At 74.9% G+C, this 111953-nt stretch carries 100 protein-coding genes and 1 pseudogene (1 of these 101 running past the window's edge); 57 read left to right on the forward strand and 44 right to left on the reverse strand.

What is annotated here, in order from left to right:
- The first annotated feature begins 404 nt into the window (after window positions 1–404).
- Window positions 405–1154 (forward strand): M23 family metallopeptidase, encoded by a 750-nt coding sequence (locus KBZ10_RS14010; RefSeq protein ID WP_210987941.1) that lies wholly within the window; start codon window positions 405–407, stop codon window positions 1152–1154.
- A gap of 193 nt (window positions 1155–1347) precedes the next feature.
- Here KBZ10_RS14010 and KBZ10_RS14015 read toward each other — a convergent pair whose 3' ends face one another.
- Entirely contained in the window at window positions 1348–2808 is a 1461-nt protein-coding gene (locus KBZ10_RS14015) for a hypothetical protein (RefSeq protein WP_210987942.1), read from the reverse strand.
- A gap of 637 nt (window positions 2809–3445) precedes the next feature.
- Here KBZ10_RS14015 and KBZ10_RS14020 point away from each other — a divergent pair.
- Genes KBZ10_RS14020 through KBZ10_RS14040 form a run of 5 tightly spaced genes read left to right on the forward strand, consistent with a single transcriptional unit; the run spans window position 3446 to window position 7921 of the window.
- Window positions 3446–4939: a sensor histidine kinase KdpD gene (locus KBZ10_RS14020; protein WP_210987943.1), complete on the forward strand. Its 1494-nt coding sequence runs from the start codon at window positions 3446–3448 to the stop codon at window positions 4937–4939.
- Window positions 4940–4964: 25 nt separating this feature from the next.
- On the forward strand, window positions 4965–5351 hold the full coding sequence (locus tag KBZ10_RS14025) for a roadblock/LC7 domain-containing protein (protein ID WP_210988074.1): 387 nt from the start codon (window positions 4965–4967) through the stop codon (window positions 5349–5351).
- Complete coding sequence (locus KBZ10_RS14030) at window positions 5348–5710, forward strand: DUF742 domain-containing protein (protein WP_210987944.1); 363 nt, start codon at window positions 5348–5350, stop codon at window positions 5708–5710. The genes KBZ10_RS14025 and KBZ10_RS14030 overlap by 4 nt, the downstream gene beginning before the upstream one ends.
- On the forward strand, window positions 5691–6314 hold the full coding sequence (locus tag KBZ10_RS14035) for an ATP/GTP-binding protein (RefSeq protein ID WP_210987945.1): 624 nt from the start codon (window positions 5691–5693) through the stop codon (window positions 6312–6314). Before KBZ10_RS14030 ends, KBZ10_RS14035 begins: the two co-directional genes overlap by 20 nt.
- Window positions 6311–7921: a cytochrome P450 gene (locus KBZ10_RS14040; RefSeq protein WP_307847408.1), complete on the forward strand. Its 1611-nt coding sequence runs from the start codon at window positions 6311–6313 to the stop codon at window positions 7919–7921. The genes KBZ10_RS14035 and KBZ10_RS14040 overlap by 4 nt, the downstream gene beginning before the upstream one ends.
- Before the next feature lie 47 nt (window positions 7922–7968).
- Here KBZ10_RS14040 and KBZ10_RS14045 read toward each other — a convergent pair whose 3' ends face one another.
- From KBZ10_RS14045 to KBZ10_RS14060, 4 genes are all read right to left on the reverse strand, one after another.
- Window positions 7969–9102 carry a hypothetical protein gene (locus KBZ10_RS14045; RefSeq protein WP_307847410.1) on the reverse strand — a complete coding sequence of 378 codons (1134 nt, stop codon included), beginning with the start codon at window positions 9100–9102 and terminating at the stop codon, window positions 7969–7971.
- Window positions 9103–9106: 4 nt separating this feature from the next.
- Window positions 9107–10075, reverse strand: coding sequence for a cyclopropane-fatty-acyl-phospholipid synthase family protein (locus tag KBZ10_RS14050; RefSeq protein ID WP_210987946.1), 969 nt, complete (start codon window positions 10073–10075; stop codon window positions 9107–9109).
- 592 nt (window positions 10076–10667) lie between these two features.
- Window positions 10668–11483, reverse strand: a complete 816-nt coding sequence (locus tag KBZ10_RS14055; RefSeq protein ID WP_210987947.1) for an SAM-dependent methyltransferase — start codon at window positions 11481–11483, stop codon at window positions 10668–10670.
- A gap of 134 nt (window positions 11484–11617) precedes the next feature.
- A complete protein-coding gene (locus tag KBZ10_RS14060; protein ID WP_210987948.1) occupies window positions 11618–13096 on the reverse strand; it encodes an aldehyde dehydrogenase family protein in 1479 nt (492 codons plus the stop codon).
- A 379-nt stretch (window positions 13097–13475) separates the two neighbouring features.
- On the opposite strand from KBZ10_RS14060, the gene KBZ10_RS14065 reads away from it, so the two are divergent.
- The 5 genes from KBZ10_RS14065 (at window position 13476) to KBZ10_RS14085 (ending at window position 19698) form a co-directional block, all read left to right on the forward strand.
- Window positions 13476–14951 (forward strand): SDR family NAD(P)-dependent oxidoreductase, encoded by a 1476-nt coding sequence (locus KBZ10_RS14065; protein ID WP_210987949.1) that lies wholly within the window; start codon window positions 13476–13478, stop codon window positions 14949–14951.
- Window positions 14952–15402: 451 nt separating this feature from the next.
- Window positions 15403–15573 carry a hypothetical protein gene (locus tag KBZ10_RS14070; protein ID WP_210988096.1) on the forward strand — a complete coding sequence of 57 codons (171 nt, stop codon included), beginning with the start codon at window positions 15403–15405 and terminating at the stop codon, window positions 15571–15573.
- Between the two features lie 497 nt (window positions 15574–16070).
- A complete protein-coding gene (locus tag KBZ10_RS14075; RefSeq protein ID WP_210987950.1) occupies window positions 16071–17039 on the forward strand; it encodes a 4Fe-4S dicluster domain-containing protein in 969 nt (322 codons plus the stop codon).
- Window positions 17036–18232 (forward strand): NrfD/PsrC family molybdoenzyme membrane anchor subunit, encoded by a 1197-nt coding sequence (gene nrfD / locus KBZ10_RS14080; RefSeq protein WP_210987951.1) that lies wholly within the window; start codon window positions 17036–17038, stop codon window positions 18230–18232. Before KBZ10_RS14075 ends, nrfD begins: the two co-directional genes overlap by 4 nt.
- Before the next feature lie 272 nt (window positions 18233–18504).
- Entirely contained in the window at window positions 18505–19698 is a 1194-nt protein-coding gene (locus tag KBZ10_RS14085) for an alcohol dehydrogenase catalytic domain-containing protein (RefSeq protein ID WP_210987952.1), read from the forward strand.
- Window positions 19699–19828: 130 nt separating this feature from the next.
- Here the strand turns inward: KBZ10_RS14085 and KBZ10_RS14090 are convergent, their stop codons facing one another.
- The 3 genes from KBZ10_RS14090 to KBZ10_RS14100 all read right to left on the reverse strand — a co-directional run bounded on the left by KBZ10_RS14090 (window position 19829) and on the right by KBZ10_RS14100 (window position 23280).
- Window positions 19829–20365 (reverse strand): DUF6328 family protein, encoded by a 537-nt coding sequence (locus tag KBZ10_RS14090; RefSeq protein ID WP_210987953.1) that lies wholly within the window; start codon window positions 20363–20365, stop codon window positions 19829–19831.
- A 26-nt stretch (window positions 20366–20391) separates the two neighbouring features.
- A complete protein-coding gene (locus KBZ10_RS14095) occupies window positions 20392–21816 on the reverse strand; it encodes a hypothetical protein (protein WP_210988077.1) in 1425 nt (474 codons plus the stop codon).
- Window positions 21817–22071: 255 nt separating this feature from the next.
- Window positions 22072–23280, reverse strand: coding sequence for an aromatic acid exporter family protein (locus tag KBZ10_RS14100; protein WP_210987954.1), 1209 nt, complete (start codon window positions 23278–23280; stop codon window positions 22072–22074).
- Between the two features lie 164 nt (window positions 23281–23444).
- Between KBZ10_RS14100 and KBZ10_RS14105 the strand changes: the two genes are divergently transcribed.
- Together KBZ10_RS14105 and KBZ10_RS14110 are read left to right on the forward strand one after the other, a co-directional pair.
- Complete coding sequence (locus KBZ10_RS14105) at window positions 23445–25280, forward strand: transketolase (RefSeq protein WP_210987955.1); 1836 nt, start codon at window positions 23445–23447, stop codon at window positions 25278–25280.
- A 78-nt stretch (window positions 25281–25358) separates the two neighbouring features.
- Complete coding sequence (locus tag KBZ10_RS14110) at window positions 25359–26498, forward strand: NAD-dependent epimerase/dehydratase family protein (RefSeq protein ID WP_210987956.1); 1140 nt, start codon at window positions 25359–25361, stop codon at window positions 26496–26498.
- A 49-nt stretch (window positions 26499–26547) separates the two neighbouring features.
- Here KBZ10_RS14110 and KBZ10_RS14115 read toward each other — a convergent pair whose 3' ends face one another.
- Window positions 26548–26790 carry a DUF6480 family protein gene (locus KBZ10_RS14115; RefSeq protein ID WP_210987957.1) on the reverse strand — a complete coding sequence of 81 codons (243 nt, stop codon included), beginning with the start codon at window positions 26788–26790 and terminating at the stop codon, window positions 26548–26550.
- Window positions 26791–26955: 165 nt separating this feature from the next.
- Between KBZ10_RS14115 and KBZ10_RS14120 the strand changes: the two genes are divergently transcribed.
- The 7 genes from KBZ10_RS14120 to KBZ10_RS14150 all read left to right on the forward strand — a co-directional run bounded on the left by KBZ10_RS14120 (window position 26956) and on the right by KBZ10_RS14150 (window position 33219).
- Window positions 26956–27864 (forward strand): glycosyltransferase family 2 protein, encoded by a 909-nt coding sequence (locus KBZ10_RS14120; RefSeq protein ID WP_210987958.1) that lies wholly within the window; start codon window positions 26956–26958, stop codon window positions 27862–27864.
- 206 nt (window positions 27865–28070) lie between these two features.
- The gene (locus tag KBZ10_RS14125) at window positions 28071–28937 is read left to right on the forward strand and encodes a glycosyltransferase family 2 protein (RefSeq protein ID WP_374223354.1); all 867 of its coding nucleotides are present in this window, start codon (window positions 28071–28073) and stop codon (window positions 28935–28937) included.
- A 178-nt stretch (window positions 28938–29115) separates the two neighbouring features.
- On the forward strand, window positions 29116–29562 hold the full coding sequence (locus KBZ10_RS14130) for a DUF2267 domain-containing protein (protein ID WP_210987959.1): 447 nt from the start codon (window positions 29116–29118) through the stop codon (window positions 29560–29562).
- Between the two features lie 93 nt (window positions 29563–29655).
- Window positions 29656–30021 carry a DUF6343 family protein gene (locus KBZ10_RS14135; RefSeq protein ID WP_210987960.1) on the forward strand — a complete coding sequence of 122 codons (366 nt, stop codon included), beginning with the start codon at window positions 29656–29658 and terminating at the stop codon, window positions 30019–30021.
- Between the two features lie 147 nt (window positions 30022–30168).
- Entirely contained in the window at window positions 30169–31479 is a 1311-nt protein-coding gene (locus tag KBZ10_RS14140) for an NAD(P)/FAD-dependent oxidoreductase (protein ID WP_210987961.1), read from the forward strand.
- A gap of 92 nt (window positions 31480–31571) precedes the next feature.
- The gene (locus KBZ10_RS14145; protein ID WP_210987962.1) at window positions 31572–32060 is read left to right on the forward strand and encodes a GNAT family N-acetyltransferase; all 489 of its coding nucleotides are present in this window, start codon (window positions 31572–31574) and stop codon (window positions 32058–32060) included.
- Between the two features lie 379 nt (window positions 32061–32439).
- Entirely contained in the window at window positions 32440–33219 is a 780-nt protein-coding gene (locus KBZ10_RS14150) for a CAP domain-containing protein (RefSeq protein ID WP_210987963.1), read from the forward strand.
- Between the two features lie 167 nt (window positions 33220–33386).
- Here the strand turns inward: KBZ10_RS14150 and KBZ10_RS14155 are convergent, their stop codons facing one another.
- Window positions 33387–34808, reverse strand: a complete 1422-nt coding sequence (locus tag KBZ10_RS14155) for a HAMP domain-containing sensor histidine kinase (protein ID WP_210987964.1) — start codon at window positions 34806–34808, stop codon at window positions 33387–33389.
- Window positions 34805–35563 carry a response regulator transcription factor gene (locus KBZ10_RS14160; protein WP_210987965.1) on the reverse strand — a complete coding sequence of 253 codons (759 nt, stop codon included), beginning with the start codon at window positions 35561–35563 and terminating at the stop codon, window positions 34805–34807. Before KBZ10_RS14160 ends, KBZ10_RS14155 begins: the two co-directional genes overlap by 4 nt.
- Window positions 35564–35599: 36 nt before the next feature.
- Here KBZ10_RS14160 and KBZ10_RS29440 point away from each other — a divergent pair, with 36 nt between their 5' ends.
- From KBZ10_RS29440 to KBZ10_RS14175, 3 genes are all read left to right on the forward strand, one after another.
- Window positions 35600–36190 (forward strand): hypothetical protein, encoded by a 591-nt coding sequence (locus tag KBZ10_RS29440; protein WP_247702363.1) that lies wholly within the window; start codon window positions 35600–35602, stop codon window positions 36188–36190.
- 458 nt (window positions 36191–36648) lie between these two features.
- Window positions 36649–37461 carry an SAM-dependent methyltransferase gene (locus KBZ10_RS14170; protein WP_210987966.1) on the forward strand — a complete coding sequence of 271 codons (813 nt, stop codon included), beginning with the start codon at window positions 36649–36651 and terminating at the stop codon, window positions 37459–37461.
- Window positions 37458–39635: an EAL domain-containing protein gene (locus KBZ10_RS14175; RefSeq protein ID WP_307847415.1), complete on the forward strand. Its 2178-nt coding sequence runs from the start codon at window positions 37458–37460 to the stop codon at window positions 39633–39635. Before KBZ10_RS14170 ends, KBZ10_RS14175 begins: the two co-directional genes overlap by 4 nt.
- A gap of 139 nt (window positions 39636–39774) precedes the next feature.
- Here KBZ10_RS14175 and KBZ10_RS14180 read toward each other — a convergent pair whose 3' ends face one another.
- The 4 genes from KBZ10_RS14180 to KBZ10_RS14195 all read right to left on the reverse strand — a co-directional run bounded on the left by KBZ10_RS14180 (window position 39775) and on the right by KBZ10_RS14195 (window position 42736).
- Entirely contained in the window at window positions 39775–40689 is a 915-nt protein-coding gene (locus tag KBZ10_RS14180) for a hypothetical protein (RefSeq protein WP_210987967.1), read from the reverse strand.
- Window positions 40690–40853: 164 nt separating this feature from the next.
- On the reverse strand, window positions 40854–41861 hold the full coding sequence (locus KBZ10_RS14185) for a rod shape-determining protein (RefSeq protein ID WP_247702373.1): 1008 nt from the start codon (window positions 41859–41861) through the stop codon (window positions 40854–40856).
- A 187-nt stretch (window positions 41862–42048) separates the two neighbouring features.
- On the reverse strand, window positions 42049–42264 hold the full coding sequence (locus KBZ10_RS14190; RefSeq protein WP_210987969.1) for a dodecin: 216 nt from the start codon (window positions 42262–42264) through the stop codon (window positions 42049–42051).
- A 103-nt stretch (window positions 42265–42367) separates the two neighbouring features.
- Window positions 42368–42736, reverse strand: coding sequence for a DUF3140 domain-containing protein (locus tag KBZ10_RS14195; RefSeq protein WP_307847416.1), 369 nt, complete (start codon window positions 42734–42736; stop codon window positions 42368–42370).
- Between the two features lie 353 nt (window positions 42737–43089).
- On the opposite strand from KBZ10_RS14195, the gene KBZ10_RS14200 reads away from it, so the two are divergent.
- On the forward strand, window positions 43090–43335 hold the full coding sequence (locus KBZ10_RS14200) for a DUF1932 domain-containing protein (protein ID WP_374223355.1): 246 nt from the start codon (window positions 43090–43092) through the stop codon (window positions 43333–43335).
- 27 nt (window positions 43336–43362) lie between these two features.
- Here the strand turns inward: KBZ10_RS14200 and egtD are convergent, their stop codons facing one another.
- The 6 genes from egtD to KBZ10_RS14230 all read right to left on the reverse strand — a co-directional run bounded on the left by egtD (window position 43363) and on the right by KBZ10_RS14230 (window position 50958).
- The gene (gene egtD / locus KBZ10_RS14205) at window positions 43363–44331 is read right to left on the reverse strand and encodes an L-histidine N(alpha)-methyltransferase (RefSeq protein WP_210987971.1); all 969 of its coding nucleotides are present in this window, start codon (window positions 44329–44331) and stop codon (window positions 43363–43365) included.
- Window positions 44328–45083, reverse strand: a complete 756-nt coding sequence (gene egtC / locus KBZ10_RS14210; protein ID WP_210987972.1) for an ergothioneine biosynthesis protein EgtC — start codon at window positions 45081–45083, stop codon at window positions 44328–44330. The genes egtD and egtC overlap by 4 nt, the downstream gene beginning before the upstream one ends.
- Before the next feature lie 76 nt (window positions 45084–45159).
- Window positions 45160–46536, reverse strand: a complete 1377-nt coding sequence (egtB, locus tag KBZ10_RS14215) for an ergothioneine biosynthesis protein EgtB (RefSeq protein ID WP_210987973.1) — start codon at window positions 46534–46536, stop codon at window positions 45160–45162.
- A complete protein-coding gene (gene egtA, locus KBZ10_RS14220; protein WP_210987974.1) occupies window positions 46533–47843 on the reverse strand; it encodes an ergothioneine biosynthesis glutamate--cysteine ligase EgtA in 1311 nt (436 codons plus the stop codon). The genes egtB and egtA overlap by 4 nt, the downstream gene beginning before the upstream one ends.
- 581 nt (window positions 47844–48424) lie before the next feature.
- Entirely contained in the window at window positions 48425–49723 is a 1299-nt protein-coding gene (locus tag KBZ10_RS14225; protein ID WP_210987975.1) for a S1 family peptidase, read from the reverse strand.
- Window positions 49724–50058: 335 nt separating this feature from the next.
- A complete protein-coding gene (locus KBZ10_RS14230) occupies window positions 50059–50958 on the reverse strand; it encodes a glycoside hydrolase family 19 protein (protein WP_210987976.1) in 900 nt (299 codons plus the stop codon).
- Between the two features lie 462 nt (window positions 50959–51420).
- Here KBZ10_RS14230 and KBZ10_RS14235 point away from each other — a divergent pair, with 462 nt between their 5' ends.
- From KBZ10_RS14235 to KBZ10_RS14255, 5 genes are all read left to right on the forward strand, one after another.
- Window positions 51421–52404: an NADPH:quinone oxidoreductase family protein gene (locus KBZ10_RS14235; RefSeq protein WP_210987977.1), complete on the forward strand. Its 984-nt coding sequence runs from the start codon at window positions 51421–51423 to the stop codon at window positions 52402–52404.
- Window positions 52405–52421: 17 nt separating this feature from the next.
- Window positions 52422–53639, forward strand: coding sequence for an acyl-CoA dehydrogenase family protein (locus KBZ10_RS14240; RefSeq protein WP_210987978.1), 1218 nt, complete (start codon window positions 52422–52424; stop codon window positions 53637–53639).
- The gene (locus KBZ10_RS14245) at window positions 53636–54817 is read left to right on the forward strand and encodes an acyl-CoA dehydrogenase family protein (protein ID WP_210987979.1); all 1182 of its coding nucleotides are present in this window, start codon (window positions 53636–53638) and stop codon (window positions 54815–54817) included. Before KBZ10_RS14240 ends, KBZ10_RS14245 begins: the two co-directional genes overlap by 4 nt.
- Window positions 54818–55259: 442 nt before the next feature.
- Window positions 55260–56153, forward strand: a complete 894-nt coding sequence (locus tag KBZ10_RS14250; protein WP_210987980.1) for a phosphatidylinositol-specific phospholipase C/glycerophosphodiester phosphodiesterase family protein — start codon at window positions 55260–55262, stop codon at window positions 56151–56153.
- Between the two features lie 134 nt (window positions 56154–56287).
- Window positions 56288–56482 carry a hypothetical protein gene (locus tag KBZ10_RS14255; RefSeq protein ID WP_210987981.1) on the forward strand — a complete coding sequence of 65 codons (195 nt, stop codon included), beginning with the start codon at window positions 56288–56290 and terminating at the stop codon, window positions 56480–56482.
- Window positions 56483–56518: 36 nt separating this feature from the next.
- Here KBZ10_RS14255 and KBZ10_RS14260 read toward each other — a convergent pair whose 3' ends face one another.
- Window positions 56519–56890 carry a DUF779 domain-containing protein gene (locus tag KBZ10_RS14260; RefSeq protein WP_210987982.1) on the reverse strand — a complete coding sequence of 124 codons (372 nt, stop codon included), beginning with the start codon at window positions 56888–56890 and terminating at the stop codon, window positions 56519–56521.
- Between the two features lie 942 nt (window positions 56891–57832).
- Between KBZ10_RS14260 and KBZ10_RS14265 the strand changes: the two genes are divergently transcribed.
- Together KBZ10_RS14265 and KBZ10_RS14270 are read left to right on the forward strand one after the other, a co-directional pair.
- Window positions 57833–58480: a DUF4360 domain-containing protein gene (locus KBZ10_RS14265; protein ID WP_210987983.1), complete on the forward strand. Its 648-nt coding sequence runs from the start codon at window positions 57833–57835 to the stop codon at window positions 58478–58480.
- Between the two features lie 523 nt (window positions 58481–59003).
- The gene (locus tag KBZ10_RS14270) at window positions 59004–59669 is read left to right on the forward strand and encodes a DUF4360 domain-containing protein (protein ID WP_210987984.1); all 666 of its coding nucleotides are present in this window, start codon (window positions 59004–59006) and stop codon (window positions 59667–59669) included.
- A gap of 208 nt (window positions 59670–59877) precedes the next feature.
- Here KBZ10_RS14270 and KBZ10_RS30305 read toward each other — a convergent pair whose 3' ends face one another.
- Window positions 59878–60129, reverse strand: coding sequence for a hypothetical protein (locus KBZ10_RS30305; protein ID WP_307847418.1), 252 nt, complete (start codon window positions 60127–60129; stop codon window positions 59878–59880).
- A complete protein-coding gene (locus KBZ10_RS30310) occupies window positions 60126–60521 on the reverse strand; it encodes a hypothetical protein (protein ID WP_307847420.1) in 396 nt (131 codons plus the stop codon). Before KBZ10_RS30310 ends, KBZ10_RS30305 begins: the two co-directional genes overlap by 4 nt.
- A gap of 104 nt (window positions 60522–60625) precedes the next feature.
- On the opposite strand from KBZ10_RS30310, the pseudogene KBZ10_RS14280 reads away from it, so the two are divergent.
- Together KBZ10_RS14280 and KBZ10_RS14285 are read left to right on the forward strand one after the other, a co-directional pair.
- Window positions 60626–61381: pseudogene (locus KBZ10_RS14280) on the forward strand (glycosyl hydrolase family 5); the annotation flags it as partial.
- A gap of 255 nt (window positions 61382–61636) precedes the next feature.
- Window positions 61637–62074 carry a protein-tyrosine phosphatase family protein gene (locus KBZ10_RS14285; protein WP_210987986.1) on the forward strand — a complete coding sequence of 146 codons (438 nt, stop codon included), beginning with the start codon at window positions 61637–61639 and terminating at the stop codon, window positions 62072–62074.
- A gap of 439 nt (window positions 62075–62513) precedes the next feature.
- On the opposite strand, the gene KBZ10_RS14290 is transcribed toward KBZ10_RS14285, so the two are convergent.
- A complete protein-coding gene (locus tag KBZ10_RS14290; RefSeq protein WP_210987987.1) occupies window positions 62514–63947 on the reverse strand; it encodes an MFS transporter in 1434 nt (477 codons plus the stop codon).
- A gap of 29 nt (window positions 63948–63976) precedes the next feature.
- Complete coding sequence (locus KBZ10_RS14295) at window positions 63977–64402, reverse strand: MarR family winged helix-turn-helix transcriptional regulator (RefSeq protein WP_210988082.1); 426 nt, start codon at window positions 64400–64402, stop codon at window positions 63977–63979.
- 224 nt (window positions 64403–64626) lie between these two features.
- Here KBZ10_RS14295 and KBZ10_RS14300 point away from each other — a divergent pair, with 224 nt between their 5' ends.
- The 4 genes from KBZ10_RS14300 (at window position 64627) to KBZ10_RS14315 (ending at window position 68458) form a co-directional block, all read left to right on the forward strand.
- Window positions 64627–65544: an SDR family oxidoreductase gene (locus tag KBZ10_RS14300; RefSeq protein ID WP_307847422.1), complete on the forward strand. Its 918-nt coding sequence runs from the start codon at window positions 64627–64629 to the stop codon at window positions 65542–65544.
- The gene (locus KBZ10_RS14305) at window positions 65544–66419 is read left to right on the forward strand and encodes an amidohydrolase family protein (protein ID WP_210987988.1); all 876 of its coding nucleotides are present in this window, start codon (window positions 65544–65546) and stop codon (window positions 66417–66419) included. Before KBZ10_RS14300 ends, KBZ10_RS14305 begins: the two co-directional genes overlap by 1 nt.
- A gap of 63 nt (window positions 66420–66482) precedes the next feature.
- Complete coding sequence (locus KBZ10_RS14310; RefSeq protein ID WP_210987989.1) at window positions 66483–68006, forward strand: long-chain fatty acid--CoA ligase; 1524 nt, start codon at window positions 66483–66485, stop codon at window positions 68004–68006.
- Window positions 68003–68458, forward strand: coding sequence for a MaoC family dehydratase (locus tag KBZ10_RS14315; protein ID WP_210987990.1), 456 nt, complete (start codon window positions 68003–68005; stop codon window positions 68456–68458). Before KBZ10_RS14310 ends, KBZ10_RS14315 begins: the two co-directional genes overlap by 4 nt.
- Here KBZ10_RS14315 and KBZ10_RS14320 read toward each other — a convergent pair.
- Window positions 68449–69279 (reverse strand): PaaX family transcriptional regulator C-terminal domain-containing protein, encoded by an 831-nt coding sequence (locus KBZ10_RS14320; RefSeq protein WP_307847423.1) that lies wholly within the window; start codon window positions 69277–69279, stop codon window positions 68449–68451. The two genes, KBZ10_RS14315 and KBZ10_RS14320, sit on opposite strands and share 10 nt — an antisense overlap.
- Window positions 69280–69602: 323 nt before the next feature.
- Between KBZ10_RS14320 and KBZ10_RS14325 the strand changes: the two genes are divergently transcribed.
- Complete coding sequence (locus KBZ10_RS14325) at window positions 69603–70802, forward strand: oxygenase MpaB family protein (protein ID WP_210987991.1); 1200 nt, start codon at window positions 69603–69605, stop codon at window positions 70800–70802.
- 127 nt (window positions 70803–70929) lie between these two features.
- Here KBZ10_RS14325 and KBZ10_RS14330 read toward each other — a convergent pair whose 3' ends face one another.
- Window positions 70930–72108: a TetR/AcrR family transcriptional regulator gene (locus tag KBZ10_RS14330; protein ID WP_210987992.1), complete on the reverse strand. Its 1179-nt coding sequence runs from the start codon at window positions 72106–72108 to the stop codon at window positions 70930–70932.
- 210 nt (window positions 72109–72318) lie between these two features.
- Window positions 72319–72741 (reverse strand): hypothetical protein, encoded by a 423-nt coding sequence (locus KBZ10_RS14335; RefSeq protein ID WP_210987993.1) that lies wholly within the window; start codon window positions 72739–72741, stop codon window positions 72319–72321.
- Window positions 72742–72980: 239 nt separating this feature from the next.
- Between KBZ10_RS14335 and KBZ10_RS14340 the strand changes: the two genes are divergently transcribed.
- A complete protein-coding gene (locus tag KBZ10_RS14340; RefSeq protein WP_210987994.1) occupies window positions 72981–73313 on the forward strand; it encodes a PadR family transcriptional regulator in 333 nt (110 codons plus the stop codon).
- A gap of 141 nt (window positions 73314–73454) precedes the next feature.
- Here KBZ10_RS14340 and KBZ10_RS14345 read toward each other — a convergent pair whose 3' ends face one another.
- The 3 genes from KBZ10_RS14345 to KBZ10_RS14355 all read right to left on the reverse strand — a co-directional run bounded on the left by KBZ10_RS14345 (window position 73455) and on the right by KBZ10_RS14355 (window position 77341).
- Window positions 73455–74096 (reverse strand): permease prefix domain 1-containing protein, encoded by a 642-nt coding sequence (locus tag KBZ10_RS14345; RefSeq protein ID WP_210987995.1) that lies wholly within the window; start codon window positions 74094–74096, stop codon window positions 73455–73457.
- Window positions 74097–74348: 252 nt separating this feature from the next.
- Window positions 74349–75872: an aldehyde dehydrogenase family protein gene (locus KBZ10_RS14350; protein WP_210987996.1), complete on the reverse strand. Its 1524-nt coding sequence runs from the start codon at window positions 75870–75872 to the stop codon at window positions 74349–74351.
- A gap of 149 nt (window positions 75873–76021) precedes the next feature.
- The gene (locus KBZ10_RS14355; RefSeq protein WP_210987997.1) at window positions 76022–77341 is read right to left on the reverse strand and encodes a GAF domain-containing protein; all 1320 of its coding nucleotides are present in this window, start codon (window positions 77339–77341) and stop codon (window positions 76022–76024) included.
- An 86-nt stretch (window positions 77342–77427) separates the two neighbouring features.
- Here KBZ10_RS14355 and KBZ10_RS14360 point away from each other — a divergent pair, with 86 nt between their 5' ends.
- Entirely contained in the window at window positions 77428–78180 is a 753-nt protein-coding gene (locus tag KBZ10_RS14360; RefSeq protein ID WP_210987998.1) for a PIG-L deacetylase family protein, read from the forward strand.
- 213 nt (window positions 78181–78393) lie between these two features.
- On the opposite strand, the gene KBZ10_RS14365 is transcribed toward KBZ10_RS14360, so the two are convergent.
- On the reverse strand, window positions 78394–79947 hold the full coding sequence (locus KBZ10_RS14365; protein WP_210987999.1) for an IclR family transcriptional regulator C-terminal domain-containing protein: 1554 nt from the start codon (window positions 79945–79947) through the stop codon (window positions 78394–78396).
- A 142-nt stretch (window positions 79948–80089) separates the two neighbouring features.
- Between KBZ10_RS14365 and KBZ10_RS14370 the strand changes: the two genes are divergently transcribed.
- The 7 genes from KBZ10_RS14370 (at window position 80090) to KBZ10_RS14400 (ending at window position 86867) form a co-directional block, all read left to right on the forward strand.
- Entirely contained in the window at window positions 80090–80908 is an 819-nt protein-coding gene (locus tag KBZ10_RS14370) for a CoA transferase subunit A (RefSeq protein WP_210988000.1), read from the forward strand.
- Entirely contained in the window at window positions 80905–81711 is an 807-nt protein-coding gene (locus tag KBZ10_RS14375) for a CoA-transferase subunit beta (RefSeq protein ID WP_210988001.1), read from the forward strand. The genes KBZ10_RS14370 and KBZ10_RS14375 overlap by 4 nt, the downstream gene beginning before the upstream one ends.
- 142 nt (window positions 81712–81853) lie before the next feature.
- Window positions 81854–82693: a protocatechuate 3,4-dioxygenase subunit beta gene (pcaH, locus tag KBZ10_RS14380; RefSeq protein WP_210988002.1), complete on the forward strand. Its 840-nt coding sequence runs from the start codon at window positions 81854–81856 to the stop codon at window positions 82691–82693.
- Window positions 82693–83271 carry a protocatechuate 3,4-dioxygenase subunit alpha gene (pcaG, locus tag KBZ10_RS14385; protein WP_210988003.1) on the forward strand — a complete coding sequence of 193 codons (579 nt, stop codon included), beginning with the start codon at window positions 82693–82695 and terminating at the stop codon, window positions 83269–83271. The genes pcaH and pcaG overlap by 1 nt, the downstream gene beginning before the upstream one ends.
- Window positions 83258–84805 carry a 3-carboxy-cis,cis-muconate cycloisomerase gene (gene pcaB / locus KBZ10_RS14390; RefSeq protein WP_210988004.1) on the forward strand — a complete coding sequence of 516 codons (1548 nt, stop codon included), beginning with the start codon at window positions 83258–83260 and terminating at the stop codon, window positions 84803–84805. The genes pcaG and pcaB overlap by 14 nt, the downstream gene beginning before the upstream one ends.
- The gene (gene pcaD, locus KBZ10_RS14395) at window positions 84802–85689 is read left to right on the forward strand and encodes a 3-oxoadipate enol-lactonase (protein WP_210988005.1); all 888 of its coding nucleotides are present in this window, start codon (window positions 84802–84804) and stop codon (window positions 85687–85689) included. Before pcaB ends, pcaD begins: the two co-directional genes overlap by 4 nt.
- Window positions 85689–86867 (forward strand): 4-hydroxybenzoate 3-monooxygenase, encoded by a 1179-nt coding sequence (locus KBZ10_RS14400; RefSeq protein ID WP_210988006.1) that lies wholly within the window; start codon window positions 85689–85691, stop codon window positions 86865–86867. Before pcaD ends, KBZ10_RS14400 begins: the two co-directional genes overlap by 1 nt.
- A gap of 13 nt (window positions 86868–86880) precedes the next feature.
- Here the strand turns inward: KBZ10_RS14400 and KBZ10_RS14405 are convergent, their stop codons facing one another.
- Window positions 86881–88050 (reverse strand): ROK family transcriptional regulator, encoded by a 1170-nt coding sequence (locus tag KBZ10_RS14405; RefSeq protein WP_210988085.1) that lies wholly within the window; start codon window positions 88048–88050, stop codon window positions 86881–86883.
- Window positions 88051–88190: 140 nt separating this feature from the next.
- A complete protein-coding gene (xylB, locus tag KBZ10_RS14410) occupies window positions 88191–89654 on the reverse strand; it encodes a xylulokinase (RefSeq protein WP_210988007.1) in 1464 nt (487 codons plus the stop codon).
- A gap of 178 nt (window positions 89655–89832) precedes the next feature.
- Between xylB and xylA the strand changes: the two genes are divergently transcribed.
- Window positions 89833–91005, forward strand: coding sequence for a xylose isomerase (gene xylA, locus KBZ10_RS14415; RefSeq protein WP_210988008.1), 1173 nt, complete (start codon window positions 89833–89835; stop codon window positions 91003–91005).
- A 268-nt stretch (window positions 91006–91273) separates the two neighbouring features.
- On the forward strand, window positions 91274–91456 hold the full coding sequence (locus KBZ10_RS14420) for a hypothetical protein (RefSeq protein ID WP_210988009.1): 183 nt from the start codon (window positions 91274–91276) through the stop codon (window positions 91454–91456).
- Between the two features lie 132 nt (window positions 91457–91588).
- On the opposite strand, the gene KBZ10_RS14425 is transcribed toward KBZ10_RS14420, so the two are convergent.
- From KBZ10_RS14425 to KBZ10_RS14435, 3 genes are all read right to left on the reverse strand, one after another.
- Window positions 91589–92980 (reverse strand): tannase/feruloyl esterase family alpha/beta hydrolase, encoded by a 1392-nt coding sequence (locus KBZ10_RS14425; protein ID WP_210988010.1) that lies wholly within the window; start codon window positions 92978–92980, stop codon window positions 91589–91591.
- Between the two features lie 221 nt (window positions 92981–93201).
- Window positions 93202–94032, reverse strand: a complete 831-nt coding sequence (locus KBZ10_RS14430) for a hypothetical protein (protein ID WP_210988011.1) — start codon at window positions 94030–94032, stop codon at window positions 93202–93204.
- 100 nt (window positions 94033–94132) lie between these two features.
- Entirely contained in the window at window positions 94133–94417 is a 285-nt protein-coding gene (locus KBZ10_RS14435) for a hypothetical protein (RefSeq protein WP_210988012.1), read from the reverse strand.
- A gap of 349 nt (window positions 94418–94766) precedes the next feature.
- Here KBZ10_RS14435 and KBZ10_RS14440 point away from each other — a divergent pair, with 349 nt between their 5' ends.
- The 3 genes from KBZ10_RS14440 to KBZ10_RS14450 all read left to right on the forward strand — a co-directional run bounded on the left by KBZ10_RS14440 (window position 94767) and on the right by KBZ10_RS14450 (window position 97000).
- Window positions 94767–95213: a roadblock/LC7 domain-containing protein gene (locus KBZ10_RS14440; RefSeq protein ID WP_210988013.1), complete on the forward strand. Its 447-nt coding sequence runs from the start codon at window positions 94767–94769 to the stop codon at window positions 95211–95213.
- A 228-nt stretch (window positions 95214–95441) separates the two neighbouring features.
- Entirely contained in the window at window positions 95442–95846 is a 405-nt protein-coding gene (locus KBZ10_RS14445; RefSeq protein WP_210988014.1) for a roadblock/LC7 domain-containing protein, read from the forward strand.
- A 98-nt stretch (window positions 95847–95944) separates the two neighbouring features.
- Window positions 95945–97000 (forward strand): DUF6397 family protein, encoded by a 1056-nt coding sequence (locus tag KBZ10_RS14450; protein WP_210988015.1) that lies wholly within the window; start codon window positions 95945–95947, stop codon window positions 96998–97000.
- A 235-nt stretch (window positions 97001–97235) separates the two neighbouring features.
- Here the strand turns inward: KBZ10_RS14450 and KBZ10_RS14455 are convergent, their stop codons facing one another.
- Window positions 97236–99761 carry an RNA helicase gene (locus KBZ10_RS14455; protein ID WP_210988016.1) on the reverse strand — a complete coding sequence of 842 codons (2526 nt, stop codon included), beginning with the start codon at window positions 99759–99761 and terminating at the stop codon, window positions 97236–97238.
- Window positions 99762–99894: 133 nt separating this feature from the next.
- Between KBZ10_RS14455 and KBZ10_RS14460 the strand changes: the two genes are divergently transcribed.
- A complete protein-coding gene (locus KBZ10_RS14460) occupies window positions 99895–100686 on the forward strand; it encodes a metal-dependent hydrolase (RefSeq protein WP_210988017.1) in 792 nt (263 codons plus the stop codon).
- Window positions 100687–100751: 65 nt separating this feature from the next.
- Here KBZ10_RS14460 and KBZ10_RS14465 read toward each other — a convergent pair whose 3' ends face one another.
- Together KBZ10_RS14465 and KBZ10_RS14470 are read right to left on the reverse strand one after the other, a co-directional pair.
- Entirely contained in the window at window positions 100752–102530 is a 1779-nt protein-coding gene (locus KBZ10_RS14465) for an ABC transporter ATP-binding protein (protein WP_210988018.1), read from the reverse strand.
- Window positions 102527–104389 carry an ABC transporter ATP-binding protein gene (locus KBZ10_RS14470; RefSeq protein WP_210988086.1) on the reverse strand — a complete coding sequence of 621 codons (1863 nt, stop codon included), beginning with the start codon at window positions 104387–104389 and terminating at the stop codon, window positions 102527–102529. Before KBZ10_RS14470 ends, KBZ10_RS14465 begins: the two co-directional genes overlap by 4 nt.
- A 103-nt stretch (window positions 104390–104492) precedes the next feature.
- Between KBZ10_RS14470 and KBZ10_RS14475 the strand changes: the two genes are divergently transcribed.
- Entirely contained in the window at window positions 104493–105215 is a 723-nt protein-coding gene (locus tag KBZ10_RS14475) for a L,D-transpeptidase family protein (protein ID WP_210988019.1), read from the forward strand.
- Window positions 105216–105346: 131 nt separating this feature from the next.
- Window positions 105347–107347 (forward strand): ABC transporter ATP-binding protein, encoded by a 2001-nt coding sequence (locus KBZ10_RS14480; protein ID WP_247702366.1) that lies wholly within the window; start codon window positions 105347–105349, stop codon window positions 107345–107347.
- 13 nt (window positions 107348–107360) lie between these two features.
- Here KBZ10_RS14480 and KBZ10_RS14485 read toward each other — a convergent pair whose 3' ends face one another.
- Window positions 107361–108458: an FAD-dependent oxidoreductase gene (locus KBZ10_RS14485; protein WP_210988020.1), complete on the reverse strand. Its 1098-nt coding sequence runs from the start codon at window positions 108456–108458 to the stop codon at window positions 107361–107363.
- Between the two features lie 65 nt (window positions 108459–108523).
- On the opposite strand from KBZ10_RS14485, the gene KBZ10_RS14490 reads away from it, so the two are divergent.
- A complete protein-coding gene (locus KBZ10_RS14490) occupies window positions 108524–108946 on the forward strand; it encodes a secondary thiamine-phosphate synthase enzyme YjbQ (RefSeq protein ID WP_210988021.1) in 423 nt (140 codons plus the stop codon).
- 374 nt (window positions 108947–109320) lie between these two features.
- On the opposite strand, the gene KBZ10_RS14495 is transcribed toward KBZ10_RS14490, so the two are convergent.
- Window positions 109321–109830, reverse strand: a complete 510-nt coding sequence (locus KBZ10_RS14495; protein WP_210988022.1) for an Lrp/AsnC family transcriptional regulator — start codon at window positions 109828–109830, stop codon at window positions 109321–109323.
- Between the two features lie 260 nt (window positions 109831–110090).
- On the opposite strand from KBZ10_RS14495, the gene KBZ10_RS14500 reads away from it, so the two are divergent.
- Entirely contained in the window at window positions 110091–111635 is a 1545-nt protein-coding gene (locus KBZ10_RS14500) for an FUSC family protein (RefSeq protein WP_307847426.1), read from the forward strand.
- A gap of 156 nt (window positions 111636–111791) precedes the next feature.
- Here KBZ10_RS14500 and KBZ10_RS14505 read toward each other — a convergent pair whose 3' ends face one another.
- Window positions 111792–111953 carry the final stretch of a sirohydrochlorin chelatase gene (locus KBZ10_RS14505; protein WP_210988024.1) on the reverse strand. 783 nt of this gene lie beyond the right edge of the window, so only the last 162 of its 945 coding nucleotides appear in the window; the start codon falls outside the window, past its right edge; the stop codon is at window positions 111792–111794.

The following is a 111953-nucleotide window of genomic DNA, read 5'->3' on the forward strand; positions in this document are numbered from 1 at the left end:
CCGCCGAGAAGTCGTTGATCTCGGTTTTCGGTGACCTGCCGCACGTGGCCCGGTTCACGTACGAGGGGGGATAGGAGACCGCGGGCCCGTGGGGTGTCCGGGGGGTGGTGCGCCGTCGGGCCGGGTGGGTGCGGGGGGTGACCGGGGGGTGGCTCAAGGGGCGTGTTTGCGGAGCGGGGAGCGGGGGAGCGGCGCCGGTCCCGCCGTGTGGGGTGCGGTGTCCGGCGGGTGGGGGGCGGGGTCGCCGGGCGGGGGTGCGCGGGGTTGTGCGCGGGGGTGCCGGCTACGGCCTGCGGTAGGAGAGGGGGTGCTTGAACCCCTGGGCGGGGCGGGTTACCAAGGTAGGGCGCAACCGGGCAAACCCGGCCAAATGCGCGAACCCCCCACTTCGGAGGTAACTCCTGATGTTCAAGCACGCTCAGATCCTCGCCGACATGACTCCCCTGCGCCGCCGCGCCGCCTTCATGGCCGCCGGTGTCGGAGCCACCGCCGTGCTGGGGACCGGAGTCGCGCTGGGCACCCAGGGCGAGACCGAGAACACCGCCGGCGGAACCACCGCCACCCAGGTCGCCGGGTCCAAGTCCGGCATCGACGCGCTGACCGCCCAGGCCGACGCGCAGAAGAAGGCCGCCGAGGGCAAGGCCGCGGCCGAGGCCGCCGCCGAGGAGCGCGCCGCCGGCCAGAAGGCCGCCGACCGTTCGGAGCGCAAGGCTCCGGCCAAGCCCGTCCAGGCCGCCGCGAAGGCTCCCGCCTCCTGGGTGAAGCCGGTGGACAGCTATGTGAAGGGCTCCACCTTCGGTATCGGCGGTGCCCACTGGGCCAACAAGCACTCCGGCCAGGACTTCTCCGCGCCCGCCGGGACGCCGGTGAAGAGCGTGCACGCGGGCACCGTGGTCGAGGCCGGCTGGGGTGGCGCGTACGGCAACAACGTCGTGGTCAAGCACGGCAGCGGTACCTTCACCCAGTACGCCCACCTGTCGAAGATCACCGTCCCGGTCGGCACCCAGCTGAGCACCGGGCAGGAGCTCGGCAAGGTCGGTTCCACCGGTAACTCCACCGGTCCGCACCTGCACTTCGAGACCCGCACCACCCCGAACTACGGCTCCGGCGTCGACCCGGTGGCCTTCCTGAAGCAGCGCGGCGTCACCCTCTGACCGGGTCCCGCACCGGACAGCGCCGCGGGGGAACCGCGCAACGGCGGCCCTCCGGAACAGCCTCACGGCTGTCCCGGAGGGCCGCCTTCCGCTGTGCGCCCCCGGTCACGCCCCCCGGCCGCGGACCCCGGTCCCTCCTCGCGCGCCGGATGCGCCGCGCCGCCCCTCACCGTCCGTGACGCCCGGTCGCGGGTCAGTCCCCGGCGGTGACCGGCCCGGTCTCCGGGCGGGCCGCCGGGGACAGATAGGCGCGGAACCGCCACGGCCCGAAGTCCGGCAGCGGCCGGGAGCGCCAGGCCCGGGCGTACGGCGGCGGCTCGGCGCCGTTCGTCACCAGGACCGCGACGGGCCGCGTCTCCGCCACCGCGCGCAGCGCCGCGTGCGTGATGCTGCCGTCGTGCCCGCCGACCTGCCGCGAGGAGCAGCCGGCGCGGAAGGCGATCCGCACCGCGTCCGGGCCGGAGACGACACAGGGCGGCCGGACCCCCTGCCGGCCCAGCTCGGCCGCCATCCGGTCCAGCTTCTCCCCGTTGACCCGGAAGGACGAGACCGTGGAGTGGAGCACGGTGAACTGCACGCCCAGGTGCAGGCCCAGCACCGTCACGGACAGCGCGGCGGCGGCCGGGCGCAGCCCGGGCCGGGCCTCGCGCACCCGCCGCGCCAGCCGGATCAGGCCGTGGGCGACCGGCAGGGACAGCAGCGCGTAGGCGGGCAGCAGGAAGCGCGGCGCCGCGTAGCCGACCAGGAACAGATACGGCAGGGCGAGCACGAGTCCCGTCAGCGCGGGCAGCAGGATCTCGGCCCGGTGGCGGGTGCGGCGGGCCGCGAGGGCGCCCCCGGTGGCGAGCAGCGGGAGGGCGAACCACCAGAAGCCGGTGGCCGGATTCCGCCACGGTACGTCACAGGGCCGGCACAGGGTGCGGCCGCCGAGGGCGCGGATGTGGTCGTCCACGGAGAAGTACGGCGCCAGGTGCCCCTGGATCTCGCTGGCCCGCCGCAGCCGCGCCATCGGGCCGCCGTACGCGGTGTAGGCCTCGGCGATCCACTCCGCGCTGCCCAGCGCACCGCCCGCCACCAGGGCCGTGAGCAGCAGCGGGCGGCGCCAGGAGCGGACCAGCAGCAGGGCGGCGCCCAGCGGCAGGGCGAGCCACAGGGCGTCGGAGGGGCGCATCAGGGCGACGAGGGCGACCCCCGCGCACACTCCGGCCGGGGCGAGGCGGGAGGCCGGGTCCCGCACGGCCCGCAGCAGACAGCCCGTGGTGAACAGCGCGGCCAGCGCGACCCACAGGTTGGGCATGACCAGCGGACCGTAGAAGAGGGTGACCCAGAGCCCGGCGAAGAGGCCCCCGGCCAGGGTGAGCACCGCCGCCGGCAGCAGACCCCGCCACACGCGCAGGGCGAGGAAGAGCCCGGCCCCGCTGAGCAGTGCCAGCCACACGCGCAGCGGCGGAACGGCGTCGGTGAGGGCGGCCACCGGTGCGGCGAGATACGCGATGCCGCGGGCGCGGGGCGCGCTGAAGAACGCGGCCGGGGCGTGCGAGCTGACCTGGCTGACGTACACGGTCTCGTCCCAGCCGAGGCCGGTGCCGGGGACGACCAGCGCCAGTTGGAGGAGGGTGAAGAGGCCGGCGACCGCGGCCGGGCCGTACGGCACGGCACGGGCGGCCCACCGGGTTCGTGGACGCCCGGGTGCGGCGGCCCCGGACGCGGCGGCCCCGGCCGGGGCGGTGCGCCGGGCGGGCCGGAACCCGCGCCGGGAGAAACGCCCCGGTGCGCGCCGCGTCCGCCGACGGGGCCGCTCGTCCCGGGGGCCGGTGGCCGGTGGTGGCTGCATGGCCGGACCTCGCCGCACGTGTCGAAGGGGATGCCGGATGGGGCAGGCAGGCGATCACCAGCCTGCGGCGGGGGACCTCCGCTCACCACTCGGGCGGGGCAGTCGGAGGAAGCGGCCCGGCACGGTCGGGAGGCCCGGGGCATTCCCGCAGGTCAGCCGGAATTGCCGGACTGAAGGGATCGGTAAAACGATCCGGCTGCAAAAATCCGACCGCTTTTTTATGTGTTGTGAAAGGTCCAGCAGCATATTCCTGAGAAAAGGACATCGTCATCCCAGCAGGAAGAATGAACGGGCTATGCTCCATGTCTCGCAGGCGGGTTGCGGCGATTTCCGCAGGCCGTCACCGGCTGCCGCGGCACCGCGATTCCCCGGGGGGCGGATTGCGGCGGCGGCCCCCGCCGGTGCTCCGACGCACCGGACGACGCCCCTATTCCTTCCGCAAGGGTTTGAGACATTGATGGTTCGTGCCGGCTCGTCACCAGGAGGTCGGCGGCCCGCCTCCGCGTTCCTGTGGCTGTTCCCACCCGCCGTGACGGCTCTCTGCGCGGTCGTCGCCGTCCTCGGCGTTCCCGACGGGGCCCGCGCCCCCGTGGCCTGGTGCGGTGCCGTCGCCACCGCCGCCGTGGCGATCGCCGCGGCCGAGGCGGTCCGGCGCGGGCGGCTCGTCCACACCCTGCGCCGGCGCGCCGCCGAGCAGGAAGCGGCGTTCGGCCGCCGCCTCGCCGAACAGGAGGCCGAGACGGTACGGCTCGCCGGGGAACTGCTGCCCGCGGCCGTCGAACGCCTCCAGCGCGGAGCCTCCGTCGAGGAGGTCCTGGAGGGCGTCGCCTACACGCCCGGCGCCGACCCCCGGTTCCACGCCGCCCATGAAGCGGTGCTCCGCTCCGTCCTCGAAGCGGTCCGCGCCGAGGAGGACCTGCGCGAATCGGCCCACCGCGCCTTCGTCAACATCGCCCGCCGCGTCCAGGCGATCGTCCACCAGCAGGCCCAGGACCTGCGGGAGATGGAGGACAAGCACGGCAACGAACCGGAGTTCTTCGGCGACCTCCTCCACCTCGACCACGGCACCGCCCTCATCGGCCGGCTCGCCGACAGCATCGCCGTCCTCGGCGGCTCCCGTCCCGGCCGCCAGTGGCAGCAGAACGTCCCGCTCTTCAACGTCCTGCGCGGCGCCATGTCCCGCATCATCGGCTACCAGCGGGTCGACCTGCACTCCGTCGCCGAGGCCGCCATCGTCGGACCCGCCGTCGAGCCCCTGATCCACGCGCTGGCCGAACTGCTCGACAACGCCACCCGCTACTCGCCCCCGCAGACCCGGGTCCACCTCACCGCCATCGAGGTGCAGTCCGGCATCGCCGTCGAGATCGAGGACGCGGGCGTCGGCCTCACCGAGGAGGCCCGCCGGCGCGCCGAACGCGTCCTGGCCCAGGCGTCCGCGGGCATCGACCTCAACGACCTGGGCGAGACCCCCCGGCTGGGCCTCGCCGTGGTGGGCAGGCTGGCGCAGACCCACAAGTTCCAGGTGTCGCTGCGCCCCTCGGCCTATGGAGGCGTCCGCTGCGTCCTGATCGTCCCGCAGGACCTCGTCACCGCCACGCCCACCCCCGGCGGCGCCGTCGCCAGGGCAGCCACCCTTCCGCCGCCCAAGCGCAGGACACGGCCCGTGCCGACGCCGCTGCCCCCGCCGAACGGAACGGCCATGGAGGAGGACACCGCGGTGGTCGGCCGCAACGCCAACGGACTGCCGCAGCGCCGGCGACGGCAGCCCGCCGTCACACCCCGCGCCGCGGCGCCGGCCCGGTCCGCCGCGGCACCCCGGCCGCCCGCGGCCGCGGAACAGGTGAAGCCCGGTCTGTGGCTGGCCGCCTTCCAGAGCGGCATCAACGGAGAGGCGCCGGCACCGCGGGCCGCGCGTCCGGACAGTGACGACTCGGTGGACAGGGATGAGTAGAAACGTGACACAGCAGCGGCTCAACATGGACTGGATGCTCAGGGACCTCGCCACGAGCGTCCCGCAGACCCGGCACATCGTGGTGCTCTCCGCGGACGGCCTGTGCATGGCGCAGCACGGCACCGACGGCGACACCGCCGACCGGCTCGCCGCCGCCTGCGCCGGACTGCAGAGCCTCTCCGGGGCGATCGCCGCCGAGTTCCCGCACGGCACCGGACAGATGAGACTGGTCGTCATCGAGGTCAGCGGCGGCTTCTTCTACCTCATGGCGGCCGGCGCCGGCGCCTATCTGGCCGTGCTCGCCGACGACGGCGTCGACGCCGGGCTGATGGGGCAGCGCATGCGCGACCTGGTCGCCAGAATCGGTGAGCACCTCAGCAGCCCGCCGCGCGTGGACGAGCAGATCACATGAGCGGGCCCGGCGAGGACTGGGAGGAAGGCGCCCCCGAGCGGCTGTACGTGCTGACCGGCGGCCGCAGCCGGGCCCGCGACAGAACAGCCGGCCTCGACCTGGTCACCCTCATCGTGTCCCGGGACGCGCCGAAGCCGGGCCTGCAGCCCGAGCACGCGGCCATGCTGCGGATGTGCCACTACCCGCTCTCGGTGGCCGAGATCTCCGCCTATCTGGACCTGCCCGTCAGCACGGTCACCGTGCTCCTCACCGACCTGCTGGCCGACGGGCGCATGGAGGCCCGCGCCCCGATCCCCACCGCCGCGTTGCCCGACGCGGACCTCCTCAAGGCGGTGATGCATGGACTACAGAACCTCTGACACGCTCCCCGGCCCGCGCAGCGAGGACGCGCTCCCCGCCACGGCCACGTCCGCGGTCAAGGTGGTCATCGTCGGCGGCTTCGGCGTCGGCAAGACCACCCTGGTCGGCTCGGTCAGTGAGATACGCCCGCTGACCACCGAGGAGACGATGACCCAGGCCGGTGTCGGCGTGGACGACATCGCGGGCGTCGAGCGGAAGACCGAGACCACCGTCGCCATGGACTTCGGCCGGATCAGCATCAACGAGCAACTGGTGCTGTACCTCTTCGGCACCCCCGGCCAGGAGCGCTTCTGGTTCCTCTGGAACGGCCTCTTCGAAGGGGCCCTGGGCGCGCTCGTCCTCATCGACACCCGCCGCCTGGAGGTCAGTTTCGATGTCGTCGGGCGGCTGGAGGAGCGCGGTGTCCCGTTCGTGGTCGTCGTCAACGACTTCCCCGAGTCACCCCGTTACCCGATGGCGGAGCTGCGGGCGGCGATGGACCTGCCCGACTCCGTGCCCATGGTCGCCTGCGACGCCCGCGACCGCGGCTCCTGCCGCGATGCCCTGCTGACGCTCATGCGCTACCTGCACACCCTCGCCACCGCAACCCCGGAGTCCCCGTGACCGTCCCGCCGCCCGACCCCGCCGGCTCCGTGCGCGGAACCGGCACCCCCACCGCCACCGACCCGCGTTCCGCCACCGACCCGCGTTCCGCCGCCTCCGCCCCCACCTCCGCCGCCGGGCCACCGCCCTCCGGCCGAGCCGAGCCCGCGCCACCGCCCGGCTGCCCGGCCCACGCCTACGGCCCCGGCGGTCTGATCCGGCTCTACGGCCCCGAGGCCGAGACCGACCCGATGGGCCTGTACGAACGGCTGCGCGCCCAGCACGGGGCCGTCGCCCCGGTCCTGCTCCACGGCGACCTCCCGGCCTGGCTCGTGCTCGGCTATCGCGAGAACCTCGACGTGGCCCGCACCCCCTCCCGCTTCTCCCGCGACTCCCGCCACTGGCGCCTCGCCCGCGAGGGCCGTGTCGCCCCGGACCACCCCCTGGCCCCCGTCGTGGCCTGGCAGCCGATGTGCACCCAGGTGGACGGCCGGGAGCACGAACGGCTCCGCGGCGCCGTCACCGACAGCATCGACCGCTTCGACCGCCGGGGCATCCGGCGCACCGTCACCCGCTCCGCGCATCTGCTGATCGACCGGTTCTGCGTCGACGGCAGGGCGGATCTGGTCCGGCAGTTCTCCGATCACCTGCCGATGCTGGTGATGACCCGGCTGCTGGGCATGCCCGAGTCCTACGGCCCCAAGCTGGTGGACGCGGCCCGCGACCTGCTCAAGGGCACGGAGACCGCGGTCGCCAGCAACGACTACGTGCTGCGCGCCCTGCGCCGGCTGGTGGCGCGCAAACACGCCTCCCCGGGGCAGGACTTCGCCAGCTGGCTGATCGAGCACCCCGCCGGGCTGACCGACGACGAGGTGGAGCAGCATCTGCGGCTCGTCCTCATCGCCGCTTACGAGACCACGGCCAACCTGATCATCAACATGCTGCGGATGGTCCTCACGGACCGCCGCTTCCGGGCCGACCTGGCCGGCGGCCACATGACGCTGCCCGACGCCATGGAGCAGGTGCTGTGGGACGAGCCGCCGATGATGACGGCGGTGGGGCGCTGGGCCACCGGCGACACGGAACTCGCCGGGCAGTCGATCCGCGCCGGTGACCTGCTGATCCTCGGACTGGCCGCGGGCAATCTCGACCCGGCGATCCGGCCCGACCCCAGTGTCCCCGTCCACGGGAACCGTTCGCACCTGGCCTTCAGCGGCGGCCCGCACGAATGCCCCGGCCAGGACATCGGGCGGGCCATCGCGGACACCGGCGTCGAGGCGCTGCTGGCCCGTCTCCCGGATCTGCGGCTGGCCGTGGAGGAGACGGAGCTGAGCTGGGTGTCCGCCCTGATGACCCGCCATCTCACCGCGCTGCCCGTGGAGTTCACCCCGCACCGGCCCGCGCCCGAGGAGACGTCCCCGGCCGCGGCCGGGCCGGCGCCGTCCCGGCGGGCGGAGCTGCCGGGGGAGGCCGCGGGGCGGGCCGGGGCGGCGGTCCCCGCGGCGCCCCCGCGGACGGAGGCCGCGGTCGCGGGGGTCCCCGACCCGCTGGCGGCCGGTTCCGGCCGGCCGCCGCTGCCGGCCGCCCCGTGGTGGCGGCGCGCGGTCCGGTGGTTCACGGGCGGCTGAGCCCGGCTCCGGGGCCCGCGTGATCCGGCCGCCCGGGCCCCGCGGGGTCAGCGGGCGGACTGGTCCCACCACCAGTCGATGGTGGGCAGACCGGGCGGGCCCGTCCGCGGGTCGGCCGGGTCCGGCCGCCGGGTGACGCCGAGGACGGCCCCGGGCACGGGCAGCCGGTGCAGAGGGCGCGGACTGGCGTAGCGGGGGGCCGTGTCGGACCAGCGGATGTTGCCCGCGATCCAGTGGCCCAGGTCGTCGAGGAAGCGGCGGAGGTCCGCGTCGGCCCCCCGCGCGGTCTGCTCCCGCAGCCGGAGGAAGAGCGTCATCGCCCGGTCGCGCAGAGCGAGCGCGGCGGCGAGGGCCTCCCGCTCGGAGCAGCGGTGGTGATGGGCGAGGACCCGCACCAGGTCCGGGGCGGCGGCGCCCTCCCCGGCCTCCTTGGCCCGGGAGAGCAGATCGTTGTCGCAGGCCGCGATGAAGCCGGTGGCCTCGACCAGGGCGCGGACGGGCCCGGAGTACAGCCGTTCGCCGGGGATCTCGACACCGTTCGCGATCTCGACGAAGGCGGCGTCGAACCGGGTCCCGACGTCCGCGATGCGCCCCGCCGCGTACTCGGCGGGGCTCGGCACGACGCCGCGGCGGGCGTTGCCGTGCTGCCAGGCGGCGCCCAGCAGCAGATCACGTACCCCGTCGGCCAGCCGCTGGTACTGCACGGGGCCGGCCACGGCCCGGGTGCGCAGGACGAGGTCGTCGAGGGCGCGGGCCATCGGGCCGGAACCGAGCATCCGGGACCCGGGCGCTTCGAGGGAGCGCACCAGGCGCAGCCCGAGGTCGGCCAGGTCCGGGCCGCGGTCCGCGGCCGGCGCCGCGTCGAGCCGGGTGTCGTCCAGGGCGAACAGCCAGTACGTCCACTGGGCGAAGAGCAGCAGCCGCTCCTCGTCGCCGTACGGGGCGAGGCGGCAGCTGAACTCCGCGGCGTTGGTGGCCAGGTTCCAGGCGCGTTCGGTGGCGTCGGGGAAGACGCCGCTCGCGTCGAGCCAGGCGACGGCCCGCTCCTCGATCCTGCGGACGGCCGGGTGGACGGCCGACTCCACGGGGCAGTAGAAGGGCGGTAGTTCCTCCGGGGGCACCACCCCGGGGCCGGCCGCGGGGGACGCGGCCGCGGGGGTGCCGGTGGTCGTCTCCGGCACCGGCTCAGTCCTTCCGGAGACGGAAGAGGAGCAGCCGGGTCTCGACGGCGTGGTCGCGCCAGATCCGGAACAGCCTGCCGTGTCCGACGGCCGACTCCGTCAGCCGGTCGCGGGCGATGGGGGAGGGCCCGTCCGCTCCCGCCGTCCGGTCCAGTTCCGCGGCCGTCCAGGCCATGGACTGCACCCAGAACTCCGCGACGGGGTCCGTGATGTCCTCGTTCCGTTCCAGCTCGAATCCGGCTGCGCGGGCGGCGGAGACGTACTCGCCGAGCGGCCCGAGCCGGGTCCGGTAGTAGCCGTTCACGAAGCCGGCGACCTCCGGACGGCGGAGGAAGTGGTCCTGGAGGCCGAACCAGCCTCCGGGCCGCAGGGCCCGCGCGGCCACGGCGAACAGCCGCCGGCGGTCCATGTGGACGGCGCTCTCCACGGCCACCGCGGCGTCGTACGCGCTCTCCTCCCGGAAGTCGTGGATGTCGCCGAGGACGGGGGTGACGCGGTCGCGGACCCCGGCCCGGCGGACCAGGTGCTCCATGACGGGTATGTGGTCGGCGGTGACGGTGACGCCCGTGACGCTGCTGCCGTGCTCCTGGGCCCAGTAGATCGACCCGCCGCCGAGCCCGCAGCCGATGTCGAGGAGCGCGGCCGGCGGGTGGTCCGCGGCGCCCCAGGAGGCGGCCGCGTGGCGGATCACGGCCTCCTGGGAGTCGGTGATCCGGCGGCGGATGAGGTGCTGGGCGACGGTGGTGTCCGGTGTGCCGTCGAACATGCCCAGGTGGAAGTGGACGCGCGGCCCCGGACCGTACTTGTGCAGGATGTCGGCGGTCTTCCGGGAGTAGTACAGCGGTACTTCGGCCTCGTCGAACGGGGCCTCCCCGGCGGCCGGGGCCTCCCGGGGTCCCGGCGGGGCGATGACGAGGCCGCCGCTGCCGGGGGCATGACGGGTGCCCGTGATGCTGTCGGCTGCTTCTGTCATATTCGGTCTCCTGGGGCTGGGCTGCGGAGTCGTCCGGAAGTGCGAGGGGGGAGGGGGGTTCCGGCGCCACCCGGCGCACGGCGCCCCCAACCTCCCCCGGTCCCGGAGATCCTTAACCCCGCCCGGGCGGCCGGGCGATGGGATCGGGCCTGCCGTCTTCGGCGGAGAATGAAGAGAGAGTGAATGGGAGAGGATAATTCGCGCCCGCTTCTGAACGGAATGCGGTGTGTTGCGGAATGCGGCAGGGGGATGCATGAGTGAAAAGCGGAATATTTGACGGCAGTCGGCGTTCCCGGGGAACGGCTGCTGCCGACCGGCGCTCATGTCCGGTATTCGACGGTCCCGTCGGGGACGGCGCGCGGGGCCGGCGGGTTGGCGCCTTCCCCGGTTTCCGGCGGGCACGCGCGTCCGCCGGAAAACCGGCGGGAAAGGCCGCACGGCACCGGTGGGGCCCGCGGGCGGTGCCGCCGGGCGCGGCGGAGGGCCCGGCCCGGCGCGGTGGGAATCCACCGGCCCGGGACGGGCCCTCCTGGAGTCGGCCCCTCCGCGGCGGGGAGGGACGGGAGCGGGGCGGGAGCGGGGCGGGCCGGGCTCAGGGCAGCCGGCCGACGCCCCCGTACTCGATCCACTCCTGGGTGCGCTGCCGGGGGACGAGGTCGCTGTCCGGGTGCCAGGTGGAGACCTCCACCAGACCGGGCTCCAGGATCTCCAGGCCCTCGAAGAACTGCTCCAGGTCCCGCTGCCGGCGCACCCGGCCCCAGTTGCCGTGGGTGCTCTTGTCCATGAAGTCGGTGACGAAGTCGCGGGTGGCGGCGTCCTCGCTCACCAACTGGCAGATCACCAGGAAACTGCCGGGCGCCAGCCGGTCCCTGACGGTCCGTATCAGTGCGGCCGGGTCGTCCTCGTCCTTGATGCAGTGGAGCACCGAGACGAACAGGGCGGCCACCGGCTCCTCGAAGTCGATCAGCCGCTTGACCTCGGGGTGGTTGAAGATCCCCTCGGTGTCGCGCATGTCCGCCGTGATGACGGCGGTGTTCTCGTTCTCCTCCAGCAGGGCGCGGCCGTGGGCGAGGACGATCGGGTCGTTGTCGACGTAGACCACGCGCGAGGCCGGGTCCACGCTCTGGGCGACCTGGTGGACGTTGTTCTGGGTGGGGAGGCCGGAACCGTGGTCGAGGAACTGGCGGATGCCGTGGTTCTCGGCCAGCCGGCGCACCACCCGCGCCAGGAACTGCCGGTTGTTGAGGGCCAGTTCCCTGGTGCTCGGGACCACCTTCAGCAGCTCGTCGGAAGCCTCCCGGTCGACGGCGTAGTTGTCCTTGCCCCCGAGGAAGTAGTCGTACATCCGAGCCACACTGGGAACGTTGATGTTGATCCCCTTGGGCAGCGGCTCTTGTGTCTGGCCCATCCGACCCCTCACAGTCTCGTCCGCGCGATCGCGTATGCGGTGCGACGCGCTCACATCCTAGAGGGGCACATGCTTCCGGTTAAGGCCAACGGCCTTACCGCATCAACGTGTTGGGCGGTGGGCGGAACGGCCCGTCAGAACGCCAGGTCGCGCGGAGTGCGCTGGACGGTGACCCAGTGCGGGGTGGTGAACTCCTCGAAGACCCACTCGCCGCCGAACCGCCCGAGCCCCGACTGCTTCTCGCCGCCGAACGCCGCGCGCACGTCGTCGTGCACGGTGGTGTCGTTGACGTGCGTCATCCCGGCCTCCACGCGGGAGGCGAACCGCAGGCCGCGCTCGGGGTCGCCGGTGAACACCGCGCTCGACAGGCCGTACTCGGTGTCATTGGCCAGCCGCAGGGCGTCCTCCTCCCCGTCCGCGGGCAGCAGGGTGGCCACCGGTCCGAAGACCTCCTCGGCGGCGGTGGCCACGTCATTGCGGCCGATCACCACATGCGGCGGCAGCACCCGACCGGTGGGGCCCGCCGGCTCGCCGGAGAGGACCACCCTGGCGCCCTGGGTGACGGCGCGGGCCACCTTGTCGCGCACGCCCGCCAGCTGGGAGTCGTTGATGAGGGGCCCGAGCTGCGTCCGCCCGTCGCGCGGGTCCCCGGCGCGCAGGGCGCGGGCCCGCTCGGTGAAGAGGGCGGTGAAGTCGTCGAAGCGGGAGCGGTCGACGATGACGCGGTTGGTGGCCATGCAGATCTGGCCCTGGTGGAAGTAGCTGCCGTGGAGGGCGGCGTCCACCGCGCCGTCGAGACCGGCGTCGTCGAGGACGACCATCGGTCCGTTGCCGCCCAGCTCCAGGGCGAGCTTCTTCAGCCCGGCCCGGGCCGCGATGCGCCGCCCCACCGGCGTCGAACCGGTGAAGGAGACCACCCGGGGCACATGGTGCGCGACCATCAGGTCGCCGATCTCGCCGCCGCTGCCCACCAGCACGCTGAGCAGCCCCGGCGGCAGTCCGGCCTCCTCGTAGATCCTGGCGAGCAGCAGCCCGCCGGTGACCGGGGTGTCACCGGCGGGCTTGAGGACGACGGCGTTGCCCGCCGCCAGCGCCGGGGCCACGGAGCGGTTGGAGAGATAGGCGGGGAAGTTCCACGGGCTGATCACCGCGACGATCCCCACGGGCCGCCGGCGGATGAGGTTCTCCTTGCCGGGGACACTCGCCGCCACCCGCGGCGGGTCCGGCTCCCGGCGCGCGGCCGCCAGCCGTGTCACGGCTTCGAGGATGCCCAGTTCCATGTCCACCCGGGCAGCGGTGGCCCCGGCCTCCCGGGTCAGCCAGTCCCCGGTCTCCGCCCGCCGGTCCGCCATGATCCGCGCGGCGCGGTCCAGCACGGCGGCCCGCTCCTCCCGGGGCAGGGCCGCCCAGCCGGGCTGCGCCTCCCGTGCCGCCCCGTACGCCAGATCCACATCGGCGGGGGCCGCGAGCTGGATCTCGGTCAGCGTCTCATCGGTGTACGGGTCCGTGTCCGTCCCCACGCTGCCGGAACTGCCCGGCTGCCAGTGCCCGGCCAGGAACATGCGGTCGAATCCGCTGTACGGGGCGGGGGGCGTGGGCGTCGCGGATGCCATCGGATCTCTCCGCTCGTCGGGCCGGCCGGGGCCGGGGCCTCTCCGGGGGCGCGTCCGGGGGAGGGGCCGGGCACGCGGCCGGTGTCCGCCGGACCGGTCCCGAGTGCCCGGAAGCCCGGGGTGCCAACCCCGGCCCCTTCCGCGGGTGACGCCCGGCGCCGCCCCGGGCCCGGCACGCGGGAGACGCCCGGCCCCCCGGACCCGGCCCTGCCCCGGTGCCCCGGCCGGTGTCCGGGCGGCCGGCCCGTCCCCGCGCCCGGTGTGACGTTCCTCGCCCGCGCCCGGACCGGTTTGGCGGAGCCGCCCGGCGCTCCGTAAAGTTCCGCCGGAGTGTGCGCGTCCGGGGCGCACCGGAGCGGGAACGGAAGCGGCGGCGGCGATGACGGTGACAGACGACGGCCGGGCCGGGCAGGACGGGCACGGGCACCCGGGGATCGACCCGGAGCGGCTGGCCGCCTGTCTCGACGTGCTCGCGGAACTCGACGACCTGCCGCTGGACCACCCCGACGCCGTCACCGTGCGGCGCGCCACCGCCGGGATCTACCGCACCGTGAAGCAGCGCCGCCGGCAGGAGCGCCGGGCCGCCAAGACCGCCAACGACAAGGCCGTCACCGAGGCCACCGCCACCGGCTCCGCCGACCGCATCGACGACGAGACGGCCGGCATCCCGCTCGCCGCCTCCGCCACCACGGAGATCGTCGGCCTCCTCGAACGCCCCCGCTCCTGCTACATCTGCAAGACCCGGTACCGCGAGGTGGACGCCTTCTACCACCAGCTGTGCCAGCCCTGTGCCAAGGAGAACCGCGCCCGCCGCGACGCCCGCACCGACCTGACGGGACGGCGTGCCCTGCTCACCGGCGGCCGCGCCAAGATCGGCATGTACATCGCGCTGCGGCTGCTCCGCGACGGGGCGCACACCACCATCACCACCCGCTTCCCGAAGGACGCCGCCCGCCGCTTCTCGGCCATGCCCGACAGCGGGGACTGGCTCCACCGGCTGAAGATCGTCGGCATCGATCTGCGCGACCCGGCGCAGGTGGTGGCGCTGACCGACGCGGTGAGCGCCGAGGGCCCGCTGGACATCCTCATCAACAACGCCGCCCAGACCGTGCGCCGCTCCCCGGAGTCCTACGCCGAACTGGTGGCCGGCGAGGCCGCGCCGCTGCCGCCCGGCGGCCGCCTGGCCGAGCCGCTCGTCCTCGGCGGCTTCGGCAGCGGAGCCCAGCAGGCGCTGCCCGCCGCCGGCCGGGACGGGGGCATCACCCCGGACTCCCTCGCCGCCCTGGCTCTGACCGGCGGCTCCGCCTCCCCCGCGCGGATCGAGGCGGGCACCGCCATCGACGCGGGCGGGCTCATCCCGGACCTCGCCGACACCAACAGCTGGATCCAGACGGTGAGCGAGGTGGAGCCCGTCGAGCTGCTGGAAGTGCAGCTCTGCAATGTCACCGCGCCGTTCATCCTGGTCAGCCGGCTCCGCCCGGCGATGGCCGCCTCGCCCGCGCGCCGCACGTACGTGGTCAACGTCTCCGCCATGGAAGGGGTGTTCAGCCGGGGCTACAAGGGCGCCGGCCACCCGCACACCAACATGGCGAAGGCGGCGCTGAACATGCTCACCCGCACCAGCGCCCAGGAGATGCTGGAGACCGACGGCATCCTGATGACGAGCGTCGACACCGGCTGGATCACCGACGAGCGCCCGCACCCGGACAAGATGCGGCTGGCCGAGGCCGGCTTCCACGCCCCGCTGGACCTGGTCGACGGGGCCGCCCGCGTCTACGACCCCATCGTCCGGGGCGAACGCGGTGAGGACGTGTACGGCTGCTTCCTCAAGGACTACGCCCCCGCCGGCTGGTGAGCCGGGCCGCGGGCCGTGCCGGCCGCGCCCCCCGTCTCCCGCACCGCACCCGGACGGGTGAACGTCCCCGGCCGCCGCGTGCCCTTCGTCACTCCGGATGCCGCCGATCCGTGCCCGCCCGGCCTGCGGAATCGCCGCCCACCGGAGCGAACCCGGGCCCCGACGACCGTCTCCGGAATCCGGGACCGGATATCCGCGCGCGCTTCCGCGCAGGTGGGGGTAGGCTGAACACCAGACGGACAGCCTTTTGGCAAACGAAGCACCGAGACCCTCGGCCCGTCCCGGGACAGGCCAGCCACCATGGCCGCACTCCCGGTCCGCATCTCCGGCGCCACCGCGCCCGCAGTGACTTTCCACTAGCCCCATCGGGCGTCGGCGCCCGGCCATGCCTCTGGCTGCGCAGTTTTCCGGGCGTACGGCGTTCGGTGCACCCGACACTAAGGAGTGCGCGGTGACAACCGAGAAGAAGACCAACCAGCTGCTGGCGGAACCCGAGGAGTACCCGGCCGCCGCCCAGACGGAGCCCCGCAACCTGGACGTCTGGTCCAGGGTGGCCCCCATCCGGCTTGCCGGCTACGACGACGACCCGGCCGAGTCCCACATCCTCCGCGGCATCGACTGACCGCACCACCGGCCGCTCCGCGCGACCGCCTGACGACCCGCCGGGAGCACCGTGCCCGGCGGGTCCTCGCGTTTCGTCCCCGGTTCCCGGGGCACCCGCAGTCCGTCCCGGCGATCCAGCGGTGGTTCCGGGGCGGCGGAGGACGGTGGAGGAACGAGGGGAGTGCGCAGCCGGATGCGCGAACGGCCGGTGTACCGGCGACGCACTGGTACGGATCCACGGGAGCGCGGCGCCGCCGCGCCATCCCGGCACAGCGAACGGCCGACGGCCCGGACCGCCACGGCGGCCCGGGCCGTCGAGGCGGTCCGCCCGTACGGCGCGGTGGGCTGCGGGCGGAGCGTCCGCGGCACGGAGGACGGGGCCCCGGCCGCCGGCATCCGCCCGGTCCGCCGGCCCCGCGGCGCCGCCCGGCCCCGGTCCGCCGCCGGCGACCGCGCACCCCCCGGCCACCGCGCACGCGCCGGCAGCACCGCACACACCGGCAGGAAGGCCCGGTCATGACCGAGATCGACCTGAGGACCCTGCTCTCCGGACCGGAACCCGACCCGGCCGGCGACGCCGGGCACACCGGCCACCCCGAGCGGGTCGGCTTCTTCACCGACACCTCCGTCTGCATCGGCTGCAAGGCGTGCGAGGTGGCGTGCAAGGAGTGGAACGCCATCCCCGAGGACGGCCTGTCGCTGACCGGCATGTCCTACGACAACAGCCAGGGGCTCGGCGCCTCCACCTGGCGGCACGTCGCCTTCATCGAGCAGAGCGCCGTCACCCGCGCCCCCGCGCCCCCCGAACCCGCCGATCCCGTCACCCCCGGGGCCGGGGTGCCGCATCCCGGCGGCCGGACCGAGCTGCGCTGGCTGATGTCCTCCGACGTCTGCAAGCACTGCACGCACGCCGCCTGCCTCGACGTCTGCCCGACCGGCTCCCTGTTCCGCACCGAGTTCGACACCGTCGTCGTCCAGGAGGACATCTGCAACGGCTGCGGCTACTGCGTGCCCGCCTGCCCCTACGGGGTCATCGAGCAACGGCCCCAGGACGGCCGGGCGTTCAAGTGCACGATGTGCTACGACCGGCTTGGCGACGGACTCGAACCGGCCTGCGCCAAGGCCTGCCCCACCGACTCCATCCAGTTCGGCCCGCTGGACGAACTCCGCGAGCGGGCCGCGGCACGGGTGGAGCGGCTGCGCGAGTCCGGAGCCGCCGAGGCCCGCCTCTACGGCGAGGACCCGGAGGACGGGGTCGGCGGCGACGGCGCCTTCTTCCTGCTCCTCGACGAGCCCGAGGTCTACGGCCTGCCGCCGGACCCGGTCGTCACCACCCGCGATCTGCCGCGGATGTGGAAACACGCGGGTGTGGCCGCGCTCTCCCTGCTCGGCGGGATCGCCACCGCCTTCCTGTCGTCCCCGGCCGCGCGCCGGGGCACGGGCACCGCGCGCACCGGCGTCTTCGGAAGGGGACTGGGCCGATGACGGACTCCGACGTCACCAAGGACGGCATCGGGGGCGAGCGGGCGGGCCGCGCGGCCGTGCCGGACAGCCCGCGGCCCGGCGGTACCCCACCGGAGCGCTCCGGTGGGGCGGCCGGGCGGACCGGCCGCACACGCGGCCGCGGCAAGCGGCGCGGCGAGGAACCGATGGTGCCCCGCGCGGAGTTCGGGTCCTACTACGGCCGGCCCGTCATCAAGGCACCCGGCTGGGAGGCCACGGACATCGCCGGGTACTTCTTCGCCGGAGGGCTCGCCGGGGCCGGTTCCGTACTGGCGGCCGGTGCCCAGCTCAGCGGGCGGCCCGCCACCGCGAAGGCGATGAAGCTCTCCTCGCTGGCGGCCGTCACCGTCTCCACCGCCGCCCTCATCCACGACCTCGGACGGCCGGCGCGGTTCGCCAACATGCTCCGCGTCGTCAAACCGACCTCCCCGATGAGCGTCGGCTCCTGGCTGCTCGCCGCCTACGGGCCCGCCACCGGAGCCGCCGCCGTCCTGGAGACCGCCGGGCGGCTGCCGCGGATCAACGCGGCGGCCACCGGCACCGCGGCGCTGCTCGGGCCCGTCGTCGCCGCGTACACCGCCGTCCTGGCCGCCGACACCGCCGTCCCGGCCTGGCACGAGGCGCACCGCGAACTGCCGTACGTCTTCGTGTCCTCGGCGACGGCCGCCGCCTCCGGTATGGCCCTGGCCGCCGCCCCGGTGCGGGAGAACGCTCCGGCGCGGCGCGCGGCCCTCCTCGCCGCCGCGGGCGAGGCGGCGGCCCTGCGGCTGAAGCGCCGCCGGATCGGCATGGTCGCCGAAACCTACCGGCGGGGAAGGGCGGGCAGACTGATGCGCGCCGCCGAAGCCCTCACCGCGGGCGGGGCGCTGGGCGCCGCGCTGCTCGGGCGCCGGTACCGGAGCGCCGCGGCGGTGAGCGGCCTCGCGCTGCTCGCGGGCTCGGCCTGCACCCGCTTCGGGGTCTTCCACGCGGGCGTCGCCTCGGCGGAGGACCCCGCGTACACCGTCGTCCCGCAGCGGGAACGGCGCGAACGGCGGGCGGCCGAGGCCGCCGCGCGGGCGGCCGGGGGAGCGAGCGGGGACGCCACCGCCCGGGACGGGCAGGACGGACCGGGGGAACGGAACCGGCAGAACGGACAGCGCGGACAGCAGAGGCAGCAGGGGCAGCACGGATGACGGGACGGCGCTGACGGCGAGGGCGGTCCGGGGCCGGGCGGCGCGCACCGCTCGGGCCGTGCACCCACGACGGCCACGGCCCGCGGGACAGCCCGCGGCACCGGCCGACGGCGCCGCGCCGGCCGCAACGGGGGACCGGGGCCGCCGCCCGGCACCGGCCGCCCCGCCCGCCGGGGAGCCGTCCCGCGGCGCACGGCGCCGTTCCCGCACGGCCGGCCCGGCCGCCCCGCCGGGCCCCGCGCCACGACCACCTCGAGAGGGAGAGAGCGACCATGAGAGCCCTGACCTGGCACGGCAAGCGCGATGTGCGGGTGGAGACCGTCCCCGACCCGGCCATCCAGGACCCCACCGACATCGTCGTCCGCATCACGTCCACCGGCCTCTGCGGCTCGGACCTGCACCTCTACGAAGTCCTCGGGCCGTTCCTGGAACCGGGCGACATCCTCGGCCACGAACCGATGGGCGTGGTGGAGGAGACGGGCTCCGAGGTCACCGCCGTCAAGACCGGTGACCGCGTGGTGATCCCGTTCAACGTCTCCTGCGGCACCTGCTGGATGTGCGGGCAGGGGCTGCACTCGCAGTGCGAGACCACCCAGAACCGCGACCGGAACACCGGCGGGAGCCTGTTCGGCTACACCAAGCTCTACGGACAGGTGCCGGGCGGCCAGGCCGAGTATCTGCGGGTGCCGTTCGGCAACACCCTGCCGGTCAAGGTCCCGGACGGGCCGCCGGACGAGCGGTTCGTGTACCTCTCCGACGTCCTGCCCACGGCCTGGCAGGCCGTCGACTACGCGGCGGTGCCGCCCGGCGGCAGCCTCCTCGTCCTCGGCCTCGGCCCGATCGGCGACATGTCCTGCCGGATCGCCCGCCACCTGGGCGTGGAGAACGTCATCGGGGTGGACCGGGTCCCCGAGCGGCTGCGGCGCGCCGAGGACCGCGGCGTGCGGGTGCTCGGCCTGGACGAGCACGGCAAGGACCTGGGCGACGCCGTCCGCGACCTCACCGGCGGCCGGGGCGCCGACGCCGTCATCGACGCGGTCGGCATGGAGGCGCACGGGGCACCGGCGGCCAAGCTGGCCCACCAGATGGTCGGGGTGCTGCCCGGTGCCGTCGCCGAGAAGCTGATGAGCCGCGCCGGTGTCGACCGGCTCGCCGCCCTCTGCACGGCCATCGACGCGGTGCGGCGCGGCGGCACCCTCTCGCTCAGCGGCGTCTACGGCGGGATGGCCGACCCGCTGCCGATGCTCACCCTGTTCGACAAGCAGCTCCAGCTGCGGATGGGCCAGGCCAATGTGCACCGCTGGGTGGGGGACCTCCTGCCCCTGCTCACCGAGGACGACCCGCTGGGCGTGGAGGACTTCGCCACCCACACCCTGCCCCTGGAGGACGCGCCGACGGCGTACAGGACCTTCCAGGACAAGGGTGACGGGATGGTCAAGACGCTGTTCCGCCCGGGAGCCGTCTGACGGCCCCTTTGGCCCTCCGGGGCGGGCCCGCGCACGGGGATGCCCGGCGGCCGGTGATCCGGTCCGCCGGGCACCGCCGTTTTTCCGTCGTTCCGTTGTCCAGCCGCCCGGCCGGGCCGCCGTCCGCCGTTCAGCCGCCGCCGGACACCCGCTTCACCTCCGTGTCCTCCGGGCCCTCGCACAGTTCGCGCCGTTTGTGCCGCAGCCAGGCCGCGGGCAGGAACCAGCAGCTCGCGAACCACAGCAGCACGGCGGACGCCAGCCAGACCGCCACCGTGTCCTCCATGACGAACCGCAGGATCAGCGTCAGCGCGGCCCCCACGGTGACCAGCAGCAGCACCAGCCCGACCATGGTGAACCGCGAGGCCCACAGCACCGTCTGCGGCTTGAGGCGGTAGCCGGTGACCATCCGGTGCAGGGTGACGGGGGCGATCAGCGCTCCCGTGGCCCCCGCCCCGCACATGATGGTGAAGACGTAGAGGTCCTTGCCGAAGGGGTCGAGATCGGGGAAACGCGGGGAGAACGCGGAGGTCAGCAGGAAGGCGAGAAGGATCTGGATGCCGGTCTGCGCGACCCGCACCTCCTGCAGCAGCTCGCCCCACTTCCGGTCGGCCTGCTCCTCCTTCGTCTCGTCGCGTCCGGTCGGTGGCTCGTAGGCACGGGGCATCGCGGCGGCTCCTCCTGCTGCGTCCCTCAGTTCGCGCCGACGGCGCCGAGGGTCTCGATACGGCGTTCCAGCGCCTCGACGGCACCGGGACGTGGTCCGGGTACCCGGCGGCGCAGAGGCGCAAGCCGTGGGGCGAGGCTCCGGGCCGCGGTGTCGTCGCCCACCTGTTCCCAGCAGTGGTGCGCGCGGTCCACCGCGGCCACCACGTCCCGCCCGTCCTCCGGCTCTCCGGCGCCGAGCCGGGCGGAGGCCGCGGACAGCCAGAGCTCGCAGGACCGGCCGAAGTCACCGGCGAGACGGGCGAGATCGGCCCGAACCTCCAGCCAGTGCACGGCCTCCGCCGAGTCCGCGCCGTGGTGGCGCAGCGCGTACTGCTCCCAGGCGGCGGCCATGGCCGCCGCCTCGCCGTGCCTCCCCTCGTGCGCGGCGGCGAGAATGGCCGGATGCGGATCCTGCGGCCCCGCGGGCGCGGCGGGCGCCGGGGGGCGGGCCGGCCCGGACGGCACCGTGCCGGACCCGGCCGGCCGGGCCGGGGGCACGGGGGAACCGTCCCGGGCCATCGGCCCACCGGCCGGGGCGGGGGCCGCCGCCGGCCGGGTCCGCGGCGCGGTGGACCCCTGCGCGGGGTGCGCGGTGGCGCCCCGCGGCACTCCGGTGACCGGGGCGGACGGCCCGCCGTGCGCGGTGCGGACCGGCGGCGGGGCCGCCGGTCCGGGCGGAGCGGCCGGGCCGGGGCCGGGCCCGGCAGCGGCGCCCGCGCCGGTGGGGAGGGCGGGCGGCCCGGGGTACGGCGCCGCGGCTCCCGTCGTGAGCGGGGTCAGCAACCGGGCCCCGGCGGGCAGCCCGGCGCGGGATACCGCGAGCTCGTGGAGCTCCGCCGGGGAGGGGTGGGCCGTGGCGGACCGGAGCAGCGCGGCCACGGCCCGGCTGTAGAGCGGCTCCCCCGGAGCCCGGCGGCCCGGCGGCGGGGACACCGCCCCGTACAGGGCGGCCCCGGCCACCCCCAGCGCGGACGGGGGCGGCAGCCGCTCCCAGGCGGCCTGGTCCGCTGTCAGATCGGCCAGCACCGTGGTGGTGCCCGGCGGCCGGAACTGGAGTTCGGCGGACAGCCAGTGCCAGGGCAGGGCGGTGTAGCGGACGGTCGCCGCGGTGGTGCGCGCCAGCGCCAGATGCGGCAGCTGCTGCCGCCGGTCCAGGGTGAGCTGCCCGATGAGATGGACCAGCAGCGGTCCCGGAGCGGCCGCCGCGCTCCGCAGCCGGACCAGGACCACCTGCGGGTCGGCCGGCTCCACCAGCTCCACGACGCTCGCGGCCGCCGTGCCCGTGAGCACCTCCGGCCGCACGGCCGCCAGTGCGGGCAGCGCGGACGCCGCGTCCACCAGCCGGCCCCTGCCCACGGGGGCCGCCGCCAGCAGCAGCGCGGCCCCCGGTACCGTCTCGTCCCCGATCATCGCCACCGGATCACCGTATCCGCTGTTCCGCGTCCCGTCCGCGAGCCGGTCGTGAAACCGGTGCCGAACGGGCGGGCGCCTGGCCTCCGTTGCCGCCGGCCCGGCCGCCGGGGACCGCGGTCGGACGACCACGCGCCGGCCGCCGCCGCGCCGCGTTCGTGACGTCCCCGGGCCGCCGGGGACCGGGGCGGCCCGGGGACGTACCCGGCCGTGGACGCGGCACCCGGGCCCCCGGGCCCGACGCGTTTCCGGGCGTCACAGGTCCGGCATCCCGGTCCCGTCGGGGCCGGGGGAGGGGCGGCCGGACGCCAGGCGGTCCGTCAGGCCCCCGGCGTGCCGCAGCAGCGAGCCGAAGAAGGCCACGGCCTCCGGGTTTCCGGTGGCCCAGCGCGGCAGCTCCCCGCGCAGCCGGTCGTGGGTCTCGCCGACCGCGGCCGCCGCCTCGTCCAGCTCCCGCTGCCGCTGCCCGCCGTCCTCCGCCACCACCCCGCCGTAGGCCCGCAGCGCCGCCGTGACCTGGCGGAGGAAGGCGGCGTACGGGTCCGTCACCCCCGTGTCCGGCCGCGGGCTCGGCCGCCTCTCGTCGGCCGCGTCCAGCAGCATGGCGGTCAGGGCCGCGAGATGGCCGGACACATGGTCCAGGGTGTGCAGCGTCTCGTCGTACCACGGGGTCAGCCGCACCGCCTCCGCCCGCTTGCGCCGCTCGGGGTTGAACCACGCGCTCTCCCGGGTCCGCGCCACCGACGACCGCACGTCCCCGATGAGCCGCGGCAGCCGGCCGGCGCGGTCGTACCAGTCGCGCGCCCGGTCGTACTCCAGCGGCTCGCCGAGGCCGTCGGCGATGGATTCGAGGGCGCCGGCCGCCTCGTCGACCACGTTCCGTACCGCCGTGCGGGTGTCCCGCAGATACGCCGGCGGGCGCAGCAGCGCGTTGACGGCGACCGCGACCCCGGCGCCGAGCAGCGCCGCCAGCACCCGCTCCCCGGCGGCCACCGCCGTCGCCTCCCCGGAGGCGGTCACCGTGAACAGCGCCGAGGTCCCGCTGTAGACCCCCTGGTCGCCGAGGCGGGGCCAGTTGCCGATGAGGAGGGTCAGCGGCAGTACGGCGGCCATCGCCGCCAGCGGATGGCCGAGCAGCGCCAGGGCCGCGGTGCCCAGCACGGTGCCGAGCGCGATCGCCACCAGTTGCTGCGCGCCCCGCGCCATCGACCGGTAGACGGTGGCCTGCACCAGGACCACGGCCACCCACGGGGCCATCAGGGCCAGGGTGTCCGGCAGCAGCCGGGACGACAGCAGCCACGCGAGGACCGCGGCCAGCGCGGACTTCAGGGACTGGGCCAGGACATCGCGTTCGCGCCCGGGCCCCGACCACGCCCGGCGGGCGGACCGGCCCACCGCGGCGGCCTCCGCGCGCAGGAACCGGGACGGCGAACGGGCGTGCGGGGCGCGGGGTGTGTACGGCATCACCGTTCCGGCTGCCACGCGCCACCGGCCCCCACGCGCCCCGGACCGCGTGAGGAATACCGCCGCACGGCGATGGATGCCCGGCCGGATGCGGGGTACCCAGCGTGGACGTCCCACCACCCGATCCGCCACGTTCCCGACGGGAACCCGACGAGGAAGGCGACATGGACCCCGACAACCTGCGCGAACTGGGGCAGCAACTGCGCGTTGACGCCGTGCGCGCCGCCGACGCCGCCGGCTCCGGCCACCCCACCTCCTCGATGTCCGCCGCCGACCTGATGGCCGTCCTGCTGGCCCGTCACCTGCACTACGACTTCGGCCGGCCGGACCACCCCGGCAACGACCACCTCGTCTTCTCCAAGGGCCACGCCTCACCGCTGCTCTACGCCCTGTTCAAGGCCGCCGGAGCCATCGGCGACGACGAACTCCTGACCTTCCGCACCCGGGGCAGCCGGCTGGAGGGCCACCCCACGCCCCGGCTGCCCTGGGTGGACGTGGCCACCGGCTCGCTCGGCCAGGGCCTGCCGGTCGGCGTGGGCCTGGCCCTGGCCGGGAAGCGCCTGGACCGGCTGCCGTACCGCACCTGGGTGCTGTGCGGGGACAGCGAGATGGCCGAGGGCTCGATGTGGGAGGCGTTCGAATACGCCGGGCACGAGGGCCTGGACAATCTGACCGCGATCGTCGACGTCAACCGGCTCGGCCAGCGCGGCCCCACCCGCCACGAGTGGGATCTCGACGCCTACGCCCGGCGCATCCGGGCCTTCGGCTGGCACACCGTCGAGATCGACGGCCACGACCCGGAGGCCGTCGACGCCGCCTACGCCGAGGCGAAGGCCACCCCGCACCGCCCCACCGCCGTCATCGCCAGGACCCTCAAGGGACAGGGCGTCGACGCGGTGGAGGACCGCGAGGGCGCCCACGGCAAACCGCTGCCGGACGCCGCCGAGGCCATCGCCGAACTGGGCGGGCCGCGCGCCCTGCGGGTCGACGTCCAGCCGCCGCCCGGGGTCCGCGAGCCGGAACGCCCCCTCGCCGACCTGGAACTCCCGCGCTACGAACCGGGCGGGAAGGCCGCGACCCGCGACGCCTACGGCCACGCCCTGGCGGCGCTCGGCTCGGCGCGCGGCGACGTCGTCGCCCTCGACGGCGAGGTCAGCGACTCCACCCGGGCCAAGTTCTTCGCCCAGGAGCACCCGGACCGGTTCATCGAGTGCTACATCGCCGAACAGCAGCTCGTCGCCGCGGCCGTCGGCATCCAGGCCCGCGGCTGGGTCCCGTACGTCTCCACCTTCGGCGCCTTCCTCACCCGCGCCCACGACTTCCTGCGGATGGCCGCGGTCAGCGGGGCCCGGCTGTGCGTCGCCGGCTCGCACGCCGGAGTGGCCATCGGCCCGGACGGCCCCTCCCAGATGGGGCTGGAGGACCTCGCGATGTTCCGCGCGGTGCACGGCAGCACGGTGCTGTACCCCTGCGACCCGCATCAGACCGGCCGTCTGGTCTCGGCCATGTGCGACCGGCCCGGCATCAGCTATCTGCGCACGTCCCGCGACGCCTACCCGCTGCTCTACGGGCCCGAGGAGCCGTTCGCCATCGGCGGCAGCAAGGTGCTCCGCGCCTCCGGCGAGGACCGGGTGACCCTGGCCGCGGCCGGGGTCACCGTCCACGAGGCGCTGGCCGCCGCCGACCGGCTCGCCGAGGAGGGCATCGCCGCCCGCGTCCTCGACCTCTACTCGGTGAAGCCGATCGACGCCGAGACCCTGCACGAGGCGGCCCGCGACACCGGGCGGATCGTCACCGTCGAGGACCACCGGGCCGAGGGCGGGCTCGGCGACGCCGTGCTGGAGGCCTTCGCCGACGGCAGGCCCGTACCGCGGGTGGCCCGCCTCGCCGTGCGCACCATGCCCGACTCGGCCGGCGCCGAGGAGCAGCTCGCCGCCGCGGGCATCGACCGGGAGGCGATCACCGCGGCCGCGCGGCGGCTGGTGGCCTCGGCGGGCTGACCCCCGCCGGTGCGTCCGCGGTTCCCATCCCGTCCGTTCTTCCCCCGTTCCGTTTCGACCCGTTGAGGAGCAGCGCAGATGAGCAGCAGCGCCCCGCACGGCGGCAGTGACAGCGGCGGCACCGGCCCGGCGGGGGGTGACGGCGCCGGCGGCCTGCGGGTCGTCGTCGTCGGGGCCACCGGGAACGTCGGGACGAGCGTGGTGCGCGCCCTCGGCGAGGACCCGGCGGTCGGGTCCGTCCTCGGGCTCGCCCGGCGCCTGCCCCGCTGGGCGCCCCCGCGCACCACGTGGGCGGCGGTCGACATCGGCGAGGACGCCGCCCTCGGCGACCTGACCCGGTACTTCCGGGGCGCCGACGCCGTCGTCCACCTGGCCTGGCTGTTCCAGCCGACGCACACGCCCGCGCTGACCTGGCGGACCAACGTCCTGGGCAGCCTCCGGGTGTTCGAGGCGGCGGCCGCCGCGGACGTCCCCGCCCTGGTGTACGCCTCCTCCGTCGGGGCGTACTCGGCCGGGCCCAAGGACCGCCCCGTCGACGAGAGCTGGCCCACGCACGGCTGGCCCGAAGCCGCCTACTGCCGCGAGAAGTCCTACCTGGAACGGGCGCTCGACGTGCACGAGCGCCGGCATCCGCACCTGCGCGTGGTGCGGATGCGGCCCGGTTTCCTCTTCAAGCCCGAGTCGGCCTCCCAGCAGCGCCGGCTCTTCGCCGGGCCCCTGCTCTCCCGGCGGATGGCCCGCCCCGAGCTGCTGCCCGTCATCCCCGACCTGCCCGGACTGCGCTTCCAGGCCCTGCACACCGACGACGCGGCCGAGGCCTACCGCCTCGCCGTCACCTCACCGGCCGCGCACGGCGCGTACAACCTGGCCGCCGATCCGCCGGTCGACGCCCCGATGCTGGCGGAGCTCTTCGGCGCCCGGGCCGTGCGGATGCCCGCCTGGCCCGTGCGGTCGGGGCTGGCCGCGGCCTGGCGGCTGCATCTCGTGCCCGCCTCCCCGCAGCTCTTCGACGCGGTGCTGCGGCTGCCGCTCATGGACACCCGGCGCGCCGTGGAGGAACTGGGCTGGCGGCCCCGGTACACCGCCCGGGAGGCGCTCATGGCGTTCGTCGGCGGACTGCGGGCGGGGCGGGGCATGGCCACGGCACCGCTCGCGCCGAGCCTGCCCGGCGGCGGCCGGGCCGCCGAGGCCGCGACGGGCGTCGGCGAACGGCCCTGAGCCGCGCGGGGTGCCGGCGGCGCGGACCGCCGTCGGCGTCCCGGCCGGCTCAGTCCCAGAGAGCCGCCGCGCGCACCACCATGAAAACGGCGAAGAGCAGCACCACCGCCCCGATGAGAATGATCGGGACCTTGCTCCAGCCCTTCGGCGGATTGTGCGGCAGATCCGCCGGCCCGCTCTCGGAGAGGCTGCCCTCCAGGGGCGGCGTCTCACCGGGGGGCACACCGCCGCCGCGCTCCGGGCCGGCGCTGCTGCGGGGGTCGGGGTCCTGGTCCTGGTTCCTGTGGTTCATGGGCTCCGAGTGCGCAGGGATCGCCGTCTCACACCTGCCCGTCCCGTTCCGCCCGGCGCACGCCGTGTCCGGTCGCGGAACGGGGGTACCCGCCCAGCCGCCGGACACCGCCTGCCGCCGGGCGGCCGGTCCCGCGGGCGGCGCGACGGAGGGAGGACACCAGGGATGAGGCGAACCACCGCTGGAGACGGGGCGGAGGGCACCGCGGCCGGTCCCCCGGTCGGGGTGGTGGTCGCCACCCGCAACCGGGCCGACTCCCTCGCCGTGACCCTGCGGCACCTGGCCGGCCTGCCGGAGCGCCCGGAGATCGTCGTCGTGGACAACGCCTCCACCGACCACACCCGGGCCATGGTCGCCGAACGCTTCCCCGAGGTGCGGGTGGTGCCGCTGGCGGTCAACCGCGGCGCGCTCGCCCGCAACGACGGCGTGCGCGCACTGGACACCCCCTACGTGGCCTTCAGCGACGACGACTCCTGGTGGCGGCCGGGTTCGCTCGCCCGCGCCGCCCGCATCCTGGACGCGCATCCCCGGCTGGGCCTGATCGCCGCCGGCACCCTCGTCGGGCCGGACGACGAACCGGACCCGCTCAACGACGTCCTGGCCGCCTCCCCGCTGGGCCGCGTCCACGACCTCCCCGGTCCGCAGGTGCTCGGCTACCTCGGCTGCGCCGCCGTCGCCCGGCGCGAGGCGTACCTCGACGCCGGCGGCTACCACCCGGTGCTGTTCTTCGGCGGCGAGGAGACCCTCCTCGCCTACGACCTGGCCGCCCGCGGCTGGGGCGTCGCGTACTGCCCCGAGGTGGTGGCCCACCACCACCCGGCCGCCGGTCCGCGCGCGGGCCGCCGCGCGCGGGTGCTGCGCAACGAACTCCTCACCGCATGGCTGCGCCGCCCGCTGAGCACCGCCCTGGGGCGCACGGCCCGGCTCGCCGCCGCGGCCCGGTCCGACATCACCGCACGGGAGGCCCTGAGCGGCGCGCTCGCCCGGCTCCCCGCCTCCCTCCGCTTCCGCGATCCGCTGCCGCCGCACCTGGAACGCGCCGTGCGGCGGCTGGAGGGACAGCGAGGCTCGTGACCCGGGACCGGAACACCCCCGACCAGCCCGACCGGCCCGACCACCCCGGCGTCCCCGGCCGCCCCGGCCGGGCCGCGGCGGACCGACCCGGTCTGCCGCGGCAGCACGCCGACCACCGGGCCCCGGCGGACGGTGCCCCCGCCGGCCGCGCCCGGACCGGCCGCCGCCACGGCCGCGGAGCCGACGGGCGCACCACCGTCGTCGTCATCACCCGGAACCGGCGGGAGGAACTGCTGCGCACCCTCGGCCGGCTGGCCGCGCTCCCCGAGGAACCGCCGGTCGTCGTCGTGGACAACGGCTCCACCGACGGCACGGCCGAGGCCGTCGCCCGGCTGCACCCGTGGGCCCGGCTGCTGCGCCCGGGGCGCAACCTCGGCGCGGTCGGCCGCAATCTGGCGGTGCGCGAGGTCGGCACCCCCTACGTCGCCTTCTGCGACGACGACTCCTGGTGGGCCCCCGGCTCACTCGCCGCCGCGGCCGATCTGCTCGACGCCCACCCCGGAGTCGCCGGGGTCACCGGACGGATCGTCGTCGAACCCGCCGGTTCCGAGGACCCGATCGTCGCCGAACTGCGCGGCTCGCCCCTCGACGGGCCGGACTGGCTGCCCGGCCCGGCCCTCGGTTCCTTCCTGGCGGCCGCCACGACGCTTCGCACCGGCGCCTTCCGTGCGGCCGGCGGTTTCTCGCCCCGGCTGTGGCTCGGTGGCGAGGAGGAACTGCTCGCCACCGACCTGGCCGCCCGCGGCTGGTGGCTGGTCTACGCCGAGCAGGCCACCGTCCACCACGCGCCGTCCACCGCGCGGGACGCGACCGGCCGCCGGGTGGACGGCCTGCGCAACACCCTTTGGTTCTCCTGGCTCCGGCGGCCCTGGCCGGCCGCCGCCCGCCGCACCCTCCGGCTGGCCCGCACGGTCCCGCGCGACCGGCCCTCCCTGCGCGCGTTCGGGCTGGCGTTCGCCGGGCTCCCGTGGGTCCTGCGCGAACGGCGCGTCGTGCCCGGCACCGTGGAGCGCAGGCTGCGCCTGCTGGAGGAGGAGCAGCGGCGCTCCACGGCCCGCCGCTACGTGGGCTGACCCGGCCGTCTCCGCCCGCCCCGCCGGGCGGCCGCCCGGAAACGGGCCGGTGCCGCTCACCGGTTGCCCCGGAAGGGTTAAGGACGGGCCCGCCGCGGTCACCCGGACAGCAGCGGCGGCCCCGGCCCCGGCGCCGGGGCCGCGGCACCATCGGCAATCTCACGAGGCGGTGTTCACCATGCGTTATGAAGAACTCACGGGAAAGGTGCAGGCCAGGGCCCAGCTGCCGGACCGGCAGTCGGCCGAGCGGGCCCTCGGCGCCACGCTGGAGACCCTCGCCGAACGGGTGCCGGACGGACTGGCCGACCATCTCGCGGCGCAGCTCCCCGAGGGGGCCGCGGAGGCCGTCCGCCGGATCACCTCGGCACACGAGGCGGCGCCCCGGCAGCGCGAGTACAGCCGCGACCACGGCGAGCGCTTCGACATCACCGCGTTCGCGGGGCGGATCGCCTGGCGCAGCGGGCACTCCGAGGAGGAGGCGCTGCGGGAGGCGGCGGCCGTTCTGGAGGTGCTGGACGCGGCCGTCGGCCCGGAGCTGATGCACAAGCTCACGGCGGTCCTCCCGCGCGACATTGGCGAACTGCTGCCGGAGGCGCGCGCGGGGGAGAGCGGGACCGGGGGCTGACCGGCCCGGCCCCGGCAGACGCGCCGGGGGCACGGAAGGCCCGGCGCCCGGCCCGCCGCCGGACACCGGGGCACCGGACGTCAAGGAGGAACCATGCACCAGGAGGACCGCGGCCGCGGCCGCACCCGGGAGAGGCAGGAGAGCCGGGAGCCGGTGCCCCGGTCGCGCTCGGGCGTCGTCGGCCGGCGCTGGGAGCGCACCGGCGACGAACCCGTCACGGCGCGCAGTGCGCTCGGCCTGCGGCTGCTGCTGGCCGCCGTCTTCACCCCTCTCTTCATCGCCGGCGCCGTCCTGTTCTCCCTCTGGTCGGCCTCGGCCGGGCCGGACGCCGCGCCCAGCGCGGGATCGCTGGCCCTGATCGCCGGCATCTGCGCGGCCCTGGCCGTCCTGGCGGCGCTCGACCTGCTGGTCGTGGTGCGCCGGCTGCGGCGCGAGCGGAACGGCCGGCGCCGGGGCTGACCGGCGGGCCGCGTCCCGGCCCGGTCCGGAGAGGGGAGGATCCGCCGCCGCCGGACGGGGATTCGCCCCGCCCCTCCGGGGAACCCGCAGGCAGAACAGGCAGAGAACGAACCGTGACGCCGAGCAGGAAGCGAACTGGACGCCACCATGAGCCGACCGCGCATCGTGATCGTCGGAGCCGGCTTCGCCGGTTACCAGACCGCCCGTACGCTCTGCCGCCTCGCGAAGGGCGCGGCGGAGATCGTACTGGTCAACCCGCACGACTACTTCCTCTACGTACCGCTGCTCCCGGAAGTGGCGACCGGCATCCTCGAACCGCGCCGGATCTCGGTGTCCATCCCCGGCACGCTGCCGGACGTGCGGCTGATGCTCGGTGAGGCCGACCACATCGACCTCGACGGGCGCCGGGTCGGCCTGGTGGACCCGGAGGGCAACCGCCGCGAGATCTCCTACGACCGGCTGGTGCTCGCCGCGGGCAGCGTCAACAAGCTGCTGCCGATCCCCGGGGTCACCGAACACGCGCACGGCTTCCGTGGTATGCCCGAGGCGCTCTACCTGCGGGACCACATGACCCGCCAGATCGAACTGGCCGATGTCGCCGACGACCCCGCCGAGCGGGACGCCCGCTGCACCTTCGTGGTGGTGGGCGCCGGCTACACCGGTACCGAGGTCGCCGCCCACGGCAAGCTGTTCACCGACGAACTGGCCCGGCACCAGCCCTCGCTGCGCGACCGCGAACCGCCCCGCTGGATGCTGCTGGACATCGCCCCGCGCGTGCTGCCCGGACTGCCCGAGCACATGGCGGAGACGGCGGAACGGGTGCTCACCGGGCGGGGGGTCGAGGTGTCCATGGGGGTCTCGGTCGCCGAGGCCACCAAGGAGGGCGTGCGCCTCACCGACGACCGTTTCGTCCCGACCCACTCGCTGATCTGGTGTGTCGGCGTCCGGCCCGATCCGCTCGTCGGAGACCTCGGCCTGCCCACCGAGAAGGGCCGGCTCTGCGTGGACGAGTACCTCAACGTCCCGGGCCATCCCGAGGTGTTCGCCTGCGGCGACGCCGCGGCCGTGCCCGACCTCAACCAGCCCGGCGAGATCACCCCGATGACCGCCCAGCACGCCTGGCGGCAGGGGAAGACCGCCGCGCACAACATCGCCGCCTCCTACGGCAGGGGCGAACGGAGCCCGTACCGCCACCGCGACCTGGGCTTCGTGGTGGACCTGGGCGGCTTCCAGGCCGCCGCGAACCCGCTGCGGGTGCCGCTGTCCGGGCCTTTCGCCAAGGCCGTCACCCGGGGCTACCACCTCGCCGCGATGCCGGGCAACCGGGTCCGCACCGGTGCCGACTGGCTGCTCGACGCGGCCCTGTCGCGGCAGGCCGTGCAGATGGGCCTGGTCCGTTCCGACGCGGTGCCGCTGGAGAACGCCTCACCGGAACTCCCGGTCCGGGCTCACGCCTGACCGCCCGGAAGGGCCACGGGCGCCCCGAGCGAGCCGCCGCGCACGGAAAACGCGGTCGCCGCCCGGGGCGCCGCCGCGTGATGATGGAGACCATGCACATCAGAGACGCCACCCCGGACGACTGGCCCGCCATCTGGCCGTTCCTGCACGAGATCGTCGCCGCGGGGGAGACCTACACCTACCCCCGCGACCTGGACGAGGCGACGGCCCGGGAGATGTGGATGCTCCGGCCGCCGGGCCGCACGGTCGTCGCCGTGGACGAGGACGGCACCGTCCTCGGCAGCGCCAAGATGAACCCCAACCACCTGGGCGGGGCCTCGCACATCGCCGGCGCCAGCTTCATGGTCGACCCGGCGGCGGCCGGGCGCGGCACCGGCCGCGCACTCGGCGAACACGTGATCGCGCGGGCGCGGGCCGAGGGCTACCGGGCCATGCAGTTCAACGCCGTGGTGGAGAGCAACACCCGGGCCGTCGCGCTCTGGCAGTCCCTCGGTTTCGAGATCCTGGGCACGCTGCCGGAGGGCTTCCACCACCCCGTGAAGGGCTATGTGGGGCTGCACATCATGCACCGCCGCCTCTGACCGCGCGGAGCAGGCCCCGCCGGCCGCCGGGGCGGAGACCCGCGCCGTGCTCCGCCCGGCGAACGGGCCGACCCGTAACGGCCGTTGACGCTGGTGCGGGGCCGGGCCCGGCGGCTGCCGCGCCGGCCCGTCCGTCCCCGCCCGGCCGGCGTTCGTCACCCTCCGTAAGGGAATGGCTGTGCGGAGCGCACGTTCTCCAAGGGCTCCCTGAGCGTTTCCTTATGGGTCCTTTAAGAATCGCTCCTCTGAGCGATTGCGCGCGGCCGGGGCCCTAGGGTCGGGAACGCGCCGGCGAGGTCACCGCCGGCGGTCCCAGTCCGTACGGCCCGCGCCGAGCGAGCGCGGGCCGTCCGGACAACAGGTCCGGAGGTTTCCCCCCATGAGTTCCCGTCATCGCAAGCCCCGCTCGCTGCCGCTCCGCCCCATCGCCCTGGCGGCCGGGGCGCTCACGGTCGCGGCGGGCGTCGGCACGGGACTCGCCCTGGACGACGACCGCCCGGCCACCGTGGCCTCCGAGCCCCGGTCCGCGGCAGGCGACGCCCTCTCCCCGGCATCCCCCACGGCCGGGGAGACCACGGCCGCTCCCTCCCCGTCCGCCACCCGGCGCAGTCCGTCACCGAAGCCGGAGAAGAGCGGGAAGACGGCCACCGCCCCGCGCCCGGAGCGTACGACGGCGAAGGCGGACCGGCAGAGCGACCGGCAGAGCGCCCCCGCCCGGGCACCGGAGCCGGTGGAGACCGCCGGACAGCCCGCGGGGACCGCCCCGGAGGCGGCCGCGACCGGGGTCGCCGCAGAGGTCCTGCGCCTGGTCAACCAGGCTCGCGCGAACGCCGGCTGCGCGCCCGTGACCGCCGACGAACGGCTGGACAGCGCCGCCCAGAAGTACAGCCGGGCCATGGCGTCCAGCGGGAACTTCTCGCACACCGGGACCGACGGGTCGGACGTCTCCGAGCGCGTCGAGCGCGAGGGCTACACCTGGTCGACCGTCGGCGAGAACATAGCGATGGGCCAGCCGGACGCGGCCGCCGTCATGGACGGCTGGATGAACAGCGAGGGCCACCGGGCCAACATCCTCAACTGTGACTTCAAGGAGATGGGCCTCGGCCTCCACGAGAGCGGCGGCCCCTGGTGGACCCAGGTCTTCGCCACCAGCCGCTGACACGGCGCACCCCGCGCACCCCGCGCACCCCGCGCACCCCGTGCGCCGCGGGGACCGGCCCGGCCCGGCCGCGCGCCCGGCACTCCGTCCGCCCGGGCGCGCGCGGGACCACGCGCCCGGCCGCCCCCCTTCCGTGCCCGCCGCCGGCCGCCGCGGGGGAAGGGGACTCAACCGGACGGGGCGCCGCGGTCCGGTGTCGTCCGCCTCCCCCGCCGGGCCGCCGCACGGACGGCCCGTGAGGCCCGGGAGGGCGCCCCCGCCGGCGGGACGGCGGCCGCCAGGCCCAGCTCGACCCGGACCCGGGCACCGCCCAGCGGCCCCCGGCCGATGGTGACGTCGCCCCGCGTGGCGCGCGCGGCCCGGAGCGCGATGTCCAGCCCCAGCCCCGTCGAGCCGCCGACGCTGACGCCGCGGGCCAGGGCCAGATCCGGGTCCGCGATGCCGGGGCCGGCGTCGTCCACGCAGAGCACCACGGACCCCGCGGTCCGCTCCACCTCCACCGCGAAGGCCGTCCCCTCCGGCGTGTGCTGGAAGACATTGCCGATCAGCGCGTCCACGACCGCCGCCAGATCGTCGTACGGCAGCCGCACCGGCGTCGGCTCCGTGGTGACCTCCAGCCCGCAGGAACGGTCCTGCTGGCCGGCCAGCACCGCCCAGAACTCCACCCGCCGCCGCACCACACCGGACACCTCGCACCGGTTCCCCGCGGCCCCGTCCCCGGAGCCGTCCGCCCGTCCGCCGCCCGGCGGGTCCACCGCCAGCGGGCTGCGCGCCGCGGAGATGATCGAGTCGATCTCGGTCTGCAGATGCGTGATCGCGGCCGTCAGCCGCTCCGACCCCGGCGCCGAGCCCATCCGCTCCGCCTCCAGCCGGAGCGCCGTCAGCGGGGTGCGCAGCCGGTGCGACAGATCCGCCACCAGCTCCCGTTCCGTCGCCAGGAGCCCCACCACGCGGTCCGCCATCGAGTTGAACGCCCGGCCCGCCTCCTTCAGCTCCGGCGGCCCGGCCGGCTCCACCCGGATGCCGAGATCGCCCTCCCCGAGCGCGTTCGAGGCCCGGGACAGCTCCCGTGAGGAGCGGACGACGCGTGCCCCCAGGCGGTCGGCGACCAGCACCGACCCCGCCACCAGCCCCACGGCCAGCAGCGACATCACCCCCCAGGACAGCACCACGCCGCGGCTGAGCGCCGAAGCGGGCACGAACGACTCCACGACCGCGACCCGGTCCCCGGCGAGGATCACCGGCTGCAGGTACACCCACCCGTCGGCCGTGTCCATCGCGAGGGTCTCCCGCTCCCGCTCCGCCCGCGCGAGCGCGGAGGCCGGCGCGTGCCGGGTCCCGATCACCTCCCCGTCCGGCAGATGGACGGCCAGCCGCCGCTCCGAGTCCAGGCCCGAGACCGCCTGCTGCACATCGCGGGAGCGGGTGGTCAGCGCCAGCACCGGCGCCAGGGCCGAGGCCCGCTGCTCCGCCTGGGTCGTGGAGCGGGCCCGCGCCTCGGACTGCACCAGCAGCGCCAGCGGGATCAGGAAGGAGAGCGCCACCATGGACGTCACCGCCAGCGCGACACCGGCCAGGGCCCGTCTCATCGCGGGGCCACCAGCTTGATCCCGATGCCGCGCACCGTGTGCAGGTAGCGCGGCTGCGAGGCCCGCTCGCCCAGCTTGCGGCGCAGCGCGGAGAGGTGGACGTCTATCGTCTGGTCCTCCACATACGGCTGCCGCCAGACGTCCGCGAGGATGCGGCGCCGGGAGACCACCTGGTCGGCGTGGGCCGCCAGATAGGCCAGCAGATCGAACTCGCGCCGCGTCAGCCGCAGCTCCCGCCCCGCCAGCCGGGCCGACCGGGCCGGCGGATCGACCACCAGCTCCCCCACCCGGACCGTGCGCCCGGCGGCCCCGCCGCCGGCCGGGCCGCCGGGGAGCGCCCCCGCGAGCGCCCCCGCCCCCTCGGAGGCGGGGGAGGGGACCGCGGCGGCCGGGGGAGCGGTCCGGCGCAGCACCGCGCCGATCCGGGCGGCGAGCTGCTCCCCGGAGAAGGGCTTGACCACGTAGTCGTCGGCCCCCGCGTTGAGCAGCTTGACGACCTCGGCGTCGTCGTCCCGGGCGGTGGCGACCACCACCGGTACCCGGGATATCCCGCGTACCATCCGCAGCACGTCGGTGCCGTCCAGGTCCGGCAGCCCGAGGTCGAGCACGACGACGTCCGGCGGCCGGGCGGTGATCTCCCGCAGCGCCTCGAACCCCGCGGCGGCGCTGTGCACCACATGGCCGTGCGCGGAGAGCACCTCGATGAGCGCGGTGCGTATGACGGGGTCGTCCTCGACGACCAGGACGGAAGCCATGGCTCTGCACGTTATCCCGTACGTCACCATGGTGTCGTGCCCCGCTACCTCCGCTACCTCCTCCTCTGGCTCTCCTGCACCGCCGTCAGTGTGACGGCGGTGCTGCTGACCGTGCACTTCGTGGTGGGATCGACCCGGCCCAAGCCCCTGGTGGCGCGGTCCGCGCCGACGGTCTTCACCTCCTCCACGAGCCGCCCGCCCAGCCCGAGCGCCGAGCCGGAGCCCTCCCCGAGCAGGCGCACCGCCGCGCCCCCGCCCACCCGGTCCCCGTCCAGAGCCGCGGCCGGCCGGTCCTCCTCCCCGCCGGCCACCCCCAGGCCGAGCCGCAGCACCGCGCCGCCGCCCCCGGCCTCCCCGCCGCCGAGCGGTCCCGGCGGCTACACGGACTGCGAGGGCGGGGCGGGCGTGCACACCATCGAGTCGGCCGGGGGGCAGGCGACGGTCCGCTTCGGCGACCGCGGGGTGTGCCTGGTCTCGGCGGTGCCGACCCAGGGCTTCACCGTCCGGACCGAGCAGCGCGAGCGGACGACCCTGACCGTGACGTTCTCCGGGCAGCGGAGGGAGTCGGAGATCACCGCGACCACGACCCCCCAGAACAAGGCCACGATCAAGGAAACCTCCTGGTGACGCCGGCACACGCGCCGGGACCGGAGAGGTTCACCGGCTCGCGGCGTCGGGCACGGAACGCCCCCCGGCCCCCGGCCGGGGGGCGCTCGAAGGGTGCGGGCACCCGTTCCGCCCGCTCCTCCGCACGGCTGCGGCCGCAGACGCCGGCAGCGTACCGCCTCCCGGATCCGGCGGACCGGCGCGCGCCGGACAACGGGGCGGTGAGGGGCGTGGCGTGAAATCGGTCCCCGATCCGGCCTGATTGCCCTTCAGTTGCCTGGCATATCAGCCATATTGGGGAGAGACGTGGGGCGCGTGGGGCTCAACTCCGCCCTCCCGGCGCACATGCCCGTGGTTTGTGACCAGAACGGATCGCAGATTTCCGTTTGAGGTTCCCCTGGTGAGGCGCGATCAGTAGCCTCAGGCGCATACACCGGCACAAAAATGGCCGGACCCTCCTGGCCGACTTGGAGACCACCGTGGAGCGACCCTCCTGGGCCCCTCAGGGCATCGACCTTTCCGTGCCGAGCGTGTCCCGGATCTACGACTACTACCTGGGCGGCTCGCACAACTTCGAGGCCGACCGGGAGGCGGCGCGCAGGGCGATGGAGATCATGCCGGGCCTGCCGAAGATCATGCAGGCGAACCGTGCCTTCATGCGGCGGGCCGTGCGGTACGCGGTGGGGGAGGGCATCACCCAGTTCCTCGACATAGGCTCCGGCATACCGACCTTCGGCAACGTCCACGAGGTGGCCCAGGCCGCCGCCCCGGAGGCGAGGATCGTCTACGTCGACAACGACCCGGTGGCCGTGGCGCACAGCCGCGCGGTGCTGGAGGGCAACGACTCGGCGGTCATCGCCGCGGCCGATCTCCGCCGGCCGGCGGACATCCTGTCCGGCCCCGAGGCCGGCGAGATGCTCGACCTCGGCAAGCCGGTGGCCCTGCTCCTCGTCGCCGTCCTGCACTTCCTGACGGAGGACGACCGGCCCGAGCGCATCGTCGCCGAGCTGCGCGACGCGCTCCCGCCGGGCAGCCTGATGGCGCTGACCCACGCGTCCACGGAGGGCGGCCCCCTGACCCCCCAGCAGGGCGACGGCGTGGAGGGCGTCTACCGGCAGGCGGCCTCCCCGCTGGTCATGCGGTCGCGCGCGGAAGTCGCCCGGTTCTTCGACGGCTTCGAGCTGGTGGAGCCCGGTCTCGTGTCGATGCCCGACTGGCGGCCCGACACCCCCGGCGAGCAGGAGGACCCCGTGGTCTACACCGGGTTCGCCGGCGTGGGGCGCAAGGCGTGACGGCCCGGCCGCCCGGGCCCGGCACTCCCGGCCCCGACGGTTCCGAGGACGGGCCCGACGACAGACTGAGACGGTTCGCCGCGATCTGGAGCCGGGCCATCTACCCGGTCACGGCCACCTCCATGACCCGCGCCGAGTTCGAACAGCATCTGGTCCCGCAGGCCCGGCGGCTGGCGGCGGCCCTGCGGACCCGGCCGTTCGACCCCGCCGCGGGGCTGGAGGTGGGGGCCGCGCTCGTCGCGGCCCACTGCACCGACCCCGGGAGCCTCCCGCACACCCTCGGCGTGATCGACTCCTATCTGGCGCTCTACTGCCCGCCCGAGGAACCGCAGCCGGTGGAGCAGCTCCGCGCCCGCTGCACCCGCCTCCAGCACGCCGTCGCCGCCGGATTCGCCGAGGCGCTGCGCGAGCGGACCCGCAGCGAGCAGGAGGCCATGTCCCGCGCCGCGCTGCGCGCCCAGGCCGAGGCCGAACAGGCCCTGCACCGCAGCGAGGCCCGGTTCCGGGCGGTCTTCGAGGGCGCCGCCATCGGCATCGGCATCTCCGACATGGAGGGCCGGGTCCTCGACGTCAACGAGAGCCTGACCCGGATGTTCGGCGGCCTGGAGCACCATGTGCGCAGCCGCCGGGTGACCGACTGGACCCACCCCGAGGACGAGCCGGGCGTCTGGCGGATGCTGGCCGAACTCATGCGCGGCGAACGCGACCACTTCCGCGTCGACAAGCCGTACTACCGCAACGACGGCACCGTCCTGTGGACCAACCTCACGGTCTCCCTGCTCCGCGACCGGGACGGCACCCCCCGCTACATGCTCGCGCTGATGGAGGACATCACCGAGCGCCGGCTGCTCAACCTCCGCCTCCGCTACCAGGCGACCCACGACGCCCTCACCGGACTCCCCAACCGGACCTTCTTCTTCGAACGGCTGCAGTCCGCTGTCGCCGCCCGCGGCGGCACGGCCCGCTTCGGCCTGTGCTACCTGGACCTGGACGGCTTCAAGACGGTCAACGACCACCTCGGCCACGCCGTGGGCGACCAGTTGCTGGTCGCCGTCGCCGACCGGCTGCAGGCCTGCGTCACCGGTCCCGGCCAGCTGGTGGCACGCATCGGCGGAGACGAGTTCGTGGCCCTGATCAACGACCCGCCCGAGCAGAAGGACGTCACCGACTTCGCCGAGCGCATCCTCGACGCCCTGTCCGCCCCGGTCTCCATCGCCGGCAAGGAACTCACCGTGCGGGGAAGCATCGGCATCGTCGACGGCCCGGCGGGCAAGCTCGGTGCCGCCGAGGTGCTGCGCAGCGCCGACATCACCATGTACCGGGCCAAGGCCGCGGGCGGCAACCGCTACGAGCACGCCGACCCCGAGGCCGACACCCGCGTCATCACCCGCCACGGCTTGACGAACAGCCTGCCGCTGGCGCTCCAGCGCGGCGAGTTCTTCATCGAGTACCAGCCGCTGGTCCGGCTCAGCGACGGCCAGGTGCACGGCGCGGAGGCCCTGGTCCGCTGGTCCCATCCGCTGCGCGGAGTGCTCGGACCGGACCAGTTCATCCCCCTCGCGGAGAACACCGGCCTGATCGTGCCGCTCGGCCGCTGGGTGCTGGAGGAGGCCGTACGGCAGGCCCGCGACTGGCAGTTCCAGCACATCGACGGCAAGGCGCTGCGCGTCAACGTCAATCTGTCCCCCTGTCAGCTCCATCACCCGTATCTCGTGCGGGACACGGCGGAGGTCCTCAAGGAGGCCGGCCTGGAGCCGTCCTCCCTCTGCCTGGAGGTCACCGAGAGCGCCCTGATCGGCGCCGACGAGGCATTGCTGAAACCGCTGCGCGAACTGGCCGACCTCGGCGTGGACATCGCCCTCGACGACTTCGGCACCGGCTACTCCAACCTCTCCAACCTCCGCCGGATGCCGCTCAGCACCCTCAAGCTCGACCGCTCCTTCACCCGGGGCATGCAGCGGGAGCCGGCCGACCCCGTCGACATCAAGATCGTGGAGGGCATCGTCTCCCTGGCGCACACCCTCGACCTCGCGGTCACCGTGGAAGGTGTGGAGACCGGCGTCCAGGCCGAGCACCTGCGCGTCCTCGGCTGCGACACCGCCCAGGGCTGGTACTACGCCCGTCCCGGACCGCCCGAGCGGCTCCACACCCTCTCCCTGGCCGACGCCACCTGACGCGCCGCCCGCCCGGTCTCTCCGGGGGCGCGAATCAGCCATCCTGCGATCGGTTCCGGCGCCGGTGACCGGAGGGTCAATAACAAGCCTATGCAGCAGCGGCGGCAGGGCGACGGGCGGACGGCGAGCGGGGAGCCGGCTATCCGGGCCGCGCTTCGCGCTGCTGCTCGGCGGCCCGGCGCAACTGCTCCAGCTTCGCGGGCAGCAGGTGCTGGAGCCCGTAGCGGGCGCGGCCGCGCCGGTAGGAGGTGATGAGTCCGTTCTCCTCCAGCGGCATTCCGGCGGGCCGCCCCACGGCCTTGCCGTTCTCATCGGGGAGGCCGGCGTGATTGGGCCGCAGGGACACCCACAGGCGGGAGGTGCCGTGGGCGGACGCGACCAGGTCCGCGCGGACCGCGAGCCAGCGGTCCAGGGCCGCCCGGGCGAGCGGGGACAGCGGAAGCCGGACGCCCGTCACCGGGGCCGTGGTGCCGTGCTGCGGGCGCCGCTCCACGTACACCGAGCGGCGGCCGGCGGTCAGGTGGGTGGTCCGCAGGCCGGTCAGTTCGCCGGAGCGCGCGGCCGTGTCCAGCACCAGGGCGAGCACCGCGGTCAGCCGGGTCCGCCCCGGGGACAGGGTCCCGGCGAGGTCCCGGTCGAGCTGCCGGCGCAGCGCGGACAGCTGGGCGAAGGCCGGGACCGGCCGCAGGTCCGGGGTCCCGGCGGCGGCCGGGCGCAGGGCCGGGAGGCCGGCCGCCTCCCGCAGCAGGTCGAGGCAGATCAGCCGGGCCTGGTTGGTGTGCGCGGAGGTCGGGGGGCGCCGGCCGGCGACCAGGCGGTGCCGCAGCGCGCCGGACTCCGCCCGGCGCAGGTACGGGCCCAGCGTCTCCTCGCCCAGCAGGTGCCGCAGGCTGCCGCGCGCCGGGGCGGGCAGGATGCCCTGGCGGAGGGCGGCCTCCAGCTCGCGCCGGACCATGCCCAGCTGGCGCCGGCGCGCGTCTCCGGTCACGGACATCGCGCCGAGGAGCGCGTCCAGTTCGGCGATGGCGGGATACGGAGGCGGAGGCGTCGGCATCCGGTGATTGTCACGCACCTCGCGTGGTCCCCGCACGGACCCCGCCGCCCACGGTCTCCCCACGCGCCCGTTCCGGCGGTCTCCGGCGAACCCTCCGTCCCGCGGGAGGTGCGCGGGCGCACCGGGCCGCCGGAACGCGCCGGAGTGCGCCGCGGCGGCCCCGGTCAGCCGGCCAGGGGGTCGAGGCGCATCGACTCGACCCTGCCCTCGATCATCGCGCCGAGCCCCCGTACGGCGCAGGTGTCCGGAGCCTCGGCGGTGTGCACCGGCATCCCGGTCGAGCGGCTCAGCATCGCGTCCAGTCCGGGCAGCAGGGCGCTGCCGCCGGCGAGGACGACGCCGCGTTCGGAGAGGTCCGCGACGAGGTCGGGCGGGCAGCGCCGCAGGACGGTGCGGATCGCGTCGAGCACGGCGGTGAGCGGGCCGCCGACGGCCTGCCGGACGCTCTCGGTGTCCACGGTCACGGTCCGCGCCAGCCCTGTGGTCACGTCGCGGCCGTGCACCTCGGCCACCGCGGGGCTCTGCTCCGCCGAGTGCAGGATCATCCGCAGCGGGCGCACGGCCGGGTACGGCAGCAGCAGTCCGTGGCGGCTGCGGAGATGCTCGACGACGGCGTAGTCGATGGAGTCGCCGCCGGCCGGCACGGTCTCCGCGGCGACGATCGAGCCGAGCGACAGCACCGCGACCTGGGTGGTGCCGGCGCCGCAGACCACGACCATCGTCGCCTCCGGGTGCTCCACCGGGAGTCCGGAGCCGACGGCCGCGCAGATGAGGGTGTCGGCGAGTTCCACCCGGCGGGCGCCCACCGCGGTGAGCGTCTCCCGCAGGGCGCGCTGGGCGAGCGGTTCGCTGTCGTGCGGCACACAGGCGGCGAACCGCATCCCGGGCCGGCGGATCCAGGTGTGGCGCAGTTTTCCGCCGATGAGGTGGCGCAGCATGCGGCGGGCCAGGTCGACGTTGACGACCGTGCCGCCCTGCACGGGGCGGACCACCCGGATGTGCTCGGGGGTGCGCCCGGTCATGCGCTCGGCGAGCTCGCCCACGGCGAGGAGTGCGCCGGTCCGGGTGTTGACGGCGGCGACGCTCGGCTCGTCGACGACGAGGCCGGTGTCCTTGACGTACACCCGGCTCCTCGACGCGCCGAGGTCCACGGCGACCGAGCAGCGGCGCATCTCTTCCATGTTGACGGGCACGTCGGGGCCTCCCCTGCGGGACGGTGCGGAGGGCGGGCGCGGGCCCGCTCCCGTACAGCCTCCGCCAGGCCCGGAGGGGGTGCCCGCCGGGGCGGTCCGGCCGGGGGACGGCGGGTGGCCCGTTCGGGGGACGGGCCGGAGGGCTCCGGCGGGCGGGGCGGGCCGGTCAGCCGGCGTCCTCCAGCCGGAAGCCGACCTTCAGGCCGACCTGGTAGTGCTCGACCTGGCCGTCCTTGATCTGGCCGCGCACCTCCGTCACCTCGAACCAGTCGAGGTGGCGGAGGGTTTCCGAGGCGCGGCGGATGCCGTTGCGGATTGCGTCGTCCACCCCCTCGTGCGACGAGCCGACGATCTCGGTCACCCGGTAGACGTGGTTGGTCATGGCGGATCTCCCTGGCTGTGCGGGGCGGGGGCGGGCGGTCACGACCCACCGTGCCCCGGCGGGCACGGGCGCGCGAGGCGGGAGGGCCGGGCGGTGTACCGGCTCACCGGCCGCTGTCGCGCGGGGGTTTCAGCGGGTCGTGGCCCATGTTCATCAGCCGGTGCCGCCAGGTGCTCTGTCCGGCCACCGGTTCCATGTCCTCGCGCCGCTGGTCGGTCACCCGGTCGACGACCTTGTGCATTACCCGGATGTCGTCGTCGGTGAGGTCGGTGCGGCGCTTCTGCAGGATGTGCAGGACGTGCCTGCCCAGCCGCGTTCCGGAGTGGTCCGGTTCGGTCTCGCTGACCTCGCCGGCGGACTCCGTCCGCAGCCACGCGGCGAGTTCCTCCGAGTTCATGTTGACCACGCGGTGGAACTCGTCCCAGAGCGCGTCGAGCTCGATGGTGGAGATGTGAGCCGATGTGTCAGCCACGGTGTTCCTCCCGGGCCCGGTTGTCCGTCGATCTCCGGGCGTCTGCGACGCCGATCGCTTACGACACCCACGGGTGCCCGTCAGGGACGCGGGGAAACGGGCGGGACCGGAGGCCTTCCCGCCCACCGCCGTCGCGCCGGGCCCCGCCACGCCACCGTCCGGTGGGGCGGTGCCCGGCGCGGGTGGGGGCGGGGCGGGCTGCTACCGGAACGCCTCGGGAACGAGGTCCCGGAAGGAGGGGGCGGTCTTGACGAGGCCGCTGTCGACGTGGAAGTCGCGGGCGATGCCGTAGGTCTTCTCGGCGACCGCGGCCGGGGCGGGCGACTCCTTCCGCAGGACGGCTGCCGGAGAACATCGCCGCGGAACTGGCCGGAGCCGGGGCCGGGACCGTGGACCGGCTGGTCACCGGCACCCGTTGGCACGCCGGACGCCGCGCCGACGAGATGGCGGCCGCCGCCGGGACGGTGCGGGAGCTGGGGATCGAGCCGGTCGTCGCCCGGGCCGCGCGGGACCTGCTGCTCCGGATGCCGGCCGGGCCGGAAGCCGGCGAGGGGGGCGACGAGGCGGCCTGGCGGGCGGAGGGCGGGCCCGGCGGGTGACGCGCCGGGCCCGCCCGGACCGCCCGCTCAGTCCTCCGCCGGTGCCGCCAGCGACAGGGCGAAGCGGCCCGCGTCGTCCGTCCACCAGTGGCGCAACTCCATTCCGGCGGCGGCCAGTTCCTCCCGGACGCCCTCCCGCCGGAACTTCGCCGAGACCTCGGTGCGGAGCTCCTCACCGGCGTCGAAGGCGACGGCCAGGTCCAGGGCGGGGATCTTCGCGGTCAGGGCGTGCCGGGCGCGCAGCCGCATCTCGATCCACTCGCGCTCCGTGTCCCAGAGCGCCACGTGGTCGAAGTCGTCCGGGTCGAAGTCGGCGCCCAGTTCGCGGTTGAGGACGGACAGGACGTTCTTGTTGAACGCCGCGGTGACGCCCTCGGCGTCGTCGTAGGCCGCCACCAGCGTCCGTTCGTCCTTCACCAGGTCGGTGCCGAGCAGCAGCGTGTCGCCGGGGGAGAGCAGGCCGCGCACGGCGGTCAGGAACGCGGCGCGCTCGGCGGGCAGCAAGTTGCCGATGGTGCCGCCGAGGAACGCGACCAGGCGCGGGCCGGGGGTGTCCGGGAGCCGGAGCCCGTGCTGGAAGTCGGCCACCAGGGCGTGGACGTCCAGCTCCGGATGGTCCGCGAGCAGGCCCTCGCCGGCCTGCCGCAGTGCCGACTCGCTGACGTCGACGGGTACGTAGGCCCGCAGGCCGCCGAGGGCCCGCAGGAGGTGGCGGGTCTTCTCCGAGGAGCCGGAGCCGAGCTCCACCAGCGTGCGGGCACCGCTCGCCGCGGCCACGGCGTCCGCGCGGGCGGCGAGGATCTCCCGTTCGGCGCGGGTCGGGTAGTACTCGGGCAGCCGCGTGATCCGCTCGAACAGCGCGCTGCCGCGGGCGTCGTAGAACCACTTGGGCGGCAGTTCCCTGGGGCGGCCGGAGAGGCCGCGGAGGACGTCGGTGCGCAGGGCGTCGGCGGTGGCGTCGGCGGGCAGCGTGCGGGTGACGGCGAACGGACTCACGCGGGCTCCTTGAGCGGGGTCAGGAGAACATCGGTGCGGGTGGCGGTCAGCAGGGTGCGGTCGGGCGCCTCGGTCCAGCGCGGATCGTCGTCGTAGGGCTCGGAGGCCACGACGGTGCGGCCGGCTGCCGGATCGGCCAGGAACCAGAGGGTGTCGCCCCAGGCGGTGGCGGCGGCGGTGGTGCCGTCGGTGAGCAGCAGGTTGAGCCGGGAGCCGGGCGCCGCCGCGGCCAGCTGTTCGACGGCTGCGGAGAGCGCGTCGCCGAGGGCGTCGCCGCGCCGCAGGGCGTGGAGGACCAGGGCCCAGACGAAGGCGGAGTCGCAGCGCGCCTGCAGTCCCAGCAGGTCCTCGGGCGGAAGCGCGGCGGCGAGCGGGGCGGCCGAGCCGGGCCAGCCCGTGAGGGCCCCGTTGTGGCTGAACAGCCAGGGCCCGGCGGCGAAGGGCGCGGCGGCCGCCTCACCGTCGGCGCCGGCTTCGGTCGCGTCCCGTACGGCCGCGAGCAGCGCGCGGGTGCGCACCGCCCGGGCGAGGTCGGCGAAGGACTGGTCGGCCCAGATGGGACCGGCGCGGCGGTAGCGGGCGGGCACCGGGTCGCCGTCCGCGTACCAGCCGATGCCGAAGCCGTCGGCGTTGACGGTGCCGTACCGCTGGCGGCGCGGCGCCCAGGACTGGCGGTACAGCCCGTGCCCGGGGGTGACGAGGACGTCCCGCCAGGGGACGGCCGGGCCCAGGTAGGCCACGTGCCGGCACATCAGCCGCACCTCCGTCCGGTGGCCGCGGGCAGCGGGCGGGACGCGGAGCAGGCGGGCGCGGGCCCGCGCCGGGCGGTCACGCGCTCTCCGGCAGGTCGCGGGCCGTGCGGAAGCCGGCGAAGATCTGGCGGCGCACCGGCAGGTCCCAGTTGCGGAAGGTGCCCCGGCAGGCGACCGGGTCGACGGCGAAGGAGCCGCCGCGCAGCACCTTGTGCTCCGGGCCGAAGAACACTTCCGAGTACTCGCGGTAGGGGAAGGCGCGGAAGCCCGGGTAGGGCAGGAAGTCGCTCGCCGTCCACTCCCACACGTCGCCGATGAGCTGCCGTACGCCGAGCGGTGACGCGCCGCGCGGCCAGCTGCCCAGGGGCGCGGGCCGCAGGTGCCGCTGACCGAGGTTGGCGTGGTCCGGCCCCGGGTCGGCGTCGCCCCAGGGGTAGCGGCGCGAGCGGCCGGTGGCCGGGTCGTGGCGTGCCGCCTTCTCCCATTCGGCCTCGGTGGGCAGGCGCCGGCCGGCCCAGCGGGCGTAGGCGTCCGCCTCGTACCAGCTGACGTGGAGCACGGGCTCGTCCAGCGGTACGGGTTCCGTGACACCGAACCGGCGGCGGACCCAGCCGGAGCCCTCGCGGCGCCAGAACAGCGGGGCGCGCAGGCCGTGTTCGCGGAGGTACGCCCAGCCCCCGGGCGCCCACCAGCGCGGGTCGTCGTAGCCGCCGTCCTCCAGGAAGCGCAGATAGGCGCCGTTGCCGACGGGGACGGTGTCGATGAGGAAGGCCGGGAGGTCGCGCGGGTGCGCGGGCCGCTCGTTGTCGAGGGCCCAGGGCTCGGCGGAGGTTCCCATGGTGAACGGACCGCCGGGCACGAGGACTTCGGCTGGCAGCGAGGCGGCGTCGGAGGGGGCCGGCGGGGGCGGGGGAGCGGTCAGTGCGGCCGGGCCGCGGCGCAGCTGGTGGGTGATCAGCATGGTCTCGTCGTGCTGCTGCTCGTGCTGGGCGATCATGCCGAAGGCGAAGGCGGCGTCGGTCAGTTCCCGGTTCTCCAGCCGGGTGTCCGCCAGGACGTCGAGGGCCCGGGCCCGCACGTCGGCGACATAGTGGCGGGCCTCGCCGGGCGGCAGCAGCGGCAGGGAGGGACGCTTGGCGCGCGGGTGTTCGAAGGCGTCGTAGACGGCGTCGACATCGGGGCGGAGCGCTTCGCGGCCGCCGACGGCGCGGAGGAGCCACTGGTCCTCGAAGTTGCCGATGTGGGCGAGGTCCCAGACGAGCGGGGACATCAGCGGGGAGTGCTGCGCGGTGAGTTCGGGGTCGTCGACACAGGAGGTGAGCAGGGCGGTCCGGTCGCGGGCGGCGGTGAGGGCGTCGGCGGCCCGGCGGCGGAAGGCGTCCGGGGCGGTCGCGGGGAGGACGCTCTCGGCGGTGTCGCGGGCGGCGGGGCTGGTGCGTTCGGTGGCCGTCATGGGCGGCTGTCCTTCCCTGGTGCCGGCTGTCCGTACAGATCGAGCAGGTCGTCGGCGGGGCAGCGGCCCCGGGAGACGTAGCGTTCCGTGAACTCCGCCACCGCGTCCCGCACGGCGGGCGGTGCCCCGAGCCGGGGCAGCGCCTCGCGGGCGGCGGCGAAGCAGGTCTCGGCAGCGGCGCGGAGCGCGGGGTCGGCGAGGCCGTGGCGGGCCGCGATCCGCCACAGCGGGTTGCCGGGCGGGGGGTCCGTGCCGGCGGTGGCGGTGAGCGGTTCGACGGCCCGGGCGGCCGTCGCGGAGGCGGCGGCGTCGTCGAACAGGGCGGCGGTCACCGCGAGCGGCACCATCCACCCGTTCTCGCCGGGCTGCGCGTCGATCATGCGCAGTTCCAGATGGCCGCGCGGCCGGACCGGGGGGAAGAGGGTGGTCAGGTGGTAGGCGAGATCGTCGGCCGTGGGGGGCCGGGGGGCGCCGCCCGCGATCCAGTGGCGGAAGGTGAGGCCGTCCGGCGGTACGGTCCACGGTCCGCCGTTGCCGGAGCGGACGCACATGACGGGTGCGTCCAGGGCGTACGCGGCCCAGGCGGTGCGCGGCTCCGGCCCGCCGGGGGGTGCCAGGGCGCGGCCGGGGTCGAGTTCGGCCCAGAGGGCCTGCCGGGTGGACCGCCAGCCGGTGGGGGCGCCCTGCCGGAGCGGTGAGTTGGCGAAGGCCGCCACGAGCACGGCCCCGAGCAGATGGGCCAGCCGCCAGCGGTGGGCGTGGCCGAGCGGGCCGGGCTCCTCGTGTCCCGCGTCCAGGCACACCTGGACGGAGGCGGTGGCGCACATCATGGAGCGGCCGGCGGGGCCGGCGCGGTCGAAGTACGCCTCCATGGCGCGGTAGCGGGGGGCGGTGAGCAGCCGGCGCGGCGGGTTCCACGGGTCGTGGCCGTGCCCGGCGAGGGCCAGGCCGCGGGCGGCCAGGGCGGCGCGCACGCGGCGCAGATCGGCGGCCGCGTCCGCCACACAGGCGGCGAGGGAACCGGCCGGGGGAGAGCTCAGCTCGATCTGCCCGCCGGGCTCGAAGGTGAGGGCGGAGCGGAGGGGCAGGCCGCTGAGGGCGGCGTGGGCGGCGGAGAGCCGGCCCGGGTCGACGGGGGCGCGGGCATCACCGGCGTCGTGGATGAACCATTCGAGTTCCACACCGAGTCTGCGCGGCGGCCCGGTCTTGAAGCAGACGCCGCGCACCTGGGCGTCGACCTCGGCGGCGGTGACGGGCCGGGCGCGGGGCTCCGGCGGGGGAATGGGCGCGTTGAAGACATCGGTCATGGTCCGGTACCTCCCGGTGAGGCGGCGGCACCTGCTCACGGTAGGTGAACCGGTGCCGTCCCGCATCACCTAACCCGCTGCGGCGGAGGCGCTCAAGAGCGCCTCCCGGCCCTCGTTCCCGCTCATCGCGGGTGTACGCGTGCCGCCGCACACCACCTGATCGCCGTCGTGCATCCGCTGAGGACCCGCCCTCCGCCTCCGTCCCCGGGGGGGACACCGGCCGCTCCGGCCCGCGGCACGGGAGCGGTGGCGGCCCGGCCCGGGGCGGGTGCCGGTGTGGACGGCGGGCGGGGCGGAGTGCCGCGGGACGGACGGAGGCAACGGGGAGGGAGCCGCGGACGGGCGGGTGACGGGACCGGCCCGTCCGCGGCGGTGACGGGCTGCCGTGATCCCGCGGGCCCGGGAAGGGCGGGAGCGCCGCGCCCGGCCCGGGCGGCCCGGAACGCGCGCGGAGAGCGCGGACGGGCGCGGGGTCCGGGCGCCAGGGGAGAGGTGCCCGGACCCCGCGCCCGGATCACGCGGAGTGTGTGACGTGCGCGGAGTGGGAGGGGCGGGCCTTTCCCGGCCGCCTTCCGCGGGTGTTACGACCCGTGGCCCGCACCGGCGCCGGAGAAGCCGCCCCGGGAGCCCTGCCCGTCCCGGCGGTCCGCCCCGCCACCGAGGCCCTCTTCACCGGCACCGGCGCCCTCGTCGCCCGCGCCGATGCCGCCCTCGCCGCCGGCTTGCTCGCCGGCGGCGCCGTCACCGGCCTCGCCGCCCGCACCGGCGCCGCCACCGGCACCCGCGCCACCGGCGCCGATCGTCGCGCCCACGGCCTCCAGGGCGGTGGTCACCGGCTGGAAGAAGGTCTCGCCGCCCTGGGTGCAGTCACCGCTGCCGCCCGAGGTCAGGCCCACGGCCGAGGTGCCGGAGAACATGGCGCCGCCGCTGTCGCCCGGCTCGGCGCAGACGTCCGTCTGGATCAGCCCGTTGACGATGTCGCCGTTGCCGTAGTTGACGGTGGCGTTGAGGCCGGTCACCGTGCCGTCACTGAGGCCGGTGGTGCTGCCGGAGCGCTGCACCTCCATGCCGACGCTGGCCTCCGCGGCCCCGGTGATCTCCTGCGTGGTGCCGTCCTGCAGATCGACCGTGCTGGGGGCCTCCGTCGCCGGGTCGTCGTACATCACCAGGGCGAAGTCGCTGACGGGGAACACCGATTCGGCGGTGGTGCCCAGCGGTTCGGCGCCGGCCTGGTCGTTCGTCCAGGCCGCGGCGATGTTGCCGCAGTGACCGGCGGTCAGGAAGCCCGGGGCGCCGTTCACGTCCACGTTGAAGCCGAGGGAGCAGCGCGAGCCGCCGCCGAAGATGGCGTCGCCGCCGTCCGCGAACGGCTTGAACTCGCCCTGGCTGCGCTTGACGGTCACCAGGCCCGCCATGCCGTCCGTGGCCTGCTCCAGCTCGGCGAGCCGGTCGCCCGTCACGGTGCGGTCGGCGAGGACGGAGACCTTGTTGGTCCTGGGATCGATCGACCAGGCGGTGCCCGGGATCGACGCCCGGTCGCTGAGCGTCTGCGTGGCGGCCTTCAGCTCCGCCATGCTGTTGTCCACGATCCGCGCCTCGGCGCCCTTGGCGCGCGCGGTCTCCGCGGCTTCCTCGTCCAGGACGTTCATGACGAGCCGGCCGGACTCGCCGTCGAAGTACCAGCCCGCGGCGTCGGCGCCCAGGTCGGCAGCGAGGGCCGTGCCGGTCTTCGCCGCGGCCGGGCCGGCGAACGTTCTGGGGGCGGCCTCCTTCTCGTCACTGGCGTTCGCGTTCGGCAGCAGGATCACCGCTCCCGCGAGGGCGGCTGCGGAGGCCGCGGCGATCGCGCCCGTCCGCTTGTTGACTCGTCGGTGGCTCAACTGACTGACCTCCATCGGGGGGCGGGCCGGCCGCTGGGGGCCGGCCGGCCCGGCTTGTGGGGCTGCGGCGGGGAGGGACCGGGGGTCCGGATCCTCCTGCCGTACGGACAGACGCCGAGCGGTTGCGGTCTCCGGCTCCCCGTGCGCCTGTTCACCCATCAGCTACGTACGGCGGTCCGGATTGCCTCAAGCGGAAGGAGAATTGATGGGAAACCCGCGGCGGTGACGGGGCGCGGCCGGGGCCGTCACCCGCCTCCGCGAGGGCCGTGCGCACGCCGTACGCCCGCCGCGGCGGCGTGCCGTGGCGGGCGTACGGGCGACCGGGGCGGTGCGGCTCAGCAGGACAGATTGCCCCCCGGGACGGTGCCGAGGATGTCCGTGAAACGCCGGTAGTTGTCGATGCGGCTCTGCACCTGCGCCGGGTTCTTCCCGTCGCACTCCAGGCTGCCGTTGATGCTGCGGATGGTCTGGCCGAAGCCGTGCCCGCCGGTCATCGCGGTGTGGCCGGTCATGGTGCCGGGGCCGCTCTGGGTGTTCCAGTACCACAGGGCGGTCTTCCAGGCCACGGCCGCGTCGTTCTGGACCAGGAACGGGTTGTTCAGCAGGTCGATGCCGAGGGCGTCACCGGCTGCCTGGTAGTTGAAGTTCCAGCTCAGCTGGATGGGCCCGCGGCCGTAGTACGCGTCGTGCCCCGCGGGGCAGCCGTAGGGCCGGGACGTGTCGCAGTAGTGCGGGTAGTTGGCGGTGTTCTGCTCGACGATGTGCACCAGGCCGCCCGTCTCGTGCGCCACGTTGGCGAGGAAGGCGGCCGCTTCCTGCCGCCTGACGGTGTCGCTGCCGGTGGTGGCGAAGGCGGGGTACGCGCTCAGGGCCGCCGTCAGACCGCTGTAGGTGTAGAACGGGTTCCGGTTCGGGAACATCTGCTGGAACTGCGCCGCGCTCACCACGAAGCCGCCGGGCGCCGGTTCGCCGCCTTCGCAGGAGTGCGGCTCCCAGTACCAGGTGCTGATCACCGGGTCGTACCCCGGGTTGTCGTGTTCGGCGCGGTAGTAGCGGCCGTCGGTGTAGCGGACGACCTGGCCGGCCGCGTACCACTGTCCGGCCACCCAGTCGGGCGCCGAGCAGGCCGCGGTCCGGGCCGCGGGGGCGGGGGCGGCCGACGCGGCCGCGGGCAGGACCGCCAGTCCGCAGCAGACCAGCAGAGCGGTGAGTAACGCCGGCAGACGTCGCGACACGGGATCACTCCTTTTGTGCGGCAGGTCGCCGCTTCGGGCCGGCACCGGTACGGGGCCGCGCGCCGTCCGCGGGCAGGGGCGCGCCGCGGCCGGGCGGTCGCCGGGCCGGCCGATGGGGGTCGGTGAGGCACTCAACCGCATTGGTCTACACCGGTCAAGGTCTAGACCACCATTCCTTCCGGGAGACGGGCAGGCGCCAGGCGTCCGGGAGGTGTCGGCGCGTGGCCCCCACCGCCCCTGCCGGCGCCGGGGCCGGACCGGACGCGTGGCTCCGCGGGTCCGCGGCGGCCGGGGCCCGGAAGCCCGTGGGGGCCACGGGGTCACGGCAGGGATCTCGCCCGGCCTCTGTTCTCCGAGCAGAGCGACCGCTTAGTATGCCGCTGGCGGGGCGGTACCCCCTCGCCCCCTCAGCTCCCCTGTCACTTGTCGACGCTCTACGGAACGGTTCACGGAGGCCACCGGATGAAGGCATGGCGCGTACACGAGAACGGCGAACCGCGCGAGGTGATGCGCCTCGACGAGGTGCCCGACCCGGTGCCGGGCCCCGGGCAGCTGCTGCTGCGGGTCCGCGCCGCCAACGTCAACTTCCCCGACGCGCTGCTCTGCCGCGGCCAGTACCAGGTCCGGCCGCCCCTGCCGTTCACCCCCGGAGTCGAGGTCTGCGCCGAGGTCGTCGCGGCCGGGGACGGGGCGCGCACCGAGACCGGCGCCCGGGTCCTCGCCCAGCCGCCGCTGCCCGGAGGCGGCTTCGCCGAACTCACCGTCGCCGATGACGCCACCGTGCTCCCCGCTCCGGAGGCACTCGACGACGCCGAGGCCGCCGCCCTGCACATCGGCTACCAGACCGGCTGGTTCGGACTGCACCGCCGGGCCCGGCTCCAGCCCGGGGAAACCCTGCTGGTGCACGCGGCCGCGGGCGGGGTCGGCAGCGCCGCGGTCCAGCTCGGCAAGGCCGCCGGGGCCACCGTCATCGGCGTCACCGGCGGAGCGGAGAAGGCCGCCGTGGCCCGGAAACTGGGCTGCGACCTCGTCATCGACCGGCACACCGACGACATCGCCGCCGCCGTCAAGGAGGCCACCGGCGGCAGGGGCGCCGACGTGGTCTACGACCCGGTCGGCGGCGACGCCTACGCCAAGTCCGTCAAGTGCATCGCCTTCGAGGGACGCGTGGTCGTCGTCGGCTTCGCCGGTGGCACCGTCCCCGCCCCCGGCCTCAACCACGCCCTGGTCAAGAACTACTCGATCCTCGGCCTCCACTGGGGCCTCTACAACACCAAGGACCCGGCCGCCGTCCGTGCCTGCCACGCCGAACTCACCGGACTCGCCGCCCGGGGCGCGATCAAACCCCTGGTCAGCGAGCGCGTACCGCTCGACGGGGCCGCCGCGGCCGTCCAGCGCGTGGCCGACGGCCTGACCACCGGCCGCGTCGTCGTCACCCCCAACTGATCCCGAGGAGCCGCGACATGCCGCGCAACGCCGCCGCACCGCAGCCGGCACCGGACGCCGACGGGCTGCGCCGCCGCGTCCGGGACCTGCTCGACGCCCACGACCCCGCCACCACACCCCGCGAGGAGTTCCTCCGGGCCCGCTTCGACGCCGGACTCGCCTGGGTGCACTTCCCCGAAGGGCTCGGCGGCCTCGGCGCCCCCCGCTCCCTGCAGCGGGTCGTCGACACCGAACTGGAGGCGGCCGGCGCCCCCGGCAACGACCCCCGCCGGATCGGCATCGGCCTCGGCATGGCCGCCCCGACCATCCTCCGCTACGGCACCGACGAGCAGAAGCAGCGCTTCCTGCGGCCCCTGTGGACCGGCGAGGAGGTGTGGTGCCAGCTCTTCAGCGAGCCCGGCGCCGGCTCCGACCTCGCCGCCCTCGCCACCCGCGCCGTGCGCGAGGACGGCACCGGCGACTGGATCGTCGACGGCCAGAAGGTGTGGACCTCCAGCGCCCACATCGCCCGCTGGGCCATCCTCATCGCCCGCACCGACCCGGACCAGCCCAAACACCGCGGCATCACCTACTTCCTCTGCGACATGACCGACCCGGGCGTGGAAGTGCGCCCGCTGCGCCAGATCACCGGCGAGGCCGAGTTCAACGAGGTCTTCCTCACCGGCGTGCGCATTCCCGACAGCCACCGGCTCGGGGAGATCGGCGACGGCTGGAAGGTCGCCCAGACCACCCTCAACAACGAGCGCGTCGCCATCGGCGGCGGCCGCATCCCGCGCGAGGGCGGCATGATCGGCAAGGCCGCCGCCACCTGGCGGGAACGGCCCGAACTGCGCACCCACGACCTGCACCAGCGGCTGCTCGGCCTGTGGGTCGAGGCCGAGGCCGCCCGCCTCGCCGCCGTCCGCCTCGGGCAGCAGCTCGCCACGGGCCAGCCCGGACCCGAGGGCGTGGCCATGAAACTGGGCTTCGCCCGGCTCGCCCAGGAGATCAGCGGCCTGGAGGTCGAACTCCTCGCCGACGACGGACTCACCTACCAGGACTGGACGATGGTCCGCCCGCAGCACGTCGACTTCACCGGACGCGACGCCGGGTACCGCTACCTGCGCGCCAAGGGCAACTCCATCGAGGGCGGCACCTCCGAGGTCCTGCTCAACATCGTCGCCGAACGCGTCCTCGGCCTGCCCCCCGAACCGCGCACCGACAAGGACGTCCCCTGGAAGGAACTGGCCCGATGAGCGCCACCACCGGCCCCGCCCCGGCCACCGCCCCCGCGGAGCAGCCCGTACCGGACCTGCTGTACTCCGAGGCGGAGGAGGACCTGCGCTCCGCCGTGCGGTCCCTCCTCACCGACCGCTGCGAGCCGGGCGCCGTCCTCGCCCGGACCGAGACCGGCCGGCCGTACGACCCGGAGCTGTGGACGGCGCTCGGCGCCGGCATGGGCACCGCCGGGCTGCTCGTGCCGGAGACGCTCGGCGGGCAGGGCGCCTCGGCCCGCGAGGCGGCCGTCGTCCTGGAGGAGCTCGGCCGCGCCGCTGCCCCGTCGCCCTACCTGACCAGTGCCGTCATCGCCGTGGAGGCGCTGCTCGGCGCCGGGCCGGAGGACGGTGCGGAGACCGCCGCGCTGCTGGCCGAGCTCGCCGCCGGCCGCACCACCGCCGCCCTGGCGATGCCCTGGTCCACCCCTCCCGGCCCGCGCCCCACGGCGACCGTACGGGCCGATGACGGTGCCGCGCTCACCGGCACCGTGCGCGGCGTCGCCGACGCCGCGGAGGCCCGGACCCTGCTCGTCCCGGCCGAGGGGCCCGGCGGACTCGGCCTCTGGGCCGTGGACACGGCGGCGCCCGGTGCCGGCATCGCCCCGCGGGAGCCCCTCGACCTCACCCGCCCCCTCGCCGACACCACCTTCGAGGGCGCCCCCGCCCGGCTGGTCGCCGGCCCGGAGACGGCCGAAGCCGCCATCCGGCGCGCGCTGTCCGCCGGAGCCGGACTGCTCGCCTCCGAACAGCTCGGCATCGCCGAGTGGTGCCTCGCCGAAACGGTGCGGCACACCCGGGAGCGGCACCAGTTCAACCGCCCCGTCGGCTCCTTCCAGGCCCTGAAGCACCGGCTCGCCGCGCTCTGGCTCGACATCGTCTCCGCCCGGGCCGCGGCCCGCAACGCGGCCGACGCCCTCGCCACCGGTTCCCCCGACCTGCCCGTGGCCGTGGCCGTCGCCCAGGCCCACTGCTCGCGGACGGCCGTCCACGCCGCGGAGGAGTGCGTCCAGCTGCACGGAGGCATCGGCATGACCTGGGAACACCCCGCCCACCTCTACCTCAAGCGGGCCAAGGCGGACGCCACCGCACTCGGCACCGCGGGACGGCACCGGGAGGCCCTCGCCGCGCTGGTGGCCCTCCCCGCCCCGTCCCCCTGACGCGGCACGGAAACCGGGCCGGGGGAGGACCTCCGTGGGGGGAAGGCCCTCCCCCGGCCCGTGCGGCCCGCCGGCGCACGGCGCGGGCCCCGGTCCGCCGCCCGTGCGACGGCCACGGCCACGGGCACGACCGCGGCACGGGCACGACCGCGGCACGGGCACGGCCACGGCACGGGCACGGCCACGGCACGGGCACGGCCACGGCACGGGCACGGCCACGGCACGGGCACGGCGACGGCCACGGGCACGGGCACGGCACGGGCACGGCCACGGCGACGGGCAGGGAAACGGCCGGTCAACTCCCGCCGTCGGCAACGGCGTCGGGGGTGCCGGCGGCCCCCCGGGCCGTCATACTCGGGCACGGTTCCCACCGGTCCGTGAGCTCCGCGCACCGCGGCGCCCACGCGGCCGCCCCCGCCGTGCCGTCCGCCTGGGAGGCTTCATGGCCCTCGCACGCCCCGCCCGCCGCACGCTCGTCACCTCCTTCGCCGCCGCTCTCGCCGGCACCGCGGCCGCACCGGCCGCCGCCCGCGCGGCGACGGCCGCGCCCGCCCCGGCGGCGGTGCGCCCGGGCCCCGCGCCCCTCCGCCGGGCCCACGCGCACAACGACTACGAACACCCCCGCCCTCTCCTCGACGCCCTCGACCACCGGTTCACCGGCGTCGAGGCCGACATCTGGCTGACCGGGGGCCAACTCCTGGTGGGACACGACGCGGGGGACCTCACCCCCGGACGCACCCTGGAGAGGCTCTACCTCGAACCGCTGCTGCGCCGGGTGCGCGCCCACCGCGGCACGGTGTATCCCGGCCACCGCACGCCCGTGCAACTCCTCATCGACCTCAAGAACACCGGCGAGGCGAGCTATCTCGCACTCCACCGGCGGCTGCACCGCTACCGGCGGATGCTGAGCGCGGCCGTGGACGGCCGGGTCCGCCCCGGCGCGGTCACCGCCGTGATCTCCGGTGACCGCGCCGCCCGCGGGCCGATGGAGGCCCAGCGCCTGCGGTACGCCTTCTACGACGGCCGCCTCGACGACCTGGGCGGCGCGTCCCCCGCCTCCCTCATCCCGCTGATCAGCAGCAACTGGACCCACAGCTTCGGCTGGCGGGGCGTGGGACCGATGCCCGCCGCCGAGCGCGGGAGGCTCCACGAGATCGTCGCCACCGCTCACCGCGAACACCGGCGGGTGCGCTTCTGGGCCACCCCCGACACGCCCGGCCCGGGGCGCGACGCCGTCTGGTCGGAACTCCTGGCCGCGGGAGCCGACCACGTCAACACCGACGACCTGGCCGGCCTGGAGGCATTCCTCGACCGCCACGACGGGCAGCGGCGATAACGCTCGGTCAGTACCCGATCGGCGGACGGACGGACGGCCGGTACGGAGCGCGCCATGGGCCACACTGACGCCCCAGAGCCGCTCCGTACCACGTCCCGGCCGTATCCCCCGGCCGGCCGAGGAGGTTGTCCGCGATGGTCGTGTCCGTCTCCGTGCTTCTGCTGCTCCTGGTCATCACGCTGATCTTCCTGCGGAGCGGGTCCCTCAAGACCTCCCACGCGATCCTGTGCGCCGTGGTGGGCTTCCTGGTCGCGGGCACCGGTATCGCGCCCTCCGTCTACCACGGGATCTCGGCCACCGCGCAGCTCGTGAGCGGCTTCCGCCCCTGACCGCGGGGGCCGGCGGCACAACGGGCCCCCGGCCTGTCACGTCTCCGCCGCCAGCAGCCGGGACCGGATGAGGAAGCGGACGCCCTCGGGGGCTTCCAGGGAGAATCCGCTGCCCCGGCCCTCCACCACGTCCACGATCAGCCGGGTGTGGCTCCACCGTTCGTGCTGGCCGGCCGACATCCAGAACGGCACCCGCTCCGGCACCCCGTCGACCGCCAGTTCCGCCAGCAGCACATCGGCCCCGCCCGTCCTGAACTCCCCGGCCGGGTAGCACATCGGCGCGCTGCCGTCGCAGCACCCGCCCGACTGGTGGAACATCAGCGGCCCGTGCGCCTCCCGCAGCCTTCGCAGCAAGTCCGCCGCCGGTGTGGTCAGCTCCACCCTGGCCGTGTCCGCGCTGTCACTCATGTCCGCTCCGCAACTCGTGGAAGGGGCCCTCACCGATGGCCACGGCTCCGGGCGCGGCGCCGCCGTCCCACGGTCACACCCTGCGCGGGAGGGCGGCAAGCCCCGTGCGCCGCCGGTCCGGGCGGGAACGCCTCGCCGGGGCGGAGCCGTTCCGGGAGGCGCGACGGCACGGCCCGCCGCGGCCTGCCGCGCGCACAGCGGGTTCCGCGGTGCGCGGTAATCCGGAGCGGAACGAATAGCCGGTCACCGTTTCCGGCTTGTGGCCAGAACTCACTGACCGGACTCCGGCGGAAGGTCACCGGAAAGGGCTTCCGGTGCCCGGCGTGGCCATATTCCGGTGCGCGCCTGCCGTCTCACCGGACGATTCGGCCTGCCGGTCGAGTTCGCCGCCCGGCCCGGACGCATTTGTTTCGGCCGTGTTTCCCGAGTGAGACCCACGCCCTTGTCATGGTCCTGGGGAACCTCCTACTGTGGGAGCGCTCCCACCCCTGCCCCCCCACGGGTCAGCAGGAGGCCAGGTCATGACGCCGGAATGGCGGACCCATCACCTGGCCTCCCGATCCGGCAGGCCGTACGTTTTGATACTCAGCGTCCCCTGGTGGCGCGCCGAACGCACCGGTGGAATCCGTAACCGGGCCGAAGCGCCCCGCCGCGTCAGGCAGTCGGGCCGTCGGAATGCGCCGGCCGGCCGCCGTGAGTGCCGATCCGTACCGTCGTGCCCCTGTCTCCGCAGAGGACCTCCGGGAGTCCGGACAGCAGCGCCAGCTTTCCCACCCTGTTCCGCGACGCGCCGTGCCGCGTTGTTGCCCGGGGCCGGTGCGCTGCCCGGATGAGGCTCTGGCACGCCGGCGTTCCGCCGCGACTTTCCGGGCCTCGTTCAGTGTGGGCGGATTCGGGATCGTCCCCCTTCCGTCATGGTCCACGACGATCGATTGGAGAATCATGTCCGGTGTACTTCTGGCAAGTGGGGCTGCCGCGGCGTTACTCGCTTCCACGCTGACCGCTTCCACCGTCTCCGCCGAGGAGACCGTCCCGACGGAGAAGATCCAGCTCTCCGTCAACACCGTGAACGGCTCGGGCTGCCCGGCAGGGACGGCCGCCGTCGCCGTCTCCCCGGACAACACGGCCTTCACCGTGACCTACAGCGATTACCTCGCCCAGGTCGGCGTCGGCGCCTCGCCGACCGACTTCAGAAAGAACTGCCAGCTCAACCTGGACGTGATCGTGCCCCAGGGCTTCACCTACGCGATCGCGAAGGTCGACTACCGCGGCTACGGCTACCTGGAGGACGGTGCCGCCGGCCTGCAGAAGGCGTCGTACTACCACCAGGGCTCCTCCGAGACGAGCACCACCTCGCGCACCTTCAACGGCCCGTTCGACAACAACTGGCAGGCGTCGGCCAGCAAGGAGTACGCCGAGCTGGTCTGGGCCCCCTGCGGCGTGAAGCGCAACTTCAACATCAACACCGAACTGCGGGTCGACGGTGGCGACTCGGACACCAAGAACACGACCAGCTTCATGACCATGGACTCCACGGACGCCGCGGTCAGCACGGTCTACCACATGGCCTGGAAGGAATGCGGTAGCTGACGGGCTCCGCGCGCTGCCCGCGCGCGGTGGCGTCCCGGGCGCCCGCCGGGGTTCACGGCCCGGGAGCCGGCCGTGGACCGCGGAGCGTGGTCCACGAGCGGGAGAACGGAACACCGCGGGACGCACAACCGGTGACCCAGACCCGAGGACTGGTGACCGGATACCAGCACCCCCCACTCCGGACCTGCGGGACACGTGTGCCGCACGGTTGCGGAACTCGAACGGCCCGGGGCGACACCCCCGCGCCCCACGGCAGCGGCTGCCGGGGCGCGGGGGCCACCCCACCCCCTCGGAATGCCCTTGGTCCGCAGAGGGGACGGGCCATGCGAAACGAGAACACGGGGTCTTCTCTTCCGAGCCCTTTCCATGCCGAGAACACAGGATTCTCCCGAACGCACGCCACGTAGGGGCGGCGGGAAGTCCGCGGCGGTGCCGGCAGGGGTTCGGCGGGTTCCACACAGCAAACGGCGCCGGGGCGTTCCCTGTATCCCGGCGCGGTCCACAGCAGACCGATTGGAGAACCATGTCCGGTGTACTCGCAGCGGCCGGCGCGGCAACAGCGTTGTTCGCCACCTCATTCATTCCGGGCCCGATCGCGACGCCGCCGTACTTCACGGATGTGCCGACCGACAAGATGATCATCACGGTTGCGACCGTCAATGGCTCGGGTTGCCCGGCGGGGACGGCCGCCGTCGCCGTCTCCGAGGACAACACGGCCTTCACCGTGACCTACAGCGACTACCTCGCCATGGTCGGCGTCGGGGCCAAGCCGACCGACTTCAGAAAGAACTGCCAGCTCAACCTGGCGATGCAGGTCCCGCAGGGCTTCACGTACGCCATCGCCAAGGTGGACTACCGCGGCTACGCGTACCTGGAGGACGGCGCCAGCGCGATGCAGAAGGCGTCGTACTACTTCCAGGGGGCGTCCAACACGGACTCCCGGCAGGAGCAGTTCGCCGGACCGCTCGACGACAACTGGCAGGTCACGCACACCACCGAGCTGCCCGCGCTGGTCTGGGCGCCCTGCGGTGAGATCCGCAACTTCAACATCAACACGGAGCTGCGCGTCAACGCCGGTACGTCGGACACCAAGGAGACCACCAGTCTGATGACGATGGACTCCACCGACGGCTCCGTCGACACCACCTACCAGATGGCCTGGAAGCGGTGTGAGCCCGGCGACGCGTGAGGGCTGACCACCCCGGATGACACCGGCCCGGCCGGCCGTCGCCACCGACCGGAACGGCCTCTCCGGTCCATCCGGCACAGCAGCAACTCCCCGCTGGGCACGGCCGCGCGCGCCGGTCGCGCCCGGCGGGGTGACGGGCGCGGAGCCGGCACCACGGCTCCGCGCCCCCGCCCCGTGTCCGGCTCCGGCCCGGGCCGGAGCCGGCCGCTCACCACACGTCCCCGTCACGCCGGTCGCAGACGAGGTCGCCGGGCAGCTCCAGCGGGGCCGAGACCGGGAACACGTGGATGCAGCCGTCCTCCTCCGCGGTGCGGACCGCACCGTCCGGCGTGAGCGCGAAGGTGGGACCCGTCCAGCGCCGCCGGCCCCGCCCCGCGCAGAACCGCGCGCCGTCGTCGGAGGATCCGAGGGCGCCCACCTCGCAGGCGCCGCGCAGCACCCCTTCCAGCGCCGCCCTCATGGCCGAGCCGTGACCGCGGCCCTGCCGGTCCGGGCGTACACCCACGCCCTCGACGTACCCGGCGCGCAGCGCCCGGCCGCGGTGCGGCGGCGCCGCCGGACGAGGGAGGCGTGCCCGGTCAGCTCGCCGTCCTCCCAGGCCGGCGCATGCCGGCCGCCGAGGGCGTGTTCCCGGTCGTCGCCGGTCATCCCGCCCTCGAAGACCAGGTCGGGAAGATCCCGCGCGGCCTGCCGGGAGGCGCCGTCCAAGTGGGCGGTGTGGACGAGCAGGACGCCGTCCGGCCGCGGGTCCCGCCGGGTGTCTCCGGTCGTGCCGGCCTCCTTGTCCGGGTGCGGGCCGCGGGTTCCGCCGGCCGCGGAGGGCGGGGAGCGCTGGGACCCGCAGGGTGGCATCCCTTGCCAGTCTCCCGTCGGAGTCATACAGTCCGCTCCGGCGCATGTGAATGGGAGCGCTCCCACGCTCCACCCCCTCCATCCGCAACCGCTGAAGGGATCTCATGAAACTCCGCATACGCTCCGCCGCCACGGCACTCCTGGTCGTCCTCGGTTCGCTGGCCTCCTTCGCGGTCACGGCTCCGCCGGCCGCGGCCGAGCCGGTGATCTGCGAGCAGTACGGGACCTCCACCGTCCAGGGTCAGTACGTGGTGCAGAACAACCGGTGGGGCACCGGCGCCACCCAGTGCATCGACGTCACCGGCAGCGGTTTCCGGATCACCCAGGCCGACGGCAGCGTCTCGACCGACGGCGCCCCCAAGTCCTACCCGTCGGTCTACACCGGCTGCCACTACGGAAACTGTTCGCCGGGCAGCAGGCTGCCGATGCAGATCGGCTCCATCGGCAGCGCGCCGAGCAGCATCTCCTACCAGTACACCTCGGACGCGGTCTACAACGCGTCCTACGACATCTGGCTCGACCCGGAGCCGAAGCGGACCGGCGTCAACCGGACGGAGATCATGATCTGGTTCAACCGGGTCGGCCCGATCCAGCCCATCGGCTCGCAGGTCGGTACGGCGAACGTCGGCGGACGCAGCTGGGAGGTGTGGACCGGGAACAACGGCGGCAACGACGTCATCTCCTTCGTCTCCCCGTCCGCCCTCCCCGGCTGGAGCTTCGACGTCATGGACTTCGTCAGGGAGACCGTGGGCCGCGGCATGGCCGGCAACAACTGGTACATGACCAGCATCCAGGCCGGCTTCGAGCCGTGGAGCGGCGGCGCCGGGCTGGGCGTGCAGTCCTTCTCCGCGTCCGTGAACGGCTGAGCGCACCCGTCGCGAACGGTGCCGCCGTCAGGCGCGCCGGGGGCGCCCCACCGCCTCCGGCGCGCCGCGGCCCGGCGGCCCGGCGCCGGGACGGCCGGCCGGGACCGCCGCGCCGGCGGACGGGTCCTCCGGCGCGGGCCGGGTGCGGGGCGCGGATTCCCGCTCGCGCGCCGGTGGGGAGGGCGGCGCCGCGCCGCGGGCCGGCGCCTTCCGGCCCCGCGGGCGGGCGCCGCCGGATACCGTGAACGGGTGACGGGAACGTGGCAGCCCTCGGACACCGGCGTTCTGCGGCTGCCGTCCGGGCGCACGGTCCGGGGCCGCGCGCTGCGGCGGCCGCTTCCGGCGGGCCCCGAACCCACGTACGGCGTGTACCTGCTGGGCGGGCGTCCCCCCGAAGTCCCCTGGGAATCCCGCTGGTTGCGCTGGCCGGATTTCCGGCTGCCCGCCGACGGGGCGGAGGCCCGGGCCGTCCTCCGTGCGGCGTGGGAACGCGCCGGTGACGAGGGCGAGCGCGTCGAGATCGCCTGCGGCGGCGGCCGCGGCCGTACGGGCACCGCGCTGGCCTGCCTCGCCGTCCTGGACGGCGTGCGGGCCGACCGCGCCGTGGAGTTCGTCCGCCGGGGCTATGACGGACGGGCCGTCGAGACGCCCTGGCAGCGGCGGTACGTCCGGCGCTTCTCCGGCTGACCGGGCGCCCGCCCTCCCGGGCCGCCCGCGCAGCCACGGATGTGCCCCGTCCGCTCCGTCCGCCTCCTCCGGCCGTGCGGGGGTTCCGTGTCCGCGCGGGCAGTGGCGGGGGCGGGGGAGCGGTGGCGGACGGCCGGCACCCGTGGGAGACGCCGGCCGTCCGGACAGCCGCAGGGCAATCACCGTGTCCGGTGACATCACATCGGCCGGTGAGCCCCCGGCTTGCCCGGGCGCCGGGCCGGGCCGGGCCGTGGGTGCCCGGGTGGCGCTCCCGGCTGCGTCCGCGGGTGGGCGGTGTGCCGGGGGCCCGGGGCCGGGAACCGGAACCGGAACCGTTGCGGGGCGGCCCGGCGAAGCTGCCCGGTGCCGCCGGGGTCCGTGCCGCGCGGTGCGCGCAGACGCGGGCGGGACGCCCCCCCCGCGGCTGCGCGCCCGGGTGTCAGCGCGGGGTCCCCCCGGGGCTGGGGGCGGTGGCGGGGGCGACGGGGGCGGGGGGCTCGTCGAGGGTGTTCGTCCGCGTCTCCCGCGTCCGCCACACGGTGAGCGCGGTGATCGCCGCACCGCCGCACAGCAGCAGGGAGACCGGGGTGCTGTCGCCGCCGGACGAGGCGAGCAGGCTGCTGGCGATGAGGGGCGAGAAGCCCGCGCCGATCAGGGTCGCGCCCTGGTAGCCCAGGGAGGCGCCGGTGTAGCGGACGCGGGTGCCGAACATCTCGCTGAGCAGGGCGCCCAGCGGTGCGTACATCAGGGACTGCGCGAGGCCGTGGCCGAGTACGAGGGCGAGGATCAGCAGGCCGGGGGAGCCGGAGTTCACCAGGGCGAGGACCGGGAACGCGAGCGCGGCGGAGGCGATGGCCCCGGCCAGGACCACGGGGCGGCGGCCGATCCGGTCGGAGAGGGCGGAGGCGGCCGGCAGCACGAGCAGGGCCGTGCACGAGGCGAGGGTGACGCCGGTGAGGACCTGCGGGCGGCTGTAGCCCTGGCCGACGGCGTAGGAGATCATGAAGCTGGCCAGCAACGACTGGGCGGTGAACGCGCCGATGCCGATGCCCGCGGCGCGCAGCACCGGAGCGGGGCGGCGGAGCACCTCCACGACCGGCGGCCGGGCGGCGGGCTGACCCTTCGTCCGGGCGAACAGCGGGCTCTCCGCGACCTTCAGGCGGACGAACAGGCCGACCGCCAGCAGGGCGATGCTGAGCAGGAACGGGACCCGCCAGCCCCACGAGCGGAAGTCGTCGTCGGGCAGCGCGGCGACCAGGGTGACCACGCCCGCCGAGAGGACGGAGCCGAGCGGGGCCCCGAGCTGGGTGGCGCTGGACCAGAGACCGCGCCGGGCACGCTGGGTCCGCTCGGCGTGCTCGACGACCATCAGGGTCGCGCCGCCCCACTCCCCGCCGATGGCGAGGCCCTGGACCACGCGCAGGGCGACCAGCAGGACGGGCGCCCACACGCCGATCGCGCCATAGGTGGGCAGGACGCCGATGAGGAAGCTGGCGACGCCCATCAGGGTCATGGTCAGCAGCATCATCGACTTGCGGCCCATCCGGTCGCCGAAGTGACCGAAGAGGATGCCGCCGAGCGGACGGGCCACATAGCCCGCGGCGAAGGTGCCGAAGGCCGCGATCGTGCCGACCGCGGGGTCGGCGCCGGGGAAGAACAGGCTGCCGAAGACCAGTGCGGCGACCGTTCCGTACACGAGGAAGTCGTAGAACTCGATGGCGGTGCCGAGCATGCTCGACAGGGCTACGCGGCGCAACTGCCGCTGGTCTTCGGAGGTCTGACGGGGGGTCCGGCGGGCGGGGGAAGGGGAGGAGGACGGCGGCACGGTGAGCTCCTGGGGCTGGGGCCGGTGCCCGAGGAACCTAGGCAGCATTTACATGCTAGTCAATCGTTTGCACAACATCATTCGGGCCGATCCTCGGCCAGCCGCAGCAGCAGGCCGTGCAGCGTCTCCCGCTCCTCCGCGGTGAGCGGGGCCAGCAGATCGCCCGTCACCCGCCTGCTGGCCTCGTCGCTGTCGCGGAGGAAGGCGCGGCCCTCCTCGGTGAGCGCCACGACCCGGCTGCGCCGGTCCTCCGGGGACGGGCGGCGCTCCGCCAGGTCCAGCTTCTCCAGGTCGTCGACCAGTCCGACGATCGCGCTGGGGTCGTAGCCGAGACGGGTGCTCAGCTCCCGCTGGAGGGCTCCCTCGCAGGTGGCCAGGAAGCGCAGCAGCGCGTAGTGGCGCAGCCGCAGCCCCGATTCCTGGAGGGAGGCGTTGAACAGCCGGCCCGAGCGCAGGCCGAGGCGGTAGAGCAGATAGCCGGTGTCCGCGTGCAGTCCGCGCATCCACGGTTCCTGCGCGTCGATCGGGGTGCCGGCGGATGTCTCGGCGGTGTGCGGCTGGCGGGTGATGGCGGACTCCCGGGTCGTGAAGCGTGCGGCGTACGGGGGTAGTCTCGCGCACCCTGCCGAGCGGGAACAACTATTGACGTCAACAATCATTGCTCTTAGCTTCGATTCCGCGGTCGCCGCGTCCCCGCGCTCCGCACCACTCCGGAAGGGATTCGCTTGTGCACACCATCGATCTGAGCGGCAAGGCCGCCGTCGTCACCGGCAGCGGCCGGGGCCTGGGCCTGGCCTACGCCCGGGCCCTGGCCGCCCACGGCGCGTCCGTGGTGGTCAACGACATCGACGAGGCCGTGGCCGAACAGGCCGTGAAGTCCATCACCGGGGCGGGCGGCACCGCCGTGGCCGAGGTCGCCGCCGTCGGCACGGCCGAGGCCGCCGACCGGCTCGTGAACCGCGCGGTCGCCGCCTTCGGCCGGCTGGACGTCCTCGTCACCAACGCGGGCATCCTGCGCGACAAGGTGCTGTGGAAGATGACCGACGACGACTTCGACGCGGTGCTCACCACCCATCTGCGGGGCACCTTCACCTGCGCCCGGGCCGCCGCCGTCCGCATGCGCGAACAGGGCGGGGGCGGCACGCTGATCCTGGTCGGCTCCCCGGCCGGGCAGCGCGGCAACTTCGGGCAGACCAACTACGCCGCAGCCAAGGCCGGCATCGCCGCCATGGCCCGCACCTGGTCCATGGAGCTGGCCCGCGCCGGCATCACCGTCAACGCGATCGTGCCCGTCGCGGCCACGGCGATGACCGAGACCATCCCCGTTTTCGCCCCGTACATCGAGGCCATGAGGAACGGCGGGGCGCTGCCCGGCTTCCTGCGCAAGGGGGAAGGCTTCGGCACCCCCGAGGACTGCGCCGCCCTCGTCCCCTTCCTCGCCTCCGAGGCCGCCCGGGACGTGACCGGCCAGTGCATCGGCATCGGCGGCGACCGGGTGACGCTCTGGTCCCACCCCCGGGAGATCAGGGCCGCCTACGCCGAGGGCGGCTGGCGCCCCGAAGCGCTGGCCGAGGCCTGGCCCACGTCGGTCGGCGCCGAACCCGAGACCGTCGGCATCCCCGCGCCCAGGATCCCGGAGGCGTGATGAACGTCGGAGAACTGCTCGCGATCGACGTCCACACGCACGCCGAGGTGTCGTCGAGGGGGCACGCGTCCCTGGACGAGGACCTGCACGACGCCTCCTCCGCCTACTTCAAGGTCGAGGGCAAGCGGAAGCCGACCCTGGAGGAGACGGCCGCGTACTACCGCGAGCGGAGGATGGCCGCCGTGATCTTCACGGTGGACGCCGAGTCCGCCACCGGCACCGAGCCGGTCCCCAACGAGGAGGTCGCGGAGGCCGCCGCCGCCAACGCGGACGTGCTGATCCCCTTCGCCTCCATCGACCCCTTCCGCGGCAGGGCGGGCGTGCGGCGGGCCCGCCGCCTGGTGGAGGAGTACGGGGTGAAGGGCTTCAAGTTCCACCCGAGCATCCAGGGCTTCTTCCCCGACGACCGCGCGCTGGCCTACCCCTTGTACGAGGTCATCGAGGAGACGGGGACCATAGCGCTGTTCCACACCGGCCAGACCGGCATCGGCGCCGGCGTGCCCGGCGGGGGCGGCATCCGCCTGAAGTACTCCAACCCGCTCCACGTGGACGACGTGGCCGCCGACTTCCCGCATCTGAAGATCATCCTGGCGCATCCGTCCTTCCCCTGGCAGGACGAGGCCCTCGCCGTCGCCACGCACAAACCCGGTGTGCACATCGACCTGTCCGGCTGGTCGCCCAAGTACTTCCCGCCGCAGCTCGTGCAGTACGCCAATACCCTGCTCAAGGACAAGGTCCTCTTCGGCTCCGACTTCCCCGTCCTCACCCCCGACCGCTGGCTCGCCGACTTCGGAAAGCTCGCGATCAAGGACGAGGTCAGGCCGAAGATCCTCAAGGAGAACGCCGCCCGCCTGCTCGGGCTCACCACACCGTGAAGGGGCGCCCCATGTGTTCTGCCGTGAGCCCTCCGCCGCGCGACGACGGACCAGGGAGGACCGATGCGCAATGAGGGACTCGGGTCCTGGCCGGCCCGCCGGGCCCGCAAGACCCCGCACCGCACGGCGCTCGTCCACGGGGACAGCACCGTCACGTACGCGGAGCTGTCCTCCCGCGCCACCCGCCTCGCCCACGCCCTGCGCGCCGGGGGCGTCCGGCGCGGCGACCGGATCGCCTACCTCGGCCCCAACCACCCCTCCTATCTGGAGACGCTGTTCGCCGCCGGACTCCTCGGCGCGGTCTTCGTCCCCCTCAACACGCGCCTCGCCGGCCCCGAGATCGCCTACCAGCTCGCCGACTCCGGCGCCACGGTGCTCGTCCACAGCCCGTCGTGTACCGGGCTGGTCGCGGAACTCCCCGGCCACACCGGGGTCCGGACCCGCGTCGAGGTCGGGCCGGAGTACGAGCGGACGCTGGCGGCCGGTTCCACCGAGCCCGTCGACGAGCCCGTCTCCCCGGACGACACCTGCCTGATCATGTACACCTCGGGAACGACGGGCCGGCCCAAGGGCGCGATGCTCACCCACGCCAACCTGACCTGGAACGCCGTCAACGTCCTCGTCGACCAGGACCTGATCGCGGACGAGCGCGCCCTCGTCGCCGCCCCGCTCTTCCACACGGCGGGGCTGAACATGCTGACGCTCCCGGTGTTCCTCAAGGGCGGCACCTGCGTCCTCACCGAGGCGTTCGACCCGGGCACCGCGCTGGACCTCATCGAACGGCACGCGATCACCCTCATGTTCGGCGTGCCGGCCATGTTCGACCGGATGGCCCGGCACCCGGGGTGGGCCGACGCCGACCTCTCCAGCCTGCGCCTCCTCACCTGCGGCGGCTCCCCGGTGCCCACGTCGCTGATCAGCGTGTACCAGGAGCGCGGGCTCACCTTCCTCCAGGGCTACGGGATGACGGAGGCCGCCCCCGGCACCCTCTTCCTGGACGCCGAGCATGCCGTGAGCAAGGCCGGCTCGGCCGGTGTACCGCACTTCTTCAGCGACGTGCGGGTGGTCCGGCCCGGCTTCGCACCCGTCGACGTGGGCGAGACCGGGGAGATCGTCGTCCGGGGGCCCCACGTCATGCCCGGCTACTGGGGGCTGCCCGGGGAGACCGCCGCGGCCTTCTCGGACGGCTGGTTCCGCACCGGGGACGCCGCTCGCGTCGACGAGGACGGCTACGTCCACATCGTCGACCGCATCAAGGACATGATCATCTCGGGCGGGGAGAACGTGTACCCCGCCGAGATCGAGAACCTGCTGCTCGCCCACCCCGGCATCGCCGAGTGCGCGGTGATCGGCGTGCCCGACGAGACCTGGGGCGAGGTGCCGCGTGCGGTGGTCGTCCCGCGCGAGGGCGCCCGCCTCGACCCCGCGGAGGTGCTCGGCTCGCTGGCCGGCCGGCTGGCCCGGTACAAGACCCCCAGGTCCGTGGTGATCACGGACGAACTCCCGCGCACGGCTTCCGGAAAGCTCCTCAAGCCGCAGGTGCGCGCCCGTTTCGGCAACCAACCCGACCCCGAGGACACTCCATGAGCATCACCGTCAACGGTCTCGGCGACCTGAGGAAGATGGCCGGCAGCGACCTGGGCACCAGTGCGTGGGTCGAGGTGACGCAGGAACGGATCAACACCTTCGCCGACGCCACCGGCGACCACCAGTGGATCCACGTCGACCCGGAGAAGGCCAAGGACGGCCCCTTCGGCGCACCCATCGCGCACGGCTATCTGACCCTCTCCCTCTTCATCCCGCTCTTCACCGAACTGCTCGACGTCCAGGGGGTGACGACCAAGGTCAATTACGGCCTCGACAAGGTGCGCTTCCCCTCCCCGGTGCGGGCGGGTTCGCGCATCCGGCTGGCCGGCCGCCTGGCGGACGTGGCGGACGTGCCGGGCGGGGTCCAGATCGCCGTCGAGGGCGTGATCGAGATCGAGGGGGGCACGAAGCCGGCAGCGGTGCTGCGGAGCCTGTCGCGGTTCTACGCCTGAGCGTTCCGTGCGGGGACGAGGTCGAGGAGATGGTCCGCGGCGGTGTTCGCGAGCGGGGCGAGCCGCTCGTGGACGGTGCGGAACGTCTTCTCGGCCGCGTCGGCGGGCCAGTCGTCCGGCAGGTGCACGACCGGCAGCCGCGGGTCCCGGCGAATGATCCGCAGCCACTCCGTCTGCAGCACCAGCCGTAGTGCGAGCGCCTCGTCGGCCTCGGGCAGCTCGGCCTCCCACTTCTCCCAGCGCCGTGCGAACGCCTCGTAGCGTGCCGCCAGTCCGGTCAGCTCCCAGGTCTCCTCGATCATCGCGCCGATGTCCGTGCCGGCGTCGGCGTGCGCGCGGAAGACCTTCACATGTGCGGAGAGGCCCAGCTCCTCGACCAGGTCCGACACATCGACCTCGCCCGGGGCGATCCACAGCCCGTTGAACAGCGGGCCGAAGCCACTCCAGGTCAGTTTCGACCGCAGGTCGTGCCGCTGGCGCTGCCAGGAGTCCGGCAGCGAGAAACCGAGCAGGGTCCAGGTGCCGTCCCACTGCCGGTTGACCGCGCCCGTCTGCCAGATGCGCCGCTCGCCGTCGCGCAGCACGGTGGCCGAGTGCCCGGTCAGCCCGAAGTACATCCGGCGGCCCTCGCGCTGACGGCGCAGCAGTCCGCGGTTCACCATGCGCGTCAGGGTGGAGCGCGTGGCCTGTTCGCTGACGCCGGCCCGGGCGAAGACCTCGATGACGCTGCCGGAGTACACGCACACGTCCCGCCCGAGCACTTGGTCGCCCAGGAACGTCAGCATCAGGGACTGCGGTCGCAGCGACTCTTCTCCGCTCACGCGTCCCACCGTACGCCTGCGCCGATCAGCGCGGCAGGCCCGGCCGCCGAGACCCGCGGGCCGGGCGGCCGTCCGCGACGCCGGCGAGGGCGGGGGGCGCGGGCCCGGGCGCCGTCGGACGTCGCGCCGGAGCGGAACGGGCGGGCCCCGGGCCGGCAGCGGCGACGAGCCTCGGCCGCCACCATTGCCGACCGCCACACACCTCGCTATGTTAATCGAAAATCACATCTGTGCGGCGAGGCCCATCCCGTATTTGCCGTGCAACCAGCAAGGCTGGCAAGGCACCTGGAACCATCCGGCCCATCAGGGAAGCAGGTAAGTCAATGGAGAACCTCAGTAGGCGCAAGGCTCTGTCGCTCGGTGTCGCACTCGGTCTCGTGGGCGTGGCGAACCCCGTCCAGGCGTGGGCGTCGACGGGCTCGGCGACCCGGGACGCCGCGGGGACCGGTCCGGAGTGGATCTGGGACGACGCGGCGGACCCGCTGATGGCCTCGATGCTCGACAACGGACACGTGCCGGCGATCAACAGGGCATGGGAGTCGTGGGTGGACAACAACGACCCGCTGCCCAGCGGCCTGCCGTCCGCATTCGCCGCCTACCTGCGGAAGGTCAACCGGCTGCCCTCCTGGGCCGACCCCGCCAAGCTGGCCCGCGCCGCCGACTTCAACCGGCGCCGGGACACGTACCTCTTCATGCTGTACGGCCTCGGCAGCGGCATCATGAGCACCGTCATTCCGCGCGAGGCCAGGAGCGTCTACTGGTCGGCGGGCGGCGCCGACATGCAGGACCGCGCGGCCAAGACCTTCACCTTCGGCTACGACCTGTCCGAACGGGGGGCCTTCGAGCCGGCGGGCCAGTTCGTCGTCACCGCCAACAAGACGCGCGTGGTGCACGCCGCGGTGCGTCACCTGCTGCCGCAGTCACCGCACTGGCGGGCGGTCGCCGACGAGACGATCCCGATCAGCGCCGCCGACATCCTGGTGACCTTCCACAGCCTGGGCACCTTCGTCCACAGGAAGCTGCTCGACTGGAAGATCCCGTACCCGGCCGCGGACCAGGAGGCGTTCCTGCACTCGTGGCAGGTCGCCGTCCACCTGCTCGGGGTCCCGTACGAGCACATCCCGCGGACCTGGGCGGCCGCGGAGAAGCAGTCGGCGCAGGTGCTCACCCCGATCCTCACTCCGACGCGCGAGGGCATCGCCCTGGCGGAGGAACTGCTCGGCCTGACCGCGCAGATCGACCTCGGCGTCACGCGCGGCTTCCTGAACGAGTTCGTGCGCTATGTCCTCAGCGACGAGGTCGGCGACTGGCTGGGACTGAAACGCGACTACGCGGCGGCGGCCCTGGTCCGCACCGGATGGCCGGCGTTCATCCTGTTCCGTGAGGGCCTGTCGCCCGTCATGCCCGGCACCTTCTATCTGTTCGACCAGTTCCTGCGGGCCCTGGCCATGCTCTTCCTCAACAAGGGCGCCTCCGGGAAGACCACCCCCATCACGATCCCCACCGGAAACAGGCCGGGCTGAGCCGCCGGCCCGGCCCGGTCGGCGCCCGCCCCGCGGCAGACGGCCCAAGGGCGGGGCGCCGACCGGCCGGCTCGCGCGAGAGCCGCTGCGCGGCGGGCGCCTCGTCGCCGCCGGCTCCGGCAGCCGCTCACAGACCCAGCGCGCCCACGACCAGAGCGGTCACGGCCGCCCGGTGCTCGGGGCTGTCCCGCCACCGCAGTCTGCGTCCCGCCTCGACCACCACGCCGAACCCCGCGTGCACCAGCACCCGGGCCTGGCGCGGGTCCAGCTCCGGACGGGCCAGCCGCAACTGCCGCTCCCAGACGGCGATGTGCTCCCGCTGCGCGAGGACCAGGGGCCGCCGCAGGCCGTCCGGCAGGCCGGCGAGCTCCGCCTCGGCGACGCTGTTGAGTTCGGTGTACTCGAAGCTGTACGCCACATACGTCGCCGCCAGCGCCACGACGGCCTCGCGCGGGCCGGCCACCCCGTGCAGACTCCGCTCCACACCCTGGGCCAGCAGCCCCGCCGCCTGGAGACACGCCGCCGCCAGGATGTCGATCTTTCCGGGGTAGTGGCGGTAGAGCGCGGACGGGGTCAGCCCCACCGCCTCCGCGATCTGGCCGTTCGTGACGTTGGCGAATCCGTCCCGGGCGAACAGCGGAACGGCGGCCGCGAGGATCTCCGCGCGCCGCGTGCGCGGCACCGGCCGGGCGGGCAGTTCGACCGGGGGCCCGCCCGGCCGGCCCGCCGCCGGATCCGTCGCGGCCACGCGGAGCGCGGAGGCCAGCAGCAGATTCTCGGCGCGGCGCTGGGCGATGGAGGTGTGATGCATCGTGATGGAACCGATCGCCCCGAGCACCGCCGTGGCCCGGAGCCGTTCGCCCGGCAGGGGGTATTCGCGTTGCACCGCCTCGTCGACCCGGCCGACGAGGCGTCCGAACGCGGTCCCGAGCCGCCGGCGGTCCTCGGCGTTGAGGTACCGGGCCTCCCACCGGTACACGCCGCCCGACGCGCGATGAGCGATGGTGATCCGGGTGATGGCGGTGAGCACCTCCGGCAGGGCCGCCCCGGACGGCACCTCGTCGAGCGCGGCGACCAGACCGTCCACCATGACGTGGGCGCACTCGGCGAAGAGCGCGTACTTGTTCGGGAAGTGCCGGTACAGAGCCGCCGCGGTGATCCCCACACCGGCGGCGACCTCCTCCATGGACGCCTTGTGGTAGCCGCGCTCGCTGAAGACCCTCCCGGCCGCGTCGACGATGAGCTGCCTGCGGTTGCGGGGCCGGGTGGCCGCGGCCGGACGGGCGGACGGGGAGGCGGGAGCCATGCGGATCAGTCAATCACAGCCGCCGGGGGCCCGGGATTCCCCCGGCGCGGACCGCACGGGACACCCCCGGGGGGCCTCCTTGCGATGTCGCCCCGCGACGGAACGGCTCCCGCCGCCTGCCGTCCTTCTCCGGGAACTCCCTGGGCCGGACACGGGCCCCGAGTACGTCCCTGCGGGGTGTCCGCTCGCCGGTGCCGGTACGCAGAAAGGTCACGCGCCGCCGGAGCCCTTCCGCCGGCCGAGCAGCCACAGGGCGATCAGACCGCAGACGGCGCCCTGTGCGGCGTTGAGGGCGATGATGCCGATCACGCCGGGCACCGGGGGCAGATCGGCGCTGTCCAGGAACGGCTGCAGCGCGATGTTCAGCAGCACTGCCAGCACGCCGTAGGCCACGCCGGCGAAGGTCAGTGTCGCCACCGGGCGGGGGGACCGGAGCACGACGGCGGCGGCGATCCAACCGACGATGATCAGTGCGGTGAAGACCAGCGGGCCCACCGGTTTCTCCAGCGGTCCGTCGTCATACGCCCCGACGATGCTCAGCACGGGGCGGATGAGCGCGAAGGCACCCAGGGCGACGATCGTCGGCCACGGCAGTTCGCGCAGGTCGTTCCGGGCTGTCTCCTTGGTGGCCATGCGCCTGTTCCCCTTTCCGGTGCTCGGTGCGAGCGCCGCGTCGGCCGGAGTCCGGACGGCACCGGGCTTTCTGGATAGTAGACAGCCTACATGTAGGCAACCAAGTTTAGGTGTGGCCGCCGCACGGCGTACGGCTCCAGGGGCCCACGGCCCGCCTCCTGATGCCGGGGTGTCTCCCCGGACAGCTGCCTTGCCTGCATGCAGGTAGCCGGTGTCGGCGCACGATGTAGATTGCCTACATGATGTCTGAAGCGCTACGGGGCCATCTCGACGCGCTGATCCTCGCGGTGCTCGAACAGGAGCCCCTGCACGGATACGCGGTCATGGAGGCTCTTCAGGTGAGCAGCGGCGGGGCGCTGGACCTGCCGACCGGTTCGCTGTATCCCGCGTTGCGCCGGCTCGAACGGGCCGGGCTCGTGGAGAGCGAGTGGAGCACGGTGAGCGGCCGCAGGCGGCGTACGTACCAGCTCACCGCCGCGGGCAGCCGCGCGCTGGCCACCGAGCGGACGAAGTGGCGGGATTTCGCCACGATGGTCGAGGGCGTCCTGCGCCCGGGACCGGCGACGACCTGACGGCCGCCGCGGTGCCGCCCGGGTGTTCCGGGTGTGCCGGCAGTGCGCCGTGCGAGCACCACCGGCCGGTCCGGCTGCTCCCCGTCGCGGGGCCGAGCGCCGTGTCAGGCGGGGCGTGAACCGGCCCGTGCCGCCCGGCGGTTACGCCGCGCTCAGGCAGCGGCGGCCCGCCACGGCGATTCCGGTGAGGGGCACGCCGAGCAGGAGCGCGGTCCCGGGCAGTCCGGTGATCCCCAGCAGCGAGTCCGTGGCCGGGCTGTAGACGGTCAGCAACAGCCCCAGGACGGCGAACACGACGCTGACGGTCCAGGCGAAGAGGCCGGTGACCCGCACGAGGCGAGGCGGCGGGCCCAGACGGCTGCCCCCGGCACCCGTCGCGATCACCACCGCCAGTGCTATGGCGATGGCACCGGTGCCGGTCCACTGCACCACGGTGTTGACCAGCGTGAATCCGGTGCCTCCGGAGTCGTCCGCGTCCTGCCCGGCGGCATGCAGCAGCACCCGCCAGGCCACTGGCTGGGCCGTCAGCACGGCACAGATCAACAGCGCTGTGCGGCGGCCCTGGGCAAGGCCCAGCTCGATCTGGTATTCGGGAGCGATGACCTGCACGGAACCGAAGTCGTCCACGGCGCGCCGCTCGGCTCTCTCGCGGACGAGGCCGCTCTCCTCGTACGCCTCGGCCGCGTCCAGGAGGCTGTCGCGGACCTCGGCGAGCATGTCCGCCTTCACCGCCTGTGGGCCGCGCAGAGCCTGATCGAGCTCTGCGACGTATCGGTCGATCACCCGGTCTCCTGGAGTTCCCCCGCCGCGTGCGGTGCGATGTTACCGGCAGCCGGCGTCGGCTGCCGGTCGGAGATGTCCCTGATCCCGCCCCCGACCGGTCCCTGAGCCGCCCTCCTCCGGCGGTAGAACGTCCGGCCCCCGGTGGACACCGCCCGCGCCCGGCGCGTCCCGCGAGGGGAGCGCCGGGCGCGGAGACGGTGACCTCTGTCATCGACGGGCTCCGCACGGCGGACGGTGCGGCGCCGGGCCCGCTCAGAAGAAGCCGAGCTTCTTCGGGGAGTACGACACCAGCAGGTTCTTGGTCTGCTGGTAGTGCTCCAGCATCATCCGGTGGTTCTCCCGGCCGATGCCGGACTGCTTGTAGCCGCCGAACGCCGCGTGCGCCGGGTAGGCGTGGTAGCAGTTCGTCCAGACGCGGCCCGCCTGGATGGTGCGGCCCGCGCGGTAGGCGGTGTTGATGTCGCGGGTCCAGACTCCCGCGCCGAGTCCGTAGAGGGTGTCGTTGGCGGTCTTCATGGCGTCGTCGAAGTCGCTGAAGGAGGTGACCGAGACGACCGGGCCGAAGATCTCCTCCTGGAAGATCCGCATCCGGTTGTCGCCCTCGAAGATGGTGGGCTGCACGTAGTAGCCGCCCTCCATGTCGCCGCCCGCGGTGATCTGTTCGCCGCCGGTGAGGACCTTGGCGCCCTCCTGCCGGCCGATGTCCAGGTAGGAGAGGATCTTCTGGAGCTGGTCGTTGGACGCCTGGGCGCCGATCATCGTGTCGGTGTCCAGCGGATGGCCCGGGACGATCTTCTCCGTGCGGGCCACCGCCGCCTCCAGGAACTCCCGGTAGTGGCCCTGCTGGATGAGCGCCCGCGAGGGGCAGGTGCACACCTCGCCCTGGTTGAGGGCGAACATGGTGAAGCCCTCCAGGGCCTTGTCGAAGAAGTCGTCGTTCGCGGACGACACGTCGTCGAAGAAGATGTTCGGGCTCTTGCCGCCGAGTTCGAGCGTGACCGGCCTGATGTTCTCACTGGCGTACTGCATGATCAGCCGCCCCGTCGTGGTCTCGCCGGTGAAGGCGATCTTCGCGACGCGCGCGCTGGAGGCGAGCGGCTTGCCCGCCTCCACGCCGAAGCCGTTGACGATGTTGACCACACCCGGCGGCAGCAGATCGGCGATCAGGCCCATCAGGACGTGGATCGACGCCGGCGTCTGCTCGGCCGGCTTCAGGACGACCGCGTTGCCCGCCGCGAGCGCCGGAGCCAGCTTCCAGACGGCCATCAGGATCGGGAAGTTCCACGGGATGATCTGGCCCACCACGCCCAGCGGCTCGTGGAAGTGGTAGGCGACCGTGTCGTCGTCCAGCTCGCTGAGGCTGCCCTCCTGGGCGCGCAGCGCGCCGGCGAAGTAACGGAAGTGGTCGATGGCCAGCGGGATGTCGGCGGCGAGCGTCTCGCGGACCGGCTTGCCGTTCTCCCAGCTCTCGGCGACCGCCAGCTCCTCCAGGTGGGCCTCCATGCGGTCGGCGATCCGGTTGAGGACGGTGGCGCGCTCGGCCGCCGCCGTGCGGCCCCAGGCCGGGGCGGCCGCGTGGGCCGCGTCGAGGGCGGCCTCGACGTCCTCGGCGGTGCCCCGCGCCACCTCCGTGAAGGGGCGGCCGTTCACCGGGCTGGGGTTCTCGAAGTACCGGCCGAGCTTCGGCCCGACGTACTCCCCGCCGATCCAGTGGTCGTAGCGGGGCTGGAAGGAGACGATCGCGCCGTCTGTTCCGGGCGCGGCGTAGCGGGTCATCTCGGGGGCCTCCTGGAGTGCGCGTACGGGCTGGCACCGGCCGCGTCGGCCGGTCCGGCGGACGCTAGTGAGCGGAAGGTTGCAAGCACGTTGCGCGCGGGCCCCGGCGCGACCGGGTTCCGCCCCCCCGGGGGGGCCGGCCGGTTCCCTCAGCGGACGGGGAAACCGCTCTGCTCGGCGTCGAGTTCGCGGACGCGCTGCAGGACGAGCGGGGCCCGCGGCGACCCCTGGGGGAGGACGGCCGCCAGGGCCGCCCACGCCTCCAGGTCCTCCGCGCCCCACGGGCTGCCCGTCCAGGCACCCAGCAGTTCCGGGTCGCGGCGGGCCAGCAGGGCCGCGCGCAGCTGGCCGTCGACGCGGCCGCGCAGCCGGAGCACGGCCGGGGCCCGGGACGAGGGCAGCAGCGGGCCGCGGTACGCGGAGACGGCCGCCGCGGGCGCCCCGCCCGCGAGGTGGCGCAGCACCGTGTCGAAGTCCGACGTCACGGGGGCCGTCAGCCGGTACGGGCGGGAGCGCAGCAGCCCGTCACCGAGGGCGCGGCGCAGCCGGGACAGCTCGGCGCGCAGCGTGACCGGGGTCGTGCGCTCGTCCTCGTAGAGGGCGACGAGCAGTTCGTCGCCGGTCATCCCCTCGGGATGGCAGGCGAGCAGCACCACCAGCTCGCTGTGGCGGCGGCTGAGCCGGAGCGTGCGGCCGCCGGCGGTGAACACGGCCTCGTCGAGTCCGAGGGCACGGAGCTCCGCGGCCGGAGCGGCGGCCGGTGACGCGGCCGGCGGCGGGCCGAGGAGGGCGAGCTGGGACTCGGCGGCCCGCGCGACAGCCTGCACGAAGGCGAGGCTGTGCGGGTGGGCGAGCCGGTTGCCGCCGGTGATGTCGACGGCGCCGAGCAGCCGGCCGCTGTGCGGATCGTGCACGGGAGCGGCGGCGCAGGTCCAGGTGTGCACCGTGCGGTTGAAGTGCTCGGCCGCGAACACCTGCACGGGACGGTCGACGGCGACGGCCGTACCGGGCGCGTTGGTCCCCACGGCCGACTCGGACCAGGCCGCGCCCGGCACGAAGTTCATCCGGTCCGCGCGGCGGCGGGCGGCCGTGTGGCCCTCGACCCACAGCAGCCTGCCCTGCGCGTCGCAGACGGCGAGCAGGTGCTCCCCGTCCATGGCGAAGGTGCCCATCAGATCGCGGAACAGCGGCATGACACGGGCCAGCGGGTGCTCGGCGCGGCAGGCGTCGAGGTCGTCGTCGGACAGCTCGACGGGCGCGGTGCCGTCCGGGCTGACGCGGGCCCGCGCGGAGCGCCGCCAGGAGTCGGCGACGACCGCGCGGACGGACGGCACGGAACGGCCCGGGCGCCTGCCCCTGCCCGGGTCCCCCGCCTCGCCCGTGGTGAAGGCCTCGTGCGCGCGGCGGATCGCGCCGGCGCGCTGTGCGGGATCGGCGCCCGGTTCGAGAGCGACCCAAGGATTGACCACGGCGGCTTCCCGGAATGGATGAGCGGAGCGGAGTGTCACCATCGTGGCGGTGCAACGGGGGTTCGACAACAGATGGGGAGACGTTGATGACGGAAGAACCGGAGACGACGGAGCAGCTCGCGGCCTTCCCGGAGTCCTGGGAACGCTGCCTCGCGGTCGTCGCGCACCCGGACGATCTCGAATACGGGGCCGCCGCGGCCATCGCCGGCTGGGTCGACCGGGGCGCGGAGGTCTCCTACCTGCTGGTCACCCGGGGAGAGGCGGGCATCGACGGCATGGCGCCCGCGGACTGCGCGCCGCTGCGCGAGCGGGAGCAGCGGGAGAGCGCGGCCGTGGTCGGGGTGTCGTCGGTGGAGTTCCTCGACGGCTACCCGGACGGGGTGATCGAGTACGGCACGGGGCTGCGCCGGGACATCGCGGCCGCGATCCGCCGCCACCGGCCGGAGCTGGTGCTGACCCTGAACCACCGCGAGACCTTCGGCGGCACCTTCTGGAACACCCCGGACCACCGGGCGGTCGGCCTGGCCACCCTGGACGCGGTGGGCGACGCCGGCAACCGGTGGATCTTCCCCGAACTGACCGAGCAGGGGCTCCAGCCGTGGGACGGGGTGCGCTGGGTGGCTGTCGCCGCCTCCCCGCAGCCGACACACGCGGTCGACGTGACGGACGGGCTGGAGAAGGGCGTGCGCTCCCTGCTGGCGCACCGCGCCTATATCGAGGGGCTGACGGACGAGGACCCGGAACAGTACGCCCGCGCCTTCCTCACCGGGAACGCGGAGGCCGCTTCCCTCCGTTTCGGCGGCCGCCCGGCCGCCGTCTTCGAGGTCTTCCCCCGGTGAACGGGCAGGGGGGAGGCGGCGTGCGGCGGCGTGCCGTCCCTCCCGCTCAGCGGCCCGCAGCCTCCTCCGTGCGGTCGGGGTGGAAGCTGAGGGTCAGCCGCAGTCCCCTTCGGGGGCGAGCGTCGGGTGCGGGCCCGGGGGCGCGGAGGACCTGTTCCCGGAACACCGGCCCACTGCCTCTCCCGCCCGGTTCCCGGGGCGGGTCGGGGACGGTCAGGGCAGCCGGAGCGGGCGGCGTTCGAAGGTGATGGCCAGGTCCTCGCCGATGCGGGCGGCCGTCTCGCGCAGGGCGGGCAGCAGCGTGGCCCGGGATTCCTCGGCCGTGCCGCGGCCGGTGTGGGTGGAGACGTTGAGCGCCGCCACGGGCCGGCCGTCGCGGCCCCGTACGGGTACGGCCAGGGAGCGGAGGCCCTCCTCCAGCTCCTCGTCGACCAGGGCGTAGCCGTCCGCGGCCACCCGGTCGAGGACGCGGCCGAGTTCGGCGGGGTCGGTGACCGTCCGGCCGGTGAAGCGCGGTGGCTCCCCGGCCGGGAGCCGCGCGGCACGCTCCTCGGGGGACAGTCCGGCCAGCAGGACCCGGCCCATGGAGGTGGGGGTGGCGGGAAAGCGGGTCCCGATGGTGATGTTGACGCTCATGATCCGGTAGGCGGGGACGCGGGCGATGTAGCGGATGTCCTGTCCGTCGAGGACGGCCACGGAGGCCGACTCGCGCACGCCTGCGGCCAGCTCCTCCAGATGCGGCTGGACGACCTCGGTGAAGCCGAGTCCGGACAGGGGCGCGTAGCCGAGTTCCAGCACGCGGGGGAGCAGGTGGAAGCGGCGGTCGGCCGAGCGCACGTAGCCGAGTTGTTCGAGGGAGAGCAGGGCGCGTCGGGCGGTGGCCCGGGGCTGGCCGACCGCCTCCGCCGTCTCGGACAGGGTCAGCCCGCGCGGCCCCGCGCCCAGGGCGGCCAGCACGTCCAGGCCGCGGGCCAGCGACTGCAGGAAACCCGCGCCCAGCTCCCGCTTGGCGTCGAGCACGGGCAGGTACGGAGCCGTGCTGGGGCTCGGGCGCGGGGGGCGGGCACGGACCTCGGCCAGGGCGGCCTCCATGGCGGGGAGGAGGGCGCGCAGCCGGGGGAGCGCGGAGGCGGTGAGGGAGGCGGCGGTGTGCCGTCCGGTGTTGCTGACCACACTGATGCCGCAGGCCCGCCGCCCCTCCGCGTCGTGTACGGGCACGGCCACGGCGATCAGGCCCTGCTCCATCCGCTGGTCGTCCACGGCCCACTCGGGGTGCTCCGGGCCGGTGACCATGCCCGCCGCGCAGCGGTCGGCGGGCAGGAGGTCGCCGATGCGGAAGACGGGGGTCATGGCGCGGCGGCGGATGACCTGGGCGACGAAGCGGACCCCGTCGCCGTCCGGCACCGCCACCGACACCGACTCGTCGAGCTCGTCGGCGAGCAGCTCGGCGAACGGCTGGAGCGCGTCGGCGACGGCACAGCTCGCCAGATAGGCATTGCCGAACCGCATGAGCCGGGGCGAGAGCTCGATGTCGCGGCCCGCCGTGCGGAGCAGGCCGAGGCGGAGGAGGGTGCCGACGACCCGGTCGACGGTGGCGCGGGCCAGCCCGGTGGCGTGCACCAGGTCACTGGGGCGCAGCCGCCGGCCGCCGGACGCGGCCATGGTGCGCAGCACGGCGAGGCCGCGCTCCAGCGGGCCGGTCACCGGCACGGGGCCGGTGGCCGCCGCGGGGCCGGTGGCCGCCGCGGTGGTGTCGTCGCCGGTCATGGCCGGGTCTCCTCCTCCGTCGGGGTCGTGCGGAACACCGGCCGGGATCCGGCCCGACCGTTGACAGCGATGCCCGCGGGACGGAGACTCGACCTCGGCAACATTATGAACGAAAGTTCACCCGGCGAACAAGTGAGAGGGTATGGCAGAAATCCGCACCCTGCGCGATGCCGTCGCAGAGCTCATCCATGACGGCGACACCGTGGCGATGGAGGGATTCACGCATCTGATCCCGTTCGCCGCCGCGCACGAGGTCATCCGCCAGGGGATCACCGATCTCACCCTGGTCCGGATGACGCCGGACGTCGTCTACGACCAGCTCATCGGCGCGGGGCTGGTGAAGAAGCTCGTCTTCTCCTGGGGCGGCAACCCCGGGGTCGGCTCCCTGCACCGCTTCCGCGACGCCGTCGAGAACGGCTGGCCGCGCCCCCTCGAACTGGACGAGCACAGCCACGCCGGCATGGCCAACCGCTATGTCGCCGGCGCGTCCGGACTGCCGTTCGCCGTGCTGCGCGGCTACCGGGGCAGCGATCTGGCCACCCGGACGGACACCGTCTCCACCGTCACCTGCCCCTTCACCGGCGAGGAACTGGCCGCCGTACGGGCCCTCAACCCCGACGTCACCGTCATCCACGCCCAGCAGGCCGACCGCGAGGGCAACGTCCAGCTGTGGGGTCTGACCGGCGTGCAGAAGGAAGCCGCGCTCGCCGCGAAGCGGGTGCTGGTGACCGTCGAGGAGATCGTGGACGTCCTGGAGCCGCGGCCCCGCGGCATCGTCCTGCCCGGCTGGGTCGTCACGGCCGTCGCCCACGTCCCCGGCGGCGCGCACCCCTCGTACGCCGCCGGCTACTCCGTCCGGGACAACGACGCCTACGCGGCCTGGGACCCGGTCTCCCGCGACCGCGACGCCTTCCTGGCCTGGCTGAAGGACAACGTGCACGACGGGAGCGAGCCCCGATGACCACCGACGCCACCGCCCCGGCCGGCGCCTCCGGAGCCCCGGCCGGCTGGACCTCCGACGAGCTGATGACGGTCAACGCCGCCCGTGCCCTCTCCGGCGCCCGCACCTGCTTCGTCGGCATCGGGCTCCCCAGCACCGCCGCCAACCTCGCCCGGCACACCGCCAACCCGGAACTCGTCCTGATCTACGAGTCCGGCACCATCGGCTCCAAGCCGACCCGCCTGCCGCTCTCCATCGGCGACGGCGAACTCGCCGACACGGCCGACGCGGTGGTCTCCGTACCGGAGATCTTCAACTACTGGCTCCAGGCCGGGCGCATCGACGTCGGCTTCCTCGGCGCCGCCCAGGTCGACCGCTTCGCCAACATCAACACCACCGTCGTGGACCGGGGTCCCGACCGCCCCGAGGGGCGGCTGCCCGGGGCCGGCGGCGCCCCCGAGATCGCGGCCAACTGCGGACGGGTCCTGATGGTGCTCCGCCACTCCACCCGCAACTTCGTGCGGAAGCTCGACTTCACCACCACCGTCGGCCACGGCGCCGGGCCCGGCGACCGCGAACGACTCGGCCTCCGCGGCGCCGGACCGACCGCCGTCATCACCGACCTCGGCATCCTGCGGCCCGACCCGGAGACCGCCGAGCTCGTCCTCACCGACCTCCACCCCGGCGTCACCGCCGAGCAGGTGCGCGCCGCCACCGGCTGGGACCTGCGCGTCGCCGCCGACCCGGTCACCACCGCGCCGCCGTCGGAAGCCGAACTGGCCACGCTGCGCGCCCTCAAGACCGCCGGACGGAGCGCCGCGTGAACCGCCCGGCCGGCCGCACGCCGCCGCCCGCGGCCGGAACGCTCCGCGCAGCCGCACACCGGACCCCCGGCCTCCGCCCCCGGGCCCGGATTCCCGCACCCACCGGTGCCCGTACCGCCCCGCACGCCCAGGAGACCTCCGCATGAAGCAGTCCCGCACCCCGCCGGTGCCGGCGCCCGCGCCGAGCCCCGAGACGGTGAGCCCCGCCGCCCGGCCGCCCCTGGTCCAGGCCGACATCGACCGGGAGATCGCCGAGCTGCACGCGGCCTACGACCAGGCCCGGGCCGGAGGCGCGCCCGCCGCGCACCACCCCCCGCGCGACTTCCGCCCCTACCGCAGCAGCGTGCTGCGGCACCCCAAGGAGCCGCTCGTCGCCGTGAACGGCGACCCGGAGACCGTCGAACTGCACGGGCCCGTCTTCGGCCCCACCGACGTCACCGAACTCGACGCCGACCTCACCCGGCAGCACCGCGGCGAGCCGCTGGGCGAGCGCATCACCGTCACCGGACGGGTGCTCGACAGCAGCGGCCGTCCCGTGCGCAACCAGCTCGTCGAGATCTGGCAGGCCAACGCCTCCGGCCGCTACGCGCACCAGCGCGACCAGCACCCGGCACCCCTCGACCCGCACTTCACCGGCGTCGGCCGCTGCCTCACCGACGACCACGGCGCCTACACCTTCACCACGATCAAGCCCGGCCCCTACCCCTGGCGGAACCACCTGAACGCCTGGCGCCCCGCGCACATCCACTTCTCGCTCTTCGGCACCGCCTTCACCCAGCGCCTGGTCACCCAGATGTACTTTCCGGGCGACCCCCTCTTCCCCCACGACCCGATCCTGGCATCGGTCACCGACACCGCCGCCCGCGAACGGCTCGTCGCCGCCTACGACCACGAGCTGTCGCGGCCCGAGTGGTCCCTGGGCTACCGCTGGGACATCGTCCTCGACGGACCCTCCGCCACCTGGATCGAGGAAGGCCGCTGATGAGCACCACACCGCCCCGCGCCCTGCCGCCCACGCCCTCCCAGACCGTCGGCCCCTTCTACGGCTACGCGCTGCCCTTCACCGGCGGCGGCGACGTGGCACCCCCCGGCCACCCCGACACCGTCACCGTCCACGGACGGGTGCTCGACGGGGCCGGCGCGGGCATCCCCGACGCCCTGCTGGAGTTCTGGCAGGCCGGACCAGACGGCTCCGTGGCCGGCGCCCCCGGCTCGCTGCGGCGCGACCCCGTCACCGGGGCGGTCCTCGGCCGGGACGGCGTCGACTTCACCGGTTTCGCCCGCGTCCCCACCGACGCCGACGGGCACTACACGCTGCGCACGCTGCCGCCCGGCGGCGCGCCCTACCTGTCCGTGTGCGTCTTCGCGCGCGGCCTGCTGCACCACCTGTTCACCCGCGCCTATCTGCGCGACACTCCCGACGACACCCTGCTCTCCACGCTGCCGGCCGGGCGCAGGGCCACCCTGCTGGCACTGCCCGAGGAGGGCAGGCACCGCACCCACCGGTTCGACATCCGCCTGCAGGGCGAGGGGGAGACGGTCTTCCTTGAATTCTCCTGAGCCCGCGGGCACCACCGGAGCCCCGCCGCCGGCCGGAGCGGGGGACGACACGGGGCTGCTCTCACCGGTCCGGGCCGGCACCGCCGCCGAAGCCGCCACCGGCGACCGGGCCTGGCTGGCCGCCCTGCTCGACGCCGAGGCCGCGCTGACCCGCGCCCAGGCGGCGCTCGGCCTCGCACCGCGGGAGGCGGCCGACGCCGTGGACCGCGCCGTGCGCGAGGGCGAGTTCGACGTGCGGGATCTGGCGCTGCGCGCCCGCGCCGGCGGCAACCCCGTCATCCCTCTCGTCCGCGACCTGACCGCCGCCGTACGGAAAGCGGACCCCGGGGCCGCCGCGTACGTGCACCGGGGCGCGACCAGCCAGGACATCCTCGACACCGCCACCATGCTGGTCGCAGCCCGGACGCTCCCGCTGATCCTCGCCGACCTCGAACGCGCCGCCGGCGCCCTGGGCCGGCTGGCGGCCCGGCACCGCGCCACGCCCATGCCCGGCCGCACCCTCACCCAGCACGCCGTGCCCACCACCTTCGGCCTCAAGGCGGCGGGCTGGCGCGCCCTGCTGCTGGACGCCCACGACCGGCTGGCCGCGCTCCTGGACGGCGGTCTCCCGGCCCAACTGGGCGGCGCCGCGGGCACCCTGGCGGCCTTCGGCGCGTACGCGCGGTCCGGAGGCGGCGAGGGCGGGGCGGGCGACGCCGGCACGGCCGCCCCGGGCCGCGGCGGAGAGGACCCGCCCGGCCCGGGCACGCGGATCGCCGCAGAGTACGCACGCGAACTCGGACTCGCCGAGCCCGCGCTGCCCTGGCACACCCTGCGCACCCCCGTCGCCGATCTCGCCGCCGCGCTCTCCTTCACCGCCGGGGCGCTGGGCAAGCTCGCCGCCGATGTCCTGGTGCTCTCCCGGACGGAGATCGGCGAGGTCGCCGAGGGAACCGGCGGCGGATCGTCCGCCATGCCGCACAAGGCCAACCCCGCCCGCTCCGTGCTCATCGCGTCCGTGGCCCGCCAGGTGCCCGCCCTCGCCGCGGTGCTGCTCGGCTCGCTCGCGGCCGAGGACGAGCGGCCCGGCGGCGCCTGGCACGCCGAGTGGCAGCCGCTGCGGGAGGCCCTGCGCCTGACCGGCGGCGCGGCCGAGGCGGCCGCCGGGCTGGCCGAGGGCCTGCACGTCCGGCCCGAGCGGATGCGCGCCCATCTCGACCTCACCGGCGGGCTCGTCGTCTCCGAGCGCCTGACCGCCGAACTCGCCCCCCTCCTCGGCCGCGCGGAAGCGGCCGGCCTGCTCGGTGACGCCGCCCGCCGCGCCACCGAGCGGGGAACCGGCCTGTGGGAGGCGCTCCTGGCGGAACCCGCCGTGCGGAACGCCCTGTCCGAGGAGCGGCTGCGGGAGCTGACCGACCCCGCCGGCTACACCGGGGAGGCGGCCGCGCTCACCGTCCGGGCCCTGCGCCGCACCCCGCGCCGCCGTCCCGGGGGGCCGTCCTCGCCGGGCTCGCCGTCCCCGTCGTCCCCGTCGTCCCCGGAGGAGCAGGCATGACCGGCCGCCCGCTCGCACACCACCGGCTCGACGGGCCGGAGAACGCGCCGCCGCTGATCCTGGGACCGTCCCTCGGCACCTCCACCGCCGTCTGGGAGCCGCAGACCGCCCGGCTGGCCCGCACCCACCGGGTGCTCCGCTGGGATCTGCCCGGCCACGGCGGCTCCCCGGCGGACGTTCTGCCGTCCTGGGACGCGCCGGGCACCACCACGGTCGCCGAGCTGGCCGGCCTGGTGCTCGACCTCGCCGACCACCACGGCTGGACACGTTTCGCCTACGCCGGCATATCCCTCGGCGGCGCGATCGGCGCCCACCTCGCCGCGCACCACCCCGAACGCGTCGGGGCGCTGGCCCTCGTCTGCTCCTCGGCCCGCTTCGGCGAGCCCGATGCCTGGCGCGAACGGGCCCGGCTCGTCCGGGAGCGGGGGACCGGAGCGGTACTGGACGCCACCCCCGGGCGCTGGTTCGCCGACCCGGCCGCGGCCGCCGCCTCCCGCCACGGAGCCGCCGTGCTCGCCGATCTGGCGGCCGCCGACCGGAACGGCTACGCCGCCTGCTGTGACGCGCTCGCGGGCTACGACCTGCGGCCCCGGCTCGGGGGCATCGGTGCGCCGACCCTCGTCGTCGCCGGCCGCGACGACCCGGCGACCCCGCCCGCCCACGCGCGGGAACTCGCCGACGGGATCCCCGGCGCCGACCTGCTCGAACTCGCGCACGCCGCCCACCTCGCGGGGCTGGACCGGCCGGCCGCCCTCGGCGCGGCGCTCTCGGCGCACTTCGGCGCCGGGGCGGCGCACCCCCGCGATCCCGCGGGTCCGGGCACGGCCCGCCCGCGTCCCCGCTCCCCCCGCTCAGCCCGCTCCGACACCCCCGAGGACTCCTGATGCGCACCACCGTTGGCATCATCGGCGGCGGACCCGCCGGTCTGCTGCTCGCCCGGCTGCTGGACCGGGCCGGAATCGACTCCGTCGTCCTGGAACACCGCGACCGCGCCTACGTCGAGGAGCGGCAGCGCGCCGGCATCCTCGAACAGGGCACCGTCGACGCACTGCGCGCCTGCGGTGCCGGCGAGCGCATGGACCGGGAGGGCCTGGTCCACCACGGCATCGAACTCCGCTTCGACCGCCGCAGCCACCGGATCGACTTCCCCTCCCTCACCGGCGGACGCAGCGTCATGGTCTACGCGCAGACCGAGGTCGTGAAGGACCTCGTCGCCCTGCGGCTGGCCGAGGGCGGCGGCCCCCTGCTGTTCGGAGCCGAGGCCGTGGCCGTGGAGGGCGCCGAGACCGGCAGCCCGGTCGTCCGGTTCACCCACGAGGGCCGCGAACGGTCCCTCTCCTGCGACTTCGTGGTCGGCTGCGACGGTTTCCACGGCATCGCGCGCGAGGCGCTCCCCGAGGCGGAGCGGCGGGTCCACGAGCGGGTCTACCCGTACTCGTGGCTGGGCATCCTGGCGGATGTGCCGCCCTCGTGCGACGAGTTGATCTACGCGCACTCGCCGCGCGGGTTCGCCCTGCACAGCATGCGCACGCCCAGCGTCAGCAGGCTCTACCTCCAGGTGCCGAACGGCACCGACCCGGCCGACTGGCCCGACGAGCGGATCTGGGACGAACTGGACGCCCGGTTCGCCGTCGACGGCGACTGGAAACTCGAACGGGGCCCGATCACCCAGAAGTCCGTCACCCCGATGCGGAGCTGGGTCACCGAGCCGATGCGCCACGGCCGGCTGTTCCTGGCCGGCGACGCCGCGCACATCGTCCCGCCGACCGGCGCGAAGGGGCTCAACCTGGCGGTGTCGGACGTGGTGGTGCTGGCGAGGGCGCTGGAGCACTGGCGGGACACCGGGTCCGAGGACCTGCTCGACGCCTACTCCGACACCTGTCTGCGGCGGGTCTGGCGGGCCGAGCACTTCTCGTACTTCATGACGACCGCCCTGCACACCGAGCCGGACCAGAACTCCTTCGACGGCAGACTGCAGCTGTCCCAGCTGCACCGGATCGCCGACTCCACCGCCGCGGCGACCGAACTCGCCGAGAACTACACGGGGCTGCCGATCGAGTGACCGTTCGCGCCGGTCAGCCGGCGGCGGCCAGAGCGCCCATCGGGTCGTCCAGGACGTCCTGGACGACCGACTGGGCGGCGCCCAGCAGCGCGGCGTCCCGGCCCAGTCCGGAGACGACGATCTCGCCGTGCGCCGCGCGGGCCGGATCGGCCACGTGCCGGCGCAGCTCCCGCTCCGCGGCGGGCAGCAGCCACGGCGACAGCTCGGTCAGCGCCCCGCCGAGCACGATGGTCTCCGGGTCGAGCAGGTTCACCACACCGGCGAGCGCGGTGCCGAGCGCCGCCCCCGCGCCCCGCAGCGCCCGGCGCGCGGCGGTGTCCCCCGCGTCCGCGCACGCCCGCAGGACGGCGAGCCCCGCGGTGCCGCGCTCCTCGATTCCGGCGGCCCGGAGCACGGCCTCCTCGCCCGCGTACTGCTCCAGACACCCCCGCCCACCGCAGGCGCAGGGGCGCCCCGCGGGGCGTACGGGGACGTGTCCCAGCTCTCCCGCGAAACCGTGCGCCCCGCGCAGCAGCGCGCCGTCCACGACCACCGCCGCGCCGATGCCGATCTCGGCCGAGACGTAGACGAAGTCGCGCGGCGCCGGGGCGCGGCCGCCGCGCCAGAGCTCGGCCAGCGCGCCGATGTTGGCCTCGTTGGCGATCGTGACGGGCAGGGCCAGGGCGCCGGCGAGGGCGGCACCGGCGTCCAGGTCCTGCCAGCCCAGGTTCGGGGCGCGCACCACCGTCGCCGCGTCCCGCGCGACCAGACCGGGCACGGCCACCGTGACGCCGACCGGACGCAGCCCCTCGCGCTCCGCGTCCGCCGTCACCCGGGCGCACAGCCCGGCGAGCCGCCGCAGGACCGGTCCGGGCGCGCTGCCGCGGTGCTCCGCCGCCTCCTCGGCCCGCGCCCGGACCCGTCCCCGCAGATCGACGGCGCAGACGGCCAGCCGGTCCACCCCGATCTCCGCGCCGAGCCCGGCCGGACCGCGCTCGCTCAGCGCGAGGTCGCTGCCGGGGCGTCCCACCGTGCCCGGTCTGCTCCGGCCGAGCTCCACCAGCAGCCCGGCGCGCGCCAGTTCGTCGACGAGTGTCGACACGGCGGCGCGGGTCAGCCCGATCCGGGAGGCGACACCGGCGCGCGAGATCGGCCCGTGCGCGGCCACCGCGTGCAGCACCAGGGAGAGGTTGCGCTGCCGCATGCCGTGCTGCGTGTTCGGCGCCGGTACGGCCACGGCCGCGGCTCCTTTCGTCGTGGACGCTCCGACCCTACGGGGACGCCGGGGCCGGCGCGCGGGCGGTGCCGCCGCACCGTTTCCGGCCGGTGCGGCGGCACCGGGGCTCAGTTCTCCAGCAGCGGGCCCGCGTCCCCGAGGGTCCGCGCCAGCCGGTCCCGCGCGGCCTCGTCCCGTTCCACCGGGTCCAGCGACACTCCCCGGTCGGTTCCCCAGCGCCGGGCCACCTCGGCCGGGTCCTCCCCGGTCAGCAGCCCGGCCGCCTGCGCGGCGGCGCCCAGCGCCACCAGTTCGGAGGCCTCGGGCACCAGCACCGGGCGGCCGGAGAGCCGGCGCACCGTCTCCCGCCAGGCGGTGCCCCGGGCACCGCCGCCGATGAGCAGGATCGGCGCGTGCGGGTCGGCGTCCGCGTCCAGCACCAGGTCCAGGGCCGACAGCAGCGCGTACACGGCGCCGTCGTAGGCGGCCTGGAGGATCTGCCCGGGGGTGGTGTCGTGCCGCAGTCCGTACAGCAGCCCGGACGCGTAGGGCAGATTGGGGGTCCGCTCGCCGTCCAGGAAGGGCAGGACGACGGCGGAGCCGCCCGGTTCCACGGCCTCGCGGTCGCGGCCGAGCAGTGCGGCGAACCGGTCCACCGCCAGGGTGCAGTTGAGCGTGCAGGCCAGGGGCAGCCAGCCGCCGCGGGCGTCGGCGAACCCGGCGACCGTGCCGGTCGGGTCGGCGGGACGGCGCGCCGAGACCGCGTAGACCGTGCCGGAGGTGCCGAGGCTCAGCACGGGCCGCCCGGGCCGCAGCCCGAGGCCCAGCGCGGCGGCCATGTTGTCGCCGGTGCCCGCGGCCACCACGGCCCCGGGCTTCAGCGGCAGGCCGTCCAGGCCGCCGCGGACGGTGCCGGCGGCCGACCCCGGCGCCACGACCTCCGGCAGCAGCGCCGGGTCGAGGGCCACACGGCCGAGGACGTCCTCGTCGTAGCGCCCGGCCGGCGAGTCGCCCTCACCGCGCCACCAGCCGGTGCCGGAGGCGTCGCCCCGGTCCGTGGTGCCGCGGCCGGTGAGCCGTTCGGTGAGGTAGTCGTGCGGCAGGCGGACGGCAGCCGTGCGCGCGGCGGCCTCCGGTTCGTTCTCCCGCAGCCATGCCCACTTGGTGACGGTGAAGGCCGGGGCGGGCACCGAGCCGATGCGCTCCGCCCACGCCTCCGGGCCGCCGAGTTCCTCGACGAGCCGGTCGCGCTGCGGTGCGGAGCGCACGTCGTTCCAGAGCATGGCGGGCCGCACCGGCCGCCCGCCGGCGTCCAGGGTCACCAGCCCGTGCTGCTGCCCGCCGACCGAGACGGCCTCCGCGCGCTCCGCGGCCCCGCCGCACTGGCGGAGGGCCTCGCCCAGCGCCGTCCACCACTGCCCGGGATCGCTCTCCCGTCCCGCGCCGCCGCTGACCCGGTGCGGCGCCTGCCCGCGGGCGACGACCTCGCCGGTGGCGGCGTCGACGACCAGTGCCTTCGTGGACTGGGTGGAGCTGTCCACGCCCACGACGAGCGGCCCGTCACCGGAGCGCTGCCCTCCCGTTGCTGTCATCGCGCGATCCCTTCCGGGCCGTCCCGTGCCCTGTCCCTGGTGTGCCTGTGGCGTGCCGGTGCGGTGCCGGTGCCGCCTTCTCCGGCGATTTCTCCGGCCGGGAGGCCTCCGGGCTTCCCAGCCGCGCTCGTGCATACTAATTTGTAAAGTGCCATGACGAAATAGCGAGGAGCCCGCAATGAGCTACCAGCCGACACCGGACGACAAATTCAGCTTCGGCCTGTGGACCGTGGGGTGGCAGGGACGCGACCCCTTCGGCGACGCCACCCGGGCCGCCCTCGACCCGGCCGAGTCCGTACGGCGGCTCGCCGACCTCGGCGCGTACGGCGTGACGTTCCACGACGACGACCTCATCCCCTTCGGCTCCTCGGACACCGAGCGCGAGTCCCACATCAAGCGCTTCCGCGAGGCGCTCGACGCCACCGGCCTGATCGTCCCGATGGCCACCACCAACCTGTTCACCCACCCCGTCTTCAAGGACGGCGGGTTCACCTCCAACGACCGCGACGTGCGCCGCTACGCGCTCCGCAAGACGCTGCGCAACATCGACCTGGCCGCCGAGCTCGGGGCCCGCACGTATGTCGCCTGGGGCGGACGCGAGGGCGCCGAGTCGGGCGCGGCCAAGGACGTGCGCGTCGCCCTCGACCGGCTCAAGGAAGCCTTCGACCTGCTCGGCGAGTACGTCACCGAGAAGGGCTACGACCTGCGGTTCGCCCTGGAGCCCAAGCCCAACGAGCCGCGCGGCGACATCCTGCTGCCCACCGTCGGGCACGCGCTGGCGTTCATCGAGCGCCTGGAACGCCCCGAGCTCTACGGCGTCAACCCGGAGGTCGGCCACGAGCAGATGGCCGGGCTGAACTTCGCGCACGGCATCGCGCAGGCCCTGTGGGCGGGCAAGCTCTTCCACATCGACCTGAACGGCCAGTCGGGCATCAAGTACGACCAGGACCTGCGCTTCGGCGCCGGCGACCTGCGCTCCGCCTTCTGGCTGGTCGACCTGCTGGAGACGGCCGGCTACGAGGGTCCGCGGCACTTCGACTTCAAGCCGCCGCGCACCGAGGACTACGACGGTGTGTGGGAGTCCGCCGCCGGCTGCATGCGCAACTACCTGCTCCTCAAGGAGCGGGCGGCGGCGTTCCGCGCCGACCCGGAGGTGCAGGAGGCCCTGCGCGCCTCCCGGCTGGACGAGCTGGCCCGGCCGACCCTCGGCGAGGGCGAGACGCTCGCCGGTCTGCTGGCCGACCGGACCGCCTTCGAGTCCTTCGACGCCGAGGCGGCGGCGCGGCGCGGGATGGCCTTCGAGCGGCTGGACCAGCTCGCCATGGACCACCTGCTGGGCGCCCGCGGCTGACCCCCGCGCAGGCGCCCGGGGGCGTGCGCGCATTGCCGGCGCACGCCCCGCGCGGCCGGGCCCGGCCTCCCCTGTACGGGCCCCGGTTTCCGCGGGCGGCCCGGTCCGGACGCACCCTGTCCGGGCCGGGCCGTCGCGCGGCGGTCCCCTCCGGGTCCGCGCGGCGGACATCAGGGTCGGCTCAGGGTCCGGCACGGAACCACGGGCCCCGGTCCGGCCGTTTCACCGGGTACAGCGGCACCCGCCGCTCAAGGGAGGCGCGGAAGAGATGTCGAAGCGGACGAAGATCGTGGCCGGCGGCGCGGTGGCGGGCGTGTTCCTGCTGTGGCTGCTGCCGTTCTGGGCGGCGCTGCTGGTGCTCGTCGGAGTGCCGGTGGGCGCCTATCTGCTGCTGGACCCCTCGCAGCGGCGCAGGCTGAAGAGGGTGACCCGCAAGGAGCTGGGCCGCTGACCCGGCCGCCGGCACCGTCCCGGGCGGAGCCCGCGGCACGGGGCCGCCCGTTCCGCGGGGACGGAACGGGCGGCACGGAGCCGCGCACGCGCGCGGCGGGGACGAGGACGCGCGGGACGCCGGGCGGCGCCGTCAACCGCGCAGCGAACAGCTGTTGACGGGGTCGCCGCCCGCCGGCCGGGGCAGCACCCGGTCCGCCGGCGGCGCCGTGCCGCGCTCCACCCAGTCGGTGAGTGCCGTCAGGGCCGCCCGGTAGCAGGGCAGGATCGGCCGCAGGCGGTCCGGGTGGCTGTCGTACAGGCCGTCGACATGGGTGCCGCCCTCCACCGTGTAGTAGCGGTGCAGCCGCTGCCGCCCGCGCTCCGTGACCATCCGGTGGTAGACGTCCGAATCGGCCGAGACCGGCAGCAGTGCGTCCAGATCGCCGTGCAGGGTGATCAGGGGCCTGCCGATCCGCCCGGTGAGCCCGATCCGCCCGACGGCGCGGTGCACGGACGCGGGGCGGGCGGCGTAGTCGTACTCCGCGTCGGACGCGCAGGGCGCCAGGATCTCGCCCGCCGTCGAACCGGCGGACGCCCCCGGACACCCCGGGTCGTAGGAGGGATCGAGTTCCGCGCGGTAGATCTTCTGCGTCACGCCCCAGTACGCCCGCTGGTGGTACGGCCAGAGGAACTCGGTGGCGGGCGTGAAGCCGGCCGCCGCCATGTCCGCACCGGAGGCGGAGCCCGCGCCGTGAGCCACCGCCGTGGGCAGGGAGGTCAGCGGATGGGGGCCCTCGGCCGTCCAGAGGGTGCCCTCCCAGTCCACGCCGCCGTCGTACAGCTCGGGGTGGTTCTCCAGCTGCCAGCGGGTGAGGTAGCCCCCATTGGAGATGCCCGTCACGTAGGTGCGCCGCGGGGCGTGCCCGTAGCGCTGGGCGACGACCCGGCGCGCGGCCCGGGCCAGCTCCGTGGTGCGGCGGTGCCACTCGGCCATCGCGTCGCCGGGCCGCCTGCCGTCGGTGTAGAAGTCGGGCCCGCTGTTGCCCTTGTCGGTCGCCGCGTAGGCGAAACCCCGGGCCAGGACGTGGTCGCCGATGATGGCGTCGGTCGCGTACTGCTTGCGGGTGCCGGGGGCTCCCGTCACCACCAGGCCGCCGTTCCAGTCGTCGGGCAGCCGGATCACGAACTGGGCGTCGTGCCGCCAGCCGTGGGTGTTGTTCATCCGCGAACCGTCGGGGAAGTAGCCGTCGATCTGGATGCCGGGGACACCACCCGGGGTGACGGTGCCCCGCGCGGCGAGGCCCGCCTGGTCCGCGGTGTCGGTGTAGCGGGTGCCGGCGAGGTGCGCCGTCGTCAGCCCGGGCAGACAGGCCGACTCCTGGTGCTCGGCGCCCGGTACGGCGAGCCGGGCCAGCCGGGCGCAGTGCCCGCCTCCCTCACCGGACGCCGCGGCGGCGGGCGGGGAGGCGTGGGCGGGGCCGGCGACGAGCGCGGCGAGCAGGCCCAGGGGCAGAAGAGAGGCGGCTCTGCGACGCGGACGCATGGGGGTCCTCCAGGTTTCTCCGCGGGACGGGGCGGCGCGCCACATCCTGCGGGTTCCTGCCGCACGGAACCATGGGCGCGGGCCACATCGGGCGGGCCGGCCGAGTGTGCCCTGCCGCTTTCAACGGCCGGGCCCCGCCGTGGGGTTGGCCCGCGGCGCGGAGCCCGGTGTGCTCCGCTCGCCGTCGGCGGGCACCCCGCCCGGGCGCCGCGTGCGCCGCCTCAGACCGGCTTGGCCGCCATGGCGTCCAGCGCCTGGAGCAGCCCGGGCAGCCTGGGGCCGCGTCCCACCGGGATCACATCCCCCGGCATGTCGTCGAGCAGGACGAACGCCATGTCGTCGGTCCGCGCCACCAGGCTCCAGCCCGGCCCGTCGGCCCGCAGCGTCCTGGCCCCGTCCGAGGCGAAGGCGGAACGGACCCGGCCGGGCGGCGGAGGCGACTCCACATAGGCGTGCGCTTCCCGGAGCACCCGCCGTACGCCCTCGTTCGACGGCTCGGCCGGCCCGCTCCCCGTCCCGGTGGCGGCCTCCGCGGTGCCGTCCCCGGCGGGCTCCTCCGCGCCCTCGTACTGTTCCCGCCAGACCGCCCACCGCAGGGCGATCTCGTCCGCGCCCAGTCTGCGCTGGGCCGGCCCCCAGGTCTCCGCGTCCGGCGGGGCCAGCGGCCGCCGTCCGCTCTCCGGGTCCGGCGGCGGGTCGTGCGGCGCGGGGATCCCGGGCGCGGAGACGGCCACCGCCAGCGGCCAGCCGGGCAGCACGCTCACGACGCTGCGCTCGTCGGGCGACAGGTCGTACTCCATGCCGCAGTCCCAGGCGGCGAGGGCGCAGGCGACGAGTGACACGTCGTCGATGGCCACCGTCCAGCGGGCGCCGCCGCCGTCCTGCCCGAGTACCAGCCCGTACCCCTCTTCGCCGGGGGCGAGGCCCAGTGCCGCGCAGACCTCCGGGTAGTCGTCGCCGAGCACGCTCGGGAAACGGGCGGGCGTGAGCAGCACGGCGGTCAGGACGAACAGCGCGTCCTCACCCGTCGCGGTCTCCTCCGTCGCGGTCACGGCAGCCTCCCACCAGGTCGTCGGTGCGCGAACCCTAACCAGTGGGTAACCCCGGCGTCGAGAGACCGGGACCACCTCGGGGCGGTCGGCCGCCGGGGCTTCACTCCCCGGGGAGGCCGAGCAGGGCGCGCGCCACCCGGTGCGGGGACTCCCCGCGTTCCCGGGCGAGGGCGACGACCGCCCTGCCCGCCAGTTCCGCCACGCCGAAGGACAGAGCCTCCGGGGAGACCCAGTCGGCCGCCTCGGCGGCGCGGTCGTCGTCGTTCTCGGCGCCCGCCGCCACATAGGCGGCGGCCTCGAACAGGTTGTGCGGCCTGCCCGCGGCGGCCGGCGGGGTCCCCGGGCCGCTCCTCCGCGCCACCAGTCCGCGGAACCTGCGCCACATGGCCAACGCCCCTTCCCTCACCCGGTCCTGTTCCCTGGTCCTCTACCCAGCGTGCCCGCGGCCCGCGGAGCGACCGGTCCTCCTGAGGCACTGCGCGGAGCCCGCGGGTGCCTTCCGGCCATGTCCCGGCAGCTGGTGCCGTGTTGGGGGAAGTGCGGTGCCGGGCAGATATGGGGGAATTCCGATCGCATGTGAAGGAAGACTGCTCAGATGCTGCCGACCTCCGTAATCGTCCGGAGCGCCGCCCGCAGGCCGCGGTAGCGTGCCCCACCCAGGGATATGAGCAGCCGGCCCGTGCGCCCACGCCTGCCGCGCCCGCCGCGCTGCCGGGGGAGTGAGGAGCACGGCCATGGGCGACGCCTACGGGAACGGTGCGGGTTGGCGCCCGGACGGCGGCCTCGGCGGACTGCTGGACGAGTTGGTCGACCGGGTGCCCGGAGTGCGGTACGCGGTCCTGCTGTCCGCAGCGGGCCCGGAGATCGGATCGTCGCGGGGGCTCAGCCGGGCGGACGCCCGCCGTCTCGCCTCCGTGGCCGCCGGCTTCCACCGCGTCGCCACCGACGCGGGGCGCCGTCTCGGGGCGGGCAGCGGCCGCCGCACCATGGTGGAACTCGAGGCCGGCGGCTGGCTGTTCGTCGCCGCCGCGGGCCGGGACGCGTGTCTCGCCGTGCTGGGGACCGGTGAGGCCGACCCGGGCGTGGTGGCCGCCGAGACGGAGCGGCTGGCGGGCCGCCTCGGCGGTGTCCGCCGACCGGGGCCGCCGCCGTCGCCTGTCCCGCCGGGCACCGCGGGCTGACCTCGCCCGCGCCGGCTTCCGGGCGGCCCGCACCGTCCGCGCCGGCTGCTCTCGGGCGTCCGCGCCGCGGATGCTGCGGCGATGTCCGTGATTCCGCCCCGGATCTCTCCCGGTTCCGCCGGGAATGGCACACAGCGTGCGGTGGGTGGCCGGGGGCTGTCTTGCCCCCGTGGCCGAGGTGGGACAGGCTGGCGGCAGTCGAGGCGAATCGCCGACGGGGAGGCAGGAATGGCGCTCAGCAAAGGGCTCGACTGGCTGCTGAACGACCTGACGAAGCGATTGGCCTACGTGAGGCACGGGTTGATCCTGTCCAATGACGGCCTGGTGACGGCGGCGAGCGAGGAACTGGGCCGCGAGGACGCCGAGCACCTGGCCGCCGTCTGCTCCGGTCTCCACAGTCTCGCCAAGGGGTCCGCCCACCGCTTCGCGGCCGGCCGGGTCCGGCAGACCATGGTCGAGTTCGACGACGGCGTGCTGTTCGTGACGGCGGCCGGCGACGGAAGCTGCCTGTGCGTCCTCACCGCGGCCGGGGCCGACATCGGACAAGTCGCCTACGAGATGACGCTGTTGGTCAACCGGGTGGGCGAGCACCTGGGCGTGGCGCCGCGCGAGCGCGGGGGACCGGACGGCTGAACGGCCCGCCGCCGGGCACCGCCTCCGGTCCGCAGGGTCCGCGCCGAGTTATCCACAGGCCGAGCGGCATGTCCGCCGCCCGCGCTACGGTCGTCACCATGAGTCATGAAGTGGTGACGGAGCGAGGTGGGGAGTCCATGGCGGCGCAGGCGGGGGACGGACGGCGGCGGGCACGGCGGAGCGGCACGGAAGGAACGCTCGCTCTTCGCGGCGCCGCGACGCGGCTCGGGCTGAAACCGGGCGAGTTGGAGCTCGGCGTGCGGCTCGGGGTGGTGCGGACCGTTGCGGGTCCGGAAGGGCGGCGCAGGGTCCCGGTGGCCGAGGTGGAGCACCTCCGGTCCGCCGGGGGCTTCCCGGATGCTCTCCGGGAGCGGGTACGGTGCGTGGCGGCGACCGAAGGCGCCGCCCTCATGGGAATCGGCCCGGCGCGCTTCACACGGCTGGCCAGGGCGGGCTGCTTCAGCCCCGTGGCGTTCTACGTCAATCGCTACCGCGCCCTTGTCTGGCTCTACCCGGTGGCGGAACTGCGGAAGTTCGCCGAACGGGAGCCCGCTCTGCTCACCGGGAGCACCCCCCGGAACCTCCGGAAACTGCTGGACGCCGGTGAGGACTGGCGGGCCCGCAACTGGCGGAGCCGGCGCGTCGCCCAGCTGGCCCGGGAGGCGGAGAATGCCTGGGAACGGGCCGCGGTAGCGGCAGCCGTGCTCGGAACAGACCAGCTGGCGGAGGTCGTCGACGACCCCTACGAACGGGCCCACCTGCGCCGTCTGAGGGCATCACTGCTGCCGGCGAAGGGCGAGCCCCCGTCCTCCCGGCCACTGGTGGAGCCGCTGCTCACCGCGGACGACCCGGACGAGATCCTCTGGCACCGGATCAGCCTGGCGCTCTGCCTGGACGAGGCGCGGGCGGAGCACCCGGCTCCCCGTCCGGGTGAGGCCGGACCGCCCCGCCCGCGGTGTTCCCCGGAGCCGGCGCCCGGGACCGGCCGGGAGGACCCGGGAGCGGAGCCCGCCACCGGAACCGGCGTGCGCCCGGGGCGAATCCGCTCCTCCGGCTCGGAACGGCCCACCGGGCGGACGGACAGGCCGGGGCCCGCCGGGAAACCGGGATCCCGCGGACTCCGGCGCCGGCTGCACCGCTCGCGGTCGGGCTGAGCACCGGACCCGGGTGCGGCCGCTCCCGGTCCCCTCCGGCCGCTCCCGGGGCGTCGGGCCGGCCCCGGCCCGCCGGGGCCCGTTGGCTCTCCCCGCGTGGCCCGGACCAGCCGTGCGACCCGGATCAGCCGCGTGGCCCGCCGTGGACGCGGGCCGCCCGGGCCGCGCACCGCCCGTACCGGCACCACCGACACCGAGAGGACGGACTCCCATGTTCCCCCGGAGGAATCCGGCGCTACAACTGACCCACGTCCGTGAGCCGGACCACCGCGCGACCCTCCTCGTCGGAGGCCGCGAGGTCCACCTCCGCACCGATGCCCCAGTCGTGGTCGCCGTCCGGGTCGGCGAAGGTCTGCCGGACCTTCCACAGGCCGTGTTCGGTGTCCTCCTCGATGCGCAGCAGTTTCGGGCCGCGTGCGTCCGGGCCGGTGCCCAGGTCGTCGTACTCGTCCCAGTACGCCTCCATCGCGTCGGCCCAGGCGTCCGCGTCCCAGCCGGACTCGGCGTCCAGTTCGCCGAGTTCCGCGTATTTCCCGATGGCGGCGAGTTCCACCCGCCGGAACATCGCGTTGCGGACCAGGACCCGGAAGGCGCGTGCGTTCGTGGTGACCGGCTTGACCTGGTCCGCCCGCTCCTGGGCTTCCTCCGCCGTCTCCACCTCGGGGTTGGCCAGCTGCTCCCACTCGTCGAGGAGGCTGGAGTCGACCTGCCGGACCATCTCGCCCAGCCAGGCGGTGAGGTCCTGGAACTCGTCGGACTTGAGGTCGTCCGGCACGGTGTGCTCCAGCGCCTTGTAGGCGCTCGCGAGGTACCGCAGCACGATGCCCTCGGTCCGGGCCAGCTCGTAGAAGGCGGTGAACTCCGTGAAGGTCATCGCCCGTTCGTACATGTCCCGGATGACCGACTTGGGGGACAGCGGATGGTCGCCCACCCAGGGGTGACTCCTGCGGTAGACGTTGTAGGCGTGGAAGAGCACCTCCTCCAGCGGCCTGGGGTAGGTGACGTCCTGGAGCCGCTCCATCCGCTCCTCGTACTCCACCCCGTCGGCCTTCATCTGCTGGACGGCCTCTCCGCGGGCCTTGTTCTGCTGGGCGGCGAGGATCTGCCGCGGATCGTCGAGCGTGGACTCCACGACCGACACCATGTCCAGGGCGTAGGACGGGGATTCCGGGTCGAGCAGGTCGAAGGCGGCCAGCGCGAAGGTGGAGAGCGGCTGACTGAGGGCGAAATCCTGCTGGAGGTCGACGGTCAGCCGGACGATCCGGCCCTGCTCGTCGGGCTCGTCGAGCCGCTCGACGACACCGCCGTCCAGCAGGGAGCGGTAGATGGCGATGGCGCGACGGATGTGCCGCAGCTGGTTCTTGCGGGGTTCGTGGTTGTCCTCCAGCAGCCGGCGCATGGCCTCGAAGGCGTTGCCCGGCCGGGCGATCACCGACAGCAGCATGGTGTGCGTGACCCGGAACCGCGAGGTCAGCGGCTCCGGCTCGGAGGCGATCAGCTTCTCGAAGGTGTTCTGCCCCCAGGAGACGAAACCCTCGGGAGCCTTCTTCCGGACCACCTTCCGCCGCTTCTTGGGATCGTCACCCGCCTTGGCGAGCGCCTTCTCGTTCTCGATGACGTGCTCGGGGGCCTGGGCCACGACGAAGCCGGCGGTGTCGAAACCGGCCCGGCCGGCCCGGCCGGCGATCTGGTGGAACTCCCGTGCCCGCAGGGTCCGCACCCGCTGCCCGTCGTACTTGGTCAGGGCTGTGAACAGCACGGTCCGGATCGGCACATTGACGCCCACGCCGAGCGTGTCCGTGCCGCAGATGACCTTGAGCAGGCCGGCCTGCGCCAGCCGCTCCACCAGACGCCGGTACTTGGGCAGCATGCCCGCGTGGTGCACGCCGATCCCGTGCCGGACGTAGCGCGAGAGATTGCGCCCGAAGCGGGTGGTGAACCGGAAATTGCCGATCAGCTTGGCGATCTCGTCCTTCTCGGCGCGCGAGCACATGTTGATGCTCATCAGCGCCTGGGCCCGCTCCACCGCCGCCGCCTGGGTGAAGTGCACGATGTACACGGGCGCCTGATGGGTCTCCAGCAGTTCGGTGAGCGTCTCCGTCAGCGGAGTCGTGCGGTACTCGTACGACAGTGGCACGGGCCGGGTCGCGGAGCGGACGACGGCGGTGGGCCGGCCCGTGCGCCGGGTCAGGTCCTCCTCGAAGCGCGAGACGTCGCCGAGGGTCGCCGACATCAGGATGAACTGCGCCTGCGGCAGCTCCAGCAGCGGGATCTGCCAGGCCCAGCCGCGGTCGGGCTCGGCGTAGAAGTGGAACTCGTCCATCACGACCTGGCCGATGTCGGCGTCCTTGCCGTCGCGCAGGGCGATGGAGGCGAGCACCTCGGCGGTGCAGCAGATGACGGGGGCGTCGGCGTTCACCGAGGCGTCGCCGGTCAGCATGCCCACGTTCTCGGTGCCGAACAGCTTGCACAGGTCGAAGAACTTCTCGGAGACCAGTGCCTTGATCGGGGCGGTGTAGAAGGTGACCTCGTCCCGGGCGAGCGCGGCGAAGTGCGCCCCGGCGGCGACCAGGCTCTTCCCCGAGCCGGTCGGTGTGGAGAGGATGACGTTCGCCCCGGAGACCACCTCGATCAGCGCCTCTTCCTGGGCGGGATAGAGGGAGATCCCCCTCTCCTCGGACCAGGCCGAGAAGGACTCGAACAGGGCATCGGGGTCGGCGTCGCTCGGCAGGTGATCGATAAGGGTGGTCACACCCCCCATACTGCCTGCTCCGGTACCGGATCGGGGAACCGGCCGGAGGGTCGAAGATCATTGCGGCTAGGCTGGTGTGCCGACGGGGCACCAACGTGCGGCCACAGACGACCACAAGAGAAAACGGGGGGCGGGCCACCAGATGATGGGACCGGCGCACTCACTGTCCGGAGCGGCGGCCTGGCTGGGGGTCGGCGCCGCCGCGGCGGCCGCGGACCGGCCCATGCCGTGGCCGGTGCTGGTCGTCGGCGCGCTGATCTGCGCGGGCGCCGCCCTCGCCCCCGATCTCGACCACAAGTCGGCGACCATATCCCGGGCCTTCGGACCGGTCTCGCGCACCCTCTGCGAGGTCGTCGACCGACTGTCCTCCGCTGTCTACAAGGCGACGAAGAAGCAGGGCGACCCGCGGCGCACCGGCGGCCACCGCACGCTCACCCACACGTGGTTGTGGGCCGTGCTCGTCGGGACCGGGGTCTCCGTACTGGCGATGACCGGCGGCCGCTGGGCGGTCCTGGCCATTCTCTTCATTCACCTCGTGCTCGCCGTCGAGGGGCTGTTGTGGCGGGCCGCCCGGGTCTCCAGCGATGTGCTGGTCTGGCTCCTGGGGGCGACCAGCGCCTGGATCCTGGCGGATGTGCTGAACAAGCCGGGCAGCGGCGCCGACTGGCTGTTCAGCGCACCCGGCCAGGAATACCTGTGGCTCGGTCTGCCGATCGTCCTGGGCTCACTGGTGCACTGCGCGGGCGACGCGATCACCGTCTCCGGCTGCCCCGTGCTGTGGCCGATACCGGTCGGGAACAAGCGCTGGTACCCCGTCGGGCCGCCGAAGGCGATGCGCTTCCGGGCCGGGAGCTGGGTGGAACTCAAGGTCCTCATGCCCGTCTTCATGCTGCTCGGCGGCATCGGCGGGCTGGGCGCCCTCGGCGTCATCTGACGTCCGTGCCCCGTCCCCCGGGCTCCGGCCCACGGGGCCCGGGGGGCACGGGCCCGGGGAGATCCTCAGCCGTGCCAGGAGCGCCAGAGGGCGGCGTACGGCCCGCCCGCCGCCACCAGTTCGTCATGGCTGCCCAGCTCGGTGATCCGGCCGTCCTCCACGACCGCGATGACATCGGCGTCGTGGGCCGTGTGCAGCCGGTGCGCGATGGCCACGACCGTACGGCCGTCCAGGACCCGTGCCAGCGAGCGCTCCAGGTGCCGCGCCGCCCGCGGGTCCAGCAGCGAGGTGGCCTCGTCCAGCACCAGGGTGTGCGGATCGGCCAGGACCAGCCGCGCCAGGGCGACCTGCTGTGCCTGCGCCGGGGTCAGTGCCAGTCCGCCGGAGCCCACCTCCGTGTCCAGGCCGTCGTCGAGGGCCCTCGCCCAGTCCGCGGCGTCCACGGCACCGAGAGCCGCCCACAGCTCCGCGTCGCCGGCGCCGGTACGGGCCAGCAGCAGATTGTCCCGCAGCGACCCCACGAACACGTGGTGCTCCTGGTTGACGAGGGCCACATGCGCGCGCACCCGCTCGGCGGGCATCCGCGCCAGCTCGGCGCCGCCGAGCGTCACCGCACCGGACCGGGGCGCGTAGATCCCCGCGAGAAGCCGGCCGAGCGTGGACTTGCCGGCGCCGGACGGCCCCACGAGCGCCAGCCGGGTCCCCGGGCGGATGTCCAGGGAGACCCCGTGCAGCACGTCACCGTGCTGGTGGTAGCCGAACCGGACCTCCTCCGCCCGGACGTCCAGCCCGTCCGGGGCCACCCGGCCGTCCCCGGCACCCTCCTCGATCTCCCGGACGCCGACCAGCCGGGCGAGGGACACCTGCGCCACCTGGAGCTCGTCGTACCAGCGCAGGATCAGCCCCACCGGCTCGGTCAGCATCTGGGCGAGCAGCGCACCGGTCGTGAGGGCGCCGACGGTCATCCAGCCGTTCAGGACACCGACGCCCCCGATCATCAGAGCGGCCCCGAGGATCGTCAGGTGCGAGGCGTTGATCACGGGGAACAGCACGGACCGCAGCCAGAGCGTGTACCGTTCCCACGCCGTCCATTCCTTGACCCGCCGGTCCGAGAGCGCGATCCGGCGGGGCCCCAGGCGGTGCGCCTCGATGGTCCGGCCCGCGTCCACGGTCTCGGCGAGCACCGCGGCCACCGCCGCGTACCCGGCGGCCTCCGCGCGGTACGCGGCGGGCGCCCGGCGGTAGTACCAGCGGCAGCCGGCGAGGAGAACGGGCAGCGCCACGAGCACGGCCAAGGCCAGCGGGGGAGCGGTCACCGCCATCCCGGTCAGCAGCAGCCCCGCCCACACCACGCCGATGCACAGCTGGGGCACGGCCTCGCGCATGGCCTCGGCCAGGCGGTCGATGTCGGTGCTGATCCGGGAGAGCAGGTCCCCGGTCCCGGCCCGTTCCAACACGCCGGGAGGCAGGGCCACCGAGCGGACGAGGAAGTCCTCGCGCAGATCCGCCAGCATCCGCTCACCGAGGACCGCGCCGCGCAGCCGTACCGACCGCACGAAGACGGTCTGCACGGCGAGCGCCACCGTGAACAGCGCGACGGTGCGCGGCAGATCGACGCCCCCGCCGGCGGCGAGTTCCTCGACCAGGCCGCCCAGCAGGTACGGGCCCACCATGGAGGCGGTCACCGCGACGGCGTTGACCGCCACCAGCAGGGCGAAGGCCCGGCGGTGCCGCCGCAGCAGCTCCCGCACATAGCCGCGGACGGTCGCGGGCGAGCCGACCGGCAGGGTGGTCGCCGACTCCGGTGCCGCCGGGTCGTACGCCGGGGGTGCCACGCCGATCATGCCGTCTCCTCGATCCCCGCCCGGGCGGCCGGTGCCGCCGGGCCCGTCCGGTGATGCGCCGCGGTCGCGTGCCGCGGCTCCTCCTCCGCGCCGCGGGTGACGACGGCCCGGTATCCGGCGTGGGTGCGCAGCAGTTCCCGGTGGGTGCCCGCCGCGGCCGCCTCCCCGCCGGGCAGGAACACCACCCGGTCGGCCCGGTCCAGCAGCAGCGGGCTGGAGGAGAGCACGACCGTCGTGCGGCCGGCCCGCAGCCTCCGCAGCCCGTCGGCGATCCGTGCCTCGGTGTGCGAGTCGACGGCGCTCGTCGGCTCGTCCAGCACCAGTACCTCCGGGTCCGTCACGAGCGAGCGCGCCAGCGCCAGCCGCTGCCGCTGTCCGCCGGAGAGCGACCGCCCGCGCTCGGTGATCCGCGTCTCCCGCGGATCCCCGGAGCCGCCGTCCGTGCCCTGGGCGAGCGCGGTCAGGACGTCGCCGCACTGGGCGGCGTCCAGCGCGTCCGCGGCTGCGACCGTCCCCCGCGACGGGACGTCGAGGAGTTCCCGGAGGGTGCCGGACAGCAGCACCGGGTCCTTGTCCTGGACGAGGACGGCCGCCCTGGCCTCCTCCAGCGGAACCTCGTCGAGGGGTGCCCCGCCGAGCAGGACGGACGGCCGGTCCGGCTCCTCCTCCCGCTGGGGGGCGTGCCCGCCGAGCCGGTCGGCGAGCCGTCCGGCCGCGTCCGGGTCACCGCAGACGGCGACGGTCAGCAGCCCGGCCGGCGCGTGCAACCCGCTCACCGGGTCGTACAGGTCCCCCGTGAGCGGCCGGCCGGTGCCGCCCCCTCCTCCGCTGCCGCCGGACGCGGAGTCCGGCCCGGCCGGAGAGGTCCGGCGCAGCGACAGCACGCGCGCCGCGCGCTTCGCCGACGGCTTGGAGAAGGAGTACGCCATCGCGATCTCCTCGAAATGCCGGAGCGGGAACAGCAGGAAGGTCACCGCGCCGTACACGGCGACCAGTTCGCCGAGCGGGATGCGTCCCTCGCGGGCCAGTGCGACGCCGTACCAGACCACCCCGATCAGCAGCAGCCCCGGCAGGAACACCTGCACCGCGCTGATGAGCGCCCACATGCGGGCGCTGCGCACGGCGGCGCTCCGCACCTCCTGGGAGGCCCGCCGGTAGCGGTCCAGGAACAGCTCCTCGCCGCCGATGCCGCGCAGCACCCGCAGCCCGGCCACGGTGTCCGAGGCCAGCTCCGTGGCGCGGCCCGCCCTGGCCCGCTGCGCGTCGGCACGGCGGGTGGCGGGCGGCAGCAGCGGCAGCACGGCCAGCACCAGCAGCGGCACGCCGGCGGCCACGACCAGGCCCAGGGACGGCTGGGCCACGAGCAGCACCGCGCAGACGCCCACCGTCGTGACAGCGGCCGCGGTGAAGCGGGAGAGGGCCTCCACGAACCAGCCGATCTTCTCCACGTCACCGGTCGACACCGCGGTGATCTCACCCGCCGCCACCCTCCGGGTCAGGGTGGAGCCCAGCTCGGCGGTCTTGCGGGCGAGCAGCTGCTGCACCCGCGCGGCCGCGGTGATCCAGTTGGTGACCGCGGCCCGGTGCAGCATGGTGTCGGCCACCGCGATCACCGTACCGAGCAGCGCGATGAGGCCGCCGGCGAGCGCCAGCCGCCCGCCGGAGCGGTCGACCACGGCCTGCACGGCGAAACCCACCACCAGGGGGACCGCCGCGAGCCCGGCCATGTGCAGCGTGCCCCACCCGAGGGCCTTGAGCTGCCCGCCCAACTGCCGCCCGCCGAGCCACAGCAGGAATCGCCCACCGGACCGTACGTCCGGGGTGCCCGGGTCGGTGTACGGAAGATCGTGGATCTGCATGACGTCCCAGGGATTGGTGTCGGCGGGCGGGGAAGCGTGGCAAGACTCGCGTTCGCGACCGCTCCGCATCAACCGGTTTTCCGGCGGGTGCGACGATGGATCCATGCGCATCACCGGTATCCAGCGGACAGCGGCCGCGGTCCTGGCGGCCGCCGCCCTTCTCACCGGCTGCGGCGCGGCGGGCGACGCCGCCCCGCGCGCGGACGGGGAGCGTCCGGCCCGCCACGCCTCACCCACGGCCGGCCCGGCCCGGCTGCCCGGTGTCGGGGACCGGCTCCGGGCCCGGATCCCGCAGACCTCCCGGCAGGCCGTCGTCGTCTACGGCGAGGGCCGGGACTCCGCCGATGCCGAGGCCGTGCTGTACACCCGGACGGGAGACACCTGGCGGCGCACCCGCGCCTGGCCCGCCCACAACGGCAAGCGCGGCTGGACGACGGACCACCGGGCGGGCGACAAGCGCAGCCCGTCCGGGGTGTTCACCCTCTCCGACGCCGGCGGGGTGCTGGCCGACCCCGGCGCGAAACTCCCGTACACCCGTTCCGCGGCCTTCGCCGCCCCCCGCTCCTGGGCGAAGACGCACTGGCACGACTTCGACTACGTCATCGCCGTCGACTACAACCGGGTGAAGGGCACCCCTCCGAACGACCCGAACCGCCCCGAGGGCGAGGACAAGGGCGGCTACATCTGGCTGCACCTCGACCACGGCAGCGGCACTTCCGGCTGCGTCAGCCTTCCGAAGACCGGGATGGAGTATCTGCTGCGCACGCTCGACCCCGAGGCGGATCCGGTCGTGGTGATGGGGGAGAGGAACCACCTGAAGGGCTGACGGGCCCGGCTCCCGGCCGCGGCTCCGGCCGGCCGGGCTCCGGAACCCGTCCACGGGCCCGTCCCCGGGACCGGCGCCCGACCGTCCGCGGAGGCCCCGCCGGCCGGAACACCAGCATCGCGAAGGAATCCATGCGCCATCACGACCTGAACACCGGACCCGACGGCCCGTGGACTCCGCCGGTGCCCGACGCGGAGCGCCCGGTCGAATTGCGGCGCGTCCTGCGCCTGTTCCGCCCGTACCGGGGCCGGCTGGCGCTCGTCGGGCTGCTCGTCGGCGCCGCCTCGCTGGTCTCCGTGGCGACGCCGTTCATGCTGCGCGAGATCCTCGACACCGCGATCCCCGAGGGACGGACGGGCCTGCTGAGCCTGCTGGCCCTCGGCATGCTGGCCGCCGCCGTGGCCGGAGGCGTCTTCGGCGTGCTCCAGACGCTGATCTCGACCACCGTCGGCCAGCGGGTGATGCACGACCTGCGCACCGCCGTCTACGACCGGCTGCAGCGCATGCCGCTCGCCTTCTTCACCCGCACCCGCACCGGGGAGGTCCAGTCCCGCATCGCCAACGACATCGGCGGAATGCAGGCCACCGTCACCTCCACGGCCACCTCGCTGGTCTCCAACCTCACCAGTGTCGTCGCCACCGTCGTGGCCATGCTGGCCCTGGACTGGCGGCTGACCGCGGTGTCGCTGCTCCTGCTGCCGCTCTTCGTCTGGATCAGCCGCCGGGTCGGGCGGGAGCGGAAGAAGATCACGGCGCAGCGGCAGAAGCAGATGGCGGCGATGTCCGCGATGGTCACGGAGTCCCTCTCCGTCAGCGGCATCCTGCTCGGCCGGACGATGGGGCGGGCGGACTCCCTGGCGGACCAGTTCGCGGACGAGTCCGAACGGCTGGCGCGGCTGGAGATCCGCTCCAGTATGGCGGGCCGCTGGCGCATGGCCGTCATCGGCGTCGTCATGGCCGCCATGCCCGCGGTCATCTACTGGGCCGCCGGGATGGCCCTGCGCGCGGGCGGACCTCAGATCTCGATCGGCACGCTCGTGGCCTTCGTCTCCCTCCAGCAGGGTCTGTTCCGCCCCACGGTCAGCCTGCTGTCGACCGGGGTCCAGCTGCAGGCGTCGCTCGCCCTCTTCCAGCGCATCTTCGAGTACCTCGATCTCCGGGTGGACATCACCGAGCCCGAGCGGCCGGTGCACTTGGAGCGGGTGCGCGGTGACGTGCGTTTCGACGGCGTCGACTTCCACTACGACCGGGACGGCGGCGCCGAGCCGACGCTCTCCGGCGTCGACCTCACCGTCCCGGCCGGCGGCAGCCTCGCGGTGGTCGGCCCCACCGGTTCGGGCAAGAGCACTCTCGGCTGTCTCGTCCCGCGCCTGTACGACGTGACGGGCGGCCGGGTACTGCTGGACGGCACCGATGTCCGGGACCTCTCCTTCGACACGCTCGCCCGGGCCGTGGGCGTGGTCTCCCAGGAGACGTACCTCTTCCACGCCTCGGTGGCCGACAACCTCCGGTTCGCCAAGCCCGGGGCCACCGACGAGGAGATCCGGGACGCCGCCCGGGCCGCCCAGATCCACGACCACATCGAGAGCCTCCCGGACGGCTACGACACCCTCGTCGGCGAACGCGGCTACCGCTTCTCCGGCGGTGAGAAGCAGCGCCTGGCCATCGCCCGGACGATCCTGCGCGACCCGCCGGTCCTCATCCTCGACGAGGCCACCAGCGCCCTGGACACCCACACCGAACAGGCCGTGCAGCGGGCGGTCGACGAACTCTCCGCGCGCCGCACGACGATCACCATCGCCCACCGGCTGTCCACCATCCGCGAGGCGGACCAGATCGTGGTCCTCGACGGCGGGCGGATCGCGGAGCGCGGCACGCACCCGGAGCTCATGGCCCGGGGCGGGCGCTACGCGGCCCTCGTCCGCCGGGACGCCGAGAACACCGAGAACGCCGGGACGGCACCGGGTGACGGTGCCGACGCCGACCCCGCCTCCGCGGAGGGGGCCCGTGCCGGCGGCACCGCCGCGCCCGGCGCACCGGCGTCCACGGCCCGGAGCGGTCCGGCCGGCCCCGCTCCCGCGGCCCCGAGCGGCCCGGACGCCGCGGCCGCGCCGGTGGCCGCCGGCCCCTGAGGGGCGGGGCCGCTCAGCCGGCGGCCCGCGCCGGCGACTCCAGCAGCCGCCGGATCTCGCGGACGGCCGCGCGCCCGTAGCGGTTGGCGCCGACGGTGCTGGCCGACGGCCCGTAGCCGAGCAGATGCACCCGCGGGTCGCGGACCGCGCGCGTGCCCTCCAGGCGGATGCCGCCGCCCGGTTCGCGCAGGCGCAGCGGGGCGAGATGGCCGAGGGCCGCGCGGAAGCCGGTGGCCCAGACGATCGAGTCGGCCGCGGCCGTACTGCCGTCGTCCCAGGCCACGCCCCGCGGGGTGATCCGGGTGAACATCGGCCGCCGCTCCAGGACACCGCTCTCCCGGCCGCGCCGCACCGCCTCGTTCATGACCAGCCCGGTCACCGAGACCACGCTGCGCGGCGGCAGCCCGGCCCGTACGCGCTCGTCGACCAGGGCGACGGCCTCCCGGCCGCGCCGCTCGTCGAACGGCCCGGCGCGGAACACCGGCGGGCGCCGGGTCACCCAGACGGTGTCCGCGGCCACTTCGGCGATCTCCAGCAGATGCTGGACGGCGGAGGTGCCGCCGCCGACCACGACCACCCGCTCGCCCGCGAAGTCCTCGGGGCCCCGGTAGCCGGCCGTGTGGACCTGCCGGCCGCGGAAGGTCTCCGCGCCCGGGCAGTGAGGCAGGAACGGGCGTTCCCAGGTGCCGGTCGCGTTGATCAGTGCCCGTGCCGACCAGTCGCCGTCGTCCCGGGTGCGCACCAGCAGCCGTCCGCCGGGTCCCTCCGACACGGAGGTGACGTCCACCGGCCGGCGCGCCCGCAGGTCGAACGTCCGCTCGTAGCGGGCGAAGTAGTCACCGATGACCTCGGAGGACGGACGGTCCTCGGGAGCGTTCACCAGGGGCAGCCCCGGCAGGTCGTACATGCCGTGCACCCTGCCGTACGTGAGCGAGGGCCACCGGAACTGCCAGGCGCCGCCGGGCGCGGGGGAGTGGTCCAGAAGGGCGACACCGCGGCCCGGTTCCCAGCCCGCGCGCCGCAGGTGGTACGCGGCGGACAGACCGGCCTGACCGGCGCCGACGACGGCCACGTCCACGTCCCGCGCGTCCCGCGTGCCTCTGTCCGTCATGGCTCCGGCAACGCCATGGGGCCCCGGAGTCTTCCCCTCCCGGCCCGGTCGGCCAGGATGGGGGCATGTCCGATGCCTTCACCACCCGCACGATCGACATCGCCACCGGCTCCACGGAGACGGTCCACGACCTGACGGGGACCTGTGTCGAGTTCCTGCGGACCTCGGCCTCCGGGCGTGACGGTCTGCTCAACATCTTCGTACCGCACGCCACCGCCGGGATCGCGATCCTCGAAACCGGCGCGGGCAGCGACGACGACCTGCTCGCCACGCTGCACGACCTGCTGCCGGCGGACGACCGGTGGCGGCACCGGCACGGCAGTCCCGGGCACGGCCGCGACCACGTCCTCCCCGCCCTCGTCCCGCCGCACGCCACGCTGCCGGTGGTCGGCGGGCGGCTGGAGCTGGGCACCTGGCAGTCGGTCTGCCTGGTCGACACCAACCGCGACAACCCGGATCGCACCGTCCGGCTGTCCTTCCTCGGCTGAGCCGGGAGGGGCGGCCGGCCCGCCCCGTGTGACGGAGCCCCCGGGGCCGCTCCGTGACGCCCTCCGTGTTCCGGCCCGGGCGCCGGTGATCTGCCGTGAAGTACTCCGGCGCGGCCCCCGCGAGAAGGAGCGGGGAGCCTCCGGCGAGCAGGAGGAGACCGGGGGAGGGCGCGGAACGGCCACGGGGCGGGCCCGCCGCGGCGGTTGCGTGCCCCCGGCGGCTCTTCGAGGCGCTGCACCGGCGCTCTGTGGGCGCGGTGATGTGCTGCGCGGCCCGGCGCGTCCCGCGTGTCGGCCCGGCACGGGGCGACGTCCCGCCCGGCCTTCGCGGCATGGCCGGCAGGCGGCAGGAGCCGGAGTGCCCGGACGGGGCGTCAGCCCGCGCGGTCCGCGGACCGGCGCAGCGACTCCACCAGCGGGCGCGCCCGGTACGGCACCCGCTCGCGCAACGCGACGTCCGTACGGGTCCGCACGACGCCCGGGAGCCGGATCAGCCGCTGGATGACGTCCTCCAGATGGCCGTTGTCGCGGGCGACGACACGGGTCAGCAGATCCCCTCCGCCGGTGACCGAGAACGCCTCGATGATCTCCGGGATCTCCGCCAGGGCGTCGCCGACGTCCACCAGATGGCCCTGCGTCACCTCGATGTGCACAAAGGCCAGCACGGGATGGCCGAGTGCGGCGAACGACAGCCGCGGCCCCTCGTCGCGGATCAGCCCGTCGCGCTCCATGCGCTCCAGCCGGGCCTGGAGCGTTCCGCGGGCCACGCCGAGAATCCGGGCGTACTCACGCACGCTGGTGCGGGGCTGTTCCAGCAGCAGTTCCAGGATGCGTGCGTCCAGCGCGTCCGGCGTGCCGGCTCCCCGGGCGTGTGGGGACGGCATGGGCCAACGGCCCCCTTCCGGTCGAAATCGGCAGGGAGCACTGTACCAATGGCACAGTGCCCGGCCGTTCGTTTGAGCCAGCGGTCGACCGGATGCTTTCATGGCTCCATAGCTGGCGTTGCGATGGACTGCGCCGGACGGCAAGGAAGCCGCTTCCGGGTCCCGCAGCGCCTTTTCCCTGCCCCGGCGCGCACGGCCGCGCGCCCCGGGCGGACCGCGCCCCCGGCGAAACCGACGACGACGAGAGGCAGGATCCCGCTGTGCCCCGACTCGGCCCCATCTCCGCCGTCGCGGTCCTCCGCACCCTGTCCCCGGCTCCCGACCCGGGCCTGCACCGGCTGCGGACCGCGGCGCGTGCCGTGCTCGGCGTCGGGCTGTCCGTCGCCGCGGCCGTCGCCGCGGGACTGCCGCTGCCGGCTGCGGTCACCGGCGGTCTCGCGGCCCTGCTGGCGCTGTTCACCGTGACCGACCCGTCGGTGCGGCGGCAGGCCGCCACCACCGCGCTGCTGCCGGCGGCCGGACTGCCCGTGCTCGCGCTGGCCACCGTCCTGCGGGAGGACCCGGTGCTCCGGGACGGCGCGTTCCTGCTGGTCGTCCTCGGCGGCGTCTACGCCCGGCGCTGGGGGCCGCGCGGGCACGCCCTCGGCATCTTCGCCTTCATGATGTTCTTCGCCGTTCAGTTCCTGGACGCGGTACCGGGCCGGCTGCCGGAGCTGTCCGCGGCCGTGCTGCTGTCCGTCGCGGTGTCGGGAGCCGTGCGGTTCGCTGCCTGGCCGATCGAACGGCGCACCCCTCCGCCCGAGCTGCCCGCCCCGCAGGGCGGACGAGGACTGGGCCGCCCCACGACCCGGCAGGCGGTCCAGGCCACGGCGGCGTGCGCGCTGGCCCTGGGCGCGGGCCAGGCGCTTTCGCAGGAGCGGTGGTACTGGGCGGTGGGCACCGTCTGGTGGATCTTCGTCAACACCGCTTCGCGCGGTGAGACCCTGGTCCGCGGCTGGCGGCGTGTGGTCGGCACCGTCACGGGTGTCGCCGCGGGGCTGTTCACGGCCGTACCGCTGCACGGCCAGCCCGCGCCGAGCGCCGTCCTCGTGGCCGTCTGCGTGTTCGGGATCTTCTACACGGCACCGCTCTCGTACAGCTGGATGATGTTCTTCGTGACGGTCATGGCGGGGCTTCTCTACGGCCTGCTCGGCGTGCTGGACGAGGCGCTGCTCGCGCTGCGCGTCGCCGAGACGCTGGCCGGCGCGGTGGCCGTGGCGCTCGCCGTGGCCGTCGTCCTCCCCGTCACCACACACGCCTCCACGGACGCCTGGATCCAGCGCTCCCTGATGTGCGTCCGGCAGTGCACGGCGGAGGCGTCCCGCCGCCTGGCCGGTGACGGGAACGCGGACCCGGCGCCGCACGCCGACGCGCTCGGACCGCTGCTCGACCGGGTGCGGGTCTCCGTGGCCCCGCTCCTCCACCCGCTCAACCCGTTCACCGCCCGAAGGGAGCGGGCCCGCCGGATCGTCGCCCTGCTCGACGAGTGCGCCGGCCACCTGCGCGACCTCACGGAGCTCGCGGCCGACCCGGCCGCCTCCCACGACACCCGGCTGACCGACGCCTGCCGTCGGGTGGAGGCGGCGGTGGCCGCGCTCGTCACCCCCGGAGCCGCGGTCGCGGCCGCCCGGCCCGCCCCCGTGGAAGCACCACGGCATCCGGGCGCCGAACGCGCCCTCGCCTGCCTGCACGGCCTGGAGGAGGCGCTCGCATCGCTCGCCGCTCCGCTGCGCTGCTCTCCGCGCGCGCCCCTGGCGTCCTCCTGAGCCTGCGGGGTCGGGGGCGGCAGCGGGAAGGCGTGTCGGCGCACCGGCCGCGGGCACCCGCGACACGGAGAAGGGCGGGGCCGTCGTACGGCCGCCGCCCCTCGAACTGCGGGACCGGGACGCCGCCCGCGTGCGGGGCATCCGTGTCCCGGCCGGTCAGCGCAGAGGCTGGGCCTGCTGCGGTGTGATGCCCAGGGCCGCCGCGTACTGCGAGAGCACCAGCCTGCCGATCGCCGGATAGGAGCCCAGGGACTCCCCCGACGCGCAGCCCGCCTCGGCGGCGGCGGCCTCCAGCAGCCCCTCGGGGAGCTCGGGCCC

The sequence above is a fragment of the Streptomyces sp. F63 genome (assembly GCF_018070345.1).
In the GTDB taxonomy this organism is placed as follows: domain Bacteria; phylum Actinomycetota; class Actinomycetes; order Streptomycetales; family Streptomycetaceae; genus Streptomyces.

Bases quoted from the DNA above. Each gene is read 5' to 3' on its own strand.
- pcaH (WP_210988002.1), top strand. From the start codon at position 81,854: ATGAAGCAGTCCCGCACCCCGCCGGTGCCGGCGCCCGCGCCGAGCCCC.
- KBZ10_RS14100 (WP_210987954.1), bottom strand. From the start codon at position 23,280: ATGCCGTACACACCCCGCGCCCCGCACGCCCGTTCGCCGTCCCGGTTC.
- KBZ10_RS14030 (WP_210987944.1), top strand. From the start codon at position 5,348: ATGAGCGGGCCCGGCGAGGACTGGGAGGAAGGCGCCCCCGAGCGGCTG.
- KBZ10_RS14360 (WP_210987998.1), top strand. From the start codon at position 77,428: ATGACGGAAGAACCGGAGACGACGGAGCAGCTCGCGGCCTTCCCGGAG.
- KBZ10_RS14060 (WP_210987948.1), bottom strand. From the start codon at position 13,096: ATGGCATCCGCGACGCCCACGCCCCCCGCCCCGTACAGCGGATTCGAC.
- KBZ10_RS14425 (WP_210988010.1), bottom strand. From the start codon at position 92,980: ATGCGTCCGCGTCGCAGAGCCGCCTCTCTTCTGCCCCTGGGCCTGCTC.
- KBZ10_RS14160 (WP_210987965.1), bottom strand. From the start codon at position 35,563: ATGGCTTCCGTCCTGGTCGTCGAGGACGACCCCGTCATACGCACCGCG.
- KBZ10_RS14025 (WP_210988074.1), top strand. From the start codon at position 4,965: ATGGACTGGATGCTCAGGGACCTCGCCACGAGCGTCCCGCAGACCCGG.
- KBZ10_RS14350 (WP_210987996.1), bottom strand. From the start codon at position 75,872: ATGACCCGCTACGCCGCGCCCGGAACAGACGGCGCGATCGTCTCCTTC.
- KBZ10_RS14460 (WP_210988017.1), top strand. From the start codon at position 99,895: ATGATGGGACCGGCGCACTCACTGTCCGGAGCGGCGGCCTGGCTGGGG.
- KBZ10_RS14090 (WP_210987953.1), bottom strand. From the start codon at position 20,365: ATGCCCCGTGCCTACGAGCCACCGACCGGACGCGACGAGACGAAGGAG.
- KBZ10_RS14290 (WP_210987987.1), bottom strand. From the start codon at position 63,947: ATGCTGCCTAGGTTCCTCGGGCACCGGCCCCAGCCCCAGGAGCTCACC.
- KBZ10_RS14485 (WP_210988020.1), bottom strand. From the start codon at position 108,458: ATGACGGACAGAGGCACGCGGGACGCGCGGGACGTGGACGTGGCCGTC.
- KBZ10_RS14255 (WP_210987981.1), top strand. From the start codon at position 56,288: ATGGTCGTGTCCGTCTCCGTGCTTCTGCTGCTCCTGGTCATCACGCTG.
- KBZ10_RS14435 (WP_210988012.1), bottom strand. From the start codon at position 94,417: ATGTGGCGCAGGTTCCGCGGACTGGTGGCGCGGAGGAGCGGCCCGGGG.
- KBZ10_RS14055 (WP_210987947.1), bottom strand. From the start codon at position 11,483: ATGGGCCAGACACAAGAGCCGCTGCCCAAGGGGATCAACATCAACGTT.
- KBZ10_RS14325 (WP_210987991.1), top strand. From the start codon at position 69,603: ATGGAGAACCTCAGTAGGCGCAAGGCTCTGTCGCTCGGTGTCGCACTC.
- KBZ10_RS14310 (WP_210987989.1), top strand. From the start codon at position 66,483: ATGCGCAATGAGGGACTCGGGTCCTGGCCGGCCCGCCGGGCCCGCAAG.
- KBZ10_RS14370 (WP_210988000.1), top strand. From the start codon at position 80,090: ATGGCAGAAATCCGCACCCTGCGCGATGCCGTCGCAGAGCTCATCCAT.
- pcaG (WP_210988003.1), top strand. From the start codon at position 82,693: ATGAGCACCACACCGCCCCGCGCCCTGCCGCCCACGCCCTCCCAGACC.
- KBZ10_RS14095 (WP_210988077.1), bottom strand. From the start codon at position 21,816: ATGATCGGGGACGAGACGGTACCGGGGGCCGCGCTGCTGCTGGCGGCG.
- KBZ10_RS14050 (WP_210987946.1), bottom strand. From the start codon at position 10,075: ATGACAGAAGCAGCCGACAGCATCACGGGCACCCGTCATGCCCCCGGC.
- KBZ10_RS14400 (WP_210988006.1), top strand. From the start codon at position 85,689: ATGCGCACCACCGTTGGCATCATCGGCGGCGGACCCGCCGGTCTGCTG.
- KBZ10_RS14035 (WP_210987945.1), top strand. From the start codon at position 5,691: ATGGACTACAGAACCTCTGACACGCTCCCCGGCCCGCGCAGCGAGGAC.
- KBZ10_RS14120 (WP_210987958.1), top strand. From the start codon at position 26,956: ATGAGGCGAACCACCGCTGGAGACGGGGCGGAGGGCACCGCGGCCGGT.
- KBZ10_RS14375 (WP_210988001.1), top strand. From the start codon at position 80,905: ATGACCACCGACGCCACCGCCCCGGCCGGCGCCTCCGGAGCCCCGGCC.
- KBZ10_RS14270 (WP_210987984.1), top strand. From the start codon at position 59,004: ATGTCCGGTGTACTCGCAGCGGCCGGCGCGGCAACAGCGTTGTTCGCC.
- egtC (WP_210987972.1), bottom strand. From the start codon at position 45,083: ATGTGCCGGCACGTGGCCTACCTGGGCCCGGCCGTCCCCTGGCGGGAC.
- KBZ10_RS14185 (WP_247702373.1), bottom strand. From the start codon at position 41,861: ATGCGCCGCTGCTCGGTCGCCGTGGACCTCGGCGCGTCGAGGAGCCGG.
- KBZ10_RS14250 (WP_210987980.1), top strand. From the start codon at position 55,260: ATGGCCCTCGCACGCCCCGCCCGCCGCACGCTCGTCACCTCCTTCGCC.
- KBZ10_RS14340 (WP_210987994.1), top strand. From the start codon at position 72,981: ATGATGTCTGAAGCGCTACGGGGCCATCTCGACGCGCTGATCCTCGCG.
- pcaD (WP_210988005.1), top strand. From the start codon at position 84,802: ATGACCGGCCGCCCGCTCGCACACCACCGGCTCGACGGGCCGGAGAAC.
- KBZ10_RS14130 (WP_210987959.1), top strand. From the start codon at position 29,116: ATGCGTTATGAAGAACTCACGGGAAAGGTGCAGGCCAGGGCCCAGCTG.
- KBZ10_RS14490 (WP_210988021.1), top strand. From the start codon at position 108,524: ATGTCCGATGCCTTCACCACCCGCACGATCGACATCGCCACCGGCTCC.
- KBZ10_RS14110 (WP_210987956.1), top strand. From the start codon at position 25,359: ATGAGCAGCAGCGCCCCGCACGGCGGCAGTGACAGCGGCGGCACCGGC.
- KBZ10_RS14180 (WP_210987967.1), bottom strand. From the start codon at position 40,689: ATGCCGACGCCTCCGCCTCCGTATCCCGCCATCGCCGAACTGGACGCG.
- KBZ10_RS14480 (WP_247702366.1), top strand. From the start codon at position 105,347: ATGCGCCATCACGACCTGAACACCGGACCCGACGGCCCGTGGACTCCG.
- KBZ10_RS14495 (WP_210988022.1), bottom strand. From the start codon at position 109,830: ATGCCGTCCCCACACGCCCGGGGAGCCGGCACGCCGGACGCGCTGGAC.
- KBZ10_RS14405 (WP_210988085.1), bottom strand. From the start codon at position 88,050: ATGCGGCAGCGCAACCTCTCCCTGGTGCTGCACGCGGTGGCCGCGCAC.
- KBZ10_RS14115 (WP_210987957.1), bottom strand. From the start codon at position 26,790: ATGAACCACAGGAACCAGGACCAGGACCCCGACCCCCGCAGCAGCGCC.
- KBZ10_RS14105 (WP_210987955.1), top strand. From the start codon at position 23,445: ATGGACCCCGACAACCTGCGCGAACTGGGGCAGCAACTGCGCGTTGAC.
- KBZ10_RS14365 (WP_210987999.1), bottom strand. From the start codon at position 79,947: ATGACCGGCGACGACACCACCGCGGCGGCCACCGGCCCCGCGGCGGCC.
- KBZ10_RS14245 (WP_210987979.1), top strand. From the start codon at position 53,636: ATGAGCGCCACCACCGGCCCCGCCCCGGCCACCGCCCCCGCGGAGCAG.
- egtA (WP_210987974.1), bottom strand. From the start codon at position 47,843: ATGACCGATGTCTTCAACGCGCCCATTCCCCCGCCGGAGCCCCGCGCC.
- KBZ10_RS14315 (WP_210987990.1), top strand. From the start codon at position 68,003: ATGAGCATCACCGTCAACGGTCTCGGCGACCTGAGGAAGATGGCCGGC.
- nrfD (WP_210987951.1), top strand. From the start codon at position 17,036: ATGACGGACTCCGACGTCACCAAGGACGGCATCGGGGGCGAGCGGGCG.
- KBZ10_RS14235 (WP_210987977.1), top strand. From the start codon at position 51,421: ATGAAGGCATGGCGCGTACACGAGAACGGCGAACCGCGCGAGGTGATG.
- KBZ10_RS30310 (WP_307847420.1), bottom strand. From the start codon at position 60,521: ATGCCACCCTGCGGGTCCCAGCGCTCCCCGCCCTCCGCGGCCGGCGGA.
- KBZ10_RS14470 (WP_210988086.1), bottom strand. From the start codon at position 104,389: ATGCAGATCCACGATCTTCCGTACACCGACCCGGGCACCCCGGACGTA.
- KBZ10_RS14265 (WP_210987983.1), top strand. From the start codon at position 57,833: ATGTCCGGTGTACTTCTGGCAAGTGGGGCTGCCGCGGCGTTACTCGCT.
- xylA (WP_210988008.1), top strand. From the start codon at position 89,833: ATGAGCTACCAGCCGACACCGGACGACAAATTCAGCTTCGGCCTGTGG.
- KBZ10_RS14140 (WP_210987961.1), top strand. From the start codon at position 30,169: ATGAGCCGACCGCGCATCGTGATCGTCGGAGCCGGCTTCGCCGGTTAC.
- KBZ10_RS14085 (WP_210987952.1), top strand. From the start codon at position 18,505: ATGAGAGCCCTGACCTGGCACGGCAAGCGCGATGTGCGGGTGGAGACC.
- KBZ10_RS14150 (WP_210987963.1), top strand. From the start codon at position 32,440: ATGAGTTCCCGTCATCGCAAGCCCCGCTCGCTGCCGCTCCGCCCCATC.
- KBZ10_RS14020 (WP_210987943.1), top strand. From the start codon at position 3,446: ATGGTTCGTGCCGGCTCGTCACCAGGAGGTCGGCGGCCCGCCTCCGCG.
- KBZ10_RS14190 (WP_210987969.1), bottom strand. From the start codon at position 42,264: ATGACCAACCACGTCTACCGGGTGACCGAGATCGTCGGCTCGTCGCAC.
- KBZ10_RS14135 (WP_210987960.1), top strand. From the start codon at position 29,656: ATGCACCAGGAGGACCGCGGCCGCGGCCGCACCCGGGAGAGGCAGGAG.
- KBZ10_RS14295 (WP_210988082.1), bottom strand. From the start codon at position 64,402: ATGCGCGGACTGCACGCGGACACCGGCTATCTGCTCTACCGCCTCGGC.
- KBZ10_RS14465 (WP_210988018.1), bottom strand. From the start codon at position 102,530: ATGATCGGCGTGGCACCCCCGGCGTACGACCCGGCGGCACCGGAGTCG.
- KBZ10_RS14455 (WP_210988016.1), bottom strand. From the start codon at position 99,761: ATGGGGGGTGTGACCACCCTTATCGATCACCTGCCGAGCGACGCCGAC.
- egtB (WP_210987973.1), bottom strand. From the start codon at position 46,536: ATGACGGCCACCGAACGCACCAGCCCCGCCGCCCGCGACACCGCCGAG.
- KBZ10_RS14065 (WP_210987949.1), top strand. From the start codon at position 13,476: ATGACGGTGACAGACGACGGCCGGGCCGGGCAGGACGGGCACGGGCAC.
- KBZ10_RS30305 (WP_307847418.1), bottom strand. From the start codon at position 60,129: ATGAGGGCGGCGCTGGAAGGGGTGCTGCGCGGCGCCTGCGAGGTGGGC.
- KBZ10_RS14260 (WP_210987982.1), bottom strand. From the start codon at position 56,890: ATGAGTGACAGCGCGGACACGGCCAGGGTGGAGCTGACCACACCGGCG.
- KBZ10_RS14440 (WP_210988013.1), top strand. From the start codon at position 94,767: ATGGGCGACGCCTACGGGAACGGTGCGGGTTGGCGCCCGGACGGCGGC.
- xylB (WP_210988007.1), bottom strand. From the start codon at position 89,654: ATGACAGCAACGGGAGGGCAGCGCTCCGGTGACGGGCCGCTCGTCGTG.
- KBZ10_RS14305 (WP_210987988.1), top strand. From the start codon at position 65,544: ATGAACGTCGGAGAACTGCTCGCGATCGACGTCCACACGCACGCCGAG.
- KBZ10_RS14335 (WP_210987993.1), bottom strand. From the start codon at position 72,741: ATGGCCACCAAGGAGACAGCCCGGAACGACCTGCGCGAACTGCCGTGG.
- KBZ10_RS14445 (WP_210988014.1), top strand. From the start codon at position 95,442: ATGGCGCTCAGCAAAGGGCTCGACTGGCTGCTGAACGACCTGACGAAG.
- KBZ10_RS14420 (WP_210988009.1), top strand. From the start codon at position 91,274: ATGTCGAAGCGGACGAAGATCGTGGCCGGCGGCGCGGTGGCGGGCGTG.
- KBZ10_RS14155 (WP_210987964.1), bottom strand. From the start codon at position 34,808: ATGAGACGGGCCCTGGCCGGTGTCGCGCTGGCGGTGACGTCCATGGTG.
- KBZ10_RS14010 (WP_210987941.1), top strand. From the start codon at position 405: ATGTTCAAGCACGCTCAGATCCTCGCCGACATGACTCCCCTGCGCCGC.
- KBZ10_RS14240 (WP_210987978.1), top strand. From the start codon at position 52,422: ATGCCGCGCAACGCCGCCGCACCGCAGCCGGCACCGGACGCCGACGGG.
- KBZ10_RS14450 (WP_210988015.1), top strand. From the start codon at position 95,945: ATGAGTCATGAAGTGGTGACGGAGCGAGGTGGGGAGTCCATGGCGGCG.
- KBZ10_RS14330 (WP_210987992.1), bottom strand. From the start codon at position 72,108: ATGGCTCCCGCCTCCCCGTCCGCCCGTCCGGCCGCGGCCACCCGGCCC.
- KBZ10_RS14145 (WP_210987962.1), top strand. From the start codon at position 31,572: ATGCACATCAGAGACGCCACCCCGGACGACTGGCCCGCCATCTGGCCG.
- KBZ10_RS14475 (WP_210988019.1), top strand. From the start codon at position 104,493: ATGCGCATCACCGGTATCCAGCGGACAGCGGCCGCGGTCCTGGCGGCC.
- KBZ10_RS14075 (WP_210987950.1), top strand. From the start codon at position 16,071: ATGACCGAGATCGACCTGAGGACCCTGCTCTCCGGACCGGAACCCGAC.